Below are 115,343 nucleotides of genomic sequence, written 5' to 3' on the forward strand. Positions count from 1 at the left end.
AACACGACGAATACGAGCTTGACCCAGGACGGTACGAACCTTGTCCTTACGGACAGCGATACGAATTCAGTGACCATACCATTGGCTGATTTAGGTACTGATGACCAGAATTCTGACGAGGTTAACAATGTAGCATCCTCAATTGATTTAAATGGGGATTTAACAGTAGATGCGGCTGATATCATTGATGTTGATGGCGATGGTGTTGTTGATTCCACAGTACAGGATGTTATCGAGGCTATTACGCCAATCACTTCTAAAGCAGCTAGAATATTTTACCCTCCTTCAATAGCGGTAGATGCTTCATCGGTTGTAGTAGGGGCAACTATTGATTTATATAAACAATACGTTGATCAATATGGTATGACCTTACCTTCCTCTGCAAAAAGTACAAGTGCACCTGCTAAAATACCCACGTATACTAGGGCTGAGCTCTATTATTATGTTACGTATTACGATCCAACGGTGTTTAGTAATGTAACTATTAGTGATACAGGGGTAATGACCTATAATGTAGATGCTCCTCCAGCTGATTATAATTCATTGATCAATGTGGTATTTGTAGTTAAATAATCAATAAACAATGGCCCTTATCAGTTTGAAGCCCACACCTACATATAAAAAGATATTCCTCAGTATTGTTTTTACACTACTGGGGGTCGTTGTGTCGAATGCACAGTTTTTATTACAGGCTCCCAATAGTACGGATGAACATAATTACCGATGGTACGAGGCCTCTGACACTTCTAATGTATTGGGAACGGATTTCTTTTATGAGGTAACGACACCTGGTATTTATTTCGCAACTTATGATGGTACCCTTTGTGGTTCCAATGCTTCAGGCTACTTTATTGTAACCAACTGTAATTCTCCTGATAATGAGGTTACCTTGGATATTTCTGCCAATGTGGATTTATCTTCTGGAGCAACCCTGGGTTGGAGTCCAACCGTGACAGGAGATCAAACGCGTCCGACAGTCTTGGCAACACAAAGCGTTACCCGATATACAGCGACGGTAACAAAGGCAGGGAATAGTTTTGACCTTCCCAACTTTACCGTAGTATGTCTTGACCAAGCCGCAATTTTAGTTGATGATGTGGTAACAACCGATGAGGATGTTCCTTTAGTGGTTGATATCTATTCAAATGATTCCGATTTACCTACTACGGGTACATTAACGACGACCAATCCTGCGAATGGGGTTGTGGTTATTGATGATAATGGAACGCCAAACAATCCGTTGGATGATAGTGTAACCTATACCCCGAATCCCGATTTTAATGGTCCGGATTCTTTTGATTACACGGTTTGTAATTCTTCAGGGGATTGTAGTACGGCAACAGTTACAATTGATATATTGCCTATTGTGGATGCCATTGATGATGCGGTCGCTACGGAAGAGGATACACCAATCGATATCGATATTCTGGCCAACGACAATGACATTCCGACGATAGGTACATTCACCAGTACAGCTCCTTCCAATGGGGTTATGCTCCATATTGATAACGGTACCCCGGACGATCTATCGGACGATACGGTGACCTACACGCCTAACACTGGTTTCGTAGGTAGTGACACCTTTACCTATACCTTATGCGATGTAAGTTCAAATTGTAGTACGGCCACGGTGACCATCGTTGTTTCAAATGCATTGGATTTGGATTCGGATAATGATGGAATCGTTGATAGTTTTGAGGATTTGGATTTGGATGGCGATGGTGATCCATCAACAAATCCAACTGACAGTGATGGGGATGGTTTTGCGGATTATTTGGATATCGATAGTGATAATGACGGTATTCCCGATAATGTCGAGGCACAGACCACAGAAGGTTATATTCCTCCAAGCTTGATTGATGCCAATGCCAATGGATTGGACGATGCATATGAAGTAGGCTCGTTAGGTTTGTTCCCTGTGGATACCGATGGGGATAACCTACCGGATTATTTGGATGATGATAGTGATAATGATAATATTCCCGATGCTATAGAAGGTCATGACTTCAATCATGATGGTATTGCCGATGTGGTATTGATCGGCTCCGATAAGGATAATGACGGATTGGATGATAGTTATGAAGGGGGAGCTGCTATTGATATCGATGTTAATGATAAGATCAATGATCCATATAGTGATTTGCCCAATACAGATGGCGATAATGAATCGGATTATCGGGATACCAATGATGACAATGATGCATTAATGACCATCGATGAGGATTTGAATGGTGATGGCGATTATTCCAATGATGATAACGACGGCAATGGAATACCCGATTATCTTGAGCCGAATGTTCCCGAAGAGGAAGTGGAGGTATTCAATGTTCTAACTCCTAATGGCGATGGTGTTCATGATGTATTGGTTATAGGCGGATTGCAGAATTACCCTGATAATTCCCTTAAGATCTACAATAGATGGGGCGTTCTGGTCTATACCACAAGGGCCTATAATACGAATGGTAATGTTTTTGACGGCACGTCCGAAGGAAGGGTTACTGTTGAAAAAGACAACAAATTGCCAGTAGGAACCTATTTCTATATCCTTGACTATGTAGATGTAACCGGCAAGACCATTACACTTTCAGGGTACATTTATATTAACAGATAATGATTATGATGAATAACATAACAGGTGTTGTAAAAAAGATAGGGTTCCTAGGTATTCTAGGGTTTGTCCTTTTGTTCTTATCAACAGAGGTACAGGCGCAGCAAGACGCCCAATATACACAATACATGTACAATACAGTAAGTGTGAATCCAGGATATGCCGGTTCTAGGGGGCATTTGAGTTTGGCGGCATTGCACAGATCGCAGTGGGTGGGACTTGACGGGGCACCAAAGACACAGACCTTGAACATACATTCCCCCGTAGGTTATAATGGGGTAGGGATGGGGATTTCTATTGTTAATGATGAAATAGGGCCAACTTCAGAAACCTATTTGGATTTGGATTTTTCATATACGGTAAAGACCTCGAACGAAGGAAAGTTGAGTTTTGGGATAAAGGCCAGTGGTCATTTGTTGGACATCCGTTTTTCAGAGCTTAATCAATTTGCACCAGATCAAACCTTGGAACAGGATATAGACAATAAGTTTTCCCCAAACTTTGGGGCAGGTGTATACTATCATACAGATAAGTTTTATGCAGGTTTATCGGTGCCAAGATTTTTACAGACATCGCATTTTGAGGAATCTTCTTTGTCCACCGCCAAAGAACAGATGAATTTTTATCTGATTACAGGCTATGTCTTCGATATGAACCCGAATTTAAAATTTAAACCTACCATACTTACCAAAATGGTCCAAGGGGCACCCTTGCAGGTTGACCTTTCTGCCAACTTTATGCTTAATGATAAGTTTATTCTTGGTGGTGCGTATCGCTGGGATGCCGCTTTCAGTGGTATGTTCGGTTTTTACTTGAATGAATCATTCCTGATAGGAATGGCCTATGACCGTGAGGTTACCGAATTAGGTAATGCAGCCTTTAATGATGGGTCCTTTGAAATAATTTTGAGATACGATTTCATAAAGACCAAAGGTTATGTAAAATCGCCTAGGTTCTTCTAACCCATTATTCCCTATTATCCATACGCATCCATATTTTTTATATCAGGCTTAACCCAAAATTTGGGTAAAGGTCTTATTTTTACAGAATGAAGGAAGAAGAAGTCATTCTTGTAAATACCCAAGACGAGCAAATTGGCACCATGCCCAAAATGGAAGCGCATGAAAAAGCACAATTGCACAGGGCGTTTTCTGTATTTATCATGAATGATAATGGGGAAACTATGCTTCAACAAAGGGCAGCGCACAAATATCACTCCCCCTTGCTTTGGACAAATACCTGTTGTAGCCATCAAAGAGTGGGTGAAACCAATATCGAGGCTGGTCAAAGAAGGTTACAGGAAGAAATGGGATTCACCGCCGATTTGAAAGAACTGTTTTCCTTTATTTATAAGGCACCATTCGATAATGGCCTTACCGAACACGAACTGGATCATGTGATGATGGGTTCATATAATGGAAGCCCTAAAATTAATCCGGAGGAGGTTGCGGATTTCAAGTGGATGAAGCCAGAGGATATCCAAAAGGATATCGTCGAAAACCCAGAACAATATACGGTTTGGTTTAAGATTATTTTCGAAAAATTCTTTGATCATTTAATACACAACATGACCCATGAAAGTTAAGGTAAGCAGAAAAGCTCATTTCAATGCGGCGCACCGCTTATATCGACCAGGTTGGGACGATGCCAAAAATAGTGCGGTTTTTGGAAAATGCAATAATCCCAATTATCACGGCCATAATTATGATTTGGTGGTCAGTGTTTATGGAGAGATTGATAAGGAAACCGGTTTTGTAATGGATATGAAACGCTTAAAGGCATTGATCAAGGATAAAATTGAGGATGTCTTAGACCATAAGAACCTAAATGTCGAAGTACCGGAATTCAAGAATTTGAATCCGACCGCTGAGAATATAGCGGTATTTATTTGGAATAAACTAAGGCCACATATTGATGCTTCCAAGGAATTGGAGGTTGTACTATATGAAACACCGAGGAATTTTGTAACCTATTCAGGGGAATGATCGAGGATCAAATCAATTTGAAATATAAATAATTATTATGAATTTATATCCATTTAAGTTTCAACCCATATTAAAGGAACGTCTTTGGGGTGGCACGAAGTTAAAAGAAGTATTGGGAAAACCCATTGAAAGTGAAATAACTGGTGAAAGTTGGGAGCTTTCCGCGGTGGAAGGTGATATTTCCACGGTGGCCAATGGGCCATTGGCAGGGACGTCACTACAGCAAATTATCGATCAAGATCCAGAAGGGTTGTTGGGTAAGGATGTTTTTGAGCGCTTTGGAAAGGATTTTCCCATTTTGATTAAGTTTATCGATGCCAAACAAGATCTTTCCATACAATTGCATCCAAACGATGAATTGGCAAAAAAACGACATAATTCCTTTGGTAAGACAGAGATGTGGTATGTAATGGATGCCGATCCAGGAGCTAATCTTATTGTTGGTTTCAACAAGGATGTAACCAAGGAGGAGTACTCAAAAAGTTTGGAAAACGATACCCTGTTGGATTTACTGAACTACGAACAAGTCAAGGAGGGTGATACCTTTTTTATCAATACAGGTAAAATACATGCTATAGGTGCGGGAGTACTTTTGGCTGAAATCCAACAAACTTCGGATATTACCTATCGTGTTTTTGATTTTAACCGAAGGGATAAAAACGGGAATTTGAGGGAATTGCATACCGATTTGGCCTTGGATGCCATGGATTATGCCAAGAAAGATGATTTTAAGGTCGGTTATGACACACAGAAGGACGCCGTTAATACCATGGTGGATTGTCCTTATTTTAAGACTAACTTTATGAACCTTGACAAGGATTTAAGTCTTGATGTTGCGAATAGGTCCTCATTTACCATCTTGATGTGTGTTGGAGGTTCGGCAGAAGTAATTACCGAGGCAGGGTCAGTAAAGATCCAGAAAGGGGAAACCGTTTTGGTTCCTGCAAATTCGACGAATATTTCAATACAAACAGACAGTGTTAAATTGTTGGAAGTTACCGTTTAAGCTAAATAAATTTGTTTCGGTAAACGAGTGGCGTGTAAAAAATGTATTTTTGCAAAAAAATAATTAGATAATGGCAAGTATTAGAGATTTAAAAAAAGATATAAATTTTGTTTTGGGGGATATTATTGAAGCAGTGTACATTGTTGAGGCGGCCAATAATAAATCAGACTCCAAGGAAGGCGCTAAGATTATTGACAATGCCATCGAAACCTTTGATGAATTGATTGCAAAAGTCAATAACAAGAGTGTTGACAATAGAAAAGCCCATTTAAATGCGGTTCGTCAGGAATTGGAGAAAAAGGCCACTGCCTTGGTAGACCAATTGAACAAGCTACAATAGGTAATAACGATATTGTAATAAAAAAACATCCCGCCAAGGCGGGATGTTTTTTTTTATTCCTTCTTTTTTCTAATTTCTAAGAAATTCTGGAGTGCTTTCCCATATTTGGATCCGGCCACTTCCGGTGTCAATGAATTGTTGATGGAATCCAGATACTTGATATTGGCATCGGATACTTCGGTCAAGGCAATATAGGGTGCGATATAGGAATCCCTATTGTTCAAGGCAAAGTTCAAGGCAAAAGCATAACCCCTTTGGATGTTCTTATGTGAAACTTCTTCAATGGAATCGATTTGTTCGGGGGTCAAGGCCACTTCCCTGTTTGCGGTTGTTTGCAATATTTCAAGGCTGCGTTTATTGAACTTCGTCATTATTTTACGATATTCCTCCAATTTTTTTTGTGTTGCCGAACCTTCGATTTTGGCATTGGTATCAAAGGTGTCCCATTTGGTATTTATGGTAATATTGCCTGGTTCGCCAAAAAAGCTGATCCTATCATTAATGTCATTGTAATCCTCCTTGTTCAGGTACAAATAGAAAATCTCTGGACTTTCAAGTTTTGTTTTGAACGTAAAACTACCATCACCGTCCACTTCCAATGAATCAATGGTTACCAAGGTAGAATCAGGGACATGTTGTAAGTATATGGTACCTTTTTTTAGGCCTTTTACATTTCCGGTCACGAACATGGTATTGGAGGTGTCTTCGCTACAGGAAATCAATAATAGGGTCATACAACCCAAAAAGAATAAATGCTTCATTTGTAAGGAATTTCAAAGGCGATTATTTCCGCCTAATTTTGGTACTTTGATTATGGCGCAAATATCAATAAAATTTTTGAGTTTGAACATTCCCTTTTACCCACATTTGTTCAAAGACATGACATTTTATACTTTTAATACGGGTTTTGGATTATACGTTGGCGGCGATTTCCATAAGAAGTCCACAAATATAGGCTCCAGCTGTACCGACTACATACCCCAATACCGCCAATAATATACCTACAGACGTTAATGAGGGATGGAATTCCGCAGCCACGATAGGGGCAGAGGCAGCACCTCCCACATTGGCCTGACTACCCACTGCGAGAAAGAAAAATGGGGCTTTGATCATCTTGGCTACCAAAATAAGTAATCCTGCATGAATGGATATCCATATGATACCAACGGCGATCAGTCCTGGATTCTCCAAGAACCTTCCCAAATCCATTTTCATACCTATGGTAGCCACAAGAATATAAATGAATACGCTACCGATTTTACTGGCTCCGGCTCCTTCGTAATTCTTGGCTTTGGTGAAGGACAATAAAATACCTGCGGCGGTGGCAAAAACAACCATCCATAAAAATTTAGAACCCAAGGAAGAAAGCGCCTTGTCCTTGTTTCTTATGACTTCAAATGTGTTTTCCAAAAACACGGCGAAATGCTCTGCTAAAAAATGGGATAATCCGACAGCGAAAAAGGCTAGGCAAAGCATCATTATATAATCGTGTAAGGTCGTAACCCTGGTGATCTTTTCGGTATGTGCCGATACCTTTGCCTTTAAGGTTTCGATTGAGGAGTTATCGGCTTTCAACCATTTATCGATCTTATCGGATTTGCCTATGCCCAATAATATAATGGCCATCCAGATATTGGCAACAACAATATCTATAAGAACCATGTCTCCGAATTTTTTCGGGTTAAATTGAAATACTTCCAACATGGCGGCTTGGTTGGCGCCTCCACCGATCCAACTACCGGCAATCGTGGTCAAACCACGCCAAACAGCATCAAAGCCTACACCGCCTACCGTTTCAGGGGAAAAAATGGATACGATTAAAATAGCGATCGGACCTCCAATGATAATACCTACGGTACCCGTTAAAAACATGATCAACGCTTTTGAACCGAGGTTCAAAATGGCCTTTAGGTCAATGCTCAACGTCATTAAGACCAGTGCCGCAGGAAGTAAATAGCGACTGGCAATATAATATAGGTTTGAGTGCTCTTCAGAGATAATACCTGTGCTGGTGAGTATCGCGGGTAGCATATAACACATCAAAAGTGTCGGGATGACCGTATAGAATTTTTTCCAGAATCCTTTTTTTATGGATGATGTATAGAAAACGAAACCTAAGCAAAGACTTAATAGTCCAAAAATTATGGTGTCTTCAGAAAGTGGGAGTTGGTGCATTGTTGGTTGAATATAGTATTGGGTTCAAATATAGTTAAATCTTGAAATTTTGGTTCAGAAAATGGGCTACCCCGTTTTGGGTGTTTGTCAGGGTTGTGTGGTCGGCAATGGTTTTTACCTCCTTACGGGCGTTGCCCATGGCTACACCACAATCGACTAGCTCTAACATTTCCGCATCATTGTAATTATCCCCAAAAGCAATAATATCTTTAAGTGTATGGGAGTTTTTGATCAATAACGCTATGGCCGAGAGTTTTGAAACGGTTTTAGGACTAACCTCGATCAAAGTATCGTTGGAACGATATATATTCATGATATGGGAATAATCTGCCTTGAGTGTAGGTGCTATGCGCTCAATGGTTTCGAAGGTACCCATAAGCATTATTTTATGCGCACCGATTTTTCGTTTCTTCCAAGCCTTGAGTGTCTCTGAATTTTTCTGGTATATGGGTACGGTCTTGGTATTATTGATTTCTTTGGTCACCCGTTCCGAGTTTTCTTCAACATACCATTCATCCTTAAAATACAGTCCTAATTTTATGTCATGCCCATTACAGAGTTCATATAACGATTCCAAAGGCTCAATATCGATAATGGAGGAGTGTATTTCCTCTTGGCCATCGAGTACCAGAGCACCATTGTAGCAAATAATGGGCTCATGCTCAATACCCAGGTCTTTTTGTATGTATCGCATTGATTTGGGCATTCTGGCCGAGACCAGGATGATTTTGGTCGTTGGTTTTATTCGTTTGATTTCTGAAATGGTAAAATCGGAAACGTCACTTTTCGTGGATAGCAGGGTGCCATCCAAGTCGGAACATAAAATCTTATGGTTCATTCTATATATTTAGCCAGTAGGTAAACTTTAGGTTTATTGATCGCATTCTGGGTGCAAAAGTATTGACAAAATAGTTATCATTATACACCAAGTACAAATCAGATAGGGGGGCGAACCTCCATTGCAACCTGGAATTGAGTCCAAAATTGTCCTGTTGTGTACTGTACTGTACCAAAGTGGACCAAAAAAGGGATTTATTGAAGGTGACTTCGATTTTTGGACTTAACAGCCATAAATCGGCACTAACATAGGGTTGGGGCAATTCTATCCGATTATAATCGACCAGCATGGATATGAATACTTTAGGCTGAAATCGATAGGTCATCGTACCTAAAAAGGAATACCGATTTCCGTTGAAAAAACTTCCTAATGTGGTCTCCATTCGATAAGAAAACAACTTTCTCCTATCGGATGTATATTCGAGTTTCAGATTACTGTAATGATAGCCCACATTCTCTGGTAGTGCAATGGCATCATCCTTTCCGGTAGGTTCGAACTCATCGGTTAAAAAGGTGTACTTGTTGTCCACTCTGATATTGATGTTGGAAAAATCAACGAATTTGGCCTCCCATTCACCTCGAAAGGTATAATCGGTATTTTGTAGATCCATACTCGGACTCCAGATGAAAATGGGGAAGAATTTAAAACTATGGGTATTGATTATGCCCTTTTTTGGCCAAAAAACCTTTTCTATCCCTGCATAACCTTTCAATATATCCGTTCTACGGATATAGCCTAGATCAGATCTATAATCTTCACCTACATACACTAGTTTTGAAAAAGTGTTATAATATCTAGAGTTATAATCTAGTTTAGCCCCGGTGGATACATCCTTATCCCCACTGTTATGGGCAAAGGATTTATGGATGAAGAACTTGCCATTCCACCTATTGCCTTTTGATATAAGATCATAATCAATACCGAGTACGCGGTTATACCTATCCTCATCTTCCTGAAAGTCGTAATTTTTAAGGGTTTGTCTGTTGATAAGGAACATACTGATATTTGATCGCCCGAATACACGTTGCTGAAGCGCAAGCATCATATTGTTGTTTGAAGTAATATTGTTTTGCCGATCAGCTTCAGTCTGTATATCTAGGAAACCAAGGCGTAAACCTTTATTCAGCTTACCACTGAGTCGCATTCCGCCAATAATCTTGTTTTCTATGGAATTGTCTGCTGTATCCGTGGCGATACCGATTCTTCTTGAAAAAAATGGATTTTCATCATGGGAATCACCAAAACTTGCAAAAAGGTCGCTATTGTCAATGAAGAACTGTCTTTTTTCCGGCAGTGAAATTTCAAAACGGGTAAGGTTGGTCACTTGGTCATCAACTTCAACCTGTGAAAAATCAGGATTTACGGTGATATCCAAATTCATGCTATTGCCAATCGCAAATTTGGCATCCCCACCAATTTTTATACGGTTGAGCGCTTCATTGTTCTCAAAATCGTTTTGGGAAATAGCATTGATATATGGAATGATAGCCAATGGACTTCTGGATTTTCCCAAAGGTTTTTCAAAAACCATATCCCCCATGAAGGTAAGGCCATAAACATTTTGATTCTGGGGAATGTTCATCCATGTGCTATTTTCGTTCGATTGGGTATCGAAACGATAACTGTTGAAACGCCACTTTGTCTCGCCTTCCTTAAACTTAAAGGCAGTTAGTGGAATGATCAATTCGGATGTGTAACGATCTTCATATATTTTGGAACTTCCTTTCCATTTCGTATCCCAGGATATGGTAAAGCCCCTTAAGTCATTACCACCACCAGAAACCAAACCTTCCCGACGTACTCCATAAGGATTGATACCGAATAAGAATGCATTTGAACCATCATTGAAGGTGTCGAACAACAAGGTTATATTATCGCTGTTTCCTGCCCTAAAGTCCCTTTTTAAGGACTGTACCTTGTAATCTTTCCCAGAGGTGAAAACAGTGATTCCAATATACAGGTTTTCATCATCAAAAAGCATTTTGATATGGGTCTGTTTAGTGGCTAGGATGGAGTCAGAAGGAAAGTATTGCCAGAAATCTTTTGCTATTTCGGCCTTAAACCAGATAGCCTCATCAAGGATGCCATCAGGATAAATGGTTTCGATATTTGAAATGTGGTTTACCGTAAAACCCTTATGATGATTTTGGGCATAAATGAAGAACGTAGAAAATATAAATAATAGAACGATTACATATCTCCCCATTAATGGTTGGTTTGGCTAGTCTGCTCAAATTTAGGGTATTAAAAATTAATTAAGGGCAATACTTCCAAAATTACGTACTTATTTATACGTTTTCAGGGCTTACTAAAATACGTAAGGCAACATATTGTTATAAAGCGTTTACTTTTGGTTGACCCTTAATTTTTTCCTGTGTTTTTTTTGCATTATTTACCAAAGCAATCTGTATATGTATCTATGGGAGGTTAGGGTTTCGTGCGGAATTTTTTGACTTTCTTTTTCTTTGGGTTTTTAAATAGGCGTTTAAAAAAACCATCCCGTTTAATGGGTTCACAATCCAATATCCGTAAAACGGATGGATCGGTTTTGGGAAAACGGGCTTTTGTGATCCCATTGAATGCAGCATCGCGATTCAATTTCTGGTACCATAACGCGAATAGGGGTAATGCGGCGTTGGCCCCTTGGCCAAGGCTCGTGTTTTTAAAACCTATTTCATGATTGTCTAGGCCTACCCAACTCACGTGTACCAATTTTGGTGTAATGGCCACGAACCAGGCATCCTTATTGTTTTGGGTGGTGCCGGTTTTACCGGCAATATCGTTTTTCAAATTGTAGGTTGTACGAATGCGGGATGCTGTTCCTTGGTCAATGGTAGATTTCATCATTTCCAGCATTATTTCACCTGTTTTTCTTGAAAAAGCATCCGTTTTTACCTCTTTAGGTGCAAAACGGGCCAAAATTGAGTCGTTTTGATTCCTTATGCTTTCTATGTAGAAGGGTTCTGCCCCTTTTCCGTTATTCACAAAACTGGTGTAAACCGTAGCTAGTTCACTGACATAAAGTTCCCCTGTACCCAAGGCTAGCGAGGGTTGTTTGGGAAGTTCTGAGTATACACCCATTTTTTGGGCCTGTTCTATAACTTTATCGATACCGGTTTTTTCCAAAACCTTCACAGCCACCGTGTTCACTGAATGGCTCAAGGCCATTTCCATTGAATAGTTGAGGTAGGCCTCATCCTTATTATTGGAGTTGCTGGGAGACCACCCTTTTAAATTCTCATACGCCACCTCTTGGGCCGGAAAATAAGTGCATGGAGGTATACCGGCTTCAAGTGCGGTCGTATACACAATAGGCTTAAAAGTAGACCCTACCTGTCTTTTGCTTTGTGCTATATGGTCATATTTGAAATGTTTGTAATTGATGCCCCCGATCCATGTTTTTACAGCCCCTGTTCTCGGGTCCATGGATAGTGAACCGGTATTAAGGAATTTCATATAGTGCTGTACGCTATCTATGGTACTGGCTTTTACTGTTTTTTCGCCAGACCAGTCGCCTAATGTCATGGATCGTTTCTTACGAAGGGAATCCATGATTCTTGTGTCATCCCATCCCAGTTTCTTTAATTTTTGGTAAGGTTCTGTTCTCTTCACCAATTTGCTTATCAGTCCTTTGTTCTTTAACCAAGGGGCATTTTTCCCATAACTCTTTTCGAATTTTTCTTGAAGGGAAGCCATATGGTGGGCCATGGATTCTTCTGCCAGTTGTTGCATTTTTGAGTCCAACGTAGTATACACCTTTAAACCCGAGGTATATGGATTGTAGTTCTTGCCATTTTTGTTTTGGATAGCACACCATTCACGAAGTTTTTTTCTTACCTCTTCCCTAAAGTAAGGCGCTAAGCCTACATCGTGTTCAAATTCGCGATAATTCAGTTTTAGGGGAATGGCGGAAAGACTATCCTTTTCTTTGGCATCGAGAAAACCGTTGTTTACCATAGATTGTAATACGAGATTTCTCCTTTCAATACTTTTTTTGGGGAATAATCTTGGATTATAGCTATGGGTGGCTTTAAGTGTACCGATCAAGGTTGCCGCTTGCTCTATGGTCAGTTCGCTGGTAGTCGTATTGAAAAACTTGAGTGCTGCACTTTCAATACCAAAGGTATTGCCACCAAAAGACACGGTGTTTAAATAATGTGTCAGTATTTCATCCTTGGTAAAGAGGTCCTCCAACCGTTGTGCGATAATCATTTCCTTTACCTTGTCTACCACAAGATGTGTTTGTTTACGGTCTTTGCGGGGATATAGGTTCTTGGCCAATTGTTGTGTTAAGGTACTACCTCCTCCCGAAGATCGATCCTGCATCAATATCGTTTTTATGGCTACGCGAAGCAGGCTTTGATAGTCAATACCGGAATGTTCATAAAAACGCTCATCCTCAATAGCGGTCAATGCATTACGTACATGTTCTGGGATATTTTTAAATGGAATGGGTTGCTGATCGTTTAGATAATATTTGCCAATCAGCACGCCATCGGCAGTATAGACCTCTGAAGCCCTATTGTAATGAAAAGTGGAAAGCTCATTGTTATTGGGCAATTTGCCCCATATACCAATACGAACACTCAATATAAAAACGAACAATAGTAAAACAATTGCCAGAAGTAATTTTAGGGCAAATCGGGCAAAACCGTATTTTCTTTTCCTTTTAACCAAATCAGTGGGTTTTTTTAAGGATGCAATATCAAACTAAAAAATGAAAACGGACTAAGAGTTAACAATAGATTAAAATGCTTTTTCTAATTTTGGAATAAATAAAAATCATGAAAAATATAGTACTTCTGATTCTTTTGGCAAGCCAGATGTCATTCGGAAATGCACCATTTTGGTCGAAAACAGGTCATAGGGTCATAGGGGAAATAGCCCAAAATGAGTTGTCGGGAAAGGCAAAACGAGCGATTGCTAAACTGCTGGATGGTAAAAGCCTATCCTCAATCTCAAATTTCGCCGATGAAATTAAAGCCGATAGCCGTTATAGGGAATTCAGTGCCTGGCATTATGTGAATATACCTCCGGGAAAGGATTATAAGGATATTGAACACAATACATATGGTGATTTGGTAACGGGTATTCGTAAATGTATCGAAATTGTCAAGGATGGGAAGAACCCAAAGGAAGATCGTGTATTTTATTTGAAGATGTTGGTGCATTTGGTAGGGGACCTTCATCAACCCATGCATGTTGGTCGTGTAGAGGATAAGGGAGGAAATGACATACAGGTGCAATGGTTCGGTAGAGGCAGTAATTTACATAGGGTATGGGATTCGAATATGATCGATGACTATGGGTTAAGTTTTTCTGAACTGGCAAATTCACTTCCTGAATTGGATAAGAATGCAAGAAAGAAGATTCAAGAAGGGGAGGTACTTGATTGGGTAAAAGAATCACAGGAAATTGCGGATAAGTTGTATGATTCTGTTGAAAATGGCGAGAAACTAGCCTATCGTTATAGTTATGTTTGGTGGGGTACGGTCGAATCCCAACTCAATAAGGGAGGCTTACGTTTGGCAAAAGTATTGAATGACCTTTTTAAGTAGAACATTGATTTTAAGGGTGTTCCAACATGGTTTAAAGCACTGCTTTTAACCTTCTTAACCTGAAAAACGGGAATTTAGTCGAAAAACAATACTTTGGCATACGGTTTGAAGTTATCTTTATGTAGTTGTGCATGAGGAGATTAGTACAGTTACCCGATTGCTAAAGGCAGTGCTTGACTTCGAAAAAGGGTATAAAAAAAACCGGTGTTTAACCGGTTTTTTTTATTTCAATACCCTAAAGGTTAGATTGATTCGTCCGCCAATGGGTTTAGTGGTCTTCGGTACTTGATGTTGCCAATAGTGTTGGGTCTTTCCTTTCATCAATAATAAACTCCCATGCCCCAAAAGTAATTTATGTTTTAAGGATTTATCCTTTTTGTGTCGTAAATGAAAAACACGTTCTTGACCTAAACTGATTGAGGCAATAACCGGATTTTGTCCGAGTTCCTTTTCATCATCGGAATGCCAACCATTGCTATCGCGCCCATTTCTATAAAAGTTCAACAGACAGGTATTGAACGCCGTGCGAGTCAGGTCTTCCAATAGACTGTTGATTTCCCCTAAATTTTCCGTAAACGGTTTAGGTCGCATTACAATGTTTGAATAGGAGTATTCCTTATCCCCACTACCATATAACGCGGTCAATCTTGGTTGGGGATATACTTTCCCAAAAACCTTAATGTCATCGTGTTGCCATGGTACGGAATCTTTAAAATAATCAAAAAGGACCGCTGCTTTTTCTGAATCGATAAAATCAGGATAATACGAGATATCCGCATCGATCAGGTTCAAAAGTAGGGGCGATGTCGACATTATTGAAAGACCGCCTTTAATTGGTTGCGATAGGCAGAAGGATTTTGTCCTGTAAAGGTTTTGAATGATTTATTGAAATGTGAAAAATTGTTGAATCCACATTCAAAGCATACCTCGGTGATACTCATCGGTTGTTCGGCCAAGAGTTTGGAGGCATGTACCAGACGATATTCATTGACAAATTGAACAAAGGTCTTATTGGTTATCTTTTTAAAGTACCTACAGAAAGAAGGTATGGTCATGTTGACCATATCCGATATTTCCTTAAGGGTAATTTCTTCCTTGAAATTATTCTTGACATAATTGAATACAATATTGATACGGTCATTGTCCTTGATATCGGCTTCAAGTGAAAAACCGTGAGCATTCAATATCCTGAATTCCTCGGTGCTGCCAAGTCCATGAAGAATATCCAGTATTGAAATTAATCGTTCGAAATTGGATTTGTATTCCAGGGCTTCCATTTTTTTGCCCAAATATTGTTTTGTCTCCCCAAAGAAAACAACACCTCCTCTTGCGATTTCAAAAAGGTTTTGGACTTTCTTCATTTCCGGGATCTTAAAAAAATCCTCCCCCAAAAAATCCTCTTTCATCTGAATTACGGTTTCCCTTCTGTTCCCCGTTAACTTATCGGTAAACCCACAATGGGGTAAATTACTAGGTACCATTAAAAGCGTGCCGTTGGTATAATAAGAAAGGTTGCTCCCAATCTGTCTTTTACCTGCCCCTCCATTTACGTATACCAATTCTATTTCGGGGTGGTAGTGCCACTTATTGTTTTTGTTGTTTGTTTCGGCATCGAATTTCTGGTACATAAAAGAATGTCCAAAATTGGGTTCAATGACTTCAAAAGTAGGTTTCTGATTTAGCATATCTATTTATTTCCTCGTGCAAAGTTACTAAGGCTTTAAATGACCGAACTTTGTAAAATTGCCTCAATTCTGTGCAAAATTACCACTTAACAATTAATTAACCTAGCTATGTGTTAAAATAACATATAAATTGGAAAATCTTGATGTAGTAGGCGGGGTAAAGCGGTCGTAAGTTTGCCCTGTAATTAGTTACTAAGCGAAAAAGAAAAAGAAGATTGACCATTAACCCTAAAATTAAAATGTTATGAAAGCAATTAAGAAAATTACCCTAAGCGCGGCCTTTTTATTTATTACAGCCCTAGGCATGGCCAACGAGATGGATTTGAGAATCATCGCGAACAATGAGGATAAATCCTTGGTTTTCCGCTATGAAAACCTAACTACTGATGCATCATTAAGATTCATTGATGGACAAGGAAATGTTATTTTCACTGAAAACTTAAAAGATAAATCAGCATACTTGAAAAGGTTTAACCTTAACAGCCTATCCACAGGTACATATTTCCTTACTGTGGAAGATGCCATAAAGGAGACGGAGTATACTATTGCCATTGAGGATGCCAATATTTCCATTGAGAACAAGTCAGAGAAGAACAAACCGGTTTTCAGGACAACTGAAAATATGGTCTATGTTAATCTGTTGAACTTGAAAAAGGACGAGGTTGAGATCAAGGTTTATGATGATAGTGACAGAGTAGTCTTCAACGAAGTATTCAATGACAAGGATATTATCGAGAAAGCCTTCAATTTTGAGAAAGCCTATAAGGGACATTACATCATCAAGGTAAAAAAGAATGATGAAACTTATTACGAAGCATTTGACGTTGATTAAGTTAGTTTAATCTATCTAGGAGAAAGAAGAGGGCATTAGCCCTCTTTTTTCATTTTTATAGGTTGCATAAGTACCTGTAGTTTACGATAAATCAAAATGTAGTACTTCATATTGCGATTCTCAACTTATATCAAGGAGGATTCAGTTTTACCAGGTCCCAGGGTTTGATATGTCGATCCTAGGAATGTTTTAATCTAGATTGAAATCCTATTTCCGTTCGCGGTGGATTTAGGTGGGTAGGAAAATGGGGCCTAAAATGATCCGGTAGATGATAGGCGAAGTATAATCGGTTTTATGGGGTTTTTCACCTATACCCCTATGAACCTATTCTAGTATAATACCTAGGTGTTTGGGTTATTGATCGACTAAGGGAATTTGCAATGTGAATTTGATGTGTAGGGGAATTTCCAAAAATGGGGTAGAACAACATCGAACTTAGCCTGTGGATTGGCCGTCATAGTTCAATTTTAAGAACAAGGTAATCAACGATTTAAGAATCAATCTTTGTAAAATTGCCTTAAATATGTGCTAAATTACCACTTAACAATTTATTAACCTTAGTGTATGGTAAAATAGCATATAAATTGGAGAATCTTGATGTAGTAGGGGGTGTTAAGCCGTCGTAAGTTTGCCCTGTATTTAGTTACAAAGCGAAAAAGAAAATTGACCATTAACCCTAAAAATTAAAATGTTATGAAAGCAATTAAGAAAATTACCCTAAGCGCGGCCTTTTTATTGATTACGGCCCTAGGTATGGCCAATGAGATGGATTTGAAAATCGTCGCTGACAATGCGGACAAATCCTTGGTTTTTCGTTATGAAAACCTAGCCACCGATGCATCATTAAGATTCATTGACGGAGAAGGTAATGTCATTTTTACTGAAAAGTTAGAAGATAAATCAGCATATGTAAAAAGGTTTAATCTTAACAGTTTATCTACAGGCACATATTTCCTTACCGTGGAAGATGCCATAAAGGAAACAGAGTATACCATTGCCATTGAGGATATCAATATATCCATCGAGAACAAGTCAGTAAAGAACAAACCGATTTTCAAGAAAGTTGACGATATGGTCTATATTAACTTGTTGAACTTGAAAAAGGACAAGGTTGAAATCAAGGTTTATGATGATAGTGAAAGAGTAGTCTTTAGCGAAGTATTCAATGACAATGATATTATCGAGAAGGCCTTCAATTTTGAGAAAGCCTTTAAGGGAAATTACATCATCAAGGTACAAAAGAACGATGAAATATATTACGAAGGAATTAATGTTGATTAAGTTAGTTTAGTTTTATCTAGGAGAAAGAAGAGGGCATTAGCCCTCTTTTTTCATTTATGGACTTTTACTAGACCAAATAACCATAGGCCCAATACATAAGAACAAATTGGAGAGGTATTCTTAGGATTAGAATCCATTTGGGTATACCAGCTGAGGCTTTTTGGCTGCTAAGCATGTAGAAATGGACCCAAAGAAAAACGACCAACATGGTAAGAATCCCGTAAAGGCAATATTCCTTAGAGAAAGTGAAACAAAGTCCTAAACCAAGAAGTATCTCGGCCAAACCGCTTAGACCGACCAATAATTTGGGCCAAGGAAGATATCTTGGCATAATACGAAGGTAAACTTTTGGACGAATAAAATGCATGATGCCTGCAATGATGTACATTGAAGCCATGATAAAAAGATGCCAAGGAGCCTCCATATTTTTTTGATTACTGACCCATAATCTAAAGGTGCTTTTTTAAACGTTCGCGTTTATATTCGGGTAGCGCATTATTTTCTACTGCCAGTCTAACAAGATCAGGGTCTTTATGTTTTGCGTAAATAAGCTGATAATACTGCTGTACGGTAAGTGGGCTTTCAGATTTTTCAACTAGTGTTAAAGAGTCATTTTCAATTACTTTTCCTGATTCTAGTATCCGTACATAGGTGCCGGGATGGCCATGGTCAATATACTGTTTCAGTACTTCCTGGGTACCAAAGCGAATCCCAAGCTTGTAACAAGGTTCCCTGGGCTGCGAAACCTGAACCAATGTGGAGCCAATACGATAGATATCCCCAATACGGATTTTGGCCTCATCTAACCCTTCAATGGTTAGGTTTTCACCGAACATACCCCAATTCCAATCCAATTGGGGGTATTTGCCTTTCCAATACGGATATTGGTCGGCTGAAAACAAATAACAGGCTTTGTTGGAACCTCCATGATGTTTTCGGTCAATTACCGTATCGTTTTCAACATCTGTTCCGCCCAATACTATGGCTTCTTCCGTCGGATACTTGTAAATTCCGGTCAGCTCTTCTTTTCCATTCCACAAAATGGTCGTGGGTTTTCCAATATTGGTGGCGATTACCTTCATTGTATAAATATAAAAAAACCACGATGGTTGGGCCGTGGTTTATATAAGATATTTTTGGTTGATGATCTATCAATCTTCTTGATCCAATCTTTTGGTGATAAAGAATCCGATCAAAAGTCCGGTACCTGCAAATAGGAAAATCGTGCCGGGCATGGCATAATGTGTATTTCCTGCGAGGTTGTTCTGTAAGATACCACCAAGTACGATACCCCCGCCGATACCCATCAATAAAAGCGCCAGATTCAAGATTAGGATTTTCCATACAGGAGCGGCCTTTTCCTTTTGTCCTTTAACAAATATACTTGCGTCGGCCCCTTTCTCTATAAGGGCCAATCGTTCTTTGTTCCGTGTGGAGAAGTGAAGATAAGCGATGCCGAAGATAACAATGAATAAACTGATGAAAATGAATACTGGTCCTACCATGATTTGATTGCTTTTTTATTTGATATATAAACTCGTTCATAGGGTAAGACGTGGGATTTTTAATGGAGGTTACACAAGCTGGCGTTTTTTTTTATACTTTATGTAACCGATATAGGAAAATGAGCGTCATATGCAGTAGATGAGCCTTGAACGAGACCAACCTTTGATAATGAAAACCCGTAACGGAGATATGGGGGCTTTTACGATTTTGATAGACCGTTATAAGGCCATGGTCTTTACCTTGGCCATGCGAATGGTCAAAAACAGGGAAGAGGCGGAGGAAATTGCCCAGGATACTTTCTTGAAGGCCTATAAGGGGTTAAAAGGATTTAAAGGGGACTCCAAATTTTCAACATGGTTATATAAGATAGCCTATTATCGATGTTTGGACTATATTAAAAAGTCGGGTAGAAGCATTGAAACCACATCGATTGATACCGTTTTTGGCAATAGATTAATCGATGAAAGTAATGTGGTCGATCATTTGGAACGGATCGAAAAGAAGGAAGCAATAAAGGATGCATTACGCTTGTTGCCCGGGGATGATGGTATTTTAATAACATTGCGTTATTACGAAGAACTTACCCTGGAGGAGATTTCTGGGGTAATGGGCATTAGTGCGAATAATGTAAAAGTAAGATTGCACCGGGCAAGAAAACGTTTAATGCAACTTCTGATTGTAAGATTGGAACCAGAAACAATACAGGATTATGCAAAGTAAAAAAAGCATGGACAAAATAAAGTTTGATGGGTTTGTTCGGAAGAACATAAAGGAAGATGGATTGGAACAACCATCCTTGAATTTCACCAACGCGATCCTGTCAAAAATTGAGGAAGAAAAGGAGATACGTGAAGTATTGACCTATACCCCTTTGATAAGTAAAAAGGTTTGGGTAGCGTTAGGGGCCATACTAGTCGGGGTTATTGGTATTCTGATTTATGGGAATGTCGATGAAAAATACAATTGGTGGCCCGAAAAGGCCCTAGTGAAATTTGGAGAGTTGAAATTGATCGAAAAAATTCCGGAGTTCACAGTGTCGAACATTTATAATTATGCCTTTGTGGGGATGGCTTTTTTTGTATGCCTACAGATTGTTGTCTTAAAAAACCATTTTGCCAAAAGACTTTTATAGGTGCATGGTATTTCGTGCTACGTTGTAAACAAAAAAACGCCCTGACCATTTTGGCAGGGCGTTTTTTGTATTTAAGGCTTCAACCTACATATAAAACAGGTTGATCTTTATGGTTTTGTCTTCGGATAACTTGAAAACCGATTTTTTAAAACTGGGTATTCCCTTGTGATTGTTGGAATTTCCTACCCCTTCCTTGGGTAACCCAAACCAATTGGTTCTAAGTTCGTTATCGTCATCTTCATCATGAAAAACCATTACGGCATATTCCCCATGGGGTAAGTCCAACCCAATCTCGGCTTCGCCGTTTTTAATTGTAGCCAAACCTTTCTCAATGGCTTTGTCCACATCACTTGGAAAACCTGATTTATCGGAAAATACCGTGTACATTATTTTGCCTTTGCCAGACTGTATACCAGCTATCGTGATGTTGAGATGGGCCTCTTGGCCAAATGAGAAGCACCCCAAAAGGAGTGCTATCCCTACAATTATTTGCTTCATCTATTGATGTGGGTTTGGCCAAATGTAGCCAAACTATTTGACCATTTCGTAACTCCTCTTTATAAAATTGGTCAATTCCTCACCTTTAAGCAAGCCTTTGGATAGTCTTGCCAAGTCCAGTGATTGGTTGATCAAACGTTCACGTTTTTTCGCGGTTTTGGTATTCAATATCTCACCGACAAGTTCGTTATTGGTATTTACGATCAGATTGTACATCTCGGGCATGTTACCCATTCCGAACATGCCACCACCACCGGTTTGCTGCATTTCTTTCATTCTTCGCATAAACTCTGGTTCCGTAATTATAAAGGGGGCGGAATCACTGTCCATGGCTTCCAATTGAATGGTATATCCTTTATCGGTAATAACCTCTTCCAATTTAGTTTTCAGACTTTCTTTTTCCTCGTCGGATAGTTTGGAAATCTGGGTATCGTCTTTTTTGATCAAATTGTCCAAATGGTCGGCATCAACACGGGCAAAAGAAATGTTCTCTTTTGAGGTTTCCAATTTTTGCATTAAGTGCGAAATTATTGGGGAGTCCATCAACAGCACTTCATAACCTTTGTTTTTTGCCGCTTCAATATAACTGTGTTGCGCTTCTTTGTCCGAGGCGTATAGAACAACCAATTTATCATCCTTATCCGTTTGTTTGTCCTTTAGGGCCTCCTTCATTTCGTCAAAAGTGTAGAACTTACCATCAACCGTAGGAAAAAGGGCAAATTTGTCAGCTTTTTCGAAAAATTTCTCTTCGGAAAGCATCCCGTATTCAATAACGATTTTGATATCATTCCATTTCGACTCGAATTCTTCCCGATTGTTTTTGAAGAGTGAACTTAATTTATCGGCTACCTTACGGGTGATATACGACGATATTTTCTTAACCGCACCATCAGCCTGTAAATAGGAACGTGATACGTTCAAAGGAATATCCGGAGAATCAATGACACCACGCAACATGGTTAGGAACTCAGGCACAATACCCTCGACGTTATCGGTAACGAAGACTTGGTTTTGATACAGCTGAATCTTGTCCCTTTGTACACTTAAATCATTTGTCAATTTTGGAAAATATAGGATTCCCGTAAGATTGAACGGATAATCCACATTTAAATGGATATGGAACAAGGGCTCCTCGAATTGCATGGGATAAAGTTCCCTGTAGAAACTCTTATAATCCTCATCCTTTAAATCGGCGGGTTGTTTGGTCCATGCCGGATTTGGGTTGTTGATGATGTTGTCAACCTCCTGGGTAGGGGCGGGATCTTCTTCCTTGGCTCCTTCTGGTTTAGGGAGTGTTTCTGTCTTTGTTCCGAATTTAATCGGAATAGGCATGAATTTATTGTACTTGGTCAATAGCTCGGTAATTCTTCCATCCTCTAAAAACTCAGTGGAGTCATCGGCAATGTGAAGTACGATTTCGGTACCCCGATCCTCTTTTTCACTTTTCTCTATTGTAAATTCAGGAGAGCCGTCACATGACCAATGAACAGCAGGTTCGTCCTTAAAACTCTTGGTGATGATCTCTACCTTGTCGGCCACCATAAACGCCGAGTAAAAACCAAGTCCAAAGTGTCCTATGATACCGGCATCCTTACCGGCATCCTTATATTTGTCCAAAAACTCCTCTGCACCGGAAAAGGCAACCTCATTAATGTATTTCTTTATTTCCTCTTCGGTCATCCCGAGTCCTTGGTCAATAATATGGAGCTTTTTACCTTCCTTGTCAACCTTGATCTCAATGATGGGATTCCCGTATTCGACCTTAGCTTCCCCAATGGAAGAAAGGTGTTTTAATTTAAGGGTCGCATCCGTGGCATTTGAAATTAATTCACGAAGGAATATCTCATGATCACTGTATAAAAACTTCTTTATTAAAGGAAATATGTTATCTACTGAAACATTGATTTTGCCTGTTGCCATTTTTTTTAATTTAAAATTACAGTAGTGTACTGTCAAATAAAATACCACAATGCCCAACAGTGACAAACTGACATAGTTTGACAAGTAATCGGGGCGGGATAAACTTTAACAATTCTTTTTGTTTAACAAAAACAATTAATGATTAAACAAGTGTTATCTTTGTATTGATTGGGAAAGGACTTGCTATGAAAAAGTCAATTTAATCCAATTGCATTATATTTAAATGGTTAGGTGGTTGGAGACGTGCTTTCTTTGGAAAGCACGTTTTTCCAAAAGGTTTTAACCTTAAGACCTAATTCATTTCCACAAATAAAAAAATCGATCCATGGGGGCTAAAGCAAAAACTAAGAAATTAACCGAGAATGATTTGATAACAATGTATATGGATCATGTGTTGGAGCACGAGTCCAGACCTAAATCCGTATATAAATTCTGTAAATTAAATTCAATTTCAGAAGCGGATTTTTATGCGATATTCGGTTCACTTGAATCCATTCCGAAACGAATTTGGAACGTTTTCTTTGAGAATACCGAAGATTTATTGCTGAAGAACAAGGAATTCGAAGGTTTTTCAAATAAGGATAAGATGTTGACCTTTTTTTATTCTTTTTTCGAACTGTTGACCTTGAATCGCAGTTATGTGCTCCTTGCCTTGCACCAAGAAAATAATCCATTAAAGAACTTAGAACAGTTGAAGGGGCTGCGAAAGCATATTAAGAATTTTGCAACCGTTTTGATAGAGGATGACAATTCCAATAAAACATTGAAAGCAACAAAGTTCAACCCCAAATTGTTCTCCGAAGGGGCGTGGTTTCAATTTTTGTTTTTACTTAAATTCTGGAAGGACGATGAATCCAAAGGGTTCGAGAAAACGGATATGGCCATAGAAAAGTCTGTAAATACCATTTTCGATGTTTTTGATAATACACCACTGGAAAATATCATTGATTTCGGGAAATTCCTATATAAGGAAACCTTTGTTTAATCACTAATAATAAGCCGATAGCATATTGAAAACACTTGATAAGATTCCCACAGGAAAGATAGAGCGAGCTGGTAAACTGGTGAAGACCGGAGTAAGGATAGGTGGTAATTATGCCAAATATTACGGTAAAAAGTTGGTTAACCCTGACCATAGTAAGGATGAGCTTAATGAGGATAATGCCGGGGATATTTACGACGGACTAAAAAGTCTAAAGGGTAGTGCCTTAAAAGTTGCCCAAATGTTGAGCATGGAGAAAAACCTGCTACCACGAGCCTATGTGGAAAAGTTTTCACTTTCCCAATTTTCTGTCCCTCCTTTGTCGGCCCCATTAGTGCGTAAAACCTTTAAACAGTATTTGGGTAAATATCCCGAGGAGATTTTTGATACATTTGATCGGGACTCTATCAATGCGGCCAGTATAGGACAGGTACACAAAGCAACCAAAGACGGGAAGGAATTGGCTGTGAAAATCCAATATCCGGGTGTTGCGGAGAGTATTAGCAGTGATTTGGCCTTGGTGAAACCCATCGCCATCCGTATGTTCAATATGCAGGGAAAGGATTCTGATAAATATTTTAAGGAAGTCGAGGATAAATTGGTTGAGGAAACTGATTACATACTCGAATTGCAACAAAGTATAGGGATAACCGAATCTTGTGCCGTTATACCCAATCTGGAATTTCCAAAATATTATAAAGACCTTTCCAGTGATCGTATTATCACCATGGATTGGATGCATGGGCAGCATTTGAGCGAGTTTGCCAAGACTGATTTTACTCGGGAACAAGGCGATAAACTTGGACAGACCTTATGGGATTTTTATATGTTTCAAATTCATGGGTTACGTAAAGTACATGCGGATCCCCATCCAGGTAATTTTCTGATTAGTGATAGGGAGACCCTGATTGCTATCGATTTTGGTTGTATCAAGGCTATCCCGGATGAGTTTTATGTTCCTTATTTTGAGTTGTCTAAAAAAGAGAGTATTTCCAACGACGCCGTTTTTACCCAGAAGCTTTATGATTTGGAAATATTGACATCGACCGATACTCCCGAAGAATTCGATTTTTTCAAAGAGCTTTTTAAGGAAATGCTATCATTGTTCACGTCGCCTTTCAATGAAAAGGAATTTGATTTTGGGGCAGATGCATTTTGGTCAAGGATAGCGGACTTAAGTCAGCGGTACTCCACAGATCCGCAAATTCGTAAGATGAACGGGAACCGTGGTTCCAAACATTTTCTTTACATGAACCGTACATTTTTTGGTCTTTATAACCTACTTCACGATTTAAAAGCAACGGTACAGGTAAATAATTTCAGGGCGTATTTAGGGTAGGTAATACTTTTTTTTGTTACTTAGGTGTACTTTAATGTTTTGATTTAAAGACGAGCAATCACTACCTTGCAGGCCAATAGATGGTCTAGGTCTATTGTGCAAACTAAAACAGATTTTAAAATGTATAATTCTAAAATTACGGGCCTTGGGTATTTCGTGCCTGAAAATGTTGTAACCAACGATGATTTGGCTAAAGTGATGGATACCAATGATGAATGGATCCAGGAGCGAACCGGGATAAAGGAACGTAGACATGTCATTAAAGGAGAGGATACCACATTAACATTGGGGGTCAAAGCGGCAAAAATTGCCATTGAAAGAGCGGGTATTGATAAAGATGAAATTGATTTTATTGTTTTTGCAACCCTTAGTCCCGATTATTATTTCCCTGGACCGGGAGTTATGGTTCAACGGGAACTGGGAATAAAGACTGTGGGGGCTTTGGATGTGAGAAACCAATGTTCGGGTTTTGTATATGCACTTTCCGTAGCAGACCAGTTTATTAAAACAGGGATGTACAAAAATGTCTTGGTCATTGGTTCGGAAGTCCATTCGACCGGTCTTGATTTTAGCACACGTGGTAGGGGAGTGACCGTTATTTTTGGTGATGGTGCTGGAGCTGCGGTTCTTTCAAGGGAAGAGGACAATACAAAAGGAATACTTTCAACCCATTTACATTCCGAAGGGGAGCATGCCGATGAACTTTCCTTGGTTGCACCGGGAATGGGTAAAAGATGGATTACCGATATTATTAAGGAAAACGATCCAGAAGATATCTCATATTACCCTTATATGAATGGGCAATTTGTATTTAAAAATGCCGTGGTGCGTTTCAGTGAGGTTATTATGGAAGGATTGAAGGCTAATGGACTTACACAGGAGGATATTGATTTATTGATACCACACCAAGCCAATTTAAGGATTTCCCAATTTGTTCAAAGGAAATTCAAATTGAGTGATGATCAAATTTTCAATAACATCATGAAGTATGGAAATACCACTGCGGCTTCGATACCGATTGCCTTAACTGAAGCATGGGAGCAAGGGAAGGTTAAAGAAGGTGATTTAGTAGTGCTTGCAGCCTTTGGTAGTGGTTTTACTTGGGGTAGTGTTATTATAAGATGGTAGAAATTTCAATCTTCTGTTGAAATATAAAACCCTGACGAATTTCGTCAGGGTTTTTTCTTGGCCAATCTTTCTTGGAACCAACCAACCATCATCCCAATAAGTATTGACCAATTTTTTCTAAAACAAGTGCTTTCGAAAATCGAAATCTTTCAAGAGCCCCTGCATAAGGTGTCCTGTATGTATTAGACGTAAAAGAATTGCGATTGTTACGGTTAATTACAACTTTAACTTTCTTTTATTAAAACATATCGAATAAAAGAATATTGAAATTCACCGAGTACTTTAAGTTTGCTTTTTTGGTGGATCCGTTGTGGGGTATAAATACAAAACCCTGACGTTTCCGCCAGGGTTTCTTTCGCTGATATGCTATACTAAACACTAACCATTAACTATAAACATATAGCTTCATCAACGACCTTATATTTCTTGCAGTATGGAATTGTATTGTTGATTAGACGTACTTTTGTTCAAAAAGTTACAGAACTAAACACTTTTAACATATGAAAGACACACTTGTTATTGGGGCTTCTTTAAAACCAGATCGTTACAGCAACATTGCGGTAAGGCGTCTGGTAGACAAGGATATTGCCACCAAGGCATTCGGATTACAAGTAGGGGTAATTCACGAGGTGCAAATTAATACCAATTTAAATGATATCCAAAATATACACACGATTACTTTATATTTAAACCCAAAAAGGCAAAAAGCCTATTATAATGAAATCATTGCCCTACAACCATCAAGGGTAATTTTTAACCCAGGAACGGAAAACCCTGAGTTCTATGTATTACTTAGGAAAAACAAGATTGAGGTTGTCGAGGCTTGTACTTTGGTTCTTTTGGCAACCGATCAGTATTGATGGCTTAAAGGGGCCTGGTTGTTACCTTCCTTTTAATTGTAGGAATCATTGAAAATGAATCTTTTTTTTCAAAAAAAGGGGAAAATAATTCGGGTGAAATAAAATTATACCACAGTAGAACGATAGTTTTTACCTTTTTCGAGGGAAATCGGGTGGTTTTTTTATTTCTTCCGAATCAACAACAAACCGATAAAAGTAATGAGTCCGTTTAAGGGTAGTAGTTCATATCCAAAAACATAACCGCTTAAATTTTCAGGGGGTAGTTTGCCTAAAATGTAGCAAATCGATACGGATACCAAAGCTACGATCCAAACGTACTTATCCTTTATTTGATAATTGGTGAAAATACCAAATGAGAATAATCCCAGTAAGGGGCCATAGGTATACGAGGCGACTTGTAATAATCCGTCTATGACATTGGTATCCAGGATGTGCTTAAAGGCGATAACCACAAGAATCAATAATATGCTCATCCCGATATGTGTCATTTTCCGTATTCTCTTCTGATGGTTTTCCGGTTTTTTGCCGATACCCAGAAAGTCAACACAAAAAGAGGTGGTCAAAGAGGTCAATGCACTATCGGCGCTACTATAGGCAGCGGCAATAAGACCAAGTATGAAAGTAATGCCCACAATCATTCCAAGACCACTGTTTAGGGCGATTTCAGGGAATAAAAGGTCGGGTTTGGCCTTGCCGTCCATCATGGGAATGGCAATTTGGAATTTGTCGGCATAAATGAACAATAAAGCCCCTAATAGCATAAAAATAAAAGTAACCACCACCAATACCAAACTAAAGCTAACCATGTTCTTTTGTGAGTCCTTCAAAGTTTTACAGGTCAGGTTTTTCTGCATCATATCCTGATCTAACCCTGTCATGCAAATCGTTATGAACATGCCTCCTAAAAATGATTTCACTAAATGGTTCTTGTCCATTAAATCATTAAGGAATAAGGTTTTACTATACTTTTCGAGTTCTGAGGAGGCCAGGAAATCCATAAAATCCCAATTCAATTGTTGCAGGATAAAATAGATGGACAAGCCAACGGATACCAGCATAAACAAGGTTTGTAAGGTATCGGTCCAAACAATCGTTTTTATGCCTCCCCGGAAGGTGTATATCCAGATGAGTAATACGGAAAGTGTAACGGTAAGTTCAAAAGGAACGTTCCATGTATCGAAAACGAATTGCTGTAAAACAATGGCCACTAAAAATAACCTAAAGGCCGCCCCTAAAACACGTGAAATAAAAAATGAAATGGCGCCTACTTTATAACTTACAAAGCCAAAACGATTATCAAGGTATTCATAAATTGAGGTGACATTTTGTTTGTAATAGATGGGTAAAAGGACATAGGCCACGACCAAATACCCCAATGAATACCCAAAGACGACTTGCATATAACTGAATTCGGAGGCTTCTACCCAACCCGGTACCGAAATAAAGGTGACGCCCGAAAGTGATGCCCCGACCATGCCGAAGGCCACCAAATACCAAGGCGATTGTTTGCCTGCCTTAAAGAAATCTACATTGGAATCATTTTTTCCCGTAAAATGGGAAATCAATAAAAGTACAATGAAATAGGCTCCGATCAGAAGTAAAATATGGGTAGCGGTCATATAAATTAATTTCTAGCGAAAATTACAAAAAGCAAAAATAGTATGTAATTTTGTTGTTATGGATTTTTCGTCAAAACTTTTGGAGAACGCTGTACATGAAATGTCACAATTACCAGGTATTGGGAAGCGGACCGCATTGCGATTGGTTCTTCATCTTTTGAAACAACCCAATGGCCAAACCATGCGTTTGGCTTCAGCATTGGAAGATCTTAGGAATTCGGTCAAGTTTTGTTCGCAATGTCATAATATTTCCGATGTTGAGATTTGTGAAATATGCGCCAATCCGAAACGTGATGAAAGTTTGGTCTGCGTTGTAGAGGATATAAGGGATGTTATGGCGATTGAAAATACGGGGCAATTCAACGGTCGTTATCATGTATTGGGAGGGAAGATTTCCCCTATGGAAGGTGTTGGTCCCCAAGAGCTGACCATTACATCATTGGTCAATAAGGCAAAGGAGGGAAGGATAAAGGAGTTGATATTTGCCTTGAGTTCAACAATGGAGGGGGATACGACCAATTTCTATATTTATAAACAGTTAGAAGGGTTGCAGATTAAAACATCGACCATTGCCCGCGGTATTTCTGTAGGTGATGAGTTGGAGTATGCCGATGAGGTAACCTTAGGACGTAGTATTTTAAATAGAATTCCTTTTGAGAATTCGTTGAAAACAAATTAGCAATACAATTAATGTAGCAATTTGCTTTATTTTTTGTTTATTTTGCAAACAATCTATCTAAAAAAGAGTGTAAATTAACAATATGTCAAAATTTGAGTTGAAATTACCACGTATGGGAGAGAGTGTTGCCGAGGCAACATTGACATCTTGGTTGAAAGAAGTAGGTGATACTATAGAAATGGATGAAGCCGTTTTTGAAATAGCCACAGACAAGGTAGATTCTGAAGTGCCAAGTGAAGTTGATGGCGTATTGGTTGAAAAACTGTTCAATGAGGACGATGTCGTAAAAGTTGGGGAAACTGTTGCGATCATAGAGGTTGAGGGGGATATGGATGACTCCAGTGACTCCGGTAGTGTAGAGGAAGAGACAGTTGAGGTCCCTTCAGAAGTTGTTGAGGACATCGCGCAAACTGTTGAGAGCGCCAAGGTGACTGCGGCCAGTACTAAACTGGGGCAGGGTTCTACAGACCGGTTTTATTCCCCTTTGGTTAAAAATATAGCAAAACAGGAAGGTATTTCTTTATCCGAATTGGATACCATAGAAGGTACTGGTATGGAAGGAAGGGTTACCAAAAGTGATATTTTGGCATTTGTGGATTCCAGAAATTCCCCTGTAACGGAGCCTTTGGCGCCTAAGGTGGAAAAACCACAGCCACAGGTCGTCCAAAGTATTCCCGAGCCTAAGGTTGAAAAACAGGCACCGGTGCAGGTTGCTGCTGCAAGTGGGGAAGAGGTAATGGAAATGTCCCGTATGGGCAAACTCATTGCCAAGCATATGATAGAGAGTGTTTCTACTTCTGCCCATGTACAGAGTTTTATTGAGGTCGATGTTACCAATATCGTTAATTGGAGAAATAAAATCAAAGATGCCTTTTATGCATCGGAAGGGGAAAAATTGACGTTTACCCCAATTTTTATGGAGGCGGTAGCCAAGGCCCTAAAGAAATATCCAATGATGAATATCTCTGTGGAAGGGGAATCGGTAATCAAGAAGAAAAACATCAATATTGGTATGGCCGCAGCCTTGCCCGATGGCAATCTAATTGTTCCGGTTATTAAGAATGCCGACCAGTTGAACCTCGTGGGTATGACCAAAGTGGTCAATGACCTTGCAGATCGCTCAAGGAAGAATCAATTAAAACCCGACGAAGTGCAGGGAGGTACATATACCGTTACCAATGTGGGTACTTTTGGCAGTGTCTTTGGCACGCCAATTATTAATCAACCCCAAGTAGGCATACTCGCGTTGGGCGCTATTCGAAAAATTCCTGCGGTCATCGAAACCAGTGAAGGTGATTTTATCGGGGTCCGTAGTAAAATGTATTTGTCACACAGTTATGATCACAGGGTAGTGAATGGGGCTTTGGGCAGTATGTTCGCTAAGGCGGTAGCCGACTATTTGGAGGCTTGGGACGTAAATCGGGAGATTTAGGGTTCGGGGTTTATTCAAGGATTTACTATTTTTTTTCCTGTTGCATTCAATTTTATAGAGGTGTCGAAAACAAACTTTTGCGGTATTTTGAACATAGAGAGTTTTTTTGCACAGGTGTTTAAAACCTTATCTTTCATAAGTTTCTGGTCAACTTTGTTTTGGGTGGTAATAACCACTTTGATTGCCTCACCTAAAATTTCATCAGGAATGCCGGATACCGTACAATCGACTACTTCCGGAAGAGATAGGATAACCTCTTCAATCTCTTTAGGACTAACTCTTTTGCCTCCGACCTTTATTATTTCCTTTTTTCTTGCAACTATGTAAATAAAACCATCCGCATCGACCTTTGCAATATCACCTGTATGAAGCCAGCCGTTCTTGATTGTTTTTAACGTACTTTCTTCATCCTTATAATAGCCCAACATGATGTTGTCACCTTTCGCTAACAACTCCCCCTCTTCGTTTGTTTTGGCTATTTTTCCTTCATTGTTCATAACTTTCAATGAAACTCCGGGAATAGCTTTTCCGATAGACTGTATTTTGTCTTTAAGTAATTTGGGAGGTAAGTAAGACAATCGCGCAGTGGCCTCTGTTTGTCCATACATCACAAAAAAATCAATTCGAGGAAAGGCATCGATGAATTCTTTTATGAATATGCTATGTAATTTACCACCAGCCTGTGTCACATATCTTAAATCGGGAAATTCTGAAGTTTTAAAACTCAGTGATTTTTTCAATAAAATTTGAAAATGGCTGGGCACACCTGCAAATCCGGTACATTTGTATTTTTTCAAATCGTCAATGACAGAACCTAAGAAAATAAAAGTGTTGTTAAGGACTATTGATCCCCCGACTTTCAAATGGGTATGCATAAGGGAAAGACCGTAACAGTAGAAAAAAGGTAACACTACACCCACAATATCATCTGAGGTCAATTTTAAATATTGAATAATGGAATCTGTATTGGCCATAATGTTCTTATGGCTTATCATCACTCCTTTTGGTTTTCCTGTAGAACCTGAAGTGAAAATGATTTCCCCAATTTTATTGGGGTCAAAATTAAAATTGAAAATTGTGCCGATCTTAAAATCGGCGGTTTTTGTTAATACATCTTCTTTGATAATACGGACTGACTTTTTAAAAGTAAGTTTTGAAGATAGACTCTTCGCTGCGATTACGATAGGGCTGTCAGTAGTTTTAACAATATAATCCAGATTTCCCTGTTCTATTGCATAATTCAACGGGATACAGATATTCTCGGATTTTAATATGCCCAAATAGGCAGTGATGAAAAAAACAGAATTGGGGCAGATAAGGATTATGTTTTTATCCGTGCCTATATGTTCCCTAAGGTAAGCCGCAAATTGTATGCTATTGGTATATAGTTCCTTAAATGAGATAGTTTCCTTTGGTCCTAGTACAAAGTCTTTTTCAAGATGTTGTTTATCTTCAAAAAAGTAGTCGAAAATATTCATAATCCTTTAGATTAGGTTGATCAATCGTAAACCTTGGTTTAAAAAATCAAAAAATAGGCCTCATTCTTAAATATTCCGTAGTTTTCTTTTTTCTTTCGAAGCTTTTGTAAATATTATGGATTTTCTGTTCTGTTTTGTCCATAACTTTTCCGACTTCATTTGCCGAATATCCATTTTCCCAACCATACCATATTAAATCCATTGATTCAAAGGGCATTTGATAGAAAAAATCTTCTTGGGTCTGTTCAGCGGTATAAGTGTCGGTAGTAGGGGTTCTGTCAATAATTTCCTGTGGAACACCTAGATGGCTGGCCAATTGATATACTTGGGTTTTGTACAAATGTCCAATCGGCATTACATCGGCGCCACCATCCCCGTATTTAACAAAAAAACCTTGTTCAACCTCGTGCTTGTTGGGTGTTCCGATAACTGCATAATGTAATCTTTCCGCATGGTAATAAAGCATTGACATTCTACTTCTTTGTTTAAAGTTAGTAGCGGCCACAATTTGCAAATATTCCTTGGCAGGGAGTAGTTTGCTAATTGTTTTCCCATCGGGTTTAATAACCGTAATTGAAAAAATGGCAGGAATGTTCTGGTCTATATTCTGCCTTATTTCGATTTTGGCCTTGTCTATATTTGGGTCAAAATCTGTAATCACACGTCTTATGGCTTCATCCCGTCTTTGGTAGCACCCAAAACCATCCAAGGCATGGGTTATATTCTCTTCTAAGATTTTAACGTTGAATGTATCCGCCAATTTTAAGGCTAGGTTTTTACTGTCTTCGCTTGAATCTTGTTCAGGCAGCATAATAGCCGTTACTTTTGATGGGCCAAAGGCCTTAGCGGAAAGGGCCATACAAACAGAAGAGTCAATTCCTCCACTAATACCAATTACGGCACCTCTACGTTGAAGTTTAAAGACGACATCATTTCTGAGTTTTTCCGTGATATTATTACATACTTCTTCGATATTTTCAATGTGTAATATATCCTTGGAAAATGGCTTACGATGTTTGGGGTTCATAATTAATATGGTTTAAAATTTATTTGTCAATTATAGTCTTGTCGAGTATTATCAAATCTTGGTCAGATAAAGGCGGAAAGGACCTTTTTGTAAACTTGTCATATAATATCTGGGACGAAAGTATGCCTGTCAAGGCCATGTTGTCTATTTCTGAAACCAATTTTTGGATTTTCATTTTCGAAAGTAAGAGGTTTACATATTGCTTATTGAAGATTCCGGCTTCCTCGATTTTTTCATCACTTAACATATTTTGGAGGTATTGTGGTAGTTCTTCGGAAATAAATGAACTTTTGATTGGTGCTCTATAAGCTTGTTTTGACCTATTCAGAATTACATCAGGTAATCTGTCCTTCATTATTTTTTTCAAGAGGTATTTCTCATTAAGAATTTTTAATTTAAGATCAGGGTGTAATTTCATGCAAAATTCAATTACCCTGTGGTCAAGGAATGGGTATCTTCCTTCAACAGAATGTGACATTCCCATTCGATCTCCCTGTGAGGATAACAGATATCCTGACATGAATAGGGTTATTTCTATCCATTGGGCCTTGGTTAGGTAGTCATACCCGTCTAATTTGTCTGCCAATTTTTTCTCAAGTTCATTTACGGGATTGTATCCGATAATTCTTTCCTTATATTCTTTTGATAGATAATTGTTTATTCGACCTGTGTTGTTCCATCGCAGTAAATGTGAATAGATTGGGGAGCATGTCTTATTTAGCTTGTATCCGAAGAACATTTTTAGCATGTTGCTATTGGCATTCTTCATTTGTGGTAAATAAGGATATAGTTTTTTCAGAAGTAAGGGGCGAAATCTGGATTGTGGGTCTTTTGACCAAAAATGCCTTATTTTGGTTTCTTTGAAAATATTATATCCTCCCAAGAGTTCATCGGCACCCTCCCCCGTGATAACTACTTTTATGTTTTGGTCCCTAACACTTTTTGCCAACATACCCATTGGGGCAGGGGCTGTCCTTAAAATTGGAGCTTCTGTATGCCAAACAATATCACTGAAATTATTGGCAATATCTTCAGGACTGCAGGATATGCTCGAATGTGCTGTGTCGAAATATTTTGCTGCGATATCCTGATACGAAGACTCGTCATAATCCTTTTCGGTAAAACCAATAGAAAAAGTCCTAAGTTTGTCGGGGGAAGCATTTTTGATAAATGATGTTGTAACGCTAGAGTCGATACCCCCACTGAGATAGGCAGCCACTTGAACATCGGCTCTAAGTCTTAATTTTATTGCGTCTGAAAATAAATCATTGAACTCGTTAGAAGCTTCTTGCAGGTTGGTAAACTTATAATCTTGAGGTTTGCATGTTGGTAATTCCCAATATTTTGCGGTTGTTTTTCCTTTGGAGTTGACTATCATATATGTCCCTGGAGGCAATTCATAGATGTTTTCAAAAGCTGTATTAGGTGATAAAGAGGTCCAAAAGGTGAAATATTCAGAAAGTGCTTTTGGGCTTATTGTCGCCTCAACTTTGGGGTATTCCAATAAGGATTTGATTTCTGAGGCAAAAATGAAGGTATTGTCTATTGTAGTATGGAATAGAGGCCTTATGCCTACCCGGTCCCTAGCTAAAAACAATTCTTTTTTGTTTTTATCCCATATGGCAATCGCGAATTGCCCATTTAATTTATTTAAAAATGCGGATCCAAATTCCTGATATAAATGAACTATGACCTCAGTGTCGCTTTGGGTTTTGAAGGTATGTCCCCTTTTTAATAGTTCTTGACGTAATTCAATGTAATTGAATATTTCCCCATTGAAAACGATCCATAAGGAGGAGTCTTCATTGGTAAGGGGCATGGAACCGGTTGAGATGTCAATAATACTTAGTCGCACACTCCCTAAGGCAATTTCTTTAGATAAGTAGATGCCACTCTCGTCGGGGCCCCGATACTTAATGCGGGTCAGCATTTTCTTCAGGATATTGACATTGTCCTCATTTGCATCCTTATAATGATGAAATCCAGCTATACCGCACATAAAAAAAGTATTTATAATTTAAAGTTTACTTTTTGTAAAGTCAACGATATTATTGATCGATTCGAAATTTTCAACAATCAATTCATCGTCATTGGTTGTGATATCGAATTCTTCCTTTAGGAATTCGATTAAAAAAAGAAGGCCCATTGAGTCCAATAGTCCTTCTTCGAAAATTAAGGTATCATCGGCGATATCTTCAACATTGGCTAAAGTTGTTTTAATGATATAGTCTTTGATTTTGTTTTTAATATCAATACTGGTAATCATATCTAAAGGATTTTTATTATTCAATTATTTAGGTTTTTGGCACTTGGTTCGTTGACTTATTAAAGTCGAAACATCCTATTTCCAAATGGCTTTCAAGTAGCGTTATGAGTTGAAGTTATTTTGCCATTTTCATGAGTTTCTTATCCGCATTTTCAAGAAATTCATCTTTTAGTTCTAATAGTTTTTTAGATCGGGCGAAGACTTTTTTAAGAGGGTTTCCCGTGTAGATAGTCCAGCTATTTAAATTAGTGGTTACTAAAGAAAGAGCTCCAATTGCAACGCCTTTCTCAATAATCACGTTGGGTAGAATTACACTTCCAGCCCCGATGATTACATGGGGTTTTATTGTTACTCTTCCTTTTTTGATTTTTTTATATTTATTAGGCACTGTTGGATTGGTTAACGAATTACCTGAGTAGTCATCTGTCTTACTATATATTTTTACACCTTGTGATAGTCCACTGAAATCATTGATAGTGATGCCTTCAGAGGCTAATAAATAGGAATATGAGCCAATATGGATATAAGAGCCCAAAGAAAGAAACCCTTCGCCTGTTACAATAATAGAGCATCGGGAGTCGATAATGACATTGTTCCCGATTGATATTCTTTCAAGGCCGACAATGGTGCAATTTTTAGCTATTCTTACATTGTTTCCAACTGATCCAATGCCAAATGAGCGTAGCTCATTTTCATTGTAATATTCTGTACGAAATGGTTTGGGGGAATTTGGCATGAAACATATTTGTTTATCTGATAGATAAAATTATAGCAAAGATGCTATGGGCTAAATGATATTAATCATATGGAGTTGTTCCCTCTAATTTGGATTTTTCTTTTCAAAAATATCCCCAATGAACAAAGTCAGTGTGCCCATTCTTATGGATTTGTATAGACACTCCCCATAGTCAATACATGGTCGTCGGTTGTATTCTTTTTCGGGAGTACCGATTCCACTTCCAAAACAGGGTGTAATTAAGTGGTGTATTCATTCGGTTAAAGTTTTCTAAGACTTATCTTTGTTTAAATTTTATGAAGTATGGAGTTAAAATTGACAAGACCGATTTGCTTTTTTGATCTGGAGACCACAGGGACCAATGTAGCCCATGATAGAATCGTAGAGATATCCATTTTAAAAGTATATCCCAATGGTAATAAGGAAAGCAAGACCTGGTTGGTGAATCCTGAAATGGAAATCCCTGAAGAGGTCGTTGCAATCCACGGAATTTCAAATGAAAAAGTGGCTAACGAACCTACTTTTAAGGAATTGTCCAAGGAGGTTTACAATATGATCAAGGATTGTGACTTGGGTGGTTTTAATTCCAATCGTTTCGATATACCCTTGCTGGCAGAGGAAATGCTTAGGGCTGAGGTCGATTTTGATATGAAGAACATGGTCTCTGTAGATGTACAGACCATCTTCCATAAAATGGAAAAGAGAACCTTGGAAGCCGCCTATAAATTTTATTGTGAAAAGGATTTGACCGATGCGCATAGTGCAGAGGCCGATACTTTGGCTACTTATGAAGTGCTATTGTCCCAGTTGGAACGATATCCCGAACTAGAGAATAATGTCAAAAAATTGGCCGAATTCTCAACCCATAAAAAAACGGTGGATTTTGCAGGGTTCATCGCATTGGATGAGGAAGATGAGGAAGTGTTCGCCTTTGGCAAGCATAAAGGGAAAAAGGTTTTGGAGGTCCTGGATAAGGAACCTGGTTATTTTGGATGGATATTGAATGCCGATTTTCCGTTATACACCAAAAAAGTTTTGATGCAAATCAAATTGAGTAGATTGAACAATAAGTTGAATTAAATGAAATTCACTGTTTTTCTGATTTTTCTTCTGTTTGCCTTAAGTTCAAGTGGTCAGGAAGTTCTTTTTGAAGGTCATGTTTTTGATAACAAAACCAAAGAGCCCATTCCTTTTGTGAACCTAAGTTTCTTAAACACATTGAAGGGGACCTCTACAGATGAAAAAGGGCATTTTTTTATAGATTTGCCCACGTCCTTTTTAGAGAAACAAGTGCATATTTCTTCATTAGGTTACAAAGATACCATTGTAATGGCCAAGAACATTTTCAAGGTCAAGCGCTTTGGGATGGTAGCGGAATCCTATGAGTTGGATGAGGTTGTGGTGTCCCATTCAATGGGTAATTCCGATGTTCTCAATCCAATCAGTAGTTACAGTCTTACCAGTGGTTTTTCATCATCTTCCACTCCCTGGGTTTTGGCGCTTTATTTTCCGAATATTGGCGCGCAACAAAAATATTTGGAGAAGGTGACGGTTTTCTTTCAGAAGAATAATAGGTTCAAGAGACCTACGGCTAAATTTCGTTTGCGGATCTATGATGTCGATCAGGAGACTAAAAAGCCCCAAAGGGATATTTTGAGAAAAAGTATGGTGTTGGAGTCCGATGTTGAAGAGGATTTTGTTTCCATAGACCTAAGGTCCCTCAATTTGAAAATTCCGAAATCAGGAATATATGTCGGTGTGGAATGGTTGTTCGTACCCTACAATTGGTATAGGAACACCGTTGAGCATCCCATTACAAAAAAGAAAATAGAGGAAGATCGATTTGCCCCTACCTTTGGTGCTGTATACAATAAGAACCAGAATTTCAAGGCCATGGTATATGGTATGGGGGAATGGACCGATTTTAAGGTGAAGTCAAAGGATAATACGCAAAACCTGATTCCGGCTATAAGTGTAAAATTAATTAAAGAATAAGATTGAAATGAAGATTGTTTGCATAGGAAGGAATTATGCTGCCCATATCGAGGAATTGGCGAATGAGCGTCCAAAGGATCCAGTGATTTTTATAAAACCGGATTCGGCTGTTTTGCCCAAAGAGCAGGATTTCTATATTCCTGATTTTACCGATAATGTGCATTACGAGGTGGAGGTCTTGGTCAAGATATGTAAGGTTGGTAAGCATATCGATGCGAAATTTGCCCATAAATATTATGATGAGGTCGGATTGGGTATCGATTTTACCGCAAGGGACCTTCAATCCCAATTGAAAGAAAAAGGGTTGCCATGGGAAAAGGCCAAAGGTTTCGACGGTTCAGCAGTCATTGGCACATGGTTGCCGAAAGGTGATTTTAAGGATTTGAACGACTTGGATTTTACGTTGGAGCAGAACGGACAGGTTGTGCAAAACGGTAATACGAATTTGATGCTTTGGAAGATCGATGAGCTTATTGCCTATGTGTCTTCCTACTTTACTTTAAAAAAAGGTGATGTTTTATTTACGGGTACACCTGCCGGTGTTGGTCAAATAGCGGCAAATGATTACCTTTCGGGCAAGTTGGAAGGACAAGAACTTTTTTCTTTAAAAATAAAATAATGATTTACAATCTTGATAAATTAAATGAAATGGCTGATGGAGATGAAGATTTCATCAATTCTGTGATATCAGTCTTTCTGGAAGAAGTACCCCAAGACCTTGAGGGGTTAGAGACAGCCCTAGAGGAGCAAGACCATCAACAGGTGTATCAATTGGCCCATAAAATAAAGCCCAATGTAGATCTTTTGGGAATGGAGCAAACCAGGGCTATTGCACTTCAAATAGAGACCTTGGGAAAAAACGCTGCGAACATCATTGAAATACGGGAGGTGTTTCCTTTGTTGAAAAAGGATATCCATCAAGTGGTTTCCGAGTTGAAAAACGATTTTGGTCTATAATGTTTGCTGAAATCATCACCATCGGAGATGAGATCCTTATCGGTCAGATTGTTGATACAAATTCTGCGTTTATTGCCAAGGAGCTCAATAAAATAGGTGTATCGGTTTATCAGATCACCTCTGTACAGGATAATCGTGAACATATTCTTAATGCGCTGGCCGAAGCAAAGGCAAGGGCGCGAATCGTAATCCTTACAGGTGGGTTGGGACCCACCAAGGATGATATTACCAAAAATACTTTTTGTGAGTTTTTCAATGACACACTAGTTCAAAACGACGCTGTTCTTCAGCAGGTAAAGGAATTGTTCGCCAGCTTCACGTCAAAGCCCATCACGGAAATCAATCGACAACAGGCCTTGGTGCCTTCGAAAGCGACCGTTTTGCATAATGCCAATGGTACTGCCCCCGGTATGTGGATGCAATCTGACGGAGTCGCATTTGTGTCACTTCCTGGTGTGCCCTTTGAGATGAAGCGACTCATGATCGAAAAGGTGATACCGAAGATAATCAAGGATTTCAATAGGCCTTATATCCTTCATAGGACACTGGTTACTTATGGTATGGGTGAAAGTGCCTTGGCTGAGAAAATCGAGGATTGGGAAGACAACCTTCCTTCTTTTATCAAGTTGGCCTATTTGCCCAATTTAGGGAAAGTCAGATTGCGTTTAAGCGCAACAGGGGAAGACAGGCAAACCTTGGTAAATGCCGTAGAAGATCAAATCAAAAAGTTGCAACTGTTGATCGGTGATATAATCTTTGGCACCGAAGATGAGGAAACCTTGGAGGAATTGGTGGCAAAATTATTTACGGCAAAAAAAATGACCTTGGCTACGGCCGAGAGCTGTACCGGAGGAAAAATAGCGGAACGTATTACGGCTTTATCCGGTGCTTCGGCATACTATAAAGGAACGATCGTAAGTTATGCGACCGAAGCTAAAATCAATGTGCTTCAGGTGCCAAAGGCATTGATCGAAGAATATTCGGTGGTTAGTGCGGAGGTGGCAAAAGCAATGGCCTTGAATGTAAAATCCTTATTGAAAACCGATTTTTCTGTGGCCACCACGGGAAATGCAGGACCGACAAAAGGTGATTCGGATGCAGAGATCGGAACGGTATATATTGCGATCGCAACCCCAAACGGGGTGGTTGTTGATAAATTCGTGTTTGGGAAACAGCGGGCGAGGATTGTTCAAAAGGCTGTAAACAAGGCTTTTGAGTTGCTTCAAAAAGAAATTGTAAAAATCTGAACAAGAATTTTGTCCATCACATAAAAATGATATAAATTTGCAGCCTGTTTAAAATGAAAAATTAGGCTCAATGTCAAAAGTTTGTGAAATTACGGGAAAGAGGGCGATGTTTGGAAACAACGTGTCGTTTTCTATCAATAAGACAAGAAGAAGATTTAATGTGAATCTTTCTAAAAAGCGCTTTTATATTCCTGAGGAAGATCGTTGGGTTACGCTAAAGGTATCTGCCAAGGCGTTGAAAAGCATTAACAAGAAAGGAATTTCTGCTGTTTTAAAAGAAGCTAAAGCACAAGGGTTCGTAAAATAATCCTAAAAAGATAGATTACAATGGCAAAAAAAGGAAATAGGGTTCAAGTTATATTGGAATGTACAGAGCATAAAGATTCTGGACAACCAGGGACTTCTAGGTATATTACCACGAAAAACAAAAAGAACACTCCTGAAAGGATGGAAATAAAGAAATTTAATCCAATCCTTAAGAGAATGACTGTTCATAAAGAAATTAAGTAATAAGACATCCTCACTATAGTGAAAATGTCAATTAACGCATAAGGTCATGGCAAAGAAGACGGTAGCAAGTTTACAAACAAGTTCAAAAAGATTAACCAAGGCAATAAAAATGGTTAGGTCTCCAAAAAGTGGGGCTTATACATTTCAAGAGTCCGTTATGGCGCCAGAAGTTGTCAACGAATGGTTTGCAAAAAAATAGATAATTGATTCAATCAATTTGTAAAAGCTCCTTTTGAAAGAAAGGAGCTTTTTTATTTTATATCTTTGGTGAAAATTGTTCAGGTATTATGAGTTTATTTAAAAAGATATTTTCCCCACAGAAAAAAGAGTCCTTGGATAAAGGATTGGAGAAAACCAAAACTACTTTTTTTTCAAAATTAAGCAAAGCCGTTGCCGGAAAGTCCAAGGTCGACGATGATGTGTTGGACAATCTTGAGGAGGTACTGGTTTCTTCGGATGTTGGTGTTGATACCACATTGAAAATCATTGATCGTATCGAGGCACGCGTTGCCAAGGATAAGTATATGGGTACTGATGAGCTGAATAAAATTTTACGGGAAGAAATCGCCGGCTTGCTTTCAGAGACCCATGTGGGTGAGGAAACCGAATATAGTATACCCAAGGATAAAAGACCGTATGTGATTATGGTGGTAGGTGTTAATGGTGTGGGTAAGACCACCACCATCGGTAAATTGGCCTATCAATTTAAAAAACAAGGACTCAAAGTGGTTTTGGGTGCTGCCGATACCTTTAGGGCTGCAGCCATAGATCAATTGCAGGTTTGGGCGGATCGGGTAGATGTGCCTATTGTGAAACAAAAGATGGGTAGTGACCCCGCTTCCGTGGCTTTCGATACCTTGAGTTCAGCTGTGACACAGGATGCCGATGTTGTGATTATTGATACTGCTGGTCGATTGCACAATAAAGTAAACCTAATGAATGAACTTACCAAGGTAAAACGTGTCATGCAAAAGGTGGTTAAGGATACTCCACACGATGTTTTGTTGGTGTTGGATGGTTCAACCGGTCAGAATGCCTTTGAACAGGCGAAACAATTTACAAAGGCGACAGAGGTTACTTCCTTGGCGGTTACCAAATTGGACGGAACGGCCAAAGGGGGAGTGGTAATCGGTATTTCCGATCAATTCCAGATTCCTGTCAAATACATAGGGGTGGGTGAAGGTATTGAAGACCTTCAGGTATTCAATAAATACGAGTTTGTAGATTCTTTTTTCAATATCCAATGATTTAGGGGTTGCCCTCGATTGTGTGATGTTGGTAGGCCCGAATAAAATGCAGGGTACAGGCAAGGCGTTCAGGATTTCGAATCTTCGGGATGTGGTTTCTGTGATTTAACCTGGCGTGTAACGTATTCATTTGGAAGCTAGGTAGACTATCCTTTTTTTACCCTATAGAAAACTTTTAAATGCGATTTAGATCTAGTTTATCACCGCATTGATCTTACCCCATAATTCATTGTCAAAGCTAGAGGGGCCCAACTGCATTTCCCCAGCACTATCCCCACATCGTACAATAACAAGGTCTTGGCTAGGAACAACATATATTTTCTGGTCATTGGCACCCAAGGCGGCGAACATATCATTTGGTGCATTGGGTACAAGCGGGCCTTCAAGTACAGTTGTAGAGGTGGTTCCCACAACGGTTTCCTTGCCATTTAACCACCATAGATAACCGTAAGATTTATTAATGTCCTGTGAGGTGTTCGTCATCTCCTCAAAATAGGATTTACTGACAATAGTGGAGCCGTCCCAAACCCCTTCATTAAGCATAAGGAGTCCAAATCTGGCCATACTTCGGGTATTACTATTGTAGATATTCAGTCCTAAATCACTTGTCCATTGGCCTTCCATGCCAATTTTATCCGTAACCCTGGTCTTGCAATATTCTTGGAATGGAACACCAGTACTTTCGGTAATCATGTCCTGTAGCAGCATAAAAGCCCCTTGGTGGTACGCCCAGCTTGTGCCGGCATCAGCAGTATAATCAAGACAGATTGGCAAATTACAAACCCATGGTACATAATCGCCTAAATGTGGAGTGAGTCCTGTTGTCATGGTTAAGTGATGCCTCACGGTTATCAAATCCTGTTTTTCAATACTTAATTTACTCCATTCCTCGCCTAGATAATCCGATGTTTTGTTGTTGATATCCAATAGTCCCTCATCTTGTGCGATACCCACAAAGGTTGCTGTTAGGCTTTTAGCTGCTGAATACCAGGTCCATTCCGCATCTTGGTTATGGCCATTGAAGTATTTTTCCATAACAATCCTTCCGTTTTTGAGAATGATAAATCCTTTGGTGTTGGTTGCCTCGAGGTAATTGGTCAATTCCTGTTCATTTTCGGTATTCCAATTTAACTGGGCTGTAGTTACCGTTTCCCAAGCATCCCCTTGTAAGGATGGAAAATACATTCCAGTGGGTGCGGGGGGTTCATTCATATCATTGTCCGAATCGCTGCTGCAACCAATAAAAAGGAGAAAAAGGAAGGAAAGAAAGGTGAATACTTTGGGTTTCATGTTACGTCCAATTTTTGTTTTGATAATTAAATGGATATAAGGTTTAACGAAAAAAGTTAAGAATTCGTGTTTAATCGCAATAATTCCTATGTCAAGTTGTACTTTTGCACCCCATTGGAAAATTATGCGAACAAAATCACTTAAGAAAAACAAAATCAACGTAGTAACCTTAGGTTGCTCTAAGAATGTGTACGATTCAGAAGTACTCATGGGACAATTACAGGCCAACGATAAGGACGTGGTTCATGAGGAAGAGGGGAATATCGTCGTTATCAATACCTGTGGATTTATTGACAATGCCAAGGAGGAAAGTGTAAACACCATTTTGGAATATGTTGAAAAGAAAGAGGCGGGTGAGGTTGATAAGGTATTTGTGACAGGGTGTTTAAGTGAGCGCTATAAGCCCGACCTTCAAAAGGAGATTCCTGATGTGGATGCCTATTTTGGAACTAGTGAGTTGCCAAGTCTGTTAAAGGCTTTAGAGGCGGATTATAAGCATGAATTGATAGGGGAAAGAATGACCACCACCCCAAAGAATTATGCGTATTTGAAAATTGCCGAAGGGTGCGATAGGCCTTGTTCCTTTTGTGCCATTCCTTTAATGCGTGGAAAGCACAAGAGTACACCCATTGAAGCATTGGTTACCGAATCCCAAAAATTGGCGGCCAAAGGGGTGAAGGAATTGATATTGATTGCCCAGGACCTTACCTATTATGGGTTGGACCTCTATAAAAAACGAAATCTCGCAGAACTTCTACAAGAATTGGTAAAAGTGGAGGGGATTGAATGGATCCGACTTCATTATGCTTTTCCAACTGGTTTTCCGATGGATGTGTTGGATGTCATGAACAATGAGCCTAAGATTTGTAATTACCTGGATATACCCTTACAGCATATTTCTGATCGACTTTTAAAGAGCATGCGGCGTGGTACGACCCAAGAGAAAACCACGAAACTTATAGCGGATTTCAGGAAGTATGTCCCAAATATGGCGATTAGAACAACCTTGATCGTAGGCTATCCTGGGGAAACTGAGGAAGATTTCCAAACATTGAAATCGTGGGTCACAGCAATGCGTTTTGAACGTTTGGGTTGTTTTACCTATAGCCATGAGGAAAATACCCATGCCTATAATTTAGTTGATGATGTTCCTGAAGAGGTAAAGCAGGAGCGAGCCAATGAAATCATGGAAATCCAATCCCAAATCTCTTGGGAGTTGAATCAGGAAAAAATAGGAAAAACGTTTCGATGTATCATCGATCGCAAAGGGGGTAATTATTTTGTGGGTAGAACCGAGTTCGATTCGCCGGATGTGGATAATGAGGTACTGATTGATGCCGCTAAATTCTATTTGAAGCAAGGGGAATTTGCATTGATAAAAATTACCGATGCTGCCGATTTTGACCTTTACGGGGAACCTGTTGAGTTGGTAGGGCCCAAAAAATAAGTTTGTCTTCCTTTACTTTTAAATTATCAGCGGCTTAGGGTGTGCGTGATTTAATCCTTATTTTAGGGAGCTAATAATCAACACCCAACCGTAGTATGTTGTATGTTTTCGCTTTAATCCTTTCTTTGGCGTTCATTGTTTTGGGAATCGTACGCTGGAAAATCCATCCCTTTTTTGTGTTGTTTATTGCAGCCATTGGTTATGGATTCATTACAGGAATGGGTGTCCCCGATATTTTGAATGCCATTAATGAAGGTTTTGGTGGACTAATGGGTAAAATTGGACTCATTATATTTTTTGGGGTTGTCATAGGAACGGTATTGGAAAAATCCGGTGGTGCAATGGTGATTGCAGAGAAAATGATCCATGTCATTGGCGAGAAATCGATTCATTTGGCGATGTTGCTTACCGGGTATTTAATGTCGATTCCCGTTTTTGCGGATAGTGCCTTTATTATGATGAATTCATTGAACAAAGCCTTATCCCAAAGGGCAAAAAAGTCATATGCAGGTACATCCGTCGCTTTGGGTTTGGGTCTTTTTGCTACCCATGTAATGGTGCCGCCGACTCCTGGACCTATTGCAGCTGCAGGAATATTGAAGGCCGATTTGGGCAATGTTATCCTATGGGGTATCATCGTTAGTTCAATTGCCTTGGTACCGAGCTATTTCTTTGCGACTAAGATAGCCTCCAAAACGAAGATTCCTATTTTTTTGGAAAATGTCAAGGAAAAAGGATACCGACCAAAACTGTGGATTTCATTGTTGTCAATCCTGGTTCCTATATTCTTGATTGTTTTAAAATCGGTTTTCGATTATCCTGATGCCCATTTGACGTCGAGCGTCCTGTATCCGCCCATATCCTTTTTAGGCACCCCTGTTATAGCTTTGTTGTTGGGGGTGGCACTTTCCTTGATGTTGCCAAGAAAACTCGATGAGAGGGTCTACTCGGCGACAGGATGGTTTGGGGAGGCTTTGAAGTCTGCGGCCCCAATAATATTGATAACGGGAGCAGGGGGTGTTTTTGGTAAAATGCTGCAAAGCTCGGGTATTGCCGAATTGATAACCGAGAATTTCTCCGATTTGAGTATTGGCCTGTTTTTACCTTTCTTATTGGCTGCTTGCCTAAAGACTACCCAGGGCTCCTCAACGGTGGCGTTGATAACAACTGCATCGATCATAGCGCCGATAATGCCCGCTTTGGGCTTGGATAGCTCTTTTATGGCTACCATGACGGTATTGGCCATTGGGGCAGGTTCTTTGGTGGTGTCACATGCCAATGATAGTTTCTTTTGGGTATTTACCCAATTGACAGGCATGGATGTGAAACAAGGCAATAAAACCTTGACCTTGGGTACATTGGTTCTGGGGGTTTCCGCTATCTTGGTGATATTTGCAATTACTGTGGTTATTGGCTAAGGGCGGTTGTTGTTCTTTTTGTATTTTTAAACAAAGTGTTTGTTATGCCTTCAACCAACCAATGTAAAAACTGTGAGAATTATTTTGATGACTCGTATAAGTATTGTCCTTACTGTGGTCAAGAAGCAACAGATAATCTCACCTTTGGGGTATTGTTCAGTAATACCATTGAGAACTACTTTTCCATCGATGCACGATTTTTTAGGAGTTTTATTCCGTTAATGTTGAAACCTGGGGTCTTAGCCAGAAGATTTGTAGATGGTAAACGCTTATCATATTTACACCCTGCACAGTTCTATTTGTTTATTTCGGTAGTTTTCTTCTTTATTTTTTCATTCAGTGTGCGTAAAGCTGACAATGAGGTAACCCAGGCATTGAAAAAGGGTTTTAATCGGGAATTGACTATAGATTCACTGCAGCTAAAAGAAGATTCCTTAAAGGTGGGGTTGGCGAAAAAAACAATTAAGGAAAACCCTGTGCTCACAGGCATCTCGGATAAAGATTTGGTTGTATTGGATTCGGTCATGGATGCAGAACAGAATGTATCTGTTTCATCATTCCGTATAAAAAGGAAACTATTGGATTCGTTGATAACCGTTGATGCGCCAAAAGCCAATAAGTTAAAGGCTATGGGTCTAGAGGAAAATGCCGGTGCCCTAACCCGAAAAATCTATGGGCAAATGCTCAAATTCTATGAGCAAAAAGGAGTTGGGATTCTAAACACCTTGTATGATACTATTCCTATTGCCATGTTTTTTATGCTGCCTTTATTTGCTGTTTTATTAAAGCTGTTTTATTGGAGACGAGGAACGTTCGCCCATCACATGGTCTTTAGTTTTTATTTTTTTACATTTATTTTTACTTCTTTTTGTTTACTGATATTGGCCGACATGCTTATTGATATCCCCGTTTGGCTAGAGGTTCTTTTCTTTTTGTCTTTTATTGTCTATTTATTGCTGGCACTTCATAATTTTTATAAAAGCAGTTGGATTGGCGCTTTTTTTAAGGCAAATATTATCTCTTTCCTCTACATGATGTTTATTGTTCCAATTGCTATTTTTGGAATTATCATGGTTTCGTTTATGCTATATTGATCGGGTTGTAAAAATACCAAAGCCAAAAATTCAATTTACCATAAAAAGGGCGTTTGCGAAAAAGAGCTTTCCGTTTTCCCAGAACCCTCTGAATAACGGGTTGTCTACCATATAAATGACCTGTCCGGATCCATGGGGTTCAACGCCGAACACCAAGGTGTTTGCTATTTTTTGTTGTGCCAGGCTTCCTGCAAAACCTGCAACAGGGGTATTCTGGTTTTCTTCAAGATAGACTACCGAACCGTTTGTTAAATAGGCATAGGCGTCTGCCCCGTTTTTTAAGGTGAAGTAGGTGTCGATATACCCATAGGCCAAAGGATGGGTGTTGTCTACCTTTGTTTTGAAGATGGCCCCGGTTATATTTTTTTTGATGGATTCCCGTTCGGTTTCGTCAAAGACCTGCGGGTTTAAGGATGAATCCTGCGGGATTTCCTTAGCTTTGATATTGAAACCATTCTCCCCAATAAGCCCTTTGATTGCTCCGCCCATGGCAATCAGTTTACCACCGTTGGATATCCAATTTTCTATGTCGGCCATTTTGTACTCGTCCAGGTAACTTTTATACCCACGGCCATTGGGCAGTATAAGAATATCGTATTCGGGAAGGTCAACGCGACCCAAATAATCCGAATCAATAACGGTAATCGGATAGTGGAGTTGCTGTTCAAAATAGTGCCAGATCTCACCAAACTGAAGGGTTGAGATGGGTTTCCCTGAGAGTATGGCGATTTTTGGTTTTTTCGTCATTTGTACATAATGCGATCCAAAATCTTTTCCAGATTCCACAAAACCGGTGGAGACGGCAGTCAATGATATATTGTGTTTGTCGGCGATTCTACCCAATGACTCCAAAAACAAAGGATTGTTTTTGTTGTCCCCCTTGGCAATGATCAAACTCCCTCTGTCATAAGACTTTCCTTCCAGGGAAAAGGGTTTGTAGGAATGTCGGACCTTTATCTTGTTTTCCAGCAATTCAGCCAAGAACCGGGCATCTTTAAAACTATGCCATTCCGTTAGATAGGCATAGGCATTTTTGTCCAAGGTTTGCTGATGTGTCTTTTTTCTTGTGTAAGGCGTTTTGGGGACTAAACTTTGGGAAGCCAACGCCTTTAGGCCATAGGCATACGGGAGGGACCAAGCCGTGATATCATAGGTGACCGAATCACTTAGTTTTGTGGTCGGCTCAAATAGTACTTTTACCAAAGTACTTTTCGGCTGGTCAGTGGAAACAATCAAACTATTGGGGTCTGTTTTCATGCTACCTGTTTTTCCGGTACCGTACCTAAAGCCTTTTATGGTAGCTGCCTTGCCTTGTCCATATTCAATTTCGTGCTTATCCAATAACTCAGTCAGTGCTTCAATATTATCAGCATTTCCGTTCAATACATAACTTTTGTAGGTATAATCCTTGTGGGTATAGAACTTTTTGAATTCCTCATTCAATTTTTCGGCATTTTTACCGGCAACCTCCACTGTGGATAACCCTGTGGTTATATGGTGGGCGATCCTGTCCTTCAAGGTAAGTGTATCCCCGATCTGGGTTATGATGCCCAAACCGGCCCTACCGCTTCCTCCTTGTTCATAGGTCATGCCTATACCACCATTGTAGATAGGGTAGGTATCCCCATAGCTGGGGTAAAGCAAATCAAACACTTCCTTTGTAAAATAGAACCAGCCATTGGCATCAAAATACTTGGCATGGTTTTTTCCGATTGTAGTCTGAAATTCCTTTTGAAAGGGAGTGATGACTTCGTGGTAAGGTTCTGCGGCTGGGGCAAAATAATAGGGACTATCAATCCCCTGTTCGTGAAAATCAACATGAACATGGGGCAACCATTTGTTGTAGACCTTTAATCGATTTTGACTTTCAATCTGGGTAAGCCAGGCCCAATCCCTATTCAAATCGAACATATAGTGGTTGCTTCGTCCATTCCACCAGCCCTCATGGTGTTCCTTGCTATTGGGGTCCATGTTGTTAGGGGTGTTCTTGTGTTGGTTGTACCAGTTTACATAGCGATCACGTCCATCAGGATTGATACAAGGGTCTATTAGTACTATGGTATGCTCTAAATAGGCACTTTTATGGGTTAATAAATCAAAGATGGTTTGCATCGAAGCTTCGGTACTTGCGCTTTCATTGCCATGAACATTATAACTTAACCATACAATGGCGTTGTCACTAGTGGTACCTTCACCCGTGGTACTTTTTAAATGTGCTTCACGAATATTATCCAGATTATTCATGTTTTCTACTGAAGTAACAATGGCCAAAAGCAACGGTCTTCGTTCATTGGTTTTGCCATATTCCAGTAGCTGTAAGCGGTCAGGGGTATTAGCCGCCAGATATTGATAATAATCGACAACTTCATGGTGCCTTGTAAATTGCGTACCTAGTTCATATCCCAGAAATTCGGAAGGTGATTTTAAATGCTGGGCCGATAGGCTGCAGGTAAGGATAATAAAGAGAAGAAGTGAAAGTTGCTTCATATTGGGATCTGGGTTTGCGATGGTTCAATTTAACAATTAAAACAATAGATAGCTTGAACTTTCTGCAATCGACCCGCTTTTATGGATTAAGGGTTGCAGTAATTAACGTATTTTTAGGAACAAGAAAATCCAAGTGTTTTATCTTTACCCCAATTTTTGATATTTATATGGATATTGACTGTTTACCCTTTAAGGATACCGGATATTTTTCAGATTTAATATGCGATTATATTGATGATAAGGAAGATCTGAGGCCTTTCTATAATCGATATCCGAATATCGAAAATTTCAAAGGGCAACTTGAAGAAAAGTTGGCCAATTACCCAGAGGATAATCGGGCGATACTCTTTGATGCGCTCCAAGAACAATATAAGGGGGTTGCTATTTCCAGGGAAACCAAGGATAATTTAATACAACTCAAGGAACCCATAACGTTTACCATTGTTACAGGCCATCAATTGAATTTGTTTACCGGTCCCCTTTACTTCCTATACAAGATAATATCGACCATTAATCTGACCAAAGCCTTAAAGAAGAAATATCCTAGGTTTAATTTTGTGCCGATTTATTGGATGGCTACCGAGGACCATGATTTTGAGGAAATCAATTACTTTAATTTCAAGAATAAAAAAATACAGTGGAACAGGGATGCTTCCGGAGCGGTAGGCCGACTCAATACAGACGGTTTGGAAGGGATGTACGAAACCTTTGCCAATGAATTGGGGGGAGGTGTGAATGCGGAAGCCTTAAAAGAACTTTTTAAAAAGGCGTATCTGGAACATGCTACCTTGGCAGCGGCAACCCGGTATCTCGCCAATGAACTTTTCGGTTCATACGGACTTGTAATTGTCGATGGGGATGATAAAAGCTTAAAAAAATTATTGGTTCCCTATGCCAAAAAGGATATTTTCGATAGGGTTTCGTTTGACAGGGTTACCGAGACCATTTCCCAATTAAGACAGCTTACCGATTCTTATGGTATTCAGGTCAACCCCAGGGAAATCAATTATTTTTACATAAAGGATGCCATTCGGGAACGTATCGTTGAGGCAAAGGATGGATTTCATGTGAATAATACCGATATCCGGTTTAGCAAGGAAGCATTATTGGAAGAACTCAATACCCATCCTGAACGATTTTCACCCAATGTGATTGCCCGGCCGTTATATCAAGAAATCATTCTTCCCAACCTGTGCTATATCGGAGGTGGGGGAGAACTGGCCTATTGGCTCGAATTGAAAGCCAATTTTGAGGCAATGGAGGTTACTTTTCCCATTCTATTGCCCAGGAATTCAGCGCTTGTCCTTACGGGGAAACAACAACGGAAATTGGATAATATGAATCTGTCCGTGAAAGACCTCTTTTTAAGACGAAACCAGCTCATCAATAAGAAAATCCGGGAAATCTCAAATATCAATATTGATTTATCCCCTCAGAGGAAATTATTGAAAGAACAGTTCAAGGCCCTATATGATATTGCCTCACAGACCGATGCTTCTTTCTTGGGAGCGGTAAAGGCCCAGGAAGTTAAGCAATTAAAGGGATTGGATGCCTTGGAGGCCCGTTTGCTTAAAGCCCAAAAGCGTAAATTGAAGGACCATGTTGAACGAATGACCCATATACAGAACGAACTGTTCCCGGGACAATCGCTACAGGAAAGAAATCTCAATTTCTCAGAATTGTATCTTGAATATGGGGAAGTGTTGATACCCATGCTGTTCGAAACATTGGACCCCTTAAAGCTCGAGTTTACCATACGAACCGCTGATTAGCTATGATGTTGGGAAAGATGTCATTACATAGGGTCAACCTTCTTTCCTTACTTTCCTTTTTTGCTATAACAGGTATTACTTTTTTTAAGGCTGCGTTGGAACTGGAGGATGCGGAACAGGCCTATTATTCCCAATGGTTGCGTTGGGGCTATGACGATCAACCGCCACTTTATACTTGGTTGCAATATGGGGTAAACCAGGTGTTTGGTAGTCATAAGGTTTCATTTTCCATGTTTCGGGGGCTTATTTTTGCAAGTATATTATTCTTGTTGTGGCAATTTGCACGTAAAATGATTAAGGACGGCAAAAAGGCGGAATTGGCCATAATGGGGTTGGTCTTGGTTCCTGTTTTCATCGATTTTACATTTCGAAGATTATCCCACACGTCATTGTTGTGTGCGTCTATTATCGCTTCCTATTTAATTGTGCAACGATTGATATATCAAAAAACATGGGGGAATTATGTGCTTTTTGGTCTTGTCGTGGGTTTTGGGGCCATGTCCAAATACAATTATGTGTTCTTTATGGCCGCTTTGGGCTTGACATTGTTTTTTGATGCCTCCATACGACGGATTATTTTCAATAAGAAGATGGTTGTGACCTTGTTGGTGGTAGCCGTATTGTTAATGCCCCATTGGTATTGGCTTTTTGGTCCTGAGGGATTTCTAACGGAGCTTCGTGAAAGTATCCGTCTGAAAACGGAGAATCAATCTGGAAATGGCATATTCGTTATAGGTCCGTTGTTTTCCTTACTTTTGAATTTGATTGGAATGATCGCTCCTTTAGTAGTGGTGATTTCATGGGCGTTCGTCCAAAGGAAAGTCCGATTCGAAAGACTGAAACCCGATTGGTTTGCAAAACTAGCCATAGCCCAGATTATGGTGTTGGTGCTGTTTTTTGTTGTTATGGACGTTCAAAAAATAGAGGAACGTTGGTTGTTGCCGTTGGTATTGCCGTTTATGGTGTTGCTTGTTCGTTCTGTTGGGTTCAAATCGATCAGAAAATGGTCAACTTACGGATTTGTCCTTTTTCTTACCGTTATCGGTTTGCAAATACTGCGGACTCCGGCTGAAAAGGTGTTGGGTATTCGGTCTTCGGTACATTTTGGTTTTGAGCCGTTATACGATGTGTTGCAGAAAGATTATGGGGAGAAGAAGTGGATGCTCCCAAATGTTACCTACGCGGGAAATATAAGATTGCTCGACCCCCAAAGGGAGGTATTCGCCAAGGATGATTTTTCCTTGCCCAAATCAAAACTGGTGAATTTTGATGGTGTTGAGGTCGTTTTGGAAAAGGAATTGGTAAAAGACAAAAGAGTGCTGGATAGTATTCCTGATTTTGGAAAAGAACGGAATACCATATTTATAGTAGCGTTTGAAGGGGATAAGGATTCTCCCTCAATAAAATAGATTTAAAATCGTATTGGATGCATAATATTGATATTGAAGTGGTTGAAATGACATTGGATGTCATGAAATACGCCATTAATCGAATCACAAAAACCACACCCGAATTAGGCAAGCCCAAAAAAGAGGAAGAACTTCGCGAATTGGTCGGTGAGACCATAACACCCAAGGGTATTGGGGGTGAATATGCCTTTAGTCTATTCAGGGATGTATTGGTCAAGGCCACCGTACCTATAGATCACCCCAGACATTTGGCCTTTGTTCCGGCAGCCCCCACAAGGGCGGCGATCATGTTCGATTTGGTGACCTCGGCTTCGAGTATCCATGGTGCCTATTGGATGGAAGGTGCAGGGGGTATTTTTTGTGAGAACGAGGCCATGAAATGGCTGGTATCCCTTACAGGATTGCCAAAAGGTGCTTTTGGGGTCTTTACCAGTGGGGGTACGGCAGCAAACCTGTCAGCCATGGTTACGGCAAGGGAGAATTGGCGAAAGGATCCAGGGAACCGTAACGTGAAGGCTTTGGTCATCACCTCAGAGGGGGCCCATTCATCAATAAAGGCCATGGCAAAGGTCATTGATGCCGATGTACTTTTGGTGGAGACCGAGGATTTTATGACTGCTGAAATGTTGAAGGGGAAAATCGCCGGATTGGATGCAAGTCAACGTAAACGACTGTTTGCCGTAGTGGCGACCGGAGGGACTACCAATGCAGGTATTATTGATGATTTGGAGGGTGTTGCCCAAGTGTGTGCCCAGGAAAATCTTTGGTTTCATGTAGATGCCGCCTATGGCGGAGGAGCCTTGGTTGCCGATTCTGTAAGTCATTTGTTCCGTGGTATCGAAAAAGCGGATAGTATAACCATTGATCCCCATAAATGGCTCTTTTCGCCATATGATTGCGGTGCGGTCATTTATAAAAATCCGGAATTGGCTAAAGAGGCCCATGCCCAAGAAGGTTCTTATTTAGAGATTTTCAAGGATGAAGGTGCCCGAGGGTTCAACCCCGCCGATTATCAGATTCAATTGACCCGAAGGGTGCGGGGATTGCCTTTGTGGTTTTCCTTGGCCATGCATGGCACTGATAAATACAAATGGGCTGTTGAAGAGGGGATTAAACTGGCAAACTTGGCCGGTGAGCTCATCGAAGACCATAATGATTTGGAACTGGTTCGTGAACCTAGTCTGTCCTGTGTGCTTTTTAGACGAAAAGGATGGTCACCCGATGATTATAGAAAATGGACGTACAAGAACCATGAAGATGGTTTTGCCTTGGTGACCCCTACTAAATGGACGACCAAAGGTGTGCCGGAAACCGTAGCTCGGTTTTGCTTTATCAATCCGGATACGACCATCGAGGATATCGTTGCGATTTTGCAATCCATGGAGTGAAGAATACCCTAGGGTACGAGATATTCGTTATACCAACCTTGGTCATTTTTGGAAAACTTGATTTTTGTGTGCCCCTTAGTATTGAGTTTAAGGCATTCTATCCGAAAAGGTTCAATGTCCACAATGGAAAAATAATCGCCTTCCTTCAAATATTCCAAAGAACTAGGGTGGCTAATCGTAGTCCCTGGCGCTTCCGTGGTAATATAGTCTTTGCGGGCCTCGGCACCTATGGTTTCCCAGGTTTCCCGAATTTGGAATTGATCCGAATTTATGCTGGCCATGGCTTCTATACGCAATTGAAGGAGTTTCTGGGGATGATAGAATAACAGGCTGACCCTTGGATTTTCTTTGATGTGCAAGACTTTTTTGGAACGTTTATCCGTGAAAAAGGTTAATTTCAGGTCGTTGGAAACATTTCTCAGGGCCACAAGCCTTAATCGAGCGAACTTGTCCACGCCCAAGGTGGCAATGGTGAAATAATGAAAGGGATGCTTTTTGTCCTTGGCGCCAATTTGTAAATCCGATTTTATTTCGTCAAACGTGCTCTTCATGGTATTGTGATTACAGTTATAAAGATAAAAAAAGCCGCTGTAAATCAATCACCAAAAACAGAATACTTAGGTTTTATAATCGCTTTTATACAGGTATGGTTTCTATGTGTTTTCGGGCCAAAAAATATTTTTTTCACAAAAAGGTAGGGTATTTACGAAGTGGGGTGTTATAGATACAAATTGCTATGAATTGGAAAATTTAGTTAAATAATCAATTCGTTCATGTGCTAGGTTGGTTTTTTGATTTAGAAAGCCTCGATGTAGGGTCGAGGCTTTTTTTGTTTTTATAGCGATGGTTGCAGTGGAATTCAATATCACAACCACTTCAGAAAGAATTCCATGATATCTTCCTTAAAATCATAATGTAATTTGATGTAATGTTTTAAGTCATCATATAACGGGCGTTTTTCGTACTGTACCTGTCCGTCAATGTTTTTGTAATGATCGGCGCTATGTAGATTGCCCAATTTGGCACGACAACGGTGTAAAAGCTTGCCGATGGCATCACGTTCGATCAAGATTCTATTCTGAAAGTTCTCCAGATCTAATGAGGACTGTCCATTGTCTTCCCTACCGGCAATTTCCTCCAATTTCTTTTGAAACATATCCAATTCGGACAAATGGAACTTCAATTCCCTTTTCCAGATTTCCAAATTAAAGGTAAGGTCGCTTGAATATACGGCTTCTGTCTGCATACTATTTGGTTTTACATTTATATTTAGTTTATCCTCGTTTTTGCCTTAAGGGCCTTTTTGAGGTGTTCAGCAGCTTCAATTCAAAACCATTATACTCATGTAAGGCCGTATTGCCAAAGGGCTCATATGTATTATAAATATAAGGAATTTTGCTCAGAATCCCTTTCGATTAACCATTAAAAACCAAGCGTTTTTCATAGGACTTCTAAATAAATTGTTGTCACTTTTTCGTGCTGCGGACGATGAAGTGGACTTATTTAATGGACTAATTAGTCGTATCTGTTTATAAGTTTTGTAATTCTTGAATAAATATCCTGTTAAGACCCTTTCACAAAATTTGCATTTTACTATTTTTGCCCATGCAAAATAACGTCCTAATACTCGATTTTGGTTCCCAGTATACACAACTCATCGCTAGAAGGGTTAGGGAACTGAATATTTTCTGTGAAATAAAACCATACAATAAAGTGCCTGAGGATATGTCTTCCTATAAGGCTGTAATTCTTTCGGGTTCGCCTTTTTCTGTGCGTTCCGAGGATGCTCCGCATCCGGATCTCTCAAAGATCAAAGGGAAGATACCGTTGCTTGGGGTTTGTTACGGGGCCCAATATTTGGCCCATTTCAATGGGGGTAAGGTCGAACCTTCCAATACACGGGAGTATGGTCGTGCCCGATTGACAAATATTAAAAGCGATGAACCTTTCTTTTACGGTATCATAGGCGGTTCCCAGGTTTGGATGAGCCATAGTGATACCATTCAGGAATTGCCAGAGAATGCCGTGGTGTTGGCCAATACCGTGGACGTTAAAAATGCTGCATATAGAATTGAGGGGGAGGACACCTATGCGATTCAATTTCACCCAGAAGTATATCACACAAGCCAAGGCAAGATAATATTGCAAAACTTTCTAGTGCATATTGCCGGGTTGGAGCAAACTTGGACCCCGGATGCATTTGTTGAGACAACCGTTTCGGAATTACGGAAAAAAGTGGGTAGTGACAAGGTGATCCTAGGATTATCGGGGGGAGTGGATTCAACCGTGGCTGCCGTGTTGTTGCATAAGGCGATAGGGAAAAATTTGCACTGTATTTTTGTGAACAATGGTTTGTTGCGTAAAAATGAATTCCAGGAGGTTCTAGATCAATACGAGGATATGGGACTTAATGTAAAGGGCGTTGATGCTTCGGCACGCTTTTTGGATGCATTGGCTGGGGAAAGTGACCCCGAGGGAAAACGGAAGATCATAGGTAAGGTTTTTATCGATGTTTTTGATGATGAGGCCCATTTGGTCAAAGATGCAAAATGGTTGGCACAAGGTACGATATATCCTGATGTCATTGAATCCGTATCGGTGACAGGGGGTCCTTCAGCAACGATAAAGAGTCACCATAATGTTGGCGGATTACCCGATTTCATGAAATTGAAAGTCGTTGAGCCCTTAAAAATGTTATTTAAGGATGAGGTTCGAAGAGTGGGGGCGAGTATGAAGATCTCCGGTGATCGATTGGGCCGTCACCCGTTTCCAGGTCCTGGTTTGGCCATTCGTATATTAGGGGATATTACCCGTGAAAAAGTGGCCATATTACAAGAAGTTGATGCGATTTTTATCGATGGATTAAGGGAATGGGGACTTTATGATAAGGTTTGGCAGGCCGGAGCCATGCTTTTACCCGTAAATAGTGTAGGGGTAATGGGCGATGAAAGAACATATGAAAAATGTGTAGCTTTACGAGCTGTTGAAAGTACCGATGGTATGACTGCCGATTGGGTAGATTTGCCTTACGAGTTTTTACAGAAAACATCTAATGAGATAATTAATAAAGTACCGGGTGTAAATAGAGTGGTGTATGATATTAGTTCTAAACCGCCCGCTACTATAGAATGGGAATAGTTATGAGTCAATTTTTCAAGAATAGTATTGTATTGCTTCTCCTTATTTTTATAGGTGGCAATGCAATGGCCCAAAAGTTCACTACCCATGCGGTAAAAAAGGGGGAGACATTGGAAAGTATCTCCAAACAGTATAAGGTTGCCCCGGCCACAATTTTATCCTACAATAAGGAAATCCAACAGGGTACGGCTATAAAACCGAATACCATTTTGGTGATTCCCGTAGGGGCTAAGACTGCCCAGGATGCTAAGGCGACCGGTGAAAAAGAATCGGTAAGCCTATTCAAAAAGGAAGAACCGGTGCAAGAAGAACCTATAGGTTTTACGACCCATAAGGTTAGAAAGCGGGAAACGCTATACGGTATATCGCAACGGTATCATATTACCGAAGATGATATAAAAAGATACAATTCTGAACTATACTCTTCCCAACTTAAAAAGGGAATGAAGATAAAAATCCCGAAATACAGGAGGGTAAAGCCAGAGGATAACGCAATCAATGAGGATGATTATGAAGTGTACACCGTTGCACCCAAAGAGACCCGTTGGAGTATAGCCCATAAATATGGTATTACCATCGATAGTATGTTGGTGTTGAACCCAGGACTATCGAAGATGACCGATCATTTGTCTGAAGGTCAGGAGCTTAAGATGCCTAAACTTTTGGGAAGTACCATCAAGGGGCAAGAGACCCAATTGTACCTTTCCTATACGGTACCCCCGAAAATGAATTTTTACCGTTTGGAGAAACAGTTCAATGTGAAATCGGATGAGATTGTTCGGTTGAATCCAGAGATAGCGGAACGCGGTGGGTTAAAGGAAGGAATGGTTATTCGAATTCCTGAGCAAAAGTCAGATCCAGGGGAAGTCAATACGGATAATTTTATTTTTTATGAGGTTAAGCCGAAGCAAACCGAATTTTCATTGACCCGGAAATTGGGTGTTACCTATAAAGAGCTTTTAAAGTTGAATCCTGATTTAAAGGATGGGTTAAAAGCGGGAATGGTGTTGAAATTGCCTAAGGACCAAGCGGGTGATTTTGAAGTACGGAATTCCTTGGTTCTTGATAAAATCGACCTTTTGGATAGTATCAATCCAATGAATCGTCCAAAATTGGTCTTTATGTTGCCTTTTCGTCTAGATCGATTAAATCTAAAGAACAAGGAAGAGGTCCGGGAAATTATTGAGAATAGAAATAGTTTAAAATATAGTTTAGGACTTTATTCAGGGGCTTTGATGGCTATTGATTCGGTGGCCAAACTTGGTATTTCCGTTGATGTTGAGACTTATGACAATCAATTGGACCTTTCCAAAACGAAGGAAATACTTTCAAGGGAAAATTTAGCCGATGCCAGCGCGGTTATAGGGCCGTTGGACCTTTCTTCCTTAAAGGAGGTCGCCGTAAGGGCAGCACAATACAAAGTACCCGTAATAGCGCCCATACCCGCTGAAAGTGATTTAAGTTTAGGCAACGTGTTTTTTTCCTATACGTCGGATCGAGTATTGCGCGACAAGATATTATCATACGTTGAGGGAAAATTGACCGATGAAAATATCATCGTCATTGCCGATGAAAAGAACCAATCGGCAAAAGCCATGATTTTGAAACGATTTCCCACGGCAAAAGTTCTCGAGGTCAAAGAAGAGAAAAAGAATATAGGGATCAATAGGGATAAATTAGGTTCGCTAATGTCAGAGGAAGTTGAAAATTGGGTTTTTGTTGAAACCGATAATTTTAAGCTGATCGCAAGTGTGGTTTCCATCTTGAATTCTTTTGAGGACACATTGTTAAATCCGGAGGTCAGTAAGAAAAAGATGGAAGTCCGTATGTTCACTACCAATAAAAACAAGGCCTTTGATAATGATATTATATCAAGTACCCATTTGTCAAACCTGCATTTTACCTATCCATCGGTTTATCGTGAAGTGGCGAATAGTGCATTTGTAGAGGCGTATAGCAAGCGTTTTGGGGATGTGCCGGACCGGTATGCTGTCCGGGGTTTTGATTTGACCTATGACTTGCTTTTGAAATTGGCGTACAAAAATAATTTAATGGATGTTTCCAAAATTATCGGGGAAACAGAATATACCGGGAATAAGTTCTCCTATGAAAGGAATCCGACTTCCGGGTATTATAACCAGGCCTCCTATATTATGACGATAGATAATCTGAGGGTGGTCCAAATAACAGATTAGATATGACCTCAAAGGTAACCTATACGGGAAATTTGCGAACCACTTGCGTTCATTTGCGTTCGGGGGATTCTTTTATCACGGATGCCCCAGTGGACAATAATGGGTTGGGACAGGCATTTTCCCCTACCGATACAGTGGCGACAGGCTTGGCGAGTTGTATGCTTACCATGATGGGCATCAAAGCGAGGGATATGGATATGGATTTGGTCGATGCCACAGCGGAGGTAACCAAGCATATGGCAGCAGATCCAAGAAGGATTAGTAAGGTCGAGGTGGTTTTAAGTTTGCCTTCCGCGTTTTCCGATAAACACCGTAAAATATTGGAAAATACAGCCAGAACCTGTCCGGTCTTGTACAGTCTGCACCCTGAAATCGAAAAAGTCATTTCCTTCAATTGGGTGCTGTAAAATATTTTTTGGTTTTTTTGACGACCATTGGTCTTGGTCGTGCCCAAGAGTATGAAACCATAGCATGGAGTCCTGTACATAAACTTACTTGGAAGGATTTTAAAGGGGAGGTGCCCGAAAATGATCGTGCAGCAGCAGTCACTGCCAGCGGAATAACCTATCAATTTTCGACCCAGGGAACGAAAGACGCCATGGAAATCGATTTTAAGGTGACCACTTTTTTTTATCCCAACAAATCATGGTACCAACCACATTTATGTGATTCTTTTATTTTGGGGCATGAACAACTTCATTTTGATATCTCTGAATTATATGCCCAGAAGATGAGGGAACGATTGGAAGCAGCCAATTTCACCCAAAATGTAAGGGCTGAGGTAAAATTGATATATCGTGAAATTCTTGAGGAGTTGGAAGCCTATCAGGATCTTTATGATACCCAGACGAATTTTTCCAGGGATAGTATACAGCAATCCGTTTGGGCTGTCAAAATAAAGGAGGCATTAAGAAACTGAGACCATGGTCTTGGGTTGCTCTTATAGCTGGTTTTCATATGTTTTTTTGGAGGTGCTTAAATTTAATTCATTTAGTTTTATACCATGGAGGTGAAACCGGATTATAAAAAACTTATCGAGCTTGCCCATTATAGGATGCCTATTGGGAAGTTTAAGAATCGCTATTTGTTGGATTTGCCAGAGCCTTATTTGGTGTGGTTTCATCAAAAAGGGTTTCCTGACGGGAAGCTTGGGGATTTGATGAGATCCATGTTAGAGATCAAAATCAACGGATTGGAACCTCTAGTTCGTAAAATTCAGAAAGAATTTCCCAAGTAATCCCTGCGATTTCTTATTGCAATTTGTATTTTTGCCTGCGTTACGAACACAATCGAACGCTTCATGTCACAAACCAAATATATTTTTGTAACCGGTGGGGTTACTTCCTCCCTTGGAAAAGGGATCATTGCCGCATCCTTGGCTAAATTACTTCAGGCAAGGGGTTACAAAACAACCATCCAGAAATTAGATCCTTATATCAATGTTGATCCGGGAACGTTGAACCCCTATGAACATGGGGAGTGTTACGTAACGGATGATGGGGCCGAGACCGATTTGGATCTTGGGCATTACGAACGTTTTCTGAATGTCAAGACCTCTCAGGCCAATAACGTAACTACCGGTAGGATTTATCAAAGTGTCATAGAGAAGGAGCGACGTGGGGAGTTCTTGGGAAAAACGGTCCAAGTGGTACCCCATATTACCAATGAAATCAAGGAAAGGGTTCAGATATTGGGTAAAAGTGGGGAATATGATATTGTAATCACCGAAATCGGGGGTACCGTAGGTGATATTGAATCTTTGCCTTATATCGAAGCTGTTCGTCAATTGTTATGGGAATTGGGAGACAATAATGCAATTGTAATCCATCTTACCTTAGTGCCCTATCTTTCTGCGGCTGGGGAACTTAAAACGAAGCCGACCCAACATTCAGTAAAGACCTTGATGGAGAGTGGGATTAAAGCGGATATTCTGGTCTGCAGGACAGAGCACGAGATATCTGATGAAATAAAGAACAAATTGGCGCTGTTTTGCAATGTAAGGCGTGAGGCGGTAATTCAATCCATTGATGCATCAACCATTTATGATGTGCCAATCCTGATGCAACAGGAAGGCTTGGATACCGTGACATTGAAAAAATTGGCGCTGTCCGATACCACCCCACCGGATTTAAAACAATGGGATCAGTTTTTACGTCGCCATAAGAATCCTAAACATGAGGTGACCATAGGTTTGGTCGGTAAATATGTAGAGCTTCAGGATTCGTATAAATCCATATTGGAATCGTTTATACATGCGGGGGCAAGTAACGAGGTGCGCGTTAATGTGCGTTTTATCCATTCGGAACATATTTCGAAGAAAACCAATGGGAAAATATTACAGGGACTTGATGGTATTTTGGTTGCCCCGGGATTTGGGGAACGGGGTATCGAAGGTAAGATAGAAGCTGTTCGTTATGCCCGTGAAAATAATATTCCATTTTTGGGAATCTGTTTGGGTATGCAAATGGCAGTGATAGAATTTGCCCGAAATGTATTGGGATTGGAGAATGCCAATTCTACCGAAATGGATGGGAGTACACCACACCCGGTTATTAGTCTTATGGAAGAACAGAAGACCATTACCAATAAAGGTGGTACAATGCGATTGGGGGCTTGGGATTGTCATTTGATGGATGGGACCTTGGTACAAAAGGTTTATCAAGGGGCTACCGATATTTCCGAACGCCATCGCCACCGATATGAGTTTAACAACAAGTATAAGGAACAATTGGAAAATGCAGGGTTGATAACTTCAGGGGTCAACAAGGAGACAGGTTTGGTAGAGATTGTTGAATTGGCCGACCATCCTTGGTTTATTGGAGTACAATACCACCCAGAATATAAAAGTACGGTGGCAAATCCACATCCTTTATTTGTAGGATTGGTCAAAGCGGCATTAAACCACAAAAAAGAACAAAGTAATGCCAGTATGGCATAAACTGCACATTTGGGCATATATTTGCTGACTGACTAATTCTGTATGGCGCAAGCTTTTAGGGTTATAGTGGCATATGGGATACTATTTACATATTATAATATTGATAAATAATTAAATGGAAGAAAAGAAGTTAGATATTAATTCTATTATAGGCTTTGTGCTCATTTTTGGGATACTTATTTTTATGTTTTACCAAAACAGGCCGACTCCCGAAGAACTAGCTGCCCAAAAAGCAAAGCAGGAACAGGTGGCAGCCCAAGAAAAGGAAGACGAAACACCATTAATGACGGAGGAAGAGGCTCCCCTAGCCATAAATCTTCAGGATTCCACGGCCATTGCCAATTATAAAGGCGCCATTGGTGCCTTTGGTTATACCACTCCTACTGAAGGTATTACTACTTTGGAGAATGAATTGGTTACCCTTAAGATAGACAATAAAGGGGGTGGGATTGTAGAGGCCAAAATGCGGAATTTTGTAACCTTTGATTCCGTTCCGGTATATTTGGTTAAGGATGGTAATGCTTCTTTCGGATTGAATTTTACAACATCTGATAATCGCGTACTCAACACGAGGGATCTTTACTTTGAACCATCGATGGATAATAATGGGGAAAACCAAGTGCTATCCATGAAGGCCAAGGTTGGGCCCGACAAATATTTGGAGTATCGCTATGAAATGAAACCGAATGATTATTTGGTCGATTTTACGATTCGTTCCCAGGGATTGAATGGGGTTATCAATAGCAGTAAGCCTGTTCAGTTGGAATGGAAATTAAAAGGGATACGCCATTCGAAAAGTATCCAATATGAAAACCGATATACACGACTGACATATAGCCATGAAGACGGAAAAATCAGTAAACTCTCCGAAGGGAAGGATGATGAAGAGACTGAAACGGATGTAAAATGGTTATCGTACCGTCAGCATTTCTTCAGTTCTATCCTTGCCACTGAAGAGCACTTTAAAAAAGCCGAATTGTCTTCCCAGAACTTGGTCGAGGAAGAAAGTAGAACATTCGGTTTTACCAAGGTCTTTGGTGCTAAGATGCCAATGGAGGTGAATGGGGGAGAACTTTCCCAAAATATGCATTGGTACTACGGTCCTACCGATGTTGATGTCTTAAAACATTATGAGGAATTGGGTCTTGAGGATTCCATTCCTTTTGGTTGGGGTATATTCGGATGGATCAATAGGTATGTGTTTACGCCTTTCTATTCGTTCCTAAGCACCTACTTTCCTTATGGTATTGCCATTGTGATAATGACCATTTTGGTTCGTTTGGCCATGTCACCGGTAACGTACAAGTCGTATTTGTCCCAGGCTAAAATGAAGGTGTTGAAACCTGAGATTACCGAACTGGGTGAAAAGTACAAGGATAATGCCATGAAAAAGCAGCAAGAGACTATGAAGCTTTATAACAAGGCAGGGGTAAGTCCTATGAGTGGTTGTGTGCCTGCATTCTTGCAAATGCCGATATTCTATGCGTTGTTCATGTTCTTCCCAACGTCATTTGCATTGCGTCAAAAATCGTTCCTATGGGCAGATGACCTTTCTTCATTTGATACTATTTATCAATTCCCGGAAGGTTTTTCAATCCCATTTTATGGAGACCATATAAGTTTGTTCCCTATTTTAGCCTCTATTGCCATCTTCTTTTATATGATGATGACCACAGGGCAGAATATGCCGCAACAACCAGGAATGCCCAACATGAAATTTATCATGTACTTAATGCCGTTTATGATGTTGTTCTTCTTTAACAACTATGCGAGTGGTTTGAGTTTGTACTATTTTGTATCGAATTTGATCACCATCGGTATTATGCTCGTCATTAAGAAATTTATTCTGGACGACAATAAGATACATGCCCAGATCCAAGAGAATAAGCAGAAGCCCAAAAAGGAGAATAAATTTCAGCGTAAGATGCGTGAAATGATGGAGCAGGCGGAAGAGCAGAAAAAAACAGGTAAAAAATAACTGTTGATTCAAAATATTCGCGGCACCGCAACTTCCCTTTCAATATAGGGATGGAGAATAGACCAAAAACAAAAAGCCCTGACATTACGTCGGGGCTTTTAGCATTCAATTGATTTAGTTTGGTAAGATTTGGGATTACAAATATGGAGCATATTGTTAGTTTACAGAATAAAAAGTTGTAAAGCGTCAAGTTTTGTATGTTAAAGGATCTTGTGGTGTTGTTTGTTGATTTGCTTGGTTCCTTTGAAGCGCTGTACACCATAAAAAAACTTCCAAGTCCAAACTTGAAGTATGTTCAAATTTAAAACGAGGAAGTTCTGAAATAACCAATAATCAATCACAAACAAAAAATACCTGACTAATGGACTTAAAGCGATTAAAGCTAATGTTAAAGTTGGATTTTAGTCCTGACGGTCATTGTATTATCCTTTTCTTTCAATTAGATATAACCGTTATCAAAACATTCAATTTTTTGGAGACCATGAATCTTGAACTTGAATGTTTGTTTTTAAAAGCCTATAAAGAAGGAAAAGCCGTTCATCACGGCTTTTCCTAATTACACAATAGCTTGTTTAGTTCATTGTATCTGGCAACATGACTTTGTTCAAGACATGGATTACACCGTTATTGGCTTGTACATCGACAGCGATGATTCCGATATCGGAATTTCCAGCACCATCGGTTACATCTGCTATATGGTCTCCCGTACCTGGAAGCGTTATGGTCATACTATCCCCTTCCAATGTTGTGGCCATAGTATCTCCATCTGCAGTGAGGTCTGTAGATCGTACATTGGCGCCGGCTACCACATGATGTAATAATACTTGCGTCAATACGTCTTCCCCAGGAATTTCAGCCAAGGCTTCAAATGCTGCGTTTGTAGGTGCGAACACTGTGAAGTCCGGATTTATTCCGTCAGTGTTTCCTCCTTCAGATCTTGAAAGGATTCCAGCGAAATCAGTTGCTGGAGTCAATTCAGTCAACGCAGTGACCAACGTTGAAAAATTTGGATCTGCAACAGCAAAAGTAACGACAGTGGGTAGGTCTATTACCGCATCAACAGCATGTATAACTCCGTTGGTTGCAACAATATCGGCTGCAGCAACAGTACTTGCCCCATTGATGGTAACCCCATCATCTGTATTGATATACATGCTTAGGTTGTCTCCATCGGCATTTGTTGCTGCAGTAGTAACATAGGAATTCGTTAATCCGCTAGAGAAAGCGGCTGCACCTGCAATAACATGATTGGCCAATATAGCGTTCAAATCATTGGAATTAGGATTCATAAAAGCGGTGAAAGCGGCATTTACAGGAGCAAAAACCGTAAAATCAGTTTCAGAATCGGAAAGCAAGGTTGTGAAGGTTGTATTGCCATCCATAGTCAATGCGCCAACAAGTTCGCTCAAATTGGGGTTGGCCACAGCGTGATCCACGATATTGGGTAAACCAATAACTGCATCCACAATATGTACAACGCCGTTAATCGCTTTGTTGTCTGGTGCCGTAACATTGGAAACGCCATTCAAGGTAACGCTATTTGATAGATCTACTAGCATACTCAAATTATTACCACCTACACCTGCGGTGGATAAGGTAGAAATATACCCAGCGGTTAAGTCCGTTGAGAAATTTGCGCCACTGACCACATGGTTCAATAATACTTGGGTCAATACATCAACAGGTACATCACTTAAACTAGCAAAACCATTGTCCGACAGGAAGGTTGCAAAGGCATCATCCGTTGGGGCGAAAACCGTAAAAGGTCCTTCACCGGCCAGTACAGCGGGTAAATCCCCGTCCGCTGCCTGTAAGGCGGCTACCAGATTACTTAAGGTAGGCGTCGCAATTGCCAAATCGGTGATCGATGATAGTAATATGTCACTCAAGGCATCAATAGCAGCCTGGGGTAAGAGAATCTTATCTATAAGATGGATGATTCCATTGGTGGTTTCCACGTCAGCCAAAGTGACTTGGGCCGCTTCACCGGCAGCATCGGTAAAATAAACCCCTCCACTTATACTAACGGTAAGGTCTTCCCCCTGTACCGTGGTTATAACCTGCCCTTCGGTCAAGGCACTGGAAGTGACTGCTGCACCACCCACTACGTGATATGTGAGAACAGTTGCCAAGAGGTTTTGTAATTGTTCCGTATTGAAGTCATCGAGGGAGTCAAAACCATCCAAACGTGCTAGTAAATCAGTGAAAGCATCATTTGTGGGAGCCAAAACAGTGAAATTTGTTGTTTCATCACTAAGGGTGGAAATCAGGTTGTTGGAAGCACTTTCATCAGCTTTTGCCAATGCAGCTACAAGACTACTGACACTTTCTGTGTCTTGGGCAGTTTCAACAATGTTCAATTCAACCATCATTGGGTCAGCTTCCATTTGGTCAGGACCATTGTCATCATCATCAGAACAGGATAGTACGAATGTTGCCATCAGCAACAAGAAGAATCGATTAAGGATTTTTGTTTTCATCTCTAGAAGTTTTAAAGGTTACGATTAATATTGTTTAATATATTTATTTAAAAGTTGAACAATAATACAAAAGATTCTGTTTTGTTTAATGAATATTGTAAAAAGTTTAACAAAATATTTTTTATATCGAAGAAGGATGAACCTTGATTTTGGGAGTGCAAGCCCTAAATTCGTATTTTTGTAGTCTTTTTTAATAACTATGGAAAAAGTAGTAATAGGACTTTCTGGTGGAGTGGATTCAAGTGTGGCGGCTTATCTTTTAAAGGAGCAAGGGTATGACGTTATTGGCCTATTTATGAAGAATTGGCACGATGATTCCGTTACCATTTCTGAAGAATGTCCATGGTTGGAGGATAGTAATGATGCCTTGATCGTTGCTGAAAAATTGGGTATTCCTTTTCAAACGGTTGATTTGAGTGAGGAATACAAGGAACGTATTGTGGATTATATGTTCGACGAATACGAGAAAGGGAGGACTCCAAATCCCGATGTTCTTTGTAACCGTGAAATCAAATTCGACGTTTTTATGAAGATCGCGATGCAATTGGGGGCCGATTATGTCGCTACCGGGCATTATTGTCGAAAGGGGTCGTTCACAAATGAAAACGGGGAAGATACCTTTCAACTCTTATCGGGATTGGATGGTAATAAGGACCAGTCCTATTTTTTATGCCAACTTTCCCAAGAACAATTATCAAAAACATTGTTCCCGATAGGGGAACTGACCAAACCTGAAGTACGTAAAATCGCTGCGGATAATGGATTGATCACAGCGGATAAGAAAGATTCCCAAGGACTTTGCTTTATCGGTAAGGTTCGATTGCCTGATTTTCTTCAGCAGAAACTGAAACCTAAAAAGGGGGTTATCGTTGAGGTAGCCGAAAATTTTGGCCAATATCAGGGGCAGATACCTGAATTTGGCAGTAAGGAGGAGGAGCTTGCCTATTTTTCTAAAAAACCAAGCTATGCCGTTGAAGATGGAAAAGTGGTAGGGGAACATCAGGGCGCTCATTATTTTACCAAAGGACAGCGAAAAGGATTGGATGTAGGCGGAACCAAAGAACCATTATATGTCATTGAGACCGATGTCAATGAAAATGTCATTTATACCGGTCAAGGAAAATCCCATCCGGGATTGTATCGTAGGACCCTATTTGTGTCCAATGATGAGTTGCATTGGATACGCACTGATTTAGCCTTGAACATCGGGGAGACCATGGAGGTTATGGCCAGAATACGTTATCGACAACCTTTGCAAAAGGCAACCTTGTATAAGGTCGGGAATGGACTTTATGTTGATTTTGAGGATAAGCAATCCGCCATTACCGAAGGACAGTTTGTGGCCTGGTATGTTGGGGATGAATTGTTGGGCTCAGGGGTTATTTCTTAATTTATCTTGTGACTCGGTCGAAGTCAGGAGTCTTGAACATACAGTATTATTATGGAAAATAGGATTACACAGCTTTTCGGAATTAAATATCCCATTATTCAGGCCGGAATGGTTTGGGCCAGTGGTTGGCGTTTGGCTTCTGCCGTTTCCAATGCGGGCGGTTTAGGGCTTATTGGGGCAGGAAGCATGTATCCTGAAGTTTTACGGGAACATATTCAAAAATGCCAGAAAGCAACGGATCAACCTTTTGGGGTGAATATTCCCATGTTGTATCCTGATGTTGATAAGCTTATGGCACTCATCATAGAGATGGGGGTCAAGATCGTTTTTACGGCCGCAGGAAATCCGAAGACATGGACGGGGCATTTAAAGGAAAATGGCATCACCGTGGTACATGTGGTCAGTAGTGTCAAATTTGCTCTTAAGGCGCAAGAGGCTGGGGTAGATGCTATTGTTGCCGAAGGTTTTGAAGCTGGCGGACATAATGGGAGGGATGAGACCACCACGCTTGTGCTAATTCCTGCCGTACGGGAAAAAATAAACATTCCACTTATTGCCGCTGGCGGTATTGCTACGGGTAAGGCCATGTTGGCGGCTATGGTATTGGGGGCCGATGGGGTACAGATCGGAAGCCGTTTCGTCGCTAGTGAAGAGGCGTCATCCCATGAATTGTTCAAGCAACGCGTGGTTGAGGCCGGGGAAGGTGATACCCAGCTCACCCTTAAGGAATTGACACCGGTACGACTGATCAAGAATAAATTCTACCATGATGTACAGAAGGCATACGAAAATGGGGCAACCAAAGAGCAATTGAAAGCACTGTTAGGTAGGGCAAGGGCCAAGAAAGGGATGTTTGAAGGGGATATGGAGGAAGGTGAATTGGAAATTGGTCAGGTATCGGCCTTGATCCAAGGAATAAAACCCGCTGATGAAATCGTCGCTGAATTGGTCAGGGAATTCGAGGCGGGCAAAAAGATGGTTTCCATGCTGTAGCAGTATTTCCTTTAGGTCGAATGGCATACTTCTAAAATTGTTTAATATCCAATAAATACCAGTGATATTTTGGTAATGAAATTCTCAGTTTTGGTTTTCATGGGTTTTGTTTTATTTAAATTGTGTGGGGTTCTTGATGGATTCTGTTTCCTTCATGGACCACAATTTCAATGATCGCTTTGATATCTTTTTGTGAAGTTCTAAAATTTACAATACAGGCCCTTAAACAATAGAGTTCGTTAATGATGGCATTGGATAGAAAGACTTCACCCCCTTTTTGGAGCGTATCCAATAATTTTTCATTCAAGGTGTTGAGATAGGTTATTCGTTCCTTTTGGTTATTTGGAAGTCCCTTTTTAGGGACAAATCTGAAGGTTGCAATACTTAAATTCTGGGTTATGGCTTCCAAATCAGGATGATTCTTGGCGTGTTCAAATAACGATTCCGATAATGCGATATCTTCACTTATCATTTTTTGATAGCCCTGTCTGCCCACTTGTTGTAGTGCCATCCAAACCTTCAAAGCCCTAAATCCCCTTGAGTTTTGGAGTCCATACTCATAAAAATTCATCGATTTACCTTCCTCATCCTTACTGAAATTGTAGTACTCCGGATGCGAACTATAGGTGTCTGTCAGGTGCTTGGGGTTTTTAACCAATGTACAACCGGCTTCTAACGGTGCATACAACCATTTGTGGGGGTCAAGTGCAATGGAATCTGCTTCCTCAATCCCCTCGAAAAGACTTTTTAATCCAGGGATAATGGCTGCAGGTGCGCCATAAGCGCCATCAATATGAAACCAAAGATCATGGGCTTTGCAAAGGGAAGCAATTTCCGTTAGATTATCCACGACGCCGGTACTTACATCCCCTGCTGTTCCTATTACCATAAAGGGTTGGTTGCCATCTTTTAGATCTTGCCTTATGGTCTGGGACAGTATTTCATTGTTCATTTTATTGTTTGTATCGGTAGGAATCCATCGTATTGATTTGGACCCATGACCAAAGAGTATGGCTGCTTTTTCGACCCATGTATGCGTTGTTTTGGAACAATAGGCTATCAATTTTGCATTGGAGTTCAACAATCCATTCTCTTTTAAATTACTGGGGCCTTTGGCAGTTCTTGCGGCCAAAAACGCGGTGAAATTGGCCATATTTCCACCACTAACCAAAATTCCGCCGTAGCTTGGTGATACCCCGATAAATTCTGCCAGCCATTTTATGGTTTGCTTTTCGATTTCGGTGGCCATGGGGCTCAGTATCTGTGCACCGACATTTTGATTGACAGCCGATGCCAACATATCGGCCAGGACACCGATCGGGGCAGGGGATGAGGTAATATATCCCATGAATTTAGGATGGCCATTGAATAAGGAATGATTGAGCAACAAATCGGAGGCTCTTGTTACTATCTCCTCGGTAGGGGTAGCATGCTCCGGTAAAGTTGACGTGCCCAAAATATCCTGTAATTGAATAGGGGATTCACCTTTTGTTACCGGGTAATTCTCAATATCGTCATAAAATTGGGCAATGGTATCAATCAGTCGATATCCAATCTGTTTAAATTCCTCTTTGTCGATGGCAATTGGTGTTTCCCCCTTTTTTCTCATAAAACTGGCATTAATGATTTATAATGGTTGTTATTCCGATAATTCGGCCATTCTTTTACCTACATGGGCGAGCACATCGTTCATTTCCTTTGTCGGACTGAACTCAAGGAATTTAAGATCTTCCTTTACGATGCCCGTATGGCCCGCAGGCCAATAATAGACGTCCCCAGCGCTGACCAATTCTTCTTTTCCGTCGTCATAAAAGATCAGCATTTTCCCTTCGATAACATAACCCCAATGCGGGCAATGGCAACTGTCGTTTGCCAATCCTTTCAATAAAGGCCTAAAATCAGTACCTGCCGGTAATTCATTGTAGCCAAGGGTTAGCCCTCCACAATCTGCTTGCGCGCGCATGATCATATTTGGCGCTTGCATGGTAATCGGTAAATCTTCTTTTTTGATTTTCATGATTATTTTTTTAAGTTAAACAATTAATCACAGTAGTTGGAATACCACCACTGCTAAATTTTGGATATAGCCCATTCAGCCGTTGTTGGGTCAATAATGTTGGTCACTTGGCTAACTGAATTTACAGGAAACCCTCCTTGTTTGGCATGCTTACGAACCATTTCCTTGTTAGGTGCATTATAAACATAATAAACCTTGTCCGCGGTGATATAGCTATGTACCCACTGAATCTGTGGTTCCACAGTTCTTAATATCCCACATGATGTTAGTGAATGCCTTTTAATTGTTCCTAAGTCAGATTACCTGCTCTCGGAATCTCTTTTTCAATTACATATGAATTTTGTTCTTCTGTTAAATCTTCTGGCCGAATCATTTTTTTACTGTTTTAATTTTGACATTCAACTTTTGTACAATAGGTCTTTAAGTAAAAACTTCCTTGTAAAAAATACCGATGGATAAAATCAATAACAACCACCCAAAATAGGTTTTAAGCTTTTCGCCCTTAATAAAGGAAGAAAAGTAAATACCCAGGAAAATACCTAAGGTTGAGATTGCTGTAAACCTTAAGAGAAAGTCCCAGTTTATTTCCAAATTCCCCAAATCACCCAAAAAGCCGATCAATGATTTTAAAGCGATAATGAACAACGAAGTTGCCACTGCTTTCTTCATGGGTAGTTTTACCAATAAGACCAATGTGGGAATGATCAAAAAACCACCACCAATACCAACAACACCGGTAAATAAGCCGATAAGGATACCTTGTGACACTATTAAAGGGTAATTGTACCGATTTAATCGTTTGTGATCAAGCAGCGACTTCTTTGTCCGTATCATTGAAAGAGAACAAAGCAGCATGATTAGTGCCAAAAACACCATAATCGCCATATCCTTCGTAACCGCGACATCGTATATTGTGACTATCTCCATCGGGATTATTGGAAGTATATATTTACGGACAACGTAAACAGCGATAAATGCTGGGATAGCAAAGACAATGGCTATTTTGAAATCAACCAATCCCTTCTCCCAATTTCTTAGAGCCCCTATTGTAGAGGAAGTACCCACTACGAAGAGCGAATAGGCCGTTGTTGTAATTGGACTGATATGGAATAGGTAGGTAAAAATGGGGATTGCGATCAGTGAACCCCCACTACCCATAAGACCCAAAACAAGCCCGACCAACAAGGCCCCTAAATAACCAAAAATCTCTATGGTTTCCATTTTATACTATTCAATATTCCCTGGTTCTAACTTTGGTGAATCTGACCCAAACCCTATATAGACGGGTAAAATGGTTGATTATTGTCCTTCCTTTATATAGCCCCAGCCTTGTCCCTGTTTTTGGATGATCTCTAAAATGCCATCGGGAACCGCCCTAACTCCGGCAACGAGTTGGGAAGCATCGATTTTATGACGATTCAAGGAGGCCTGGCAAACCACAAAGTCTACATTTTTATTCTTGGCTAGTGCTTCCATTTCATCGGAAACTGTTGATTCACCCTTTACGACCATTCTGTAGGCACCGCTATACATGACCATCTCGAATTTTGAATCAGGGTATGCCTTGGACATCATTTTTACATGCCGCATTGCGGATTCATGCACACTGGTATTACTACTTGTAACATCAAATACGATTTTGACGGGTTTTTCCTGTGCAAAAACCATTGTGCTGAATACGCACACCATTATTAAATTTACTATCGTTTTCATACGTGTATTTTTATAGATTTTTAATTTTACTTATTCACCTGCAAAGATGTACCCACACCCATTCTCCTGTGCACGACCGAGTGCCCAAACTCCGGATGGGACGACTTGAATTCCCGGTTTAATAGCTCCTATCCATTCATCATATGTTTCCTTTGGATCTACTCCCATTTGCTGGGCCACGGCACCACTGTATACTGAAATCGCCAAATTGCACACACAGAACATGGCACCTCGGGCCTGCATATCTTTTATGCCTTGAATCACCGGCATGGGAAAGTCACCTTCTTGGGGTTCATAAAAAGGATTTCGATCATAGTTGGTTCCGTCTGCTTTTTTAACGTTGAAAACCTCTCCCAACGGGTATTTTTTCCATAGGGAAGAATCAAAGGCAAAAGGTATGCCGTGATGCCGCAAAACGGTCATAGCCGTAATATCATCGTCTGGTGATCCTGTTTCATTGTTCGAAAGGTAGAAGGCCCAATTCCAAATAATGGGGAATCCCTTGTGCGGATAAGACCCATCATAGACGATACGGTGCTTCCCTTTGATTTTTTTGAACCAATCATCGGCTTCATCCATTTGGGTTTCGTTAAAATCGGTCATACCCGCAAATACCGGGTTGCCAAGCACTGAAAGTGTACTGGCCGTGGCACCTAACATCACGGCCCCCATAAAGTTTCTTCGTGAATTTGTCTTTGTTTTCATCTGTATATATGTATTTGATTAATATTCAGCAAGAAGTAATTATTCACATCCTACATTCTAGTTTATAAGGCCAATGCGCCGGCTGGCTCCTTTGCTGAAAATGTCCACAAGGCATTTTCTTTATGCTTGGGCCTATTTGATTTTAACCATGTTATACTCTTGTTTGTAATAATCCATTATAGGTTGAAATGGTCCTAATTGGTGTTGTTCTATAGGAAAGGAATCGGCATAGGGTGGATAAGGGGTAGATACCGGTTTTCTTGTTAGATCGGGAAAATCCTTTTCGGGATTGACTTTTATAGGCCTTTTTTGCTGATTGATATAACCGGCAACATCGTAAGCTTCCTCATCTGAAAGTAGCGGCGCATCATAAGTAGTTCCAAAGGGCATATTGCCCTTGATAAATCGGGCGGCTGTAATAACCCGGGTCATTCCAGCACCATTATTGAACGAATCATCACCCCATAATGGAGGATAGACATAGGTGAAACCATCCATGGCTATTTTCCCTTTTCCATCAATACCATGACATACAATGCACGTTGCAGTAAACACCTGTTTGCCATGTTCAAGATTAACCGCTCTTTCAGGAATTTCGATTTTGACAAATCCTTGGCCAAATGTTTTTCCATCTTCAGGGGCCAATCTGCTTAGCCAGGTCAAGTATTGGACAAATGCCTTCATTTCCTTTCCATTAGGAGGCATTGTCTTTCCGTTCATACTACGCTCCATACAACCATTGATCCGTTCCTCAATGGTGCCAATTTTGTTTTCCCGTCCCCTGAATTGGGGAAACCTATTTGTAATTCCAATCAATGATCCGGAAAAAGGTTTTGTACCGGCTTGTAAATGACAGTTGTTACAAGCCAATCGATTGCCCGAATATGCCTTATCTGGATTACCATTGTCTGGGCCTATGTATTTGGGGGTTTTGATGAAAAGTTCGTGTCCAAATTTCAGTTCTATATTTTCTTCGGAATCGTTTAATAATGAAATATCATATTCAGAGGCTATAGGTCCAAGCGTAATTTCTCCTGAGGGTATGGGGTCATTGGCAAACACATCAAAATAAAGGAGTAGGGTCGTAATACCGATCAATACCATCATGGTACAGCATAGGGTAACCTGAAGTCTCAGTTTTTTAATGAGATATTTCGTTTCATCATTCATGACAAAGCGTTTTGTTTTTTTTGCTGCAATGTTAAAGGGGGAAGTACTACAAGGTTAACCATACTAACCTAGAATGGTTATCACTATTTATGCAATCTCTAGGAGTATTTGTGAATTGGTTTTTTAATTACAACCCTCCCCGGGATCTGTAAGTAGGGTCAGTATACCTCCGTTCGATATTTGCTGATTACAAACAGCTAGTGGCAAACTTGTTAAAGGGTTATTGGTTATACTTAGTAAGGCTAAATTGTTTAGCTGTCCTAACTCTGGCGGAACTGTATTAAGTTGGTTACTGGCAGCAGTTATAACTACTAAGGAACTTATAGCGCCTAGTTCAGCAGGTAGATTGTCTAAATTGTTACTATTTACATTAAAGTTTTCTAATCTTGATAAAGCCGAAATATTTTCTGGTATTCTAGTAAGTTTTTTATTATTCATGGTAATACCCTTTATATCGCCATTAGAATGGAACGAGACTTCAGGAAAATTATCTACCCCCCAACCTAAAGTATTACCAGGGTTGGCGCTATATATACTGATAAGGGCGTCTTTTTGTGAGGTAGTTTCGTAAGGAATCATATTATCTGATATAATACTCAGGCCACGCAATTCGACTAAATAAAAGATGGACTCAGGCAATGCAGATATACTATTTATTTGACCCAATAGTATCTTTTCCAATTTGCCAAGAAAGCCTATTTCCGGAGGTAATGAAGTAAGTTGGGTATTATAAACCGCCAATTCTGTTAAATTTCTTAATTGTCCTATTTCTGGAGGAAGGTAAGTAAGCGGGCCATTGGTTGAAGATAAAACGGTTAAATTTCTTAATTGTCCTATTTCCGGAGGTAATTCAGTATAATCGTTACTACCTATAAGTAACATTTTTAATTTTGTTAAGAGCCCTATTTCTGGTGGTATTTCAGTAAGTTCATTAACATCTAACCTTAATAGTTCCAAATTGGTTAATTGTCCTATCTCTGGGGGAAGTGAAGTAATATTATTCCAATGTAAATGCAATTTTTTCAATTTTTTCAATTGTCCAATTTCTGGTAGTAATTGAGAAATATGACATCCATATAAATTCAGTTCTATTAAACTGTTTAATTGCCCTATTTCTGAAGGAATTACCATATGATCGTTATTACTTGCGTTTAAAAATTCCAATTGAACCAATTGCCCTATCTCTACAGGAATTGTAGAAAGTTGGTTGCGCGCTAGATTTAGAGATTCCAAGTTTGTTAATTGCCCTATTTCTCTAGGAAGTGTAGAAATAGCCCCGTATTCTATATCTAATTCAATAATTTCATCTTCCGTATTCAGTGTTACGCCATCTAAATCTCCTAAATTTTCAATTGCATTAAGATTCCAGGTAAGGGTGTTTTGTGGGTTGGCATCTAAAATAGCCTGTAAAATTTGGCGTTGCGTTAAAAGGGCCGTTATGGTTACAGTATATACCGAGGTAGTACCATCCTCGGCAGTAACTTTATATTCTAGTGGCTCAGTGAAGTCTTGAGCCGTATCACGATCAACGGTTGCCAACTCAGAAGTTTTAACTTCAGGCAACAACCCTGTGATATCTGTACCTGGCGGCATGGCAGCTGTAATAGTTTTGTTTTCTTCATCAATAGTAGCTACTACGTTTACTTCAATAGGGTTATTGGTCAGCAGAAATACAAAACTGGTAATCTGTTTTTCATCACTTAAGATTATTTCTTCTTCCTCTGGTGTTATAGTAACTATGGGTTGGGTTACTGGGTCATCATCTTTTTTACAACTATTTAAACAGGTCAGTAAAAGAAGAAAAATCATAAAGCTTGGCTTTAAGTTTATTTTTAAAAGGGTGTGTGTAGTTTTCATGAGATGCTGTTTTAAAAATCATCGATGTTTCAAAAGCTTATTTACTGTGGCTTATTTTATTAATTGCAACCCTCCCCGGGATCTGTAAGTAGGGTCAGTATACCTCCGTTCGATATTTGCTGATCACATACTTCTTGTGGCAAACTTGTTAAAGGGTTATTGGTTATACTTAGTAAGGCTAAATTGTTTAGCTGTCCTAACTCTGGTGGAACTGAATTTAGTTGGTTACTGGCCAAAGTCAAAACGGCTAAAGTTTCTATACTTCCAAGGGACGAGGGTAGGTTTTCTAGATTATTGTTGTTTGCATTTAAAGTCTCTAAGGAATTTATACGGTTGATGTTTTCAGGTATTCTTGTCAGGTTTTTATTGTTCATGGTAATGGTTTTAGGGGTGCCATTGTCATGAAATGTAACCTCAGGATAGTGGTCTACACCCCACCCCAGTGTATTGTCGGGGTTTGCGGTATAGATTCCTATGAGAGCCTCTACGGGTGTGTCATTTCCCAATTGGACCAGATCATGGGTGATGGTCATTGTAGGATTATGGAAATTCTTTATATAATAAACTGATAACGGCAAGGAAGTTATGTGGTTCTCGGATAAACGCAATGTCGTTAAGTTTATGAGAAACCCTATTTCAGGAGGAACGGAAGTAAGTTGATTATTGTTTAATGACAGAATTTCAAGATTTACCAATTTGCCCAATTCCTTGGGGATAGTAGTAAGCTCATTACCGGCCATCAATAACCTTTCTAAATGAACCAGCTGCCCTATTTCTTGGGGCACCGATATGATATCGTTGATACTCAAATCCAATATGTTCAAATTTACCAATGAACATAGTTCAATAGGTAATTCGGTTAATAGGTTGCCGGATAGGATAAGTTGTGTAAGATTTACCATTTCACTAATATTTGCTGGTATAGCGGTGAGTTGGTTGGCCCCTAAATAAAGTTTTTCCAGGTTTTTTAACTTGTTGATTTCATCAGGTAATGTTGTCAGCGAGTTTCCATCAAGACCTAAAAACAATAAAGAACCTAAATTGCCAATTTCCTTGGGTAAGGAGGTAAGAAAGTTATCATTTAGATGCAATTCTTCCAAGTTGGTTAATTGCCCTATTTCACTTGATAATTCCCTGAGTTGAGATTCACCAAGGTATAAGTAGGTTAATTCGGATAATAAACCAATTTCTTTGGGTAATGTTGTTATGCTTAATTCTCCAAGGCTTAAACGAGTGATTTTGCCTTCTGTATTTGTAACTACGCCATCAAGATCATTTAAATCATTGGTATTTTGTAAATCCCAAGTTATGGTATTGCCCGGGTTGACATCTAAAATGGCCTGTAAAACCTGACGTTGTGTTAATGGGAAATGAACGGTTATCGTATACGTGGCCGTAGACCCATCTTCGGCGGTAACCATGTAAATAACAGGCTGGGTAAAGTTTTGGGCCGTGGTTTTGTCGATAGTGGCTGCCTCTGATATCATAATTTCGGGAAGCAGGCTTAAAACGTCCGCATCTGGTGGTACGGTGACATCGATCGTTTTATTCTCTTCATCTATGGTTGCCACCAGATCGGTTTGGAAAATGGTATTGGCAGATCGAAAAACAAAACTGGTGATTTGCTTTTCGCTACTTTTTGCAATTTCCTTAGATCCTGAGTCGTCATCTTTGCTGCAACCGGTAACCACGACTGCCAATAATAAATACAGGATAAAGTTGATTTTGGGCGTGTTTTTCCGAAATGTTCTAATCGTTTTCATGGGTACTGTTTTTAATGGATTTTCAATAGGCATAGAAATAAGGTTGAAGGCAATATGCTTGGGATCTGAAATGGGATTGCCGGGTAACCCATTTTAATCTCCGCAAATACCATAATATGCACAAACTGATTGGTAATCGTTGACATCAACGCCAGCCGATTTCAGTTCGGCCATTACGCTTATTGTCGAAGACTGCGATTTTGATGAAAGTTCCGAAAAGGATGATTCTATAATTACGACCTTGATCCATTCAACGGGTGTTCTTTCATCGGGAAAGAGTGTGGTATTTTCAATACTTCGTGTATTAACGATTATTTTTTCTGGAATGCCATTCTCTGAATCATCCAACCAAAAATTAATATACTGGGTAGGAATATCGTCTGAAAAACTACCTAGAACCCTACTAGGTAGATTGAACACTCTTCCCCGTGAAGCCAATGATTCGTCCCCTACCCTCAGATACACCAGGATGACATCCCTTTTAATTACCTCTGGGGTTAATATGCCGGTCATGTCCAAAGCAATGGTCTCAGCCCCACTAAATCCAACATCATTAAAAACAAATGTTCTGACATTGGCATTGCCATCTTCTCCATCGATGCCGTCAATACCAGCTGTACCTGCAGGACCTATTGGTCCAGTATCCCCATCCTTGGAGCATGAGGAACATAGTATGGTGAATATCGTTAAGCCGTAGGAGAGAAGTTTCATTGTTGTTTTCATAATCTTATGATTTAAATAAATTATGATACAATGATATCGTACTAACTACGTAATGGGGTTTACCATTATTCCAATCCCATGTAGTAATTATGAATTGGGAAGTAAAACCATGTACTATTATTGCATAAAAATGCAATGTTGATGTGTAATTAACTTGTAATCAGTTATTTGGATAAATCGCTGGGAGGGAAGCCAAATTCGTCCTTAAAAGCCCTGCTAAACCAGGATGGATCGTTGAAACCAGTCTCATAGGCGATTTCTGAGATTGTTTTTTGGGTGGTTTGAATCAGTTCCTTTGCTTTTTGTAGGCGCACGGAACGGATAAATATGGCTGTCGATTTATCGGTGATGGCCTTTAGTTTTCTGTAGATCTGGGATTCACTTAAATGCATGTCCTTGGCCAATTGGGAAGGACCAAAATCAGGATTGTCCAAATTCTTGTGAATCGCTTTTATGACGTGTTTCAAAAATTTGGTTTGTGGATTTTCTACTTTATCCTTCAGCATGGAAGCCAATCCGTTTTTCTCTAATTTACCAATCAACTTTTTCCGCACTAGGATCAATTGGTCCAAACGTGTGAAGAGTTCCTCTTTTATAAACGGCTTTGCCAAATAGGCATCGGCACCATGGGTAAGTCCGGTAAGTCGATCTTCGGTTGTGACCTTTGCGGTGAGGAGAATTATGGGGATATGATCGGTGCGCTCATCAGCCTTTAAGGTCGCACAAACTTGATATCCGTCCTTGCCGGGCATCATTACGTCGGAAACAATGATATCGGGAATGTGCTCCATGGCCATTTTAATTCCAGCATCACCATTTCTTGCATGAATCGTCTGATAGTTCTTTTTTAGGCAGGTTTCGAGATAATGGGCGACATCGTCATTGTCTTCAATAATAAGTACAAGAGGAAGTTCGGACGACTTTTTGGAAAAATCGATTTGTTCTTTTTGATATGATAAAGGAGCCTTGATGGGTGGTTCAATCGTTATTTTGGCATCGGTTGTTTTAGCCGCAGAATGGGTTATGGGTAGTAGAACGGTAAAGGTGCTCCCTTTTCCAAGGGTACTTTCTACATCAATGGTCCCGTTCATTAATTCCACAAACTCCTTGGCCAGGGAAAGCCCGATTCCTGTGCCTTTCTGGTATTCAGTGGATTCATTTTCAACCTGATAAAAGCGGTCGAATAAATGGGCCATGTCATCTTCTGCCAACCCTAAACCATTGTCTTGCACTTTTAAGGAAAAAAATTCTCCATCTTTCGTTTTGATTTTATTGAGGTGCACGATTATTTTACCGTTGGCTGCGGTGAATTTAATGGCATTGGAAAGTAAATTGGAAATAATGGATGCCATCTTATTCACATCGATATCCATTTCCAGGGCATTGATTTCAGAATAAACGGTAAGATTTATTTTCTTGGATTCTGCCAAGGAATGAAAGCTTTCACTTAAATATTTTACAAAGGGTATGGCATCGGTCTGTACCAAATTCAATGCCATGGAACCGCTTTCTACCTTGGCCAGGTCTAACATTTCATTGACAAGGTGTAAAAGGTTCTTGCCATTGCGGCGAATCATTTCCAACGGTTTATCCGTATTTTCAAAATTCTGATGACTGAAATTGGATTTTAAGGTATCTGCCATTCCCAGGATAACCGTCAAAGGTGTCCGAAATTCATGGGTGATGTTCGAATATAGGCGGGTCTTGGCCTCATTGAGCTCTACCAGCTGTTCCGTTTGATGGTTCAAGAGCTCATTTTTTTGGCGTATTTCAAGGGTGCGTTTGTTAATGGTACGCTCGAGCGCCATATTTTTTTTCTGCAACTCATTAGACCTCCATTTGGAGTATAAGGCCACAATGCCAATCGTTCCTATAGCATACATAAAGTAAGCCCACCAGGTACCATACCAAGGCGGTAGAATGGAAAATGAATAACTATCTTCTGTACTAACCTGATTAAAGATATTTTTTGAACGGACTTTAAAACTATAATCCCCAGCCGGGATATTGGTATAATCTTTTTTGGTTTCATCGGTCCATGCAGACCAATCTTCATCAAAACCCTCCAAGATATACTGGAATTTATTTTTTGATTCGTCGTAGAAACTCGGGTTGGCGTATTGAAATCGCAATTGATTGCTTTTATAGGGAAGTTGTGCTGTAATAGTAGTCGTATAACCACCAAAAAGCAGAGAGTCGTTTTGCCAAAAAATATCTGTTATTATTGCCCTTGAATTCAGGATGCTTTTGTCTAATTTTTGCTTTAAATCGTGACGAATGACGACCCCTTTTTTGCCCCGATACCATATAACACTATCTTCCAGTTCAGGAAACATGTCATTTTTTCTTAAGTCCATTATTCTCTCTTCATCAAGCGCTTTCACTATATAGGTGCCATTTTTTTTGGCAAAGGCCGCCAATTGTTCTAGTCTATTTTCACCGTCATATTCTATTAACCATATATTTCCATTATCATCGGTCGAATGGACTTTCGCTATTATGTTATCAAGGCCTAGTTTTTGAAGTAATTTTTTATCATTGACGAATTTCTGAGAAAGTGGGTCAAACAAATACAATTCATTAGCAGATTCAATATAAAGCTGATCTTCAATATAATACTGCCTTCCAATATTATCAGGAACACCATCTTTCACTTTGAAGGTTCTTACTATGGGATTTGTTATATTCCTAGTTTCCAGAATATCATCAAATGAAATTCGTATTGCTTCGTTTTTATTTATAGTTAGCCATAAATTGCCTTTGATGTCTTCAATAATTTTGCTGACCTGAATATTTATTCCTTCAAACATATGTTCTATTGCCCAACTGCCATTTTTGAGGTATAAGGAGGTCAATCCCGAACTCGTTCCAATAAAAACCCTGTTCGAATCTATTTTAGAGGCGCACAAAGATGAAACGTTAGGTAGATCTAACAATTCTTTTGAGTTTCCTTTTTTGTCAATTTCAAAAAGCCCTCCTCTGGAGCCTACTAACATTTTGTTTCTATGAAGTAAGGTTTCAAAAACCATTCCCATGTCACCTAAAGGTTCCAATAGATTAACTTGTGATTTATTATCATTTTTTAGCACATATAATCCTTCCCCAGTACCCACATAAAGTTTGTCATTATATCTTTGAAAACCCATTACTAAGCCAGGAGTATTATTGAGCTCATTATAAAAGGAAAATGGAGACGGATATTCAATTTTTGCTATTCCAGAATTTAATGAGGCCCAAAGTAAGCCAGATCGGTCTTGGAAAAGATTAATTACCATATTCGATTGAAATATTCCTTTTTTAGAGAGCATAACTTTTTTCAGTCCTTTGTCATCTAGGATCAATACTCCTTTTTTAAAGGATCCAAAAGCGAAAGTATTGGGGTTTAAAGCTATTCCACAACTAATGACATTATCATTGAAGAATTCGGGAACATTGGTTTCAAATCTCTCAAAACGGGTGCCATCATAAATATATAGCTGATTATTGGTTGCTATTACATATGAGTTCTTTTTATAGGGAAGAACGGCTCTTATTTTTATATTGGCAAACATTGCTCCTTGTGAAACCAATTCAAAACCTCCTTTATTATAAGCTGTTAACCCTTCCCCATGTATTCTTTTAAATATGGTGTTGCGAGCTAAAAACAGTAAAGGATCCCCAGAATTTTCCCAGATTTTAAATTTTATTCCATCCCATTTGAAAATGTATTTTTCCGAACTAAAAAATACATCATCCGCTACACTATATATTGATCTTATTCTATTGAAATCATGAAATTTTTCCGGTAGAATAGATAGTAAAGAAACGTAGGAAAGTTGGCCTATTTCATCTGAATCCAAATAGCCTATTTCATCAATTCCTCCCAAAAAAACTGTCCCTTTTTTTGTAGATACTATTGCATTTGGGCTTACTAATCCAGGTAATTCCAATAATTTCCAACTCGCCCCATTAAAGGATAGTATGCCATCTCCATTCGCAAAATAAATAATACCCAAACTATCTTGAACGGCACCCCAATTTTGGATAAAAGCTCCATATTCATCTGGACTATAATTCTGAATATAGGGGAGACCGGTCTCTGAAACGTTTTGGGATTGTGTGGTATGGAAAGTCATTAGGGCAACAACCGTCAGGGGAATCCATAGGCGATGCCAAAAGAAGCGCAGAATCGGATTTAATATAAGGATGACCTCCATTTTCACTTGGTTTTTCAGGGACATTGGTCCAATTGAAATTGCATGAAAACACAAATTACATCCAGATTGTAAAATGAATGCTTGTTTACTGCATTGGTAACGAATTTAATACAGCAACTCCCTTTAACGTGATAAACTGTATACTTTGGAACAAAATGAGTTTAATTCGTCGAATTCCTTGTGTAAATGGTATCCGATCGGTAGTACTACGTGGTTGATTGACTGCTAGGTTTAAGATTCTTTTAAAACCGCTTCAACCACTGTGGTTGCCTTCTCTACTTCATCCTTGTTTACGAAGAGATCCACTTGTCCCAACATCGATGAGGCAAAACCTGCCAAACGTGCTGATTCAGCTTCATCCTTGATGATGGCCTCTATACCCATACCGCGCAATTGGGTTACTATCTGTTGTGCGACCAATGATTCTCCTGTGTAAATCTTTTTATAGTTTGATGTCATGAGTACATAATTTATACTATTAAAGATACGCAACAATTCCCATGTATCAAGGCATTATTTGATATTATGGTTTTATAAAGGTGGGTGTTTTTACTGTAGGGTTATGCCATTTTTAATTTACCTGTTTCGCAATCGGCACTTAAAAGGGTGAAATTGAATTTACAACCTTCTCCCAAGTCCGATTCAAGAAAAACATTGCCACCCATTTTTTCGGTGATTTTTTTAACAGTGGCAAGTCCAATACCATTTCCCCTTTCCCCAAATTTATCGGTAGGGGTTAAGATCTTGAATATCTGAAAGATTTTTTCTTGATGTTCTTTGGCGATTCCGGGTCCATTATCCTTTACTGAAAATTCATAATGGTTTTCTTTTTTATCAATGGCAATCTGTATTTCAATCTCCTCTTTGTCGCTATATTTGATGGCGTTGGAAACAAGATTGATCAGTATTTGGTTTAGGGCCGTTCTATTGGTGTTAATTGTCTTTAGTGGGGAATTGAACTCTAGGTTCAATGCATTGTCATATGAAAAGAGTCCATTGATTTCATCTTTAAGTACTTGTATTTCAATCGGTGAACCATCTTCCTTTAACAGGGATTCACTTTTGCTATAATCAAGAAGTCCGTCTATGAGTCTTTTTAATTGGTTCGTTGAGGACTGAATGAATCCCAGCATTTTTTCCCCATCCTCATCAAAATTCGAGGCATAACAATCAGAGAATAATTGGGCGGTGGAGTTTATCGTATTCAAGGGTGATTTTAGATCATGTGCGGCGATATAGGCAAAACGGTCCAATTCGATATTTTTTTCTTCCAACTCATCAACCTTCTTTTCCAGAAGAATGTTGCTCTTTCGTAGTTGTAAAAGGTTTCGTACTTGTTTGGCTAGGATTTTAAGGGAATTGACTTGACTTTGACTCAGTAATTTTGGTTTATGGTCAATGACACATAATGTCCCCAGAGGCAAACCGTTATCAGAGATTAATGGAATACCAGCATAAAAAACAACACTTGTGTCCCCCGTAACTAAAGGATTATCATAAAAGCGCTCATCTTTTCTTGCATCCTGGACGACGAATATATCTTCGTCCGTGTTGATCGCATGTGCACAGAAAGCGTATTCTTTTGGGGTCTCAGAAGCATCGATACCATAATGGGATTTAAACCATTGCCTTTCATGATCCAATAAACTGACCAAACTAATGGGGGTTCCGCAAATTTCTGCAGCAATTGCCGTTAAGTTATCGTAATCCTCTTCAGGTAGTGAATCTAAGATGGAATAGGACGCTAAGGAGGCTAATCGCTCTTTTTCATGGATGTGGTCTACAGGTCGTAACATTGGAAACTGTTTAAGAATGGTTAGTGGTTAAATGCCAATACATTAAGTAAGAATAGGATTACTTTTGGGTAAACGTATTTATAGGGTTTATAGTATTTGGGAAATAGTATTAAAATGAACAAAAAACAGCATATATATAACAATGTGGCCCTTTTTAAGGAAATATGTGGATTGAAGAACCTGCAGTTTAAATTTCACGCAAAGCATTAAGGGGTATCCGAGGACTTATTGCTTACATTTTAAGCATAGGGGGGAATCTAAAAATATTCCTTATTCCAAGGATAAATAAAAATCTGTTTTAGATTTCTAATTTGGTCTGGATCAGGTTCGAATGCCCTTTGGCAATCATACGGGTTTTATCGGCATTCCATACTTCGCATTCGGCATTGATGATCTGTTTTCCTTTTTTGACCACTTTGGTTTTTGCGATGATGGTATCACCGGCTTTGGCCCTACTAAAATAGTCTACCGAAAGGCTTACCGTAGTGTAAACGTGGGTAACCCCTAAAGAGAAAACAGCAGCTCCAATGGCATCATCGATGATGGCTGCCGTGGTTCCCCCGTGAATTATCCCCATGGGATTGGTCATTTCTTCCCGTACCAAGTACGAAAACTCGAGTTCACCGGCTTGGGCACTGATCAATGTCGGATTCAACCATTGCATTAGTGGAGACGGTGATTTAGAGGCATCCTTTCCTAATTGTTCCTTAAAATAAGCCAGAGCTTCATTCATGGGTAATCAAATTTTCCACAAAGATACAATGCAACATTTGACTTTGATTTACATTTCATATTAACAATTGTTAAAATACTGCTGTATATTGAACTTACGATTTTCAAATTTTTCCTGCAATATTTTAAAGTGTTGAATACGGTCTATGCGGAAGGCTCTATAGTCCTTACGCAAATGGCACCAAGCAATAAGGATCCATTTTTGGTCGGTCGAAATAATGGCACAGGGTTCTATTTTACGAAAGGTGATATTGGGGTCTTCAGCCTTTTGGTAATTGATTTCTATATAATTGAAATTCGTGATCGATAATTGGATTTCCGATAATGCATTACTTGAAATGTTTTCAAAGCTGTGGTCAAAAACATGTATTTTATTGTTCAATAACTCGCTTTTCTCAAGAATAGAGGATCTAAAAACAGATTTGATTTTAATCATCGCTTCCCCGAAATCGGAAACAAAGGATGAATCCTTACTTTTATTCACTAGATGCTGGGCGGTAATCAAGGCATTGGCTTCTTTTTCGGTGAATTGCACGGGAGCCATGGTGTAACCATCCATTAAAGTATACCCGCGACCTTCGAGCGTGATAACGGGTATACCAGCCTCATTGAGTTTAGCGATGTCACGGTAAACGGTACGTACGCTAATGTCGAACTTGTCCGATAGTTCGGTGGCGTTTAATATCCGTCGGGACTTTAAAAGGGTCAGCATACTGATAAGCCTAGGTAATTGGGACATAGTTCAATTATTGATTCCTATAAAAATATGTCATTTTGTGCTATTTAAGGATATAGCCACTACCAAGGGTTGGGCACAGTTAAAAAATCGGGATTAAATTTTCACCATGCCCAAACAGTGATAACCCAAGTTTAATTCCAGGAATGTAAGGCTATTCTATTACCTTCGGTATCCATTAATTGGGCCATATAGCCGTTTTCGCCAATATCGGTCTTAGGCATAAGTATTTTGCCGCCGGCGGATTCTACCCGACCCAAGGGGTCATTAAGATCGTTCCCCGCGTTGAGGTAAAGGGTTATACCGTTTGCAGAAGGTTTTGCTCCTTCCATTTCTACGATACCACCCCCAACACCATTGTTATCATTGTCATATGGGAACATACCATATTTGACATTGGGCATGTGCATATCCGTTATGGCTATTCCCAACATGGTTCCATAAAATTTTTTCGCCCTTTCGTAATTTGTTGCTGGTATTTCGAACCAATTGACTGCATTTTTCATTGTTTGCTGATTTTAAGGTTTAACAATGAAACAAAGTTAGAATGGAGGATGTCAGATGTTGTCAGGGGTGCAAAAAAAGGGGAGGACATTTTATGTCCTCCCCTTTTTGCCATCCTTTGTTCACCCACCTTGTTCAGGATGGGGGTACTGTATAAATGGATTTCTTGATAAGTACCTATTGCAATTGGGCAAATACTTTTTCCAACAAGGCTTTTGTTGCCTTGATGCCTTCATCCTCGGAAAGTTCAGTGCCTTCGTATTCGATACCCACATACCCTTTAAAACCGGATTCTTTTACAATTTTCATGATACGTAGAAAATCGGAATCCACTTCATTGCCATTTTCATCAAAATTATGTGATTTGGCACTTACGCCTTTGGCATAGGGCATTAATTCTGCGATTCCCTTATAGCGGTCATATTCCTTGATGCAACCATCGGGACCTCGTTCGATGCAGAAATTCCCGAAATCGGGGAGTGTACCTACATTGTCCATACCTACTTTGTCCATGACCCCACTGAGCCATGTACCATCGGAAGAATACCCACCATGGTTTTCTACGATGATGTTGATGCCTTTAGCTGCACCGTATTCCGCCAAACTTTTAAGTCCGGCGACTGCGTGTTCAGCCACCTCTTCGGCGGTACCTTCACCGGCTGCATTCACACGAATGGAATGTGCCCCTAGGAATTCGGCGATATCGACCCATTTGTAATGGTTTTCAACCGTAGCCTTACGCTTTTCGGGATCGGCATCCCCAAGATTGCCTAAAGCATCGCACATGATCAAACCGACGGTTACCCCGGCTTCATCACATTTCTTTTTAAACGCTGTCCAATACGCCTTGTCATCACCTTTGCTGAAATAAAAGGTATTGACCAATTCTATGGTGTTTATACCGTAAGCCGCAGCCATCGCGGGAAATTCCATGGGATCCGGGCCTTTCAATAGATCATCGGGTGATTCCTTTAGTGTTTTTCCGAAGTTTTCCCAGTCAATTTGACCTCCAAAAAAGGTTTTGTGCAGGGACCATTGGGCCAAGGAAATTTTAAAGTCTGGTTCGGCTTCCGCCTGAACTTCTGTGGCTTCGGCTTCTGAGGGTTTCGATTCCTTATTCTTGCATCCGATAGTTGTTGAGAAAAGGAAAATCGCACAACATGCGAAGGCCAAGGTATTCATCTTGTTTTTCATGTAATTATAAGGTATTAAATTTGATTGGTTTACTAGAAAAAAATTCAAGGAGTAAGTTACGAATTTAGCGACCATATGACAACGGAATACCTAACTAATTTTTGGGGGAAAGACGATGGGTAATGGATAGGGGGGGAGCAGTGGGCAGTTAGCAATTAGCAATGTACAGTTAGCAATGAACAATGAGCAATTGGGGATTAGCGATAAGCAGTAGGCAGTTAACAATGAACAATGAACAATGAACAATGAACAATTGGGGATTAGCGGTATGCAGTAGTCAGTGGGCAGTGGACAGTTAGCAATTAGCAATGTACAATTAGCAATGAACAATGAGCAATTGGTGATAAGCGATAAGCGATAGTCAGTAGGCAGTGGGCAGTAGGCAGTAGGCAGTTAGCAATTAGGAATGTACAGTTAGCAATGAACAATGAACAATTAGCAATGAGCAATTAGCAATGAGCAATTAGCAATTGGCGATAAGCGAGCAGCCATCAGCGCCAAGTGATATGCGATAAATGGATAAAAGTTATACGAATGGCTAATGGATGTAGGTATATTAAACCCATGATTCCATTTTGTACGACAGTTTGTTTTTACCCGATTTTAGGGGTTGGTTTAGGCGATATGAATGGTCGGTACCATGGTTATTTTCGATTTTATCGAATTGGATATTAAACAGGCGGCTTCCGATTTTTGTAAAACACGTTCTGCTTTTTCCTTGTATTTTGCATCACTGATGGTAACCGATGGTTCCAAAACAATTTCGGTCATTAGGTATTTACCTTCGACACGTTCCATTTTCCCTTTTGATTTACAACTGAAACTTGAAAATTCCAATTTTGAATTTTCGGCTATCGCCAAAAAAGTGGTCATTAAACAGCTATTCACTGCTGCGGTAAATAAATGTTCCGGAGACCATTTTCCAGGCATGCCTTTGGGGAATTCAGGTGGAGTGGCAATTTCTATACAATTGTTGGTTTCAAGGTTTAATTCTGGGGAGCACATTTCTCCCAAACGATTTTTTTTCCAATTTACATCAACGTTAAAATAATGCGGTTCCATAGGGTTTGTTTTAAGGGCCCAATTACACGAATAAGGACACAATATGATACCGCAAGGTAAGGTCAAAAAGCGTTTTTATTTGTAACATAGGTCACGCACATGTTTATAGCTGTGTGATTGTTTTAAAGTTTAAGGATCGGAGTTCAGGATTTTGGGTCTTTGGTACTGGATGGGTAGTATTTATTTCTTGCAGTCCAGTTTATAGATAAAAAATAAAGAACATAAAATAAAGAACATAAAAAGTATAAAGAACACCTGGAACCCAAATTGATGAATGATCCATCCGCCTGCCATTGGGAATAGGGCAGGTAGAATATTGCCAATTCCGGTTATTCCCGTATATAGTGTACGGTTTTCAGTACCTGAAACTTCCAAGAGAACCCCGTTCATTGAAATTGTATAGGTGGTATATATGATGCCCCCGATAAAAAAAATGAGAACGAAGGAAGGCATTTCAGTAGCTAACAAAATCAATAACGGAAGGGCAAAAGCCAATACCGCACTTCCATACAGCAGATATTGGTATTTATATCTTTTTGCCAAAATGAATAAGATCGAACCTGCAATTATGCTACCGATAATTTTATAGAGCAGAAACGAGCCTGTATCGGAACTATCAGTTAGGTAGAACTCCTTGGCATAAAGGATTACAAATGGGAGTAGGGCAATACTGATCCCCATTGTATTGATATAACCTAGAAAATATTTCAGTTTTTTATTTTGTTGTAGTTCAGTTGTGATCAATTGAAAAAAGTGTTTCGGACTTTTTACGGATAAGCGGGAAGGGGTTACCTCTTTAATGTTCCAAAAACCTAAGGAAGAGATTAATAGAGCGGCAAAGGCGATAAAAAACATATATCCGTAATTGACCGGATAGTCAGCTAAATTGAAGATTTTTTTAGCGAGCAGGGCAGCAAAGAACAAGATAATCGCTTTAATAACTTGTCGCGATGAGAAGAACGATTTACGGGTGTCTTGTATAATCGATTTACCCAATATGTCTGTATAACTTAAATTGGCAAAAGCCCCACCAAAAGAAAATATGGAAATCAAGATAAAAATCATCCAGATGATCATCGATTCATCGACCATAGAGGAGAAATAAAGCATTAGTGCCAAGCCAAGCAAGGCAAAGATTCTTGAATTGATTCCAATGAGCAAGAATTTTTTCTTGAAGTGATTATTACTTACAAAAGGAGCGTAAAGCAATTGAGAAAAACTGGACCCGCCAAGCATAATTGCTGTTAGAATGCCGATTTGTATGGCACTTCCACCGGCATCGACGAGCATGGCCGGGATTATGGTGTCCACATCCATAAAAACCTGGGCAAGGGATAAGAACGCCGCATGCCACAACAATGAATTAAAATTGCGTTTTGAAGTAGATGGTGATAATTCCATTTAGGTTCGATTTAATTTAGAGGGGAGTGCTCAAAAGTAATGGCAAAATCATAATTATACTGTTACAAAAGTCACCATGTCCCCAGAATACGTACGAATGCGGTTTCTCTTGGGTATTTCATCTTAGGGCTGCATTTTGGTGCCTTTAAGAAACAATAGCTACCCGAATGGATAGCTATTGTGAAAATTGAGTTCGTAGTAAAATCGTATTAATAATCCAAGGTGATAATCCGTCCCTTTGTAAAATCAAAAAATTTGTCTTTTTGGGCTGCCTGAACACCTTCCATTAGGTCTCCAGGGGTGAATCCTGCAACTTTAATGCAGGTTGGGCAGGCATATACCCCCACATTTTTTTCAACGAGTTGTTTTATGTAAGTGTGGGCAGATTCAAAACCAGGATGGTTTAAGTCTTTCGCTTCTTTAACCAATAAACCAACCGCATCAATGTCCATATAAACAAGCACATCCTTGTCCACAGCCATCATTGTCGCCATTTTTAAGGCCATTAATACCCTATGGGGGTCGTCATAACCTTTTGTGATGTGAATCAACATTCCATCTTTGACCGGTTCGGCCAGCACAACACTTTCTTTTTCTTGGTTCATGTTGCTAGCCGTTTTTGGAATTTCATTACAGCTGAACATCATTAATCCTGAAATAAATAACAAACCGAGATTCTTCATTTTCCCTATTTTTAAATTAAACTAATTACATGTTATGAATGTTTCAATACTGTAAGGTTGTTGCTTAATTCGATTAAGGGCCATAATTTAAGTTCAAAAATTCATAGATCTAATGACGAATATCATAGTACTTAGAGTTTTCGTTACCTAAGTAAATTGTCATGGAATATAATAATGGATACCATATGATATAAACAGGCCTAGGAAACAAAACCCGATAGAAGGTAACCGGTAATTCGTTGGGATAATGTAACAATGGATTCATTGTCGCTTATGGTGAATGGCTTCGTTTTCGGTCTTAGCTTTTTGGCCACAAGTTCCCGAGATAATCAAAACGCATCCAACTACCTCACAAACAGTTTTACCGAAATAGTGCGGTTTACCCTAGTTTACAGATTTGTTTTAGATTTTCACGATCCAATATCTTGATCTTTTTGCCATTGACCTTAATGATCTTTTCCCTATTGAATTTTGAGAGGGTATTGATGACACTTTCCTTGGAGTAGTCCAACATATTGGCCAGTTCAACCCTTGACATGGGCAACTCGAATTCATCAGCCTTGTAAATGTCCATAAAATCGAGTAAAATGAATGCTAAAGCACCATCAATGTGTTTTTTTGACAGTCCGGTAAGGCGATGTAACAATTGATTACTGATTCCGGACATATGTTTGATCAGGCTTAAGGCAAAGTCGCCGTTGTTTTTTATAAATCGCTCAAAAACATCCATCCCGATAAAACTGACTGTGGTTTTCGTTAAAGCGGTTGCCGTAAAATCTATTTTTTTAAAGGCGAAACAACAAACGATACCTATGAAAGAATGGGGTTCAAGAATAGCGATGGTTGAGGGTGTTGAATCATTGGTCAGTTCCAATTTCACAAGACCTTTGGTCAAATAAAGAACATTATTGGCCAAAACACCTCTTTTGACAATATGTTCGCCAGCCTCAAACACGATATCCGTCTTGCTATTGATCAGTTCCTGTTTTTCTTCGTCGGATAAAACATTCAGACATGCCTGGGCGTTTAAAAATTCGTTGTTGAGATTACTTTTTTGGGTTAAAAAATCGGGCATTGGCTCTAAATTTATGTTCTATCTTTTTGTGTTTCAGGACATATAATGCAAAATTACATCATAGGATGTTAAAAATACCATTAGTGGGAGAAAGATATGGTTATCCATAGTCCTTTGTAAGGCATTATTTCCTATCTACCTTTAGATAAAACAATAATCTAGGATATTAAATAATACGGTCATGAAAGATATAGCAATAAAATCGTTGTTTTTATTATCGGTTTTGGTGATGGTTGATTACCTCATTATGATTATCGTGGGTTGTGTCAGTAATTATTTGGGATGTTCATTGAATTATTTTGAATGTGCGTTTTGTACGATTGGACAATCTGTATTTGGATTCTCCCTCCTATTATTGGGTGTCACCATGGTAAAAGATATTAAATCATTGCATACAAGGTCAAAATCAGAATAAAGTTCTTACGCATTTCCAATGTTCTTGCGCTTTGGAATTCTAACATATTTGTTATTTGTTATGCGTTGTATTCGTTAGGGGAATATAAAGATACGGCGTATAAGATTTTTAGTAGTTGATAGGTTGTTGACGAATGCTGAATACTGAGTGTATTTATGTATGATAGCCAAAAGAAGATTACATTCAGTGTTCAGTTTTCAGTGCGGATAAGGGAAAAATCTCTGTTATAACCTGTTTATGGGGACTTCCTGAGATATAATCCGTTTTAAATTTTGGGTTTCAATGGGGAGGGGACTTTTCAACGATTGATCAAAGACTTATTCCTATAAAATTTGCCGGCTAAAAGGGTCTGGTAAATACTATCGCCCAAGAGTGAATTTCCCATATCCCATATTTATTCCATAAGTGAAGTCCGTGTTCCTCCTTTTAATAAAGTTAAAGGTGTTTTGTATCCAATCTGAGGAAGTCTACCTAGTAGTTATGGTCCAGTTGTTCCAGCCTAGGGGATATGCCTCCATTTCATCAAGAAAGTTTCCGACAATATTTCAAAATTATGGGCAAGACCAAGGGTAAGGTTTGGCAATGCTATTTATTTCATTGATCAATTCCTGTGATTTAAAATGAATATCGAATTGGCGAAAGTTATGATTCTGCTAATGGCATATTAACCTGAAATCCCGAATTTTGGGTAATATCTTCATGAATCATCAAAAATATATAGGTTTTCAATAAGATACTATGTGATTTTGATTGTAAAAGAGGATAGTTTTGATGAAGGATCAAACCATTTGATCATAGTAATTAAATTTAAACCAACTTGGTAATATTCAGTAATCATATTTTCAAAATGCAAATCATGAAAAAAACAGTGTTTCTTCTTCTTTGTGTAATGACATTCCATGTATTTTCCAATCCATGTGTGGCCCAAACTGCACCTGTAAAAAAGCCTAAAATAGTAGTAGGCCTTATGGTGGATCAGATGCGATGGGATTATTTATACAAATACCAGGATAGATATGGGGATGGTGGATTTAAGCGGCTTCTTGATCAAGGTTTCAGTTGCGAGAATACGATGATACAACATGCTCCAACGGTTACGGCTTGTGGCCATTCGTCGGTTTATACAGGCTCGGTCCCAGCAATTAACGGTATCGCAGGTAACTCCTGGTATGATCGTGCTTGGGGGCGTGAAATCTCCAACGTCGAGGATTCCACAGTAACCGGGATAGGGGGAAATGCCAAACAGAATAAATCCCCCCGTAATCTGCTTACCACCACTATTGGTGATGAATTGAGAATCGCAACCAATTATCAGAGTAAAGTAGTAGGGATATCCATTAAAGATCGGGGAGCCATTCTTCCTGGCGGACATACTGCGAATGGAGCTTTTTGGGAAGAATCAGGAAAATTCACCACCAGTACTTACTATATGGAAGCCTTGCCGGATTGGGCAAAGAAATTCAACGAAAAAGATTGGGATAAACTATTGATGCCAAAGGGTTGGAAAACACTATACCCTGTTGATACCTATGTGTTAAGCGATAAGGATGACAAGGATTACGAAACGATTTATAAGGGCGAAAAGAAACCGGTGTTTCCCCATAAACCTTCGATAAGTAGATCTCCGTTTGGAAATACCTGGACCTTGGAATTTGCAAAAGTAGCCATGGAGGGATACAAGTTGGGTCAAGGTAACTTTACCGATTTGCTTGCCATCAGCCTTTCCAGTCCCGATAAAATCGGCCATGCCTATGGACCCAATTCAATTGAGGTGGAAGACAACTACCTTAGGTTGGATAAGGATCTGGAAGATCTTTTTGGCTATTTGGATAAAAGATATGGCAAGGATGGTTATCTGTTTTTTATAACAGCAGACCATGGCGCCAATCACTCACCGGGATACTTGGAAGAAAACAAGCTTCCCACTGGTGTTTTGACCAATGATGTTTTTAAGGAGTTAGATACGGAATTAGAGAAAAAGTTCGGAATCCCCGGTCTTATTCTAACCAGAAATGGCTATCAGATTTACTTGGACTACGATGTGATTTCTAAAGCGGGAATTGATAAGATTACCGTTGCGGATTATATTATAGAACAATTGAAGCAGGTTCCCGGCATAGAGACGGCATTCTTAAATGAGGCTCTTGCATCGGCTACTTATCCCGAACCTATAAAGACCATGTTGATCAACGGATTTAATCCAAAGCGTAGTGGGGATATTGTAATTGTTAAATCCTCAGGATGGAAAAGTGGATCACGGACAGGAGCCACCCATGGCGATTGGAACCCTTATGATGCTCATATCCCACTTGTGTGGATGGGGACAGGTATACGCCCAGGAAAAACGCATAGGTTGGTTGGGATGACCGACATTGCCTCTACGCTTGCGGCAATCTTGAACATACAACAACCCAGTGGAAGTATCGGACATGTGATTACCGAGATTACAGATTAACGAAACTTGGGGCCAACCTTTACCAAGATGGAATGAATAGTGTTTCCCATTGGATTCTGGGACACTGAAAAATAAAATCCTTACGGATTTCCGTTGTTTCTGAAACCAAGGAATTCCGACATATATGTTATGCGTTGTATCCGTTAAGGGAATTAATGGCTACGGCGTATAACTTTTTTTGGTAGTAGGTCGGTTGTTGACAAAGGCTGAAAACTGGGTAAGGATATGGCGTGATAGCATCCTGTGTTCCGTAAATATAATGGGACATACCCCACAGCTATTCAATAGGTTCAGAATTGGTGTTCCGTAGAAAAAAATAAAGGCTCTTCATTCGGGATACATCGAAAAACAGGATAATTAACCGTTATGTCGAAAATACGGTTGATTATGGTTACATACTGCCTAAAACCGGTATTTTGCAAATGAATCACTATATGGGCATCACAAGCAGGGACATATAGGGTAATGCTTTTTATGAAAAAAGGAATTTTACTTTTAGTAATGTGTTTTGTCACCAGCATGGCAAAATCACAAATAACCATAACCGAGGATAAGCCTAAGCATTTCGGTGCCGGATTTGTCATTGGGTCCGTAGGGGGTTATGCCGCCCATCATGTTTTTGATGGCAATCCGTATTGGACCTGGGCGGGAGCTGTAGGAAGTAGTTTGGCCGCAGGTGTTACCAAGGAGGCCATTGATAAGGCGGATTATGGGGTTTGGGACAATAATGATATTGTATTCACCGTACTTGGTGGAATCGCTTCAGCGGTCGTTCTGGATCTGTTTTTGAAAAAGAGCAAAAAAAGGCGTAAATATAGGTCCTGTAACTGTTATGTGGATGCGTTGAGGGTACCGAAGGCCCGAAATTTTGAATATGTGGATATTACTAGTTCCAGATCCAGGGATATCACAGCGACATTGCAAACACAACGAATTCTTCAATTACCCGGTACGGAATGATCAAAGAAGACCACGGGATTTGATTTCGAGGTACTTGTTTATGGTATTGATCGTCAGTTCTTCGGGTTTGGTGAGGATTGTCTGAATACCATAGCGTTGCAATTCTTTTTGCATCAATCTTTTTTCCAAGGAGAATTTTTCGGCAATGGTCTTATGATAAATGGTCTGCAGGTCCTCGGCATCTGCACTAATGAGTTCTTCCAACTCGGTATTCTCAAAGAAGATAACCACCAAGACATGTTTTTTGGCCATACCCATGAGGTAGGGCAATTGTCTTTTCAATGCCGAAATATGTTCAAAATTAGTGTATAAAAGCAATAGGCTCCGGTGTGTTACCTTTCGTTTTACATGGGCGTAGAGCAATCCAAAATCGGAGTCTGTGTATTCCGTGGTGATGTTGTAAAGTTTTTCCAGTATCGTATTGAGATGGGTCAGTTTTTGAACGGCAGGGACAAAGGTTTCTATTTTTTTTGAAAAGGAAACCATTCCCGTTTTATCATTCTTTTTTAGGGCGACGTTCGAAAAAGCGAGGGTTGCATTTATCGCATAATCCAACAATTTGAGTCCGTTAAAGGGCATTTTCATTACCCTTCCCGTATCGATGATGGAATAGATAGGTTGTGACTTTTCGTCTTGGTATTGGTTTACCATCAACTGGTTTTGTTTTGCGGTGGCTTTCCAGTTTACGGTGCGAATATCGTCTCCTGCGACATACTCCTTTATTTGTTCAAACTCTTGGGTATGACCAATACGTCTTATTTTCTTGAGTCCAACCTGGGTTAGGTTGTTGCTAATGGCCAAAAAGTCGTACTGCTGCATTTGGATGATGCTTGGGTAAACGGGCACCATTTGGTCTTTTTGGAACACAAAGCGTCTTTTAATGATTCTCAAGGCCGAGGATGCATAAACATTCAGGTTTCCAAAAACATATTCCCCACGTTCCACAGGGCGAACGGTATATTCAAACTCTTTTTTTTCGTTCCTGAACAAACTCGTTCTATGTTCAAAATCACGCTTTTGAAACTGTTGGGGCAATTCATCGATTAGCGAAATGTATGTTTTAAACGGATAGAAGGATTCAAAGACTATGGTAATAGGATTAAGGTCACTATTCGATAGTTTTTTGGGTAATACCCGATTGGCCACAAGACCTTTGGAATGGGTATATAGCAGGTAGATATCGAAGAGGAACAATCCCAACAGTACGAGGGTCAATATCCAAGCAATGGGATAGAGGATGGGAATCCAGAAGGAAAGCATAAAACAGCCGGCAAGGACTGCGATATACCTAAAAAAGGTGTTGTGTATGTAGAGTGATTTTAGAAACTGCATAACGCTACCTGGGAATTTCTACGGACTCTACGATCATGTTTATCACGCTTTCGGTGGTCATTCCTTCCATTTCACGTTCAGGGGTTAGGATTATCCTATGGTTTAAAATGGGCACTAGTGCTTTTTTCACATCTTCCGGTATCACGAAATCCCTTCCTTTGATCGCGGCAAAGGCTTTCGCGGCGTTAAGGGTCGCGATGGAGGCCCTTGGGGATCCCCCTAAAAACAAATGGGGATGATTCCTGGTTTTGGTTATGATATCGGCAATGTATTTAATTAGTTTTTCCTCGACCACGACATCCTGTATCTTCGCTTTATAGTCGGCCAGTTGTTCCGGGGTCAGCACGCCACTAATTTTTTCCTGTGGGTTTTTCCCTTTCCGTTCGTGGTGCGTCTGTATGATCTTTATTTCTTCCTCAACCGAAGGGTAATCCACTTTGATCTTAAAAATAAAACGGTCCAACTGTGCTTCGGGTAGGGCATAGGTGCCTTCCTGTTCAATTGGGTTTTGGGTGGCAAGTACCATGAAAGGGGTATCCATGCTGTAGGTGGTACCATCCATGGTCACCTGTCGTTCCTCCATTGTTTCGAACATGGCCGCTTGGGTTTTTGCGGGAGCGCGATTGATCTCATCGATTAAAATGATATTGGAGAAAATAGGACCTTTCTTAAATTCGAATTCCGATGTTTTTACATTGAAAATCGAGGTGCCCAAGATATCACTGGGCATGAGGTCCGGGGTAAATTGTATACGGCTAAAATCGGTCTTAAGGGTTTTGGCAAAAAGCTTGGCGGTAATCGTCTTGGCAATACCGGGTACCCCTTCGATAAGGACATGCCCATCCACCAAAAGGGAAACGATCATTAGTTCGATGAAATTTTCTTGCCCGATAATGACCTTTGCCAGTTCGGCTTTAATGTTGGAAACCGCATTTTTTAGTTCTTCAAGTGGAATTCTATTGTCGAAGTTGAGGTCGTTGTTGGTTTGCTCGTTATTTTCCATGGGCTTTCACTTTGAATTTTTCAATTTCTGTATTCAATTGTATTAAATCGGCATTGGTGATAACCGAACTTTTCTTTAGTTTTTCCATATACTGGAGCAAGTCTTTCACTTCTTCATAGGAATGATTGCTCCGGGCAGCCAAATTGCGATAGAACGCATCGTCTTGCTTAATGGTATCCATGTAGAAATGGGAACGTATATACTCCAAAAAATAGGCTATTTTATGCTCGGTGATCGATTTTTGCTCGCCTTTTTCAAAATACATATCGGCAATGGTGCGTGTAAAGGCAAGGGTTTGGTTCTTTAAGGGTACAATAACGGGAATTGCCCTTTGTTTGCGTTTTCCTTCAAAAATAACATAGACCATTGCCCCGATCAATACAATGTAATAGGCCCATTTCAATTCCTTGTTGTTGAGGAAGATATACATGGGTGAGGTATAAAATGATTTGCCCGATTTATGATGGTTGTCCATATAAATGGGTCGATCCCCATCGATATAGGAAAGGAGTCCGGCCGTGTAATCCCGGTTGTCGTCCTTTAGGATAAAATAGTTTGTAAAGGCATTCGGAAAGGCACTGAGGAGAATTGTACCCTTGCCAAAATTTTGTTGAATGACATTAAAATGTTTTTGCATATCGGAACCATCTTCAACGGGGTAGTCTACTTGTCCGATTAACGTGGTATTCAGGGTGTCTATATTACTGAAATAAATGGCATAATCATCTTTACTAAAGGTGTAGGTTGCATTGCTCTTTAAGTTCGGATTCAATAATTGATGCACTTGTTTTGGGGTTTCGCCAAAATCTGCATATAACGCCGAGGTCTTAAAATTCAAGGTGTCCTGTAACTGCTCATCAAAACTGCCTGAAGCGATAAAAAGTGTATTTCCCTTAGACGTCCAATCCAATAAGCTATTGAGTTCGGCCTTTCCGAATAAGACATCGTTGTTTACAAAGACATAAGTGCCGCGAAGGCTATCCGCTGATTGAAGTGCTTCAAAAGGGGGCTGGGTGATCTGTTTGAGGTTGTCCTTGTATTTATTTTCCATTAGATCATTAAGGACATAGGTGCCGTATGGAATTTTATGTTGGGCCACAAAAGACGGGAACCAATTGATTTCCTTGGGTTTGCTATATTGAAAGAGCATAAGGATGACTAGGGTAACCACGCCAATGATCAAGTATATGGAGCCTTTTTTACGCATAGTTTTCCAAGGTTTTACGAAGGGACGTAAATTTATTTTCGGCCTTTGAATATTTGGCTTCATCTATGGGGAAATCCCCATACCATACATAGTCGTATAACCATGTGATGACACTGAAAGGTGTTTTTAGTTCATCTTTTTTCAATTCATTGATATAATCGTCGTTGGTTTTCTGGATTTCCCAAGTAATCAGTTCTTTTTTGCTCATCTGCTTAAGGATCAACAGGTAATGGTAGCGAATGGCCAAGCGGTAATTCCTTTCGTTCAGCGCTTTTTGTATTAGTTGGTCTATATCTTCATTTTTGATAATATGTTCCTCTTCGGATAGGGATACCACGGCCTCATTGGACTTGGAATACAATAGCGCATTTGAATTTACATTCAGGAAGAACTTGATCAATAGAAAAAGAAGGATGCCTATTAGAATATATGGCAGTATACGCAGGAAAACAGCAAAAAAGCCAATGGCTTTTTCGGCCCCGAACAACCATTCAAAAAAACGACGGAAGAGGTTGCCGAGCCAAGTTGTGAAATTGTCCCACCAAGTTATGTCAGGCTCAACGACCTCATAATCGAAATCGGGATTGTTCCGGAAGGGCCCAAGGTCTTCCTCGGTAATCCTTTGCACCTCTAACTCCCTATTGTCATATCGAAGCAAGGTAGTGTCTTGCTGCCCCAAAACAGGAGCGGCCGCTAGTACCATACAGATAATGAAGAACAGCCTTTTAAGCATGGTCGGGTGTTGTTCTTGGGTGTAAATTCAAAAAGGGGCTATCCACAGGTGTTTTTTAATTTACATTTGATTATTCCTCGTTGGTTTTCCCTAAGTTCTGAATGCGTTCAAAGGTGCCGGTAAAGTTCTTTTTTTCGTTGAGGTTAAAGAAGATAAAGGCACCGGCAATAATAGAGATGGTATTCAAAAGCATTTGGGCCAAGGTACTAATCATATATAGGATGATATACACCGGATCCACAAAACCGGAGTTTACGTCCAAGGCATCCATTTCACCGGAAAAAATACCCATACTTGCAATCTGGTATATTTGGGCAGGCAAACTAAAGGCATACCCTGCAACCCCTACGATGATACCTACAACCAAAAGTGTGGCGAAGGTCATCCACCATTCGTCCTTTACCAGGTTGAAGCCATAACTGAAAGATTCCCCAACACTTTTGTTCATAAAGATCATTATGCTAAAGGATAGTGAAAGGGGTACGGCCAAGTAGATACCGGGAAGGAAACAACAGATAAATCCCACCACGATGGATAATACCACGATGATTCCCAAACCTATAAAACTCCATAATGAATCATAGACTTCCCTTCTTATTTTGTCAAAGTCGGTCTGTCCTTGAAGTTCTGTATAGGATTTTATATAGTGCAATACGGTAGATTGTGAAACGGCATAAACCAAAATCATGGCTACCAAGAAAACGAGGCCACTGATCAACATGGTGACACCACTAACAAGCGAACCCGAACTGGATCCTATGTTCAAGACCGAACTGAAGGAATAAAGATAAAACCCTACGGCGATCAACATGATCAAAAGATAGGGGGCAACGATCTTAAAGTAGGTGGCGATAAAAGGTTTGAACTGTGATCTAAGAAAAGCAAAGGTGTCTGAAAGGATCTCACCTAATTCACGCTGTTTCTTAAAATGGATATAATTATTCATTTTGGTTGGGTTTTGAATGTAATTGATATGGGTATATAACGTAATAAAATAGAATTAGTGCCAAAGAAGTTAAAATGATCAATATGGCCAACCAATCGGGCATTTCGGTATGTCGGGTCACAAAACCCTCCAAGAACCCCGCGATGATAAAAAAGGGAAAGGTACTCAACATGATTTTAAGTCCGTTCTTAACCCCTCTCTTAAAAGATTCCAACCGGGTGTAAGTCCCTGGGAACAGCATGCCGTTGGCAAGAACCAATCCTGCACAGCCCGCGATAATAATGACCGAGATTTCGATGGTCCCATGGATCCAAATGGTGCGTGCGGATTCCCATAGCAATCCTTTTTCGTAAAAGAAATATTGAAAACTACCCAACATAATCCCATTTTGCATCATGATCCATAAGGTTCCTATGCCCAGCATGATCCCGTAGGCAAAGGCCATCATGGCTACTCGAATGTTGTTGATGGTGATTCCCATGAACATATTGAATTCCCCCATTTCCTTATAAACGGCCATGGGATCCCCTTTCCCAATGTTATCCATAGTCATATTCACGTATCCATCACCAAGAATGGAGCGCACAAAATCCCCCTCATTGGCAGCCGAGAAAGCCCCGACCAATGTAAAGAAGGTGAAAACCAGAAAGGCGATCAAAAGCTCTCTTTGGTGGTGATAGAATAGGGTAGGGAATTCCGTTTTCCAAAATGAAATTATACGGTTCTTGGGTTCTTTTTTGGTTTTGTAGATCTTTTGGTGGGCCTGGGATGCGAGTGTGTTGAGGTAGAATTCCGTATTGCTGCCAGCATAAAATGTTTTGGCATAACTTAAATGATCCGTTATTTCAATGTAGAGATTGGACAATACATCAGGTGCTATCTTCGTTTTGTTCGACAGGGCGTTTTCAAAAGTTATCCATTTGTCTTTATTTTGCTTAACAAAGGCGGCCTCTCGCATTTAATACCGGATTTTATCCAAAGGAACTAAAATATGGAACAATTTCAAATAGAAACTGCCCAAAATATAAGTATAAGTCAAAATACGGCCAACTTGGGAGACCGCATGTTGGCCTATCTGATCGATAGTTTTGTGATCATGGCCTATACGATATTGATGATTATAATGCTCATTAGCATGGACATTGATATGGAGGATATGTGGGCCCTATACATGCTCATGGGTTTACCGGCGTTTTTATACTATCTTTTATTGGAAACCTTTATGGATGGCAAAACCATTGGTAAGGGGTTGATGAAAATACGGGTAGTGAAATTGGACGGCTCCAAACCGGGATTTTCCAGTTATTTCATTCGGTGGATCCTTCGTGTCATTGATGTTACCATAACCTCTGGGGGGTTGGCGGTCTTAACGATTTTGATTCGTGGCAATGGTCAACGTGTCGGGGATATTGCGGCAGGGACAACGGTCATCAGTGAAAAGAAACGGGTAGGATTGCAAGACACCCTGTTACGGGAATTCCCCGAGGATTATGCACCCAAATATCCCCAGGTTACGATTTTTGAGGATAGGGAAATGCAGACAATCAAGGAATTGTACGACCAGGCAAGAAGGAATGGAAATCACCAAGTCATTCTATCCTTAAGCAATCAGATCAAGAAAGTGACCCAGATTACAACAGCGGAAAAACCTCTCGATTTTGTGGACACCGTAATTAAGGATTACAGTTATTATACCCAGCAACTTTAGCCTCCAAAAGAGCTTTCCAGTATTCCTTTGTCCTTTAAATACTTAGGTAATTTTTTTACCTAAAAATATTTAAAAATAGTTCAGTGCAATTACATACTTTTGCGCTCCAAATTATTTTTTGATGCTTTATTTGATTATTGATATTTTAGGTGCGGCAGCTTTCGCCATTTCTGGGGTTTTGGTGGCCATGGAAAAGAAGCTCGATTTGTTCGGGGTGCTTATCATTGCCTTTGTGACGGCTACTGGTGGTGGTACCCTTCGTGATGTGCTTATTGGGAATAAGCCTGTGTTCTGGATGCTGAATCCCATCTATCTCTTTACGATATTGGGGGCGGTCATATTGGCGATATTGTTCGTAAACCAATTGAAATATTTAAGGAAAACGCTTTTTTTGTTCGATACCATCGGTATAGGATTGTTTACCATGGTAGGTATAGAAAAGGGACTTGAAGCCGAATTGGCACCACCTATATGTATTATCCTTGGAACCATAACTGCCTCATTTGGAGGGGTGATTCGGGATATCCTCTGTAATGAGATTCCAGTAATATTCCAAAAGGAAATCTATGCTACAGCCTGTATTTTGGGCGGGGTGTCGTATTTTTTATTGGCTATGACCCCAATCGATTCCGCGTATTCCTATATCGTTGCTATTATGATAGTTATTGTATTCCGTTTATTGGCCGTAAAGTTTCATATTGCCTTACCGAATATTTATAAGGTGAAGAAGTAGCAAGGGAAAGGTGAATTCTAAATTTCAATTAACAATTAACAATTAACAATTAACAATTAACAATTAGCAAATCTCAAATTCCGAAGGTCAAGTGGGGAGTTATGAGGGATAAGTTATGAGGGATAAGTTATAAGTGGGAAGTTATTAGTGGGGAGTTATAAGTTAAAAGTTTTTTGTTCATAGCAGTAAGCAGTAAGCAGTAAGCAGTGGACAGTAAGCAGTGGACAGTAAGCAGTGAACAATGAATAGCGAATAGCGAATAGCGATTAGCGATCAGCCAATAGCCAGTAGCCAGTAGCCAGTAGCCAGTAGCCAGTAGCCAGTAGCAAGTAGCTAAAAGCCAAGTGGGGAGTTATTAGTTAAAAGTTTTTTGTTCATAGCAGTAAGCAGTAAGCAGTAAGCAGTGGACAGTAAGCAGTGGACAGTAAGCAGTGAACAATGAATAGCGAATAGCGAATAGCGATTAGCGATCAGCCAATAGCCAGTAGCCAGTAGCCAGTAGCCAGTAGCCAGTAGCCAGTAGCAAGTAGCTAAAAGCCAAGTGGGGAGTTATTAGTTAAAAGTTTTTTGTTCATAGCAGTAAGCAGTAAGCAGTAAGCAGTAAGCAGTAGGCATTAGGCAGTAGGCAGTAGACAGTAAGCAGTGAACAATGAATAGCGAATAGCGATTAGCGATCAGCCAAAAGCCAAGTTGGAAGTTATAAGTTGGAAGTTATAAGTGGGGAGTTATTAGTTAAAAGTTTTTTGTTCATAGCAGTAAGCAGTAAGCAGTAAGCAGTAAGCAGTGAACAATGAATAGCGAATAGCGATTAGCGATCAGCCAAAAGTCAAGTTGGAAGTTATAAGTTAAAAGTTTTTTTGAACAGTGGACAGTAAGCAGTGGACAGTAAGCAGTGAACAATGAATAGCGAATAGCGAATAGCCATTAGCGAAGAGCCAATTGTACATTGTACATTGTTTATTGCCAATTGCCAATTGTCCAATGTTCACTTCACCACTTCCGCCTTGGTAATGTAAATGTTCTGAAACGGCCAATCGCCCTTTCCGACACGTTGCGCATTGATTTTGTCAACGACATCCATACCTTCGATTACTTTTCCGAATGGTGTGTATTCCCCATCCAAATGGTAAGATCCCGGTTTGGTGACCACAATGAAGAATTCATAGGGAGAGGCCAACATATGTGGATTATCCACTTCACTGCTGGGCATGGAAATGGTACCTCGATGATGTTTGTATCCTTTCTTGGCATCAGGTGGTAGTAGATACCTGCCAATAGCACTACGCTTTTGGGCTGTGGCCTTATCATCGGAATTACCACCCTGAATAATGAAATTCTTCACCACACGGTGAAACTGGGTATTATCGAAATAGCCTTTTTTGGTCAAGTAGATGAAGTTCGCTTTGTGGTAAGGGACATCATCGTACAACTGAACCGTGAAACTTCCGAGGGTGGTCGTGATCCTTACCTTGTCATCTTTAAGGGTCTTATTGTAATTAAAGAAGAAGTCTATGGCGTTTTCATCGGTCAGTTTAAAAGGTTCTTCCTCTTTTTGTATTTCTTCTTTTGGTGCTACGGAATCCTGTGTTACAATTGTTACTTTTTCAGTGGTAGGTTTAGGTTCTTCCTTACAGGCAACCAAAAATATAAGTAGTAATATTGTAGTGGAATAGAATTTTTTGGATATCATGAATTTTGATGATTTTGCCTTACGTAGTTCAAAAATAAAAAATCTGCCCTTACCGGGTAGCGCTTCCCACTATAAAATGGCCCCTTCAATTCGATTAAAGGAGTTGGAAGCCGGTGAAATTAAAAAACAAAATGCAAGAAAAGCCGCTGTATTGGCCTTGTTCTACCCGGATCAGCGAAGTCTTACCCATTTACTGTTGATCCTTCGTAAGACCTATGAGGGTGTACATTCAAACCAAATAGGATTCCCCGGGGGGAAGACCGAAAAAGAGGATACTGATATTTTGCATACCGCATTGCGGGAAACATATGAGGAAGTAGGCGTGCCTCCCGAAAAGGTATCGATCATTAAATCATTGAGTGAAATCTATATTCCGCCCAGTAATTTTGAGGTAAAACCGTTTATGGGACTCATGTCGAATCCCTGTCCCTTTATCCTGCAGGAGTCCGAGGTAGAAGCATTGGTAGAGGTGCCTTTGATCGATTTTATGGATGATTCCAAGGTATTCACCCAAAAATTATCGACATCTTATGCAAAAAACATGGATGTACCCGCCTTTAAATTAAATGGTTACACCGTTTGGGGGGCAACAGCAATGATGCTGAACGAAATCAAGGAGCTTTTGAGGCAGGTTTTATAATGCTTATTTTGTAGTTTTGTAGTTATGGGTATATTCAAAAAAAATCCTTTTGGCCATATTCTTTTTATAAAAAGATGGCTAATCCGTATTTTGGGTGTATTCACCCACCAACGTTATAAAGGCTTCAATACTTTGGAGATCGAGGGTTCTGAAATTATCAGGAATCTACCGGATAAAAATGTACTTTTTGTCAGTAACCACCAAACGTATTTCGCCGATGTCGTTGCCATGTTCCATGTATTCAATGCCAGTTTAAGCGGTAGGGATGATTCCCTAAAGAATGTAGGTTACCTATGGAATCCCAAATTGAACGTGTATTATGTGGCGGCAGCGGAGACCATGAAGAAAAGTCTGTTGACCAAGATTTTCGCTTATGCCGGATCGATCAGTGTAGAACGTACCTGGCGCTCCGAAGGCAAGGATGTGAAGCGCCAAGTAAAGATGAGCGATATCTCGAATATCGGTAGGGCACTAAGCGACGGTTGGGTCATTACCTTTCCACAAGGGACCACCACACCTTGGAAACCACTTCGAAAAGGTACGGCCCATATCATAAAAAAATACAAACCGGTTGTGGTACCTGTTGTTATCGATGGCTTTAGACGCTCTTTCGACAAGAAAGGCCTTCGGGTCAAGAAAAAGGGTATCCTACAGAATATGGTGATTAAGGAGCCTTTGGATATCGATTATGAAAATGAATCGTTTGATGCGATCATTGAAAAATTGGAATATGCCATAGAGCAACACCCTTCTTTCTTAAAGGTAATCTCCCAAAAAGATCTGCTGGCCTTGGAAGAAGAGAATGAACTACGTAGATTTCGCAATAGTAAGAAAATCTAAACCTCCAATTGTTTCAGTTCCTTGTAATTCCTTTTGAGCTTTCGTAACAATAATCCGTAGAGCAGGAAGTAGATTCCGGCAATAAAAGCAGTAAAGACAACCGCTCCAATAGATAGGATCCATATTGTCGTAGTCCTGATTTTTTCCAAAGGAATTTCCTTGCTTTTTTCAGCGACACCATCGAAAGCCAGTAAAACTTCATCACTTAAATAGATGCCGACGATGAACAATGCGAAAAAAACAAGACTCATTGTAAGACAGAAAATGATATAGTGTTTAACTGTTTTTCTTGTTTTGATTATTTGTCGCATTAAATTTTTAGCACTATCCAAGATTGAAATTTCCTTATACCTTCGGTAGAATTGAAAGATAAAATAAAGAACAACCGCATAATAGAATACATTAAATACAATATAAATCGTATTGAACCCGCCTGCATCGTGTAATAAGGGATTTTTCCTAAATGAGGGGGATAGGTAGATTAAATTGGGCAATGAAATCTCTAGAATACTGATAATCAAAATCCATCGCACGATAGAGGAAGATCTCTTCCATATCATATTATGAATTTGGTCAAAGGACAATTTAGGAAGATGCTCTTCCCTTTTCTGCCAATCTTTTTTTAATAAATCGAGTTCGTCAATCATATATCGTCATGGATTCAATATGGTTCTTAATTTCTTTTTTATCCTGTTCATCTTCACTCTCGCATTCACCTCGGTAATACCCAGGGTTTCCGCAATCTCCCTATAATCCTTGTCTTCCAGGTACAGGAAGACCAACGCTTTTTCTATATCTCCCAACTGCTTTACAGCGGCATACATGAGTTTCAGTTGTTCCTCTTCCTGGGGATCGTACTCATTGGCCGTTATTTTGTAAATGACCGAGTCATAATCCTGTGTCCGTATACTTCTTTTGGATTTTCGGTATAGTGTGATCGCTGTATTCAGCGCAACCCGGTACATCCAAGTACTGAATTTTGATTCTCCCCGAAATTTCGGGTACGCCTTCCATAGCTGTATGGTTATTTCTTGGAACAGATCATTGTGTGAATGCCTGTCGTTGGTGTACAGGGTGCAGACCTTATGAACAATATTCTGATTGTTCTCAAGTTCCGTCACAAATTGATGCTCCAGTTTTTTATTCACGATTTTGTTTGGTGGTTGTTACGTTATAAGTAGTACGTTTTACAAAAATGTTACACTTTGGTCAGAAAAAAAAGGATTTAGACCAAAAGGATGGGTGAACGGGGGACAGTGGGCAGTGGGCAGTGGGCAGTGGGCAGTGGGCAGTAAACAGTGGGCAATTAACAATGAACAATAAGCAATGAGCAATGGACAGCTAACAGCCAAGTTTAAAGTTATAAGTGTTAAGTTAAAAGTTTTTGTGAACGTGAACAGTGGACAGTGAACAGTGGGCAGTGGACAGTTGGCAGTTAACAATGAACAATTAACAGTTAGCAATTAACAATGGGCAATAAGCAATTAATAATTAACAATGAGCAATGAGCAATGGACAATGAACAGCTAACAGCCAAGTTTAAAGTTATAAGTGTTAAGTTAAAAGTTTTTGTGAACGTGAACAGTGGACAGTGAACAGTGGGCAGTGGACAGTTGGCAGTTAACAATGAACAATTAACAGTTAGCAATTAACAATGGGCAATAAGCAATTAATAATTAACAATGAGCAATGAGCAATGGACAATGAACAGCTAACAGCCAAGTTTAAAGTTATAAGTGTTAAGTTAAAAGTTTTTGTGAACGTGGACAGTGAACAGTGAACAGTGGGCAGTAAGCAGTGGGCAGTAAGCAGTGGGCAGTAAGCAGTGGGCAGTGAACAGTGGGCAGTGGGCAATGGGCAATGAACAATAAACAATAAACAATGAACAATTGGCGAATAGCGAATGGCAAACAGCTAACAGCCAAGTTGGAAGTTATAAGTTTAAAGTTAAAAGTTTTTGTGAACGTGAACAGTGAACAGTGGGCAGTGAACAGTGAACAGTGGGCAGTAAACAGTGGGCAGTGAGCAATTAATAATTAACAATGAGCAATGAACAATGGACAATGAACAGCGAAAAGCCAAGTTTAAAGTTATAAGGGGTAAGTTAAAAGATTGTTTTTATTTATGACAGCCATTAGCCATTGGCGAACAGCAACAACCTACTATTTCCTTGGATGGTACTTGTCCATGACCTCGGTTAAATGGGAGCGATCGACATGCACATATACTTCGGTGGTGGTAATGCTCTCATGGCCCAGCATTTGTTGAATGGCCCTAAGGTCGGCCCCATTTTTTAAAAGATGGGTGGCAAAGGAGTGCCGAAAGGTATGTGGACTTATACTTTTTCCCAATTCGATCTTGGTAGCGAGTTGTTTTATGATCGTAAAGATCATGGCACGGGTAAGTTGTTTGCCCCGGCGGTTCAAAAACAGGATATCATCAAACCCCTTCTGTATGTTTTGGTGCACCCGAACCTCATTTCGGTAGATATTGATATATTTTTTATTGAAATCACTGATCGGTACAAAGCGTTGTTTGTCGCCCTTTCCCGTTACCTTTATAAAATCCTCCTCAAAAAAAAGGTCCGATATGCGTAGGTTTATCAGTTCGGAAACCCGGAGTCCACACCCATATAAGGTTTCTAGCATGGCCCGGTTGCGTTCCCCTTCGGGTTTGGAAAGGTCCACGGCCCCAATGATCTTATCGATTTCATCCTCGGAAAGGGTATCGGGCAACTTTCTGCCGATTTTGGGCGATTCAAGCAAATCCATAGGGTTGTCGGTGCGGTAATCCTCAAAGGTCAAGTAGTTGAAGAAACTCTTTAAGCCCGATATAATACGGGCCTGTGACCGGGGATTTACGTCTTGCGCGATTTCATAGATAAAACGCTGTACGGTTTCCTTGTCTATAAGCAAAGGACTTACGGTGAGGGTGTTATCCTCAAGAAAGCCGATTAATTTGGCCACATCCAAAAGGTAGTTTTTAATGGAGTTGTCAGACAGGCCACGTTCTAGCTTAAGATAGTCTTCGTAATCCTCCAAGGCTTGTTTCCATTTCATGCTACAAATATTCAATTTATATGGCTCAAATGATTTTAAAAGCTGATAAAACAATATTACACAACATATTTGGAATATTACACAACGAAAATTAGTCGAATGATGTAAGTCATTCTAAGTTTGCCCCATCAATTTAAAACAATCAATTATGAAAAAAGTAGTATTAGTAGCAGCATTGGCTTTATTTGGTTTCAGTGTTAATGCACAGGAAGGTTTTTTTGCTAAGGCCGGCTTGTCTAACGTAACAGCCAAAGTAGACATATTTGACGAAACTGTATCCGATTCTGAAATGGGTTTCTTTGTCGGAGTAGGCTACAATTTTGAGGTTAGCGATACCTTCGAAGTTGAACCGTCTGTTCTTTATAGCCTTGTTAGTGATTTAAATTCATTGTACATTCCAATAATGGCGAAGTACGAGGTTGCCGAATCATTCACTATTCAGGCAGGACCTCAAATAAATTACCTATTGGAAGATGTGCCACAAGGTGAATTCGGATTGGATCTAGCCTTTGGTGTAGGGTATAGCTTTTCTGAACAATTCTTTGCAGATGCCAGATATGGTATAGAGGTTTCAAGGGATATTGAAGGTTTTAGCTTAAACTCATTACAAATAGGGGTTGGTTATAGATTCTAAAACATAAAATCAATTTTGAAAAGCGAAAACGAATCCAGTTTTCGCTTTTTTTATGCCCTTTTTTTAGATTAGGCATCGTATTTGTATTAGGTAGTGTACACGATTCATGTTTTATGAACTAAACACTATACTATTATGAAAAAATTATTACTTCTTCCGTTGATTGCCTTTTTTGCCCTTACGACGACCCATGCCCAGGAACCGGTGCGTTTTGGACTTACGGGCGGACTCCTGAACACCAATGTTGATTTTAAGACCGGTAATTCCCTTTTGAACCTTGTCGGGGTCGAAAAATACGGGAACATCAACAATACCGGTTTTTATATAGGGGCCTTGGTAGATATTGCCGCCACCGAAAAATTCCATGTACAGCCAGAACTGACCTATGGGAAGTCCGAAGACCTTTCTTTTGTCTATTTGCCCATCATGGCCAAATATTATGTAGCTCCTAAATTTCACATACAGGCCGGACCCCAATTGAATTTTTCCTCTAATCTCGACGATATTAAAAATACCATTCGCGATGCCGAGGAACTTTTGGGCACCAATGGCGATGTTGATGATGTACTCCGAACCGTCGGGGTGGATTTAGGTGTGGGTGCCGGTTTTGATGTTACCGATAATTTTACGATCCAGGCACGTTATTCCTTTGAACTGTCCGATAGGTATTCTGGTCCCGCTGGTGGCGTACTCGATATTAAGGGGTCTGCATTGCAGGTCGGGGTAGCCTTTATGTTCTAATATAAGGATATAACCGGTTTTGCTTTCCGAAGGAAGGACTGCCAAGACGATATCAATAGGTATAAACGACCCCGAAACGGGTCGTTTTCTTTTGGATTCCTGTGGAAATCCACCCCTTTTACCCGAATTAATGTAGGTTGGTTTGCAACAAAAACCTATGCATTGCGTTTTCGTATGTAGTTTAAACCAATCACTTTAATAAAACCAAACCACAATGCACAAAAACCTATTCGCCCTGATCTTTCTTTTTATGGGAACCGGAATTTTTGCCCAAGAAGGCTTTAAACTCGGGTTTCACGGGGGCTTGCCCATCAACGACTTTAATGATGCCGTAACCTTGACCCTTGCTTTGGATGCGGGTTATATGTATGCTGCGAACGAAACAATCGATATCGGGATCGCCACGGGATTTATACACGGCTTTGGCGAAAGCTTCAGTTCAGAGGCCATAGAAGCCGATTTTCCCAATGTGGAATTTATGCCCGTGGCCGCCTCGGTTCGTATATGGACCTCCAATTCGTTCTCCTTCGGAGTAGATGGGGGGTATGCCGTAGGTATCAATGACGGTAATGATGGTGGACTCTATTACCGACCCGTTATCGGGTATCTTATGGGCCCCAGTACCGAGGTCAATTTTTCATATTCGACGGTAGAGCTCGATGGGGCTACCTGGAACACTCTGAATCTCGGTGTCCTGTACACCTTTAAATCGAAACGCAGTCGATGATCAAAACCGATGATACCATTAAAATAACCATAGGGGAGGGGAAGCGATCATGCTTCCCTTTTTTTATTTCGCATAAATCGATACATTTATGCAATGAAAGCCACACACAGGCTCCTAGTGGTATGCTGAGGGTGCTGTTACACGTGCTGTAGTAGTATCGAGGGTCATAAGGCCCATAAAAACAAGGATAATGAAGATAATGATCATCAACGGACCCAATTTGAACCTCTTGGGCAAACGGGAACCTGAAGTATACGGAAGTACTACTTTTGAGGCATATTTCGCTGAATTACAGACCAAGTTCAAAACGGTAGAGTTGGCCTATTACCAATCGAATATCGAGGGGGAGCTTATTGACAAGATCCAGGAAGTCGGTTTTTCGTATGATGGTATTATTTTGAATGCCGGGGCCTATACCCACACCTCGATCGGTATTGGCGATGCCATCCGGGGTATTACCACCCCAGTGATCGAAGTACATATTTCCAACACGTTCGGGCGGGAAGCCTTTCGTCATGTATCGCATATATCACCAGCGGCCAAGGGTGTTATTTTAGGGTTCGGCCTACAGAGTTACGATCTGGCCATACAGAGTTTTTTGTAAGAGGTATAGGAGGTAGTTAATAGACCATTTTATGCACCCATTGTGGGGGTATATAGATGTATTTACTTCGACCATATCCTATTTACTTGAGTGTTACAAAGAATACTTGACGAAAAGAATTCCTGAAAAACGGAATGAATTAACTGAATGGTACAAAGAATTTAAAGAACCATATAATAGAATAGTTTCAGAGTCAGTAATAAATGATAAAAATAAAGCTAGTGGCTAACACCGGTAACCCTTGCACAAACCTTTAATCCTCCATAAAGCGGATTCATATAAGCCTCTTCAAGGGGCTTTTTATGTGTATGGATATAAGTACCGTTTTATGTATTCGACCAAAAGCAAATTCGTTTCCTCCACCTTCTGAACGTTTTTTGGTGAACTTCAGGTACTTTTTCTTGCGGTGAACCCACCACCATCCCTTCTTGCGATTTCCCCTATCAAACGAATAGCTTATCTTTAAATCAATAACCTAACATAGGGCCCCAACCGTTGTAAACCATCTAAAGAACCAGTAACAGAAACTAACATTTTGCGAAAATTCATTTTTGAAAAAACAAAGTACGGATTCGAATTGCTTATGGATTTACATAAGTTCGAGGGTAATCCGAATGTCTTTTTTGATCCTGAGCCACAGACAACCGATTTTTTTGAGATCTTAATTTTTGAAAAAGCGAAGGGAAGGATTGAATTGAATGGACAATTATTGGACATTAAGGAGCATAGCTTTTTTTTCATTTCCCCTTTCCAGAAAAAAAGGTGTATGGTCGACCTGTCTGGAATTAAAGGTTTTCATCTTGTTTTTCAAAATGACTTTCTATCGGATTTTTTTGATGATAAATTGTTTACGTACCGACTGCAATACTTTTATAATTCGCAACACCCCCAATATCTACGATTGCAAAATGAAGATTATAATATGGTACGATTGGCTTTGAATGAAATTATCGCTGAGATAAATAATTATCGAAATGATAGTCCACATATATTGCGTTCACTGCTATATTTCTCATTGTCGAAGCTCAATCGATTGTATTCAAAGTGCTATGATATATCACCCAACACCCAATCGAATTCAATCATTTATAAATTCAAGGAACTACTCGAACTGAATATCCGCAGTTTGCATTCGGTAAAGGATTATTGTGATGCATTAAGGGTAACCCGCCATCAGCTCAATGCCATGGTAAAGGAGCATACTCGGCATACGACAAAGGAAATCATCAACAATAGACTGCTGCTTGAGATAAAAACGGAACTCCGCTATTCCAACAAAACAATATCCGAAATAGCGGATGCCTTA

110 protein-coding genes (1 of these 110 running past the window's edge) are annotated in these 115,343 nt (G+C 39.8%); 56 read left to right on the forward strand and 54 right to left on the reverse strand.

Translation table 11 applies throughout. The annotated features are described in order from the left end of the window. From LX92_RS22390 to LX92_RS07475, 7 genes are all read left to right on the forward strand, one after another. Nucleotides 1–573: hypothetical protein (locus LX92_RS22390; RefSeq protein ID WP_109649682.1), on the forward strand; the 573-nt coding region annotated here is incomplete at its 5' end. A 10-nt stretch (nt 574–583) separates the two neighbouring features. After that, nucleotides 584–2,611 carry an Ig-like domain-containing protein gene (locus LX92_RS07450; protein ID WP_109649683.1) on the forward strand — a complete coding sequence of 676 codons (2,028 nt, stop codon included), beginning with the start codon at nt 584–586 and terminating at the stop codon, nt 2,609–2,611. Between the two features lie 5 nt (nt 2,612–2,616). Then, nucleotides 2,617–3,570, forward strand: coding sequence for a PorP/SprF family type IX secretion system membrane protein (locus LX92_RS07455; protein ID WP_223308350.1), 954 nt, complete (start codon nt 2,617–2,619; stop codon nt 3,568–3,570). Between the two features lie 86 nt (nt 3,571–3,656). After that, nucleotides 3,657–4,193 (forward strand): isopentenyl-diphosphate Delta-isomerase, encoded by a 537-nt coding sequence (gene idi, locus LX92_RS07460; protein ID WP_109649684.1) that lies wholly within the window; start codon nt 3,657–3,659, stop codon nt 4,191–4,193. Further along, complete coding sequence (locus LX92_RS07465) at nt 4,183–4,593, forward strand: 6-pyruvoyl trahydropterin synthase family protein (RefSeq protein WP_109649685.1); 411 nt, start codon at nt 4,183–4,185, stop codon at nt 4,591–4,593. Before idi ends, LX92_RS07465 begins: the two co-directional genes overlap by 11 nt. Before the next feature lie 37 nt (nt 4,594–4,630). Next, nucleotides 4,631–5,599, forward strand: coding sequence for a type I phosphomannose isomerase catalytic subunit (locus tag LX92_RS07470; RefSeq protein ID WP_109649686.1), 969 nt, complete (start codon nt 4,631–4,633; stop codon nt 5,597–5,599). Nucleotides 5,600–5,669: 70 nt separating this feature from the next. Continuing rightward, a complete protein-coding gene (locus LX92_RS07475; RefSeq protein ID WP_109649687.1) occupies nt 5,670–5,939 on the forward strand; it encodes a hypothetical protein in 270 nt (89 codons plus the stop codon). A 53-nt stretch (nt 5,940–5,992) separates the two neighbouring features. On the opposite strand, the gene LX92_RS07480 is transcribed toward LX92_RS07475, so the two are convergent. The 5 genes from LX92_RS07480 to LX92_RS07500 form a co-directional block, all read right to left on the reverse strand. Continuing rightward, nucleotides 5,993–6,700: a DUF4369 domain-containing protein gene (locus LX92_RS07480; protein ID WP_109649688.1), complete on the reverse strand. Its 708-nt coding sequence runs from the start codon at nt 6,698–6,700 to the stop codon at nt 5,993–5,995. A 151-nt stretch (nt 6,701–6,851) separates the two neighbouring features. Then, a complete protein-coding gene (locus LX92_RS07485) occupies nt 6,852–8,114 on the reverse strand; it encodes a DUF819 family protein (RefSeq protein WP_109649689.1) in 1,263 nt (420 codons plus the stop codon). A gap of 34 nt (nt 8,115–8,148) precedes the next feature. Next, complete coding sequence (locus LX92_RS07490; RefSeq protein WP_109649690.1) at nt 8,149–8,952, reverse strand: Cof-type HAD-IIB family hydrolase; 804 nt, start codon at nt 8,950–8,952, stop codon at nt 8,149–8,151. A 1-nt stretch (nt 8,953) separates the two neighbouring features. Further along, a complete protein-coding gene (locus tag LX92_RS07495) occupies nt 8,954–11,158 on the reverse strand; it encodes a DUF5916 domain-containing protein (protein WP_109649691.1) in 2,205 nt (734 codons plus the stop codon). Between the two features lie 221 nt (nt 11,159–11,379). After that, a complete protein-coding gene (locus LX92_RS07500) occupies nt 11,380–13,629 on the reverse strand; it encodes a transglycosylase domain-containing protein (protein WP_109649692.1) in 2,250 nt (749 codons plus the stop codon). A 107-nt stretch (nt 13,630–13,736) separates the two neighbouring features. Between LX92_RS07500 and LX92_RS07505 the strand changes: the two genes are divergently transcribed. Next, nucleotides 13,737–14,510, forward strand: coding sequence for a S1/P1 nuclease (locus tag LX92_RS07505; RefSeq protein ID WP_109649693.1), 774 nt, complete (start codon nt 13,737–13,739; stop codon nt 14,508–14,510). Nucleotides 14,511–14,732: 222 nt separating this feature from the next. On the opposite strand, the gene LX92_RS07510 is transcribed toward LX92_RS07505, so the two are convergent. Both LX92_RS07510 and LX92_RS07515 read right to left on the reverse strand, forming a co-directional pair. Next, the gene (locus LX92_RS07510; RefSeq protein WP_109649694.1) at nt 14,733–15,323 is read right to left on the reverse strand and encodes an alpha-ketoglutarate-dependent dioxygenase AlkB family protein; all 591 of its coding nucleotides are present in this window, start codon (nt 15,321–15,323) and stop codon (nt 14,733–14,735) included. Beyond that, nucleotides 15,323–16,195 carry an AraC family transcriptional regulator gene (locus LX92_RS07515; RefSeq protein WP_109649695.1) on the reverse strand — a complete coding sequence of 291 codons (873 nt, stop codon included), beginning with the start codon at nt 16,193–16,195 and terminating at the stop codon, nt 15,323–15,325. The genes LX92_RS07510 and LX92_RS07515 overlap by 1 nt, the downstream gene beginning before the upstream one ends. Before the next feature lie 244 nt (nt 16,196–16,439). On the opposite strand from LX92_RS07515, the gene LX92_RS07520 reads away from it, so the two are divergent. Both LX92_RS07520 and LX92_RS07525 read left to right on the forward strand, forming a co-directional pair. Continuing rightward, the gene (locus tag LX92_RS07520) at nt 16,440–17,027 is read left to right on the forward strand and encodes a hypothetical protein (protein WP_109649696.1); all 588 of its coding nucleotides are present in this window, start codon (nt 16,440–16,442) and stop codon (nt 17,025–17,027) included. A gap of 693 nt (nt 17,028–17,720) precedes the next feature. Continuing rightward, on the forward strand, nt 17,721–18,308 hold the full coding sequence (locus LX92_RS07525; protein ID WP_109649697.1) for a hypothetical protein: 588 nt from the start codon (nt 17,721–17,723) through the stop codon (nt 18,306–18,308). A 67-nt stretch (nt 18,309–18,375) separates the two neighbouring features. Here LX92_RS07525 and LX92_RS07530 read toward each other — a convergent pair whose 3' ends face one another. The 3 genes from LX92_RS07530 to LX92_RS07540 all read right to left on the reverse strand — a co-directional run bounded on the left by LX92_RS07530 (nt 18,376) and on the right by LX92_RS07540 (nt 19,813). Continuing rightward, on the reverse strand, nt 18,376–18,732 hold the full coding sequence (locus LX92_RS07530) for a DoxX family protein (protein ID WP_109649698.1): 357 nt from the start codon (nt 18,730–18,732) through the stop codon (nt 18,376–18,378). A 25-nt stretch (nt 18,733–18,757) separates the two neighbouring features. After that, nucleotides 18,758–19,390 (reverse strand): MOSC domain-containing protein, encoded by a 633-nt coding sequence (locus tag LX92_RS07535; protein ID WP_109649699.1) that lies wholly within the window; start codon nt 19,388–19,390, stop codon nt 18,758–18,760. Between the two features lie 69 nt (nt 19,391–19,459). Beyond that, the gene (locus LX92_RS07540; protein ID WP_109649700.1) at nt 19,460–19,813 is read right to left on the reverse strand and encodes a DUF6249 domain-containing protein; all 354 of its coding nucleotides are present in this window, start codon (nt 19,811–19,813) and stop codon (nt 19,460–19,462) included. A 139-nt stretch (nt 19,814–19,952) separates the two neighbouring features. On the opposite strand from LX92_RS07540, the gene LX92_RS07545 reads away from it, so the two are divergent. Next, nucleotides 19,953–20,534 carry an RNA polymerase sigma factor gene (locus LX92_RS07545; RefSeq protein WP_109649701.1) on the forward strand — a complete coding sequence of 194 codons (582 nt, stop codon included), beginning with the start codon at nt 19,953–19,955 and terminating at the stop codon, nt 20,532–20,534. 7 nt (nt 20,535–20,541) lie between these two features. Continuing rightward, on the forward strand, nt 20,542–20,946 hold the full coding sequence (locus LX92_RS07550) for a hypothetical protein (RefSeq protein ID WP_146197813.1): 405 nt from the start codon (nt 20,542–20,544) through the stop codon (nt 20,944–20,946). An 84-nt stretch (nt 20,947–21,030) separates the two neighbouring features. On the opposite strand, the gene LX92_RS07555 is transcribed toward LX92_RS07550, so the two are convergent. Both LX92_RS07555 and htpG read right to left on the reverse strand, forming a co-directional pair. Then, entirely contained in the window at nt 21,031–21,444 is a 414-nt protein-coding gene (locus tag LX92_RS07555; protein ID WP_109649703.1) for a DUF2141 domain-containing protein, read from the reverse strand. Between the two features lie 33 nt (nt 21,445–21,477). Next, nucleotides 21,478–23,364 (reverse strand): molecular chaperone HtpG, encoded by a 1,887-nt coding sequence (gene htpG, locus LX92_RS07560; RefSeq protein ID WP_109649704.1) that lies wholly within the window; start codon nt 23,362–23,364, stop codon nt 21,478–21,480. Between the two features lie 325 nt (nt 23,365–23,689). Between htpG and LX92_RS07565 the strand changes: the two genes are divergently transcribed. The 4 genes from LX92_RS07565 (at nt 23,690) to LX92_RS07580 (ending at nt 27,673) form a co-directional block, all read left to right on the forward strand. Continuing rightward, nucleotides 23,690–24,349 carry a TetR family transcriptional regulator C-terminal domain-containing protein gene (locus LX92_RS07565; RefSeq protein WP_109649705.1) on the forward strand — a complete coding sequence of 220 codons (660 nt, stop codon included), beginning with the start codon at nt 23,690–23,692 and terminating at the stop codon, nt 24,347–24,349. Nucleotides 24,350–24,374: 25 nt separating this feature from the next. Further along, nucleotides 24,375–25,685: an ABC1 kinase family protein gene (locus tag LX92_RS07570; RefSeq protein WP_109649706.1), complete on the forward strand. Its 1,311-nt coding sequence runs from the start codon at nt 24,375–24,377 to the stop codon at nt 25,683–25,685. A gap of 120 nt (nt 25,686–25,805) precedes the next feature. Next, entirely contained in the window at nt 25,806–26,813 is a 1,008-nt protein-coding gene (locus LX92_RS07575) for a 3-oxoacyl-ACP synthase III family protein (protein WP_109649707.1), read from the forward strand. Nucleotides 26,814–27,313: 500 nt separating this feature from the next. After that, a complete protein-coding gene (locus LX92_RS07580; protein ID WP_109649708.1) occupies nt 27,314–27,673 on the forward strand; it encodes a CoA-binding protein in 360 nt (119 codons plus the stop codon). A 161-nt stretch (nt 27,674–27,834) separates the two neighbouring features. Here LX92_RS07580 and LX92_RS07585 read toward each other — a convergent pair whose 3' ends face one another. Next, nucleotides 27,835–29,292 (reverse strand): sodium:solute symporter, encoded by a 1,458-nt coding sequence (locus LX92_RS07585; RefSeq protein WP_109649709.1) that lies wholly within the window; start codon nt 29,290–29,292, stop codon nt 27,835–27,837. 58 nt (nt 29,293–29,350) lie between these two features. Between LX92_RS07585 and recR the strand changes: the two genes are divergently transcribed. Beyond that, entirely contained in the window at nt 29,351–29,971 is a 621-nt protein-coding gene (gene recR / locus LX92_RS07590; RefSeq protein WP_109649710.1) for a recombination mediator RecR, read from the forward strand. An 82-nt stretch (nt 29,972–30,053) separates the two neighbouring features. Beyond that, nucleotides 30,054–31,403 carry a dihydrolipoamide acetyltransferase family protein gene (locus LX92_RS07595; protein WP_109649711.1) on the forward strand — a complete coding sequence of 450 codons (1,350 nt, stop codon included), beginning with the start codon at nt 30,054–30,056 and terminating at the stop codon, nt 31,401–31,403. Nucleotides 31,404–31,417: 14 nt separating this feature from the next. Here the strand turns inward: LX92_RS07595 and LX92_RS07600 are convergent, their stop codons facing one another. From LX92_RS07600 to LX92_RS07620, 5 genes are all read right to left on the reverse strand, one after another. Further along, nucleotides 31,418–32,881 (reverse strand): AMP-binding protein, encoded by a 1,464-nt coding sequence (locus LX92_RS07600; RefSeq protein WP_109649712.1) that lies wholly within the window; start codon nt 32,879–32,881, stop codon nt 31,418–31,420. Between the two features lie 46 nt (nt 32,882–32,927). After that, nucleotides 32,928–33,908 carry an NAD(+) synthase gene (nadE, locus tag LX92_RS07605; protein WP_109649713.1) on the reverse strand — a complete coding sequence of 327 codons (981 nt, stop codon included), beginning with the start codon at nt 33,906–33,908 and terminating at the stop codon, nt 32,928–32,930. 19 nt (nt 33,909–33,927) lie between these two features. Beyond that, nucleotides 33,928–35,907 carry an asparagine synthase (glutamine-hydrolyzing) gene (gene asnB / locus LX92_RS07610; RefSeq protein ID WP_109649714.1) on the reverse strand — a complete coding sequence of 660 codons (1,980 nt, stop codon included), beginning with the start codon at nt 35,905–35,907 and terminating at the stop codon, nt 33,928–33,930. Nucleotides 35,908–35,925: 18 nt separating this feature from the next. Continuing rightward, nucleotides 35,926–36,174, reverse strand: a complete 249-nt coding sequence (locus tag LX92_RS07615) for an acyl carrier protein (RefSeq protein ID WP_109649715.1) — start codon at nt 36,172–36,174, stop codon at nt 35,926–35,928. A gap of 115 nt (nt 36,175–36,289) precedes the next feature. Beyond that, nucleotides 36,290–36,910 carry an acyltransferase gene (locus tag LX92_RS07620; RefSeq protein ID WP_109649716.1) on the reverse strand — a complete coding sequence of 207 codons (621 nt, stop codon included), beginning with the start codon at nt 36,908–36,910 and terminating at the stop codon, nt 36,290–36,292. A 303-nt stretch (nt 36,911–37,213) separates the two neighbouring features. On the opposite strand from LX92_RS07620, the gene LX92_RS07625 reads away from it, so the two are divergent. The 9 genes from LX92_RS07625 to ftsY all read left to right on the forward strand — a co-directional run bounded on the left by LX92_RS07625 (nt 37,214) and on the right by ftsY (nt 42,866). Next, a complete protein-coding gene (locus tag LX92_RS07625) occupies nt 37,214–37,990 on the forward strand; it encodes a 3'-5' exonuclease (protein ID WP_109649717.1) in 777 nt (258 codons plus the stop codon). After that, on the forward strand, nt 37,991–38,905 hold the full coding sequence (locus LX92_RS07630) for a carboxypeptidase-like regulatory domain-containing protein (RefSeq protein WP_109649718.1): 915 nt from the start codon (nt 37,991–37,993) through the stop codon (nt 38,903–38,905). 7 nt (nt 38,906–38,912) lie between these two features. Then, nucleotides 38,913–39,524 carry a fumarylacetoacetate hydrolase family protein gene (locus tag LX92_RS07635; protein WP_109649719.1) on the forward strand — a complete coding sequence of 204 codons (612 nt, stop codon included), beginning with the start codon at nt 38,913–38,915 and terminating at the stop codon, nt 39,522–39,524. Then, nucleotides 39,524–39,862 carry an Hpt domain-containing protein gene (locus LX92_RS07640; RefSeq protein ID WP_109649720.1) on the forward strand — a complete coding sequence of 113 codons (339 nt, stop codon included), beginning with the start codon at nt 39,524–39,526 and terminating at the stop codon, nt 39,860–39,862. The genes LX92_RS07635 and LX92_RS07640 overlap by 1 nt, the downstream gene beginning before the upstream one ends. Continuing rightward, on the forward strand, nt 39,862–41,109 hold the full coding sequence (locus LX92_RS07645; protein ID WP_109649721.1) for a competence/damage-inducible protein A: 1,248 nt from the start codon (nt 39,862–39,864) through the stop codon (nt 41,107–41,109). The genes LX92_RS07640 and LX92_RS07645 overlap by 1 nt, the downstream gene beginning before the upstream one ends. A gap of 70 nt (nt 41,110–41,179) precedes the next feature. Continuing rightward, the gene (rpmB, locus tag LX92_RS07650) at nt 41,180–41,416 is read left to right on the forward strand and encodes a 50S ribosomal protein L28 (RefSeq protein ID WP_109649722.1); all 237 of its coding nucleotides are present in this window, start codon (nt 41,180–41,182) and stop codon (nt 41,414–41,416) included. Between the two features lie 20 nt (nt 41,417–41,436). Then, nucleotides 41,437–41,619 (forward strand): 50S ribosomal protein L33, encoded by a 183-nt coding sequence (rpmG, locus tag LX92_RS07655; protein WP_109649723.1) that lies wholly within the window; start codon nt 41,437–41,439, stop codon nt 41,617–41,619. A gap of 46 nt (nt 41,620–41,665) precedes the next feature. Continuing rightward, the gene (locus tag LX92_RS07660; protein ID WP_109649724.1) at nt 41,666–41,818 is read left to right on the forward strand and encodes a DUF4295 domain-containing protein; all 153 of its coding nucleotides are present in this window, start codon (nt 41,666–41,668) and stop codon (nt 41,816–41,818) included. An 88-nt stretch (nt 41,819–41,906) separates the two neighbouring features. Further along, complete coding sequence (gene ftsY / locus LX92_RS07665) at nt 41,907–42,866, forward strand: signal recognition particle-docking protein FtsY (RefSeq protein ID WP_109649725.1); 960 nt, start codon at nt 41,907–41,909, stop codon at nt 42,864–42,866. 192 nt (nt 42,867–43,058) lie between these two features. Here the strand turns inward: ftsY and LX92_RS07670 are convergent, their stop codons facing one another. Beyond that, the gene (locus tag LX92_RS07670) at nt 43,059–44,156 is read right to left on the reverse strand and encodes a serine hydrolase domain-containing protein (protein WP_109650092.1); all 1,098 of its coding nucleotides are present in this window, start codon (nt 44,154–44,156) and stop codon (nt 43,059–43,061) included. 124 nt (nt 44,157–44,280) lie between these two features. On the opposite strand from LX92_RS07670, the gene rimO reads away from it, so the two are divergent. The 3 genes from rimO to LX92_RS07685 all read left to right on the forward strand — a co-directional run bounded on the left by rimO (nt 44,281) and on the right by LX92_RS07685 (nt 48,115). After that, the gene (gene rimO, locus LX92_RS07675; protein ID WP_109649726.1) at nt 44,281–45,603 is read left to right on the forward strand and encodes a 30S ribosomal protein S12 methylthiotransferase RimO; all 1,323 of its coding nucleotides are present in this window, start codon (nt 44,281–44,283) and stop codon (nt 45,601–45,603) included. 95 nt (nt 45,604–45,698) lie between these two features. Then, the gene (locus LX92_RS07680; protein WP_109649727.1) at nt 45,699–47,021 is read left to right on the forward strand and encodes a GntP family permease; all 1,323 of its coding nucleotides are present in this window, start codon (nt 45,699–45,701) and stop codon (nt 47,019–47,021) included. 44 nt (nt 47,022–47,065) lie between these two features. After that, on the forward strand, nt 47,066–48,115 hold the full coding sequence (locus LX92_RS07685) for a DUF3667 domain-containing protein (RefSeq protein ID WP_109649728.1): 1,050 nt from the start codon (nt 47,066–47,068) through the stop codon (nt 48,113–48,115). Between the two features lie 30 nt (nt 48,116–48,145). Here LX92_RS07685 and LX92_RS07690 read toward each other — a convergent pair whose 3' ends face one another. After that, nucleotides 48,146–50,602: a M14 family metallopeptidase gene (locus tag LX92_RS07690; protein ID WP_109649729.1), complete on the reverse strand. Its 2,457-nt coding sequence runs from the start codon at nt 50,600–50,602 to the stop codon at nt 48,146–48,148. Nucleotides 50,603–50,769: 167 nt separating this feature from the next. Between LX92_RS07690 and bshC the strand changes: the two genes are divergently transcribed. The 3 genes from bshC to LX92_RS07705 are packed head-to-tail and all read left to right on the forward strand — an operon-like array spanning nt 50,770 to nt 55,171. Beyond that, nucleotides 50,770–52,374, forward strand: coding sequence for a bacillithiol biosynthesis cysteine-adding enzyme BshC (gene bshC / locus LX92_RS07695; protein ID WP_109650093.1), 1,605 nt, complete (start codon nt 50,770–50,772; stop codon nt 52,372–52,374). Nucleotides 52,375–52,376: 2 nt separating this feature from the next. After that, the gene (locus LX92_RS07700) at nt 52,377–53,783 is read left to right on the forward strand and encodes an ArnT family glycosyltransferase (protein ID WP_109649730.1); all 1,407 of its coding nucleotides are present in this window, start codon (nt 52,377–52,379) and stop codon (nt 53,781–53,783) included. A gap of 17 nt (nt 53,784–53,800) precedes the next feature. After that, complete coding sequence (locus tag LX92_RS07705; RefSeq protein WP_109649731.1) at nt 53,801–55,171, forward strand: pyridoxal phosphate-dependent decarboxylase family protein; 1,371 nt, start codon at nt 53,801–53,803, stop codon at nt 55,169–55,171. An 8-nt stretch (nt 55,172–55,179) separates the two neighbouring features. On the opposite strand, the gene LX92_RS07710 is transcribed toward LX92_RS07705, so the two are convergent. Both LX92_RS07710 and LX92_RS07715 read right to left on the reverse strand, forming a co-directional pair. After that, nucleotides 55,180–55,722 (reverse strand): pyridoxamine 5'-phosphate oxidase family protein, encoded by a 543-nt coding sequence (locus LX92_RS07710; RefSeq protein WP_109649732.1) that lies wholly within the window; start codon nt 55,720–55,722, stop codon nt 55,180–55,182. 314 nt (nt 55,723–56,036) lie between these two features. Next, on the reverse strand, nt 56,037–56,417 hold the full coding sequence (locus LX92_RS07715) for a hypothetical protein (protein WP_109649733.1): 381 nt from the start codon (nt 56,415–56,417) through the stop codon (nt 56,037–56,039). 359 nt (nt 56,418–56,776) lie between these two features. Here LX92_RS07715 and guaA point away from each other — a divergent pair, with 359 nt between their 5' ends. The 8 genes from guaA to LX92_RS22280 all read left to right on the forward strand — a co-directional run bounded on the left by guaA (nt 56,777) and on the right by LX92_RS22280 (nt 65,976). Beyond that, nucleotides 56,777–58,309 (forward strand): glutamine-hydrolyzing GMP synthase, encoded by a 1,533-nt coding sequence (gene guaA, locus LX92_RS07720; RefSeq protein WP_109649734.1) that lies wholly within the window; start codon nt 56,777–56,779, stop codon nt 58,307–58,309. Nucleotides 58,310–58,311: 2 nt separating this feature from the next. Further along, entirely contained in the window at nt 58,312–60,504 is a 2,193-nt protein-coding gene (locus LX92_RS07725) for a LysM peptidoglycan-binding domain-containing protein (RefSeq protein ID WP_223308349.1), read from the forward strand. 2 nt (nt 60,505–60,506) lie between these two features. Beyond that, nucleotides 60,507–60,911, forward strand: a complete 405-nt coding sequence (locus tag LX92_RS07730) for an OsmC family protein (RefSeq protein WP_109649736.1) — start codon at nt 60,507–60,509, stop codon at nt 60,909–60,911. Further along, nucleotides 60,899–61,423: a DUF922 domain-containing protein gene (locus LX92_RS07735; RefSeq protein ID WP_109649737.1), complete on the forward strand. Its 525-nt coding sequence runs from the start codon at nt 60,899–60,901 to the stop codon at nt 61,421–61,423. Before LX92_RS07730 ends, LX92_RS07735 begins: the two co-directional genes overlap by 13 nt. An 84-nt stretch (nt 61,424–61,507) precedes the next feature. Further along, on the forward strand, nt 61,508–61,741 hold the full coding sequence (locus LX92_RS07740; protein WP_109649738.1) for a DUF3820 family protein: 234 nt from the start codon (nt 61,508–61,510) through the stop codon (nt 61,739–61,741). Between the two features lie 63 nt (nt 61,742–61,804). Continuing rightward, nucleotides 61,805–63,442 (forward strand): CTP synthase, encoded by a 1,638-nt coding sequence (locus LX92_RS07745; RefSeq protein WP_109649739.1) that lies wholly within the window; start codon nt 61,805–61,807, stop codon nt 63,440–63,442. Between the two features lie 115 nt (nt 63,443–63,557). Continuing rightward, on the forward strand, nt 63,558–65,420 hold the full coding sequence (gene yidC, locus LX92_RS07750) for a membrane protein insertase YidC (RefSeq protein ID WP_109649740.1): 1,863 nt from the start codon (nt 63,558–63,560) through the stop codon (nt 65,418–65,420). Between the two features lie 361 nt (nt 65,421–65,781). Next, the gene (locus LX92_RS22280) at nt 65,782–65,976 is read left to right on the forward strand and encodes a hypothetical protein (protein WP_146197814.1); all 195 of its coding nucleotides are present in this window, start codon (nt 65,782–65,784) and stop codon (nt 65,974–65,976) included. Nucleotides 65,977–65,992: 16 nt separating this feature from the next. Here the strand turns inward: LX92_RS22280 and LX92_RS07755 are convergent, their stop codons facing one another. Next, nucleotides 65,993–67,900 (reverse strand): fasciclin domain-containing protein, encoded by a 1,908-nt coding sequence (locus LX92_RS07755; RefSeq protein WP_170117808.1) that lies wholly within the window; start codon nt 67,898–67,900, stop codon nt 65,993–65,995. Between the two features lie 199 nt (nt 67,901–68,099). Here LX92_RS07755 and mnmA point away from each other — a divergent pair, with 199 nt between their 5' ends. After that, a complete protein-coding gene (gene mnmA, locus LX92_RS07760; protein ID WP_109649741.1) occupies nt 68,100–69,290 on the forward strand; it encodes a tRNA 2-thiouridine(34) synthase MnmA in 1,191 nt (396 codons plus the stop codon). A gap of 51 nt (nt 69,291–69,341) precedes the next feature. Continuing rightward, a complete protein-coding gene (locus LX92_RS07765) occupies nt 69,342–70,283 on the forward strand; it encodes an NAD(P)H-dependent flavin oxidoreductase (RefSeq protein ID WP_109649742.1) in 942 nt (313 codons plus the stop codon). A gap of 115 nt (nt 70,284–70,398) precedes the next feature. On the opposite strand, the gene LX92_RS07770 is transcribed toward LX92_RS07765, so the two are convergent. The 21 genes from LX92_RS07770 to LX92_RS07870 all read right to left on the reverse strand — a co-directional run bounded on the left by LX92_RS07770 (nt 70,399) and on the right by LX92_RS07870 (nt 93,610). Beyond that, on the reverse strand, nt 70,399–71,892 hold the full coding sequence (locus LX92_RS07770) for a pyridoxal phosphate-dependent decarboxylase family protein (RefSeq protein ID WP_109649743.1): 1,494 nt from the start codon (nt 71,890–71,892) through the stop codon (nt 70,399–70,401). A gap of 30 nt (nt 71,893–71,922) precedes the next feature. Continuing rightward, the gene (locus LX92_RS07775; protein WP_109649744.1) at nt 71,923–72,300 is read right to left on the reverse strand and encodes a cupin domain-containing protein; all 378 of its coding nucleotides are present in this window, start codon (nt 72,298–72,300) and stop codon (nt 71,923–71,925) included. Nucleotides 72,301–72,353: 53 nt separating this feature from the next. Beyond that, complete coding sequence (locus tag LX92_RS23045; RefSeq protein WP_211315841.1) at nt 72,354–72,542, reverse strand: DUF4242 domain-containing protein; 189 nt, start codon at nt 72,540–72,542, stop codon at nt 72,354–72,356. Between the two features lie 178 nt (nt 72,543–72,720). Next, nucleotides 72,721–73,521 (reverse strand): sulfite exporter TauE/SafE family protein, encoded by an 801-nt coding sequence (locus LX92_RS07785; protein ID WP_109649745.1) that lies wholly within the window; start codon nt 73,519–73,521, stop codon nt 72,721–72,723. 78 nt (nt 73,522–73,599) lie between these two features. Then, nucleotides 73,600–74,013: a DsrE family protein gene (locus LX92_RS07790; protein ID WP_109649746.1), complete on the reverse strand. Its 414-nt coding sequence runs from the start codon at nt 74,011–74,013 to the stop codon at nt 73,600–73,602. A gap of 30 nt (nt 74,014–74,043) precedes the next feature. Further along, entirely contained in the window at nt 74,044–74,718 is a 675-nt protein-coding gene (locus LX92_RS07795; RefSeq protein ID WP_109649747.1) for a Tat (twin-arginine translocation) pathway signal sequence containing protein, read from the reverse strand. A 132-nt stretch (nt 74,719–74,850) separates the two neighbouring features. Continuing rightward, nucleotides 74,851–75,888: a c-type cytochrome gene (locus tag LX92_RS07800; protein WP_109649748.1), complete on the reverse strand. Its 1,038-nt coding sequence runs from the start codon at nt 75,886–75,888 to the stop codon at nt 74,851–74,853. A 123-nt stretch (nt 75,889–76,011) separates the two neighbouring features. Then, nucleotides 76,012–77,745: a leucine-rich repeat domain-containing protein gene (locus tag LX92_RS07805; protein WP_109649749.1), complete on the reverse strand. Its 1,734-nt coding sequence runs from the start codon at nt 77,743–77,745 to the stop codon at nt 76,012–76,014. Nucleotides 77,746–77,804: 59 nt separating this feature from the next. Then, entirely contained in the window at nt 77,805–79,508 is a 1,704-nt protein-coding gene (locus LX92_RS07810; protein ID WP_170117809.1) for a leucine-rich repeat domain-containing protein, read from the reverse strand. A 93-nt stretch (nt 79,509–79,601) separates the two neighbouring features. After that, complete coding sequence (locus LX92_RS07815; protein ID WP_146197815.1) at nt 79,602–80,231, reverse strand: hypothetical protein; 630 nt, start codon at nt 80,229–80,231, stop codon at nt 79,602–79,604. Between the two features lie 164 nt (nt 80,232–80,395). Further along, the gene (locus tag LX92_RS07820) at nt 80,396–84,427 is read right to left on the reverse strand and encodes a hybrid sensor histidine kinase/response regulator transcription factor (protein ID WP_170117810.1); all 4,032 of its coding nucleotides are present in this window, start codon (nt 84,425–84,427) and stop codon (nt 80,396–80,398) included. A gap of 231 nt (nt 84,428–84,658) precedes the next feature. After that, on the reverse strand, nt 84,659–84,886 hold the full coding sequence (locus LX92_RS07825) for a putative signal transducing protein (protein WP_109649753.1): 228 nt from the start codon (nt 84,884–84,886) through the stop codon (nt 84,659–84,661). Nucleotides 84,887–84,987: 101 nt separating this feature from the next. Beyond that, entirely contained in the window at nt 84,988–86,223 is a 1,236-nt protein-coding gene (locus LX92_RS07830) for a sensor histidine kinase (protein WP_109649754.1), read from the reverse strand. Between the two features lie 298 nt (nt 86,224–86,521). Beyond that, nucleotides 86,522–86,956: a PaaI family thioesterase gene (locus LX92_RS07835; protein WP_109649755.1), complete on the reverse strand. Its 435-nt coding sequence runs from the start codon at nt 86,954–86,956 to the stop codon at nt 86,522–86,524. A 60-nt stretch (nt 86,957–87,016) separates the two neighbouring features. Continuing rightward, nucleotides 87,017–87,694, reverse strand: coding sequence for a helix-turn-helix transcriptional regulator (locus LX92_RS07840; RefSeq protein ID WP_109649756.1), 678 nt, complete (start codon nt 87,692–87,694; stop codon nt 87,017–87,019). A 131-nt stretch (nt 87,695–87,825) separates the two neighbouring features. After that, nucleotides 87,826–88,197, reverse strand: coding sequence for a VOC family protein (locus LX92_RS07845; protein ID WP_109649757.1), 372 nt, complete (start codon nt 88,195–88,197; stop codon nt 87,826–87,828). A 175-nt stretch (nt 88,198–88,372) separates the two neighbouring features. Next, nucleotides 88,373–89,389, reverse strand: coding sequence for a sugar phosphate isomerase/epimerase family protein (locus LX92_RS07850; protein ID WP_109649758.1), 1,017 nt, complete (start codon nt 89,387–89,389; stop codon nt 88,373–88,375). Nucleotides 89,390–90,004: 615 nt separating this feature from the next. Next, nucleotides 90,005–90,451, reverse strand: a complete 447-nt coding sequence (locus LX92_RS07855) for an OsmC family protein (protein WP_109649759.1) — start codon at nt 90,449–90,451, stop codon at nt 90,005–90,007. Between the two features lie 180 nt (nt 90,452–90,631). Further along, nucleotides 90,632–91,852, reverse strand: coding sequence for an MFS transporter (locus tag LX92_RS07860; protein ID WP_109649760.1), 1,221 nt, complete (start codon nt 91,850–91,852; stop codon nt 90,632–90,634). A gap of 209 nt (nt 91,853–92,061) precedes the next feature. Then, nucleotides 92,062–92,535, reverse strand: a complete 474-nt coding sequence (locus LX92_RS07865; RefSeq protein ID WP_211315842.1) for a DsrE family protein — start codon at nt 92,533–92,535, stop codon at nt 92,062–92,064. A gap of 379 nt (nt 92,536–92,914) precedes the next feature. Beyond that, the gene (locus LX92_RS07870) at nt 92,915–93,610 is read right to left on the reverse strand and encodes a Crp/Fnr family transcriptional regulator (RefSeq protein WP_109649761.1); all 696 of its coding nucleotides are present in this window, start codon (nt 93,608–93,610) and stop codon (nt 92,915–92,917) included. Nucleotides 93,611–93,791: 181 nt separating this feature from the next. On the opposite strand from LX92_RS07870, the gene LX92_RS07875 reads away from it, so the two are divergent. The 3 genes from LX92_RS07875 (at nt 93,792) to LX92_RS22615 (ending at nt 97,440) form a co-directional block, all read left to right on the forward strand. Continuing rightward, nucleotides 93,792–94,025: a hypothetical protein gene (locus LX92_RS07875; protein WP_109649762.1), complete on the forward strand. Its 234-nt coding sequence runs from the start codon at nt 93,792–93,794 to the stop codon at nt 94,023–94,025. 856 nt (nt 94,026–94,881) lie between these two features. Beyond that, nucleotides 94,882–96,480 (forward strand): alkaline phosphatase PafA, encoded by a 1,599-nt coding sequence (gene pafA / locus LX92_RS07880; protein ID WP_109650096.1) that lies wholly within the window; start codon nt 94,882–94,884, stop codon nt 96,478–96,480. Between the two features lie 474 nt (nt 96,481–96,954). Then, nucleotides 96,955–97,440, forward strand: a complete 486-nt coding sequence (locus tag LX92_RS22615; RefSeq protein WP_190263536.1) for a hypothetical protein — start codon at nt 96,955–96,957, stop codon at nt 97,438–97,440. Here LX92_RS22615 and LX92_RS07895 read toward each other — a convergent pair whose 3' ends face one another. The 6 genes from LX92_RS07895 to LX92_RS07920 form a co-directional block, all read right to left on the reverse strand. Next, nucleotides 97,441–98,772, reverse strand: coding sequence for a DUF58 domain-containing protein (locus LX92_RS07895; RefSeq protein WP_109649764.1), 1,332 nt, complete (start codon nt 98,770–98,772; stop codon nt 97,441–97,443). 4 nt (nt 98,773–98,776) lie between these two features. Continuing rightward, nucleotides 98,777–99,775, reverse strand: a complete 999-nt coding sequence (locus LX92_RS07900; RefSeq protein WP_109649765.1) for an AAA family ATPase — start codon at nt 99,773–99,775, stop codon at nt 98,777–98,779. After that, complete coding sequence (locus tag LX92_RS07905; protein WP_109649766.1) at nt 99,765–100,982, reverse strand: DUF4350 domain-containing protein; 1,218 nt, start codon at nt 100,980–100,982, stop codon at nt 99,765–99,767. Before LX92_RS07905 ends, LX92_RS07900 begins: the two co-directional genes overlap by 11 nt. Then, complete coding sequence (locus LX92_RS07910) at nt 100,975–101,715, reverse strand: DUF4129 domain-containing protein (protein ID WP_109649767.1); 741 nt, start codon at nt 101,713–101,715, stop codon at nt 100,975–100,977. The genes LX92_RS07905 and LX92_RS07910 overlap by 8 nt, the downstream gene beginning before the upstream one ends. Before the next feature lie 70 nt (nt 101,716–101,785). Continuing rightward, nucleotides 101,786–102,661, reverse strand: coding sequence for a hypothetical protein (locus LX92_RS07915; protein ID WP_109649768.1), 876 nt, complete (start codon nt 102,659–102,661; stop codon nt 101,786–101,788). Then, nucleotides 102,654–103,619 (reverse strand): stage II sporulation protein M, encoded by a 966-nt coding sequence (locus tag LX92_RS07920; protein WP_109649769.1) that lies wholly within the window; start codon nt 103,617–103,619, stop codon nt 102,654–102,656. Before LX92_RS07920 ends, LX92_RS07915 begins: the two co-directional genes overlap by 8 nt. Before the next feature lie 33 nt (nt 103,620–103,652). Between LX92_RS07920 and LX92_RS07925 the strand changes: the two genes are divergently transcribed. Together LX92_RS07925 and LX92_RS07930 are read left to right on the forward strand one after the other, a co-directional pair. Continuing rightward, nucleotides 103,653–104,369, forward strand: a complete 717-nt coding sequence (locus LX92_RS07925) for an RDD family protein (RefSeq protein WP_109649770.1) — start codon at nt 103,653–103,655, stop codon at nt 104,367–104,369. Nucleotides 104,370–104,490: 121 nt separating this feature from the next. After that, nucleotides 104,491–105,102 carry a trimeric intracellular cation channel family protein gene (locus LX92_RS07930; protein ID WP_109649771.1) on the forward strand — a complete coding sequence of 204 codons (612 nt, stop codon included), beginning with the start codon at nt 104,491–104,493 and terminating at the stop codon, nt 105,100–105,102. A 985-nt stretch (nt 105,103–106,087) separates the two neighbouring features. Here LX92_RS07930 and LX92_RS07935 read toward each other — a convergent pair. Beyond that, nucleotides 106,088–106,792: a peptidylprolyl isomerase gene (locus LX92_RS07935; protein WP_109649772.1), complete on the reverse strand. Its 705-nt coding sequence runs from the start codon at nt 106,790–106,792 to the stop codon at nt 106,088–106,090. On the opposite strand from LX92_RS07935, the gene LX92_RS07940 reads away from it, so the two are divergent. After that, entirely contained in the window at nt 106,791–107,432 is a 642-nt protein-coding gene (locus tag LX92_RS07940) for an NUDIX hydrolase (protein WP_109649773.1), read from the forward strand. The two genes, LX92_RS07935 and LX92_RS07940, sit on opposite strands and share 2 nt — an antisense overlap. Nucleotides 107,433–107,456: 24 nt before the next feature. Next, nucleotides 107,457–108,272, forward strand: a complete 816-nt coding sequence (locus LX92_RS07945) for a lysophospholipid acyltransferase family protein (protein WP_109649774.1) — start codon at nt 107,457–107,459, stop codon at nt 108,270–108,272. Here the strand turns inward: LX92_RS07945 and LX92_RS07950 are convergent. Both LX92_RS07950 and LX92_RS07955 read right to left on the reverse strand, forming a co-directional pair. Next, nucleotides 108,269–108,919 (reverse strand): hypothetical protein, encoded by a 651-nt coding sequence (locus LX92_RS07950; protein WP_109649775.1) that lies wholly within the window; start codon nt 108,917–108,919, stop codon nt 108,269–108,271. The genes LX92_RS07945 and LX92_RS07950 overlap by 4 nt on opposite strands. A 6-nt stretch (nt 108,920–108,925) precedes the next feature. Then, nucleotides 108,926–109,420, reverse strand: a complete 495-nt coding sequence (locus tag LX92_RS07955) for an RNA polymerase sigma factor (RefSeq protein WP_109649776.1) — start codon at nt 109,418–109,420, stop codon at nt 108,926–108,928. Nucleotides 109,421–110,153: 733 nt separating this feature from the next. On the opposite strand from LX92_RS07955, the gene LX92_RS22395 reads away from it, so the two are divergent. Then, nucleotides 110,154–110,297 (forward strand): hypothetical protein, encoded by a 144-nt coding sequence (locus LX92_RS22395; protein ID WP_170117811.1) that lies wholly within the window; start codon nt 110,154–110,156, stop codon nt 110,295–110,297. Between the two features lie 137 nt (nt 110,298–110,434). Here LX92_RS22395 and xerA read toward each other — a convergent pair whose 3' ends face one another. Beyond that, the gene (gene xerA, locus LX92_RS07965; RefSeq protein ID WP_109649778.1) at nt 110,435–111,331 is read right to left on the reverse strand and encodes a site-specific tyrosine recombinase/integron integrase; all 897 of its coding nucleotides are present in this window, start codon (nt 111,329–111,331) and stop codon (nt 110,435–110,437) included. A gap of 148 nt (nt 111,332–111,479) precedes the next feature. Here xerA and LX92_RS07970 point away from each other — a divergent pair, with 148 nt between their 5' ends. The 5 genes from LX92_RS07970 to LX92_RS07995 form a co-directional block, all read left to right on the forward strand. Continuing rightward, complete coding sequence (locus LX92_RS07970) at nt 111,480–111,965, forward strand: porin family protein (RefSeq protein WP_109649779.1); 486 nt, start codon at nt 111,480–111,482, stop codon at nt 111,963–111,965. A 135-nt stretch (nt 111,966–112,100) separates the two neighbouring features. Next, complete coding sequence (locus tag LX92_RS07975) at nt 112,101–112,706, forward strand: porin family protein (protein ID WP_109649780.1); 606 nt, start codon at nt 112,101–112,103, stop codon at nt 112,704–112,706. Nucleotides 112,707–112,920: 214 nt separating this feature from the next. Then, a complete protein-coding gene (locus LX92_RS07980; RefSeq protein WP_109649781.1) occupies nt 112,921–113,433 on the forward strand; it encodes a hypothetical protein in 513 nt (170 codons plus the stop codon). Nucleotides 113,434–113,623: 190 nt separating this feature from the next. Continuing rightward, nucleotides 113,624–114,037, forward strand: a complete 414-nt coding sequence (gene aroQ / locus LX92_RS07985; RefSeq protein ID WP_109649782.1) for a type II 3-dehydroquinate dehydratase — start codon at nt 113,624–113,626, stop codon at nt 114,035–114,037. Nucleotides 114,038–114,572: 535 nt separating this feature from the next. Continuing rightward, on the forward strand, nt 114,573–115,343 hold the 5' portion of the coding sequence (locus tag LX92_RS07995) for a helix-turn-helix domain-containing protein (protein ID WP_223308348.1). The gene runs 99 nt beyond the window's last position; 771 of the gene's 870 nt are visible here — the first part of the coding sequence; the start codon lies at nt 114,573–114,575; its stop codon lies off the right edge, out of view.

It is taken from the genome of Maribacter polysiphoniae, from assembly GCF_003148665.1.
In the GTDB taxonomy this organism is placed as follows: domain Bacteria; phylum Bacteroidota; class Bacteroidia; order Flavobacteriales; family Flavobacteriaceae; genus Maribacter_A; species Maribacter_A polysiphoniae.

Excerpts from the sequence above, each read along its gene's own strand:
- LX92_RS07700 (WP_109649730.1), top strand. The coding sequence starts at position 52,377 with ATGATGTTGGGAAAGATGTCATTACATAGGGTCAACCTTCTTTCCTTA.
- LX92_RS07715 (WP_109649733.1), bottom strand. The coding sequence starts at position 56,417 with ATGCAGACAGAAGCCGTATATTCAAGCGACCTTACCTTTAATTTGGAA.
- LX92_RS07515 (WP_109649695.1), bottom strand. The coding sequence starts at position 16,195 with ATGCTAAATCAGAAACCTACTTTTGAAGTCATTGAACCCAATTTTGGA.
- recR (WP_109649710.1), top strand. The coding sequence starts at position 29,351 with ATGGATTTTTCGTCAAAACTTTTGGAGAACGCTGTACATGAAATGTCA.
- mnmA (WP_109649741.1), top strand. The coding sequence starts at position 68,100 with ATGGAAAAAGTAGTAATAGGACTTTCTGGTGGAGTGGATTCAAGTGTG.
- LX92_RS07845 (WP_109649757.1), bottom strand. The coding sequence starts at position 88,197 with ATGAAAAATGCAGTCAATTGGTTCGAAATACCAGCAACAAATTACGAA.
- LX92_RS07940 (WP_109649773.1), top strand. The coding sequence starts at position 106,791 with ATGAATTTTGATGATTTTGCCTTACGTAGTTCAAAAATAAAAAATCTG.
- LX92_RS07585 (WP_109649709.1), bottom strand. The coding sequence starts at position 29,292 with ATGACCGCTACCCATATTTTACTTCTGATCGGAGCCTATTTCATTGTA.
- LX92_RS07475 (WP_109649687.1), top strand. The coding sequence starts at position 5,670 with ATGGCAAGTATTAGAGATTTAAAAAAAGATATAAATTTTGTTTTGGGG.
- LX92_RS07730 (WP_109649736.1), top strand. The coding sequence starts at position 60,507 with ATGACCTCAAAGGTAACCTATACGGGAAATTTGCGAACCACTTGCGTT.
- LX92_RS22615 (WP_190263536.1), top strand. The coding sequence starts at position 96,955 with ATGAAAAAAGGAATTTTACTTTTAGTAATGTGTTTTGTCACCAGCATG.
- LX92_RS07970 (WP_109649779.1), top strand. The coding sequence starts at position 111,480 with ATGAAAAAAGTAGTATTAGTAGCAGCATTGGCTTTATTTGGTTTCAGT.
- ftsY (WP_109649725.1), top strand. The coding sequence starts at position 41,907 with ATGAGTTTATTTAAAAAGATATTTTCCCCACAGAAAAAAGAGTCCTTG.
- LX92_RS07525 (WP_109649697.1), top strand. The coding sequence starts at position 17,721 with ATGAAAGCAATTAAGAAAATTACCCTAAGCGCGGCCTTTTTATTGATT.
- LX92_RS07915 (WP_109649768.1), bottom strand. The coding sequence starts at position 102,661 with ATGAATAATTATATCCATTTTAAGAAACAGCGTGAATTAGGTGAGATC.
- LX92_RS07635 (WP_109649719.1), top strand. The coding sequence starts at position 38,913 with ATGAAGATTGTTTGCATAGGAAGGAATTATGCTGCCCATATCGAGGAA.
- LX92_RS22280 (WP_146197814.1), top strand. The coding sequence starts at position 65,782 with ATGGACTTAAAGCGATTAAAGCTAATGTTAAAGTTGGATTTTAGTCCT.
- LX92_RS07865 (WP_211315842.1), bottom strand. The coding sequence starts at position 92,535 with ATGAAGAATCTCGGTTTGTTATTTATTTCAGGATTAATGATGTTCAGC.
- LX92_RS07600 (WP_109649712.1), bottom strand. The coding sequence starts at position 32,881 with ATGAATATTTTCGACTACTTTTTTGAAGATAAACAACATCTTGAAAAA.
- LX92_RS07555 (WP_109649703.1), bottom strand. The coding sequence starts at position 21,444 with ATGAAGCAAATAATTGTAGGGATAGCACTCCTTTTGGGGTGCTTCTCA.
- asnB (WP_109649714.1), bottom strand. The coding sequence starts at position 35,907 with ATGTGCGGTATAGCTGGATTTCATCATTATAAGGATGCAAATGAGGAC.
- LX92_RS07520 (WP_109649696.1), top strand. The coding sequence starts at position 16,440 with ATGAAAGCAATTAAGAAAATTACCCTAAGCGCGGCCTTTTTATTTATT.
- LX92_RS07660 (WP_109649724.1), top strand. The coding sequence starts at position 41,666 with ATGGCAAAGAAGACGGTAGCAAGTTTACAAACAAGTTCAAAAAGATTA.
- LX92_RS07980 (WP_109649781.1), top strand. The coding sequence starts at position 112,921 with ATGCACAAAAACCTATTCGCCCTGATCTTTCTTTTTATGGGAACCGGA.
- LX92_RS07615 (WP_109649715.1), bottom strand. The coding sequence starts at position 36,174 with ATGATTACCAGTATTGATATTAAAAACAAAATCAAAGACTATATCATT.
- LX92_RS07945 (WP_109649774.1), top strand. The coding sequence starts at position 107,457 with ATGGGTATATTCAAAAAAAATCCTTTTGGCCATATTCTTTTTATAAAA.
- LX92_RS07480 (WP_109649688.1), bottom strand. The coding sequence starts at position 6,700 with ATGAAGCATTTATTCTTTTTGGGTTGTATGACCCTATTATTGATTTCC.
- LX92_RS07930 (WP_109649771.1), top strand. The coding sequence starts at position 104,491 with ATGCTTTATTTGATTATTGATATTTTAGGTGCGGCAGCTTTCGCCATT.
- LX92_RS07790 (WP_109649746.1), bottom strand. The coding sequence starts at position 74,013 with ATGAAAACGATAGTAAATTTAATAATGGTGTGCGTATTCAGCACAATG.
- LX92_RS07775 (WP_109649744.1), bottom strand. The coding sequence starts at position 72,300 with ATGAAAATCAAAAAAGAAGATTTACCGATTACCATGCAAGCGCCAAAT.
- LX92_RS07800 (WP_109649748.1), bottom strand. The coding sequence starts at position 75,888 with ATGAATGATGAAACGAAATATCTCATTAAAAAACTGAGACTTCAGGTT.
- LX92_RS07595 (WP_109649711.1), top strand. The coding sequence starts at position 30,054 with ATGTCAAAATTTGAGTTGAAATTACCACGTATGGGAGAGAGTGTTGCC.
- LX92_RS07860 (WP_109649760.1), bottom strand. The coding sequence starts at position 91,852 with ATGGAATTATCACCATCTACTTCAAAACGCAATTTTAATTCATTGTTG.
- LX92_RS07850 (WP_109649758.1), bottom strand. The coding sequence starts at position 89,389 with ATGAAAAACAAGATGAATACCTTGGCCTTCGCATGTTGTGCGATTTTC.
- pafA (WP_109650096.1), top strand. The coding sequence starts at position 94,882 with ATGAAAAAAACAGTGTTTCTTCTTCTTTGTGTAATGACATTCCATGTA.
- LX92_RS07470 (WP_109649686.1), top strand. The coding sequence starts at position 4,631 with ATGAATTTATATCCATTTAAGTTTCAACCCATATTAAAGGAACGTCTT.
- LX92_RS07805 (WP_109649749.1), bottom strand. The coding sequence starts at position 77,745 with ATGAAAACTACACACACCCTTTTAAAAATAAACTTAAAGCCAAGCTTT.
- guaA (WP_109649734.1), top strand. The coding sequence starts at position 56,777 with ATGCAAAATAACGTCCTAATACTCGATTTTGGTTCCCAGTATACACAA.
- LX92_RS07495 (WP_109649691.1), bottom strand. The coding sequence starts at position 11,158 with ATGGGGAGATATGTAATCGTTCTATTATTTATATTTTCTACGTTCTTC.
- LX92_RS07685 (WP_109649728.1), top strand. The coding sequence starts at position 47,066 with ATGCCTTCAACCAACCAATGTAAAAACTGTGAGAATTATTTTGATGAC.
- rpmG (WP_109649723.1), top strand. The coding sequence starts at position 41,437 with ATGGCAAAAAAAGGAAATAGGGTTCAAGTTATATTGGAATGTACAGAG.
- LX92_RS07545 (WP_109649701.1), top strand. The coding sequence starts at position 19,953 with ATGAGCCTTGAACGAGACCAACCTTTGATAATGAAAACCCGTAACGGA.
- LX92_RS07830 (WP_109649754.1), bottom strand. The coding sequence starts at position 86,223 with ATGTTACGACCTGTAGACCACATCCATGAAAAAGAGCGATTAGCCTCC.
- LX92_RS07540 (WP_109649700.1), bottom strand. The coding sequence starts at position 19,813 with ATGGTAGGACCAGTATTCATTTTCATCAGTTTATTCATTGTTATCTTC.
- LX92_RS07705 (WP_109649731.1), top strand. The coding sequence starts at position 53,801 with ATGCATAATATTGATATTGAAGTGGTTGAAATGACATTGGATGTCATG.
- LX92_RS07795 (WP_109649747.1), bottom strand. The coding sequence starts at position 74,718 with ATGAAAACAAAGACAAATTCACGAAGAAACTTTATGGGGGCCGTGATG.
- LX92_RS07625 (WP_109649717.1), top strand. The coding sequence starts at position 37,214 with ATGGAGTTAAAATTGACAAGACCGATTTGCTTTTTTGATCTGGAGACC.
- bshC (WP_109650093.1), top strand. The coding sequence starts at position 50,770 with ATGGATATTGACTGTTTACCCTTTAAGGATACCGGATATTTTTCAGAT.
- htpG (WP_109649704.1), bottom strand. The coding sequence starts at position 23,364 with ATGGCAACAGGCAAAATCAATGTTTCAGTAGATAACATATTTCCTTTA.
- LX92_RS07505 (WP_109649693.1), top strand. The coding sequence starts at position 13,737 with ATGAAAAATATAGTACTTCTGATTCTTTTGGCAAGCCAGATGTCATTC.
- LX92_RS07450 (WP_109649683.1), top strand. The coding sequence starts at position 584 with ATGGCCCTTATCAGTTTGAAGCCCACACCTACATATAAAAAGATATTC.
- LX92_RS07755 (WP_170117808.1), bottom strand. The coding sequence starts at position 67,900 with ATGAAAACAAAAATCCTTAATCGATTCTTCTTGTTGCTGATGGCAACA.
- LX92_RS07855 (WP_109649759.1), bottom strand. The coding sequence starts at position 90,451 with ATGGAACCGCATTATTTTAACGTTGATGTAAATTGGAAAAAAAATCGT.
- LX92_RS07840 (WP_109649756.1), bottom strand. The coding sequence starts at position 87,694 with ATGTCCCAATTACCTAGGCTTATCAGTATGCTGACCCTTTTAAAGTCC.
- LX92_RS07725 (WP_223308349.1), top strand. The coding sequence starts at position 58,312 with ATGAGTCAATTTTTCAAGAATAGTATTGTATTGCTTCTCCTTATTTTT.
- LX92_RS07745 (WP_109649739.1), top strand. The coding sequence starts at position 61,805 with ATGTCACAAACCAAATATATTTTTGTAACCGGTGGGGTTACTTCCTCC.
- LX92_RS07765 (WP_109649742.1), top strand. The coding sequence starts at position 69,342 with ATGGAAAATAGGATTACACAGCTTTTCGGAATTAAATATCCCATTATT.
- LX92_RS07710 (WP_109649732.1), bottom strand. The coding sequence starts at position 55,722 with ATGAAGAGCACGTTTGACGAAATAAAATCGGATTTACAAATTGGCGCC.
- LX92_RS07465 (WP_109649685.1), top strand. The coding sequence starts at position 4,183 with ATGAAAGTTAAGGTAAGCAGAAAAGCTCATTTCAATGCGGCGCACCGC.
- LX92_RS07485 (WP_109649689.1), bottom strand. The coding sequence starts at position 8,114 with ATGCACCAACTCCCACTTTCTGAAGACACCATAATTTTTGGACTATTA.
- LX92_RS07905 (WP_109649766.1), bottom strand. The coding sequence starts at position 100,982 with ATGCGTAAAAAAGGCTCCATATACTTGATCATTGGCGTGGTTACCCTA.
- LX92_RS07910 (WP_109649767.1), bottom strand. The coding sequence starts at position 101,715 with ATGCTTAAAAGGCTGTTCTTCATTATCTGTATGGTACTAGCGGCCGCT.
- LX92_RS07870 (WP_109649761.1), bottom strand. The coding sequence starts at position 93,610 with ATGCCCGATTTTTTAACCCAAAAAAGTAATCTCAACAACGAATTTTTA.
- LX92_RS07490 (WP_109649690.1), bottom strand. The coding sequence starts at position 8,952 with ATGAACCATAAGATTTTATGTTCCGACTTGGATGGCACCCTGCTATCC.
- LX92_RS07575 (WP_109649707.1), top strand. The coding sequence starts at position 25,806 with ATGTATAATTCTAAAATTACGGGCCTTGGGTATTTCGTGCCTGAAAAT.
- LX92_RS07530 (WP_109649698.1), bottom strand. The coding sequence starts at position 18,732 with ATGGAGGCTCCTTGGCATCTTTTTATCATGGCTTCAATGTACATCATT.
- LX92_RS07740 (WP_109649738.1), top strand. The coding sequence starts at position 61,508 with ATGGAGGTGAAACCGGATTATAAAAAACTTATCGAGCTTGCCCATTAT.
- LX92_RS07785 (WP_109649745.1), bottom strand. The coding sequence starts at position 73,521 with ATGGAAACCATAGAGATTTTTGGTTATTTAGGGGCCTTGTTGGTCGGG.
- LX92_RS07950 (WP_109649775.1), bottom strand. The coding sequence starts at position 108,919 with ATGATTGACGAACTCGATTTATTAAAAAAAGATTGGCAGAAAAGGGAA.
- LX92_RS07920 (WP_109649769.1), bottom strand. The coding sequence starts at position 103,619 with ATGCGAGAGGCCGCCTTTGTTAAGCAAAATAAAGACAAATGGATAACT.
- rimO (WP_109649726.1), top strand. The coding sequence starts at position 44,281 with ATGCGAACAAAATCACTTAAGAAAAACAAAATCAACGTAGTAACCTTA.
- LX92_RS07875 (WP_109649762.1), top strand. The coding sequence starts at position 93,792 with ATGAAAGATATAGCAATAAAATCGTTGTTTTTATTATCGGTTTTGGTG.
- LX92_RS07645 (WP_109649721.1), top strand. The coding sequence starts at position 39,862 with ATGTTTGCTGAAATCATCACCATCGGAGATGAGATCCTTATCGGTCAG.
- LX92_RS07640 (WP_109649720.1), top strand. The coding sequence starts at position 39,524 with ATGATTTACAATCTTGATAAATTAAATGAAATGGCTGATGGAGATGAA.
- LX92_RS07535 (WP_109649699.1), bottom strand. The coding sequence starts at position 19,390 with ATGAAGGTAATCGCCACCAATATTGGAAAACCCACGACCATTTTGTGG.
- LX92_RS07670 (WP_109650092.1), bottom strand. The coding sequence starts at position 44,156 with ATGAAACCCAAAGTATTCACCTTTCTTTCCTTCCTTTTTCTCCTTTTT.
- LX92_RS07925 (WP_109649770.1), top strand. The coding sequence starts at position 103,653 with ATGGAACAATTTCAAATAGAAACTGCCCAAAATATAAGTATAAGTCAA.
- idi (WP_109649684.1), top strand. The coding sequence starts at position 3,657 with ATGAAGGAAGAAGAAGTCATTCTTGTAAATACCCAAGACGAGCAAATT.
- LX92_RS07455 (WP_223308350.1), top strand. The coding sequence starts at position 2,617 with ATGATGAATAACATAACAGGTGTTGTAAAAAAGATAGGGTTCCTAGGT.
- LX92_RS07690 (WP_109649729.1), bottom strand. The coding sequence starts at position 50,602 with ATGAAGCAACTTTCACTTCTTCTCTTTATTATCCTTACCTGCAGCCTA.
- LX92_RS07620 (WP_109649716.1), bottom strand. The coding sequence starts at position 36,910 with ATGCCAAATTCCCCCAAACCATTTCGTACAGAATATTACAATGAAAAT.
- LX92_RS07550 (WP_146197813.1), top strand. The coding sequence starts at position 20,542 with ATGGACAAAATAAAGTTTGATGGGTTTGTTCGGAAGAACATAAAGGAA.
- LX92_RS22395 (WP_170117811.1), top strand. The coding sequence starts at position 110,154 with ATGAACAATTGGCGAATAGCGAATGGCAAACAGCTAACAGCCAAGTTG.
- LX92_RS07975 (WP_109649780.1), top strand. The coding sequence starts at position 112,101 with ATGAAAAAATTATTACTTCTTCCGTTGATTGCCTTTTTTGCCCTTACG.
- LX92_RS07900 (WP_109649765.1), bottom strand. The coding sequence starts at position 99,775 with ATGGAAAATAACGAGCAAACCAACAACGACCTCAACTTCGACAATAGA.
- LX92_RS07835 (WP_109649755.1), bottom strand. The coding sequence starts at position 86,956 with ATGAATGAAGCTCTGGCTTATTTTAAGGAACAATTAGGAAAGGATGCC.
- LX92_RS07770 (WP_109649743.1), bottom strand. The coding sequence starts at position 71,892 with ATGAGAAAAAAGGGGGAAACACCAATTGCCATCGACAAAGAGGAATTT.
- LX92_RS07680 (WP_109649727.1), top strand. The coding sequence starts at position 45,699 with ATGTTGTATGTTTTCGCTTTAATCCTTTCTTTGGCGTTCATTGTTTTG.
- LX92_RS07825 (WP_109649753.1), bottom strand. The coding sequence starts at position 84,886 with ATGACATCAAACTATAAAAAGATTTACACAGGAGAATCATTGGTCGCA.
- LX92_RS07630 (WP_109649718.1), top strand. The coding sequence starts at position 37,991 with ATGAAATTCACTGTTTTTCTGATTTTTCTTCTGTTTGCCTTAAGTTCA.
- LX92_RS07580 (WP_109649708.1), top strand. The coding sequence starts at position 27,314 with ATGAAAGACACACTTGTTATTGGGGCTTCTTTAAAACCAGATCGTTAC.
- LX92_RS07820 (WP_170117810.1), bottom strand. The coding sequence starts at position 84,427 with ATGGAGGTCATCCTTATATTAAATCCGATTCTGCGCTTCTTTTGGCAT.
- LX92_RS07565 (WP_109649705.1), top strand. The coding sequence starts at position 23,690 with ATGGGGGCTAAAGCAAAAACTAAGAAATTAACCGAGAATGATTTGATA.
- LX92_RS07810 (WP_170117809.1), bottom strand. The coding sequence starts at position 79,508 with ATGAAAACGATTAGAACATTTCGGAAAAACACGCCCAAAATCAACTTT.
- yidC (WP_109649740.1), top strand. The coding sequence starts at position 63,558 with ATGGAAGAAAAGAAGTTAGATATTAATTCTATTATAGGCTTTGTGCTC.
- LX92_RS07510 (WP_109649694.1), bottom strand. The coding sequence starts at position 15,323 with ATGTCGACATCGCCCCTACTTTTGAACCTGATCGATGCGGATATCTCG.
- nadE (WP_109649713.1), bottom strand. The coding sequence starts at position 33,908 with ATGAACCCCAAACATCGTAAGCCATTTTCCAAGGATATATTACACATT.
- LX92_RS07935 (WP_109649772.1), bottom strand. The coding sequence starts at position 106,792 with ATGATATCCAAAAAATTCTATTCCACTACAATATTACTACTTATATTT.
- aroQ (WP_109649782.1), top strand. The coding sequence starts at position 113,624 with ATGAAGATAATGATCATCAACGGACCCAATTTGAACCTCTTGGGCAAA.
- LX92_RS07815 (WP_146197815.1), bottom strand. The coding sequence starts at position 80,231 with ATGAAAACAACAATGAAACTTCTCTCCTACGGCTTAACGATATTCACC.
- rpmB (WP_109649722.1), top strand. The coding sequence starts at position 41,180 with ATGTCAAAAGTTTGTGAAATTACGGGAAAGAGGGCGATGTTTGGAAAC.
- xerA (WP_109649778.1), bottom strand. The coding sequence starts at position 111,331 with ATGAAATGGAAACAAGCCTTGGAGGATTACGAAGACTATCTTAAGCTA.
- LX92_RS07895 (WP_109649764.1), bottom strand. The coding sequence starts at position 98,772 with ATGCAGTTTCTAAAATCACTCTACATACACAACACCTTTTTTAGGTAT.